Here is a 115,343-nt window from a genome sequence, read left to right as displayed (position 1 = left end):
TTATGCTGATTTTTGCCGCCGTAAGTGGCTTTATCTTTGTGGCGTTGGGTGCCTTTGGGGCACATGTTCTGAGTAAAACCCTCGGTGTCGTTGAGATGGGGTGGATCCAGACTGGCCTTGAGTATCAAGCGTTCCATACGTTGGCTATCTTTGGCCTGGCCGTCGCCATGCAGCGACGCATTAGCATTTGGTTTTACTGGAGTAGCGTATTTCTGGCATTAGGAACGGTGCTGTTTAGCGGCAGCCTGTATTGCCTTGCGCTCTCTCATTTACGCCTGTGGGCGTTTGTTACCCCCGTCGGCGGTTTCAGCTTCCTTGTGGGCTGGGCGCTGATGTTAGTGGGTGCTATTAGATTGAAACGTAAGGGCGTTAGCCATGAATAAGGTTGTGTTGTTGTGTCGCCCGGGTTTTGAAAAAGAGTGCGCCGCAGAAATTACGGATAAAGCAGGGCGCCGGGACATCTTCGGTTTTGCCCGCGTGAAAGACAATGCGGGTTACGTCATCTTCGAATGCTATCAGCAGGATGATGCCGAAAAGCTAGTGAAAGAGCTGCCGTTTAGCTCACTGATTTTTGCCCGTCAAATGTTTGTGGTGGGCGAACTGCTGCAATATTTACCGCCGGAAGACCGCATTACCCCGATCGTTGGCATGCTGCAGGGCGTGGTGGAAAAGGGTGGCGATCTGCGTGTCGAAGTCGCCGACACCAATGAAAGCAAAGAGCTGGTTAAGTTCTGCCGTAAATTTACCGTACCGCTGCGCGCGGCGCTGCGTGAAGCGGGCGTACTGGCAAAATATGAAACGCCGAAACGTCCGGTGGTTCATGTTTTCTTTATCGCCCCTGGCTGTTGTTATACCGGTTATTCCTGGCCTGACAATAACTCACCGTTCTACATGGGTATTCCGCGACTCAAATTCCCGGCCGATGCGCCGAGCCGCTCAACGCTGAAGCTGGAAGAAGCGCTGCACGTGTTTATCCCTGCCGATGAATGGGATGAGCGTCTGGCGAACGGAATGTATGCGGTGGATTTAGGGGCCTGCCCGGGCGGATGGACCTATCAGCTGGTTAAACGCAACATGTGGGTTTACTCGGTGGATAACGGTCCAATGGCACAAAGCCTGATGGATACCGGACAGGTCACCTGGCTGCGTGAAGACGGATTTAAATACCGTCCGAATCGCAACAATATTTCGTGGATGGTCTGCGATATGGTGGAGAAGCCGGCGAAGGTTGCCGCGCTGATGGCACAATGGCTGGTCAACGGCTGGTGTCGTGAGACAATATTCAACCTCAAGCTGCCGATGAAAAAACGCTACGAAGAGGTATCACAGAACCTGGCTTATATTCAGGCCCAGCTTGATGAACATGGCGTAAATGCCCAAATTCAGGCGCGTCAGCTGTATCATGACCGTGAAGAAGTAACCGTTCACGTACGTCGTCTGTGGGCGGCCGTCGGCGGTCGTCGCGACGAGCGATAAGGCTACAATCCAGGTCGGATGGCGGCGAAATCGCCCTATTCGGCCTGGATTGATTCAATCAGCTGTGTATCTGAAACAATATGCGTCACATCATCCAGATGCCCAATTCTGGCCCCTCCCGAACGATTAAATTTACTTTTATCGATCAACAATAAAGATTGCGATGCGCGCTTAAGCAGAATGGATTTGAAGTCTGCGTTGGTTGCATTTGAGTCCCAGAGCGCACCGTCGCTGTCGATCCCTTCGCAGGAAAAAATAAACAGGTCAATATCGAGGGATTTTAGCTGCGAGATAAGCGAGGGATTAACGTAGCAACCGTATTTGCGCTCAAGGCGACCGCCGGAGCTAATAAGCTGAATGTGTTCACGTTTAGCCAATTCCTGGCAGATGGGCTGGCTGTTGGTAAAAACGTGAATGTTGATGTCCGGTAGCTGTCGCGCCAGGTACCAGCATGTTGAGCTGGCGTCTAAAGCTATCACCATACCTTCTTCGATCCATGCCAGCGCTTCGCGGGCAATATTTGCTTTGTGGGCATAGTGGCTTTTTAGTCGTATATGGAACGGGTCGCCACTGTCCTGATTTTCCCGATGAATAGCCTTGGCCCGCCCGTGATTGCGTAGCACCTTGCCCTGGGTTTGTAATTCACTGAGATCGCGGCGGATGGTCTCTTTGCTAACGTTTAGCTGCAAAGACAGGGCTTCAGTTGTCAGGCTTTTGTGGTGGGTAAGCAGATCTACGATTGCCTGCTGGCGCGCCGCTTTCATGTTCAGATCCTCATCTGATGATAAATGCCCGTACCAGACGGGCATTCTGACCAGAGATTACGGCGTTACCCCTTTTTTTAAAAGAATATTCCCGTACTTTGCCCGCTCTCCTGTGATAACGATTGCAAACGCCTTTTGCGCTCGTTCGTAAAAGGCATAACGGTCAATACGCGTGATGTCTGGACAGGGGGCCTGCAATGAAAGCGCCTGTCGATAGCGAGCCTCGACGTCAGGATCGAGAGCGTCGCCTTCTACAGCGGCCATCATCACCAGCGGTGGGGCGTAGCTGTCCAGTTCAAAAAGCGGAATAATCGCCTGCAGCAGGTCGCTGACCAGCAGGCCGTCGGCGCGAATCACCTGCGGTCCCATGCTATGAGCCGGAAAATGAGCATCGGAAAAGATAATCTCATCGCCGTGACCCATTTCAGCCAGCACCTTCAGCAGGTCGGGGGAAATTAAGGGGGATATTGTTTTGAGCATGTTACTCGACTCCTGTCAGTTCGGATTCGGTTTGCGGATAGAAGTAACGGTACTGGTAGCGCACCTGTGCACGGGCCTGTTCCGGTGAGGGAAATTCCCTAATGCCTGACCAGGCAAACATCGCGGCGCCTGCGACGGTGGTTTCGGCGTCATCCAGCACTTTGACAGGGATCCCAAGCACATTAGCTTTAATCTGGTTCCACAATGCGTTACGGCTTCCCCCGCCAACCAATAACAATTCAGTGGCCTGGAAATGACCGATTTTTTCCAGCGTGTGTAAATTCCGCTGCAACTGTTCTGTCAGCCCTTCCAGTGCGGCGCGATAAAAATGCCCGCGGGTGGTATTGAGCGTAACCCCTTGCCAACCCGCATTCTGAGAGGTCAGCAGGTCGCAGTGCATCTTGACGCCTTCTGCGCCAGCAGGAATGGACCGGGCTTCGTCAATCAGCGTCTCCCAGGGCGATTCGGCAGTCCAAAACAGCTTACGCACCCATTCAAGCACGCCGGAAGCCAGCCACTGCATGCCGGGATTATACAGCCCGACCTGACTGTCTAATTCACAGGTGGAACCCGCATAATGGCTGAGCAGAGAGGTGTCCACCTGTGCGCTGCGTACCATCAGAATTTCCCATGTACCGGAAGAGAGCACCGGTTCGTCTGGCTGAGCTCCTGCGCCAAAGAGCGCAAACTGCGTGTCGTGCCCGGCAGATATCACAGGAATACCCACTGGTAGCCCGAGCTGGCTGGCGGCCTCGTTTTGCAGTACCCCAATCTGTTCGCCCGCTTCCACCAGGCGTGGAAACAGTCGGCGCGGTATGCCGGTCGCCTGCAAAATGTCATCACTGAAATCGCGCTGCTGGATGTTCAGCATCTGGCTGGTGCCCGCCATGGTGATATCTGTGGTGAACTCGCCGGTTAAACGGTGGTTGATAAGCGATGAGATAAACAGCCAGGCGTGCGCCTGTTCCAGTAATTGTGGATGGTTTTCTTTCAGCCACACCAGTTTATACAGCGTGTTAAAGCTAAACGCGCCGACGCCGGAGATTTCCTGCAACTGCTGCGGTGACATGTAGCGATGGATATTTTCCATTACTGCTGCGGTGCGTGGGCACTTCCAACTGATTACCGGATATAACTGCCTGCCGTGTTGATCGACCAGCGCACCGTCTACGCCGAAGGTGGTGACGGCGATCCCGCAGATACGGCAATTGGCCAGTTGCGTGGAGAGCCGCTGACAGCAGCCGGCGAAGCGTTGCAAAATGGCTTCCAGCGACCACTGATGCCAGATACCGTTCTCCGCGGCAATATCACTGGCGTTGGGCGTAGAGGCGCGGGCGATAATTTTTCCCTGACGGTCAACGGCTATGGCCCGCACGTTGGTCGCGCCACAGTCGAGGACCAGGATAACCTCTTGTTTCATAATTGCTCCTGGGAGATTACCTATTGCCGGATGGCGGCTTCGCCTTATCCAGCCTACAAAACCGTGCGCTTCGTAGGCCTGATAAGACGCGTAAGGGCCACCATCAGGCAATTGCTCGATGTTTAACGCTTATACAGCGGACCGTAGTTCTGGCAGGCGCGATAATCCTGGCCTTCCGTATCCATTCCGTGGGCTGCCCAGGCTGAAGGACGGTAAATTTTCTCGTCTTCCACGTTGTGCATGCAAACCGGGATACGCAGCATGGCGGCCAGAGTGATAAAGTCTGCGCCCACGTGACCAATCGTCAGCACTCCGTGGTTTGCACCCCAGTTAGCCATAACCGAATAGACATCGCTGAACGGGCCTTTACCGGTTAAGCGCGGGGCAAACCAGGTGGTCGGCCAGGTAGAGTTAGTGCGTGCATCGAGCTGGTCATGCATATCTTCCGGTAATTCCACGCTCCAGCCTTCGGCGATTTGCAGTACAGGCCCCAGGCCTTTGATGATGTTGATGCGAGTCATGGTGAACGGCACGCCGCCCTCGGTCAGGAAGCGAGAGGAGTAGCCGCCGCCGCGGAAGTATTCGTGAATAGCCGGACACCATTCGGTTGCCGCCAGGCAATCATCGACCTCTTTTTGCGAGATTTCCCAGTGCGGTTTCATGGTCGGTTTCCCTGCGTCGTCGCGCTGTTTGCAGGAGCCGTCCAGTGCTGCCGAGCCGGAGTTAATCAGGTGAATAATGCCGTGCTCAGCAAGGCCGGTCAGCGGTTTACCCGTGACACGCTCCACCGCTTCTGGCGACCAGTAGGTGCGCACATCGGCAAAGACCTGCGCCGTGCCGGTGAGTTGATGGCCGAACAGCATCGCCACGCCGTTCAGGCTGTCGTTTTCGGTGGCGACAACGAACGGTTCGCGTATGCCATTCCAGTCAAAGGAGCTGTTGAGCAGCGCTTCGGCGGTATCACCATTCGGATATTGATCGGTCCAGTGACGCTGGCCCTGGAAGCCTGCGGCAATCGCGTTGTATCCCAGCGACTCTTCAACCCGACCTTTGTCGGCCAGCTTCTGGTTACCCTGCATCATGTCGCGAATGCACATGGCCATTAGCAGACTCTCTTTCAGCACCGCACGGCTCTGTTCTGCATTGCGCTTATATTGCTGCGCGTTCTGATCCTCGCCGTAGCGGAAGTTTTTGTCCGCCCATGCCAGCGCCATTTCCAGCTCAGCTTCGTCATAGATTTTTTGGTCGATGCGACGACGCAGTTCGGTCATATCAACGGGTTGAACTTTCATTCCCAGCCAGGATTCAAAGAAGTTATGATCGACAATAGAGCCGGCAATACCCATTGAAACGCCGCCTACGGACAGGTAGGTTTTGCCTTTCATACCGGCGACGGCTAAGCCCGCGCGGGCAAAGCGCAGCAATTTTTCTTCCACATCGGCAGGGATCGTGGTGTCGCCGGCGTCCTGTACATCATGGCCGTAAATAGAGAAGGCAGGAAGTCCTTTTTGATTATGCGCAGCCAGCGCGGCGGCCAGATAAACGGCCCCCGGACGTTCTGTACCGTTGAAACCCCAGATAGCTTTCGGCCGCATTGGATCCATGTCGATGGTTTCGCTACCGTAGCACCAGCATGGGGTCACTGTGATGGTCACGCCCACATTCAGGCTGCTGAATTTTTCTTCGCAGGCGGCAGATTCCGCCATCCCGGCGATACAGGTGTCGGCAATGACACATTCAATTTGCGCGCCGCAGGCGTGACGAAGTTTCTCAGCGATCAGCGCAGCGGTGGCTTTAGCCATATTCATGGTTTGCTCTTCGAGCGATTCACGAACACCCATACGGCGCCCATCAATCACCGGACGAATGCCAATTTTCGGTAAGCTATTTTTTTTCATTCGAGGTTCCTCATCTCACTTTATGCCGTGCTGCAAAAGCGGATGTTGAACACCACCGTCGCAGTTGGCTGAATAACTCATTTTTGCTAACTCGAGTTAGCTTAGGTATTAGAGAGTTTTTTGCACAACTTTTTTGTTGTGGAACTGTGAGAGGCTTCACGAGAAGTGGTTAAAATTCGATCTGTGTCAAATAAACTAGAACGCATATTTTTGTATAAATTCTTTTAAATTAAGTATTTGCAATAAATTGTTTGTTCAGCGTCACAGATTTAAACCAAATGATTTGGCTAATTTGAGTAGCTAAAATAGCTTTAAAAGGCACTTCGCTAACTCGAGTTAGCATGATTGATAAAACGCATATGAACGTATAAGTAGCATTCGCATTAACGGTGACGATGGCTTCCTGGCAACCTTTTTTCGCCTGATTCACTGATTGCAGTTTCTGTATATTGAGGAAAGCAGCAATGTCTGAAACATTTTTACAGATGAGTCATATTACGAAACGTTTTCCCGGCGTATTAGCGTTGAGTAATGTGGATTTTGCTTTACGCAAAGGCGAGGTTCATGCGCTGCTGGGTGAGAATGGCGCAGGAAAGTCTACGTTAATGAAGATTTTATCCGGTGTTTATCAGCCTGATGAAGGAGATATTATTTTTGAAGGGCAATCTGTTTCTTTTGCGAACCCGTTGAGCGCACAAAGCGCAGGTATCACGATTATTCACCAGGAATTTAATCTTTTCCCTGAACTCACGGTAGAAGAAAATATTTTTATTGGCAGGGAGTTTTGCAAAAATAACCGCTGGCGTCTGGATGAAAAACAACAGCGACAGGCTGCTATCGATATTTTGCAAAAATTAAACCTGAATATCTCCCCAGAAACGCTGGTGGCCGATCTGACCGTCGCGCAACAACAAATGGTTGAGATTGCTAAAGCGATATCGGTGAATGCTAAGATCCTTATTATGGATGAACCGACGGCGGCACTGACGGAAACGGAAATCGACAGCTTATTTCAGGTGACCCGTTTGCTGAAAGAACAGGGAACGGGCATTGTTTATATCTCACACAGACTGGAAGAACTGGCGCTGATAGCCGATCGCGCTACGGTGATGCGTGATGGTCAGTTTATTGCCACTGTAGATTATGATGCGGTTAAAATTAGCGACCTGATTGCCATGATGGTTGGGCGGGACCTCGGCAATATCTATCCTCGCCGTGGACCTTTGGCTCAACGTAAGCCGGTGTTGGAAGTCAGCGGTCTGACTCGCAATGGTGTACTGAACAACATTGATTTCACCCTGTATCAGGGCGAAATATTGGGCTTTGCCGGTCTGATGGGCGCAGGGCGTACCGAGCTGGCGCGGGCGATTTTTGGCGCGGATCCCATTGATGGCGGAACCCTCAAGCTAAACGGAAAAGTGACGGTAATTAAAGATATTCCTGATGCTATCCAACAGGGTATCAGCTATTTAACCGAGGACAGAAAAAAAGAGGGGCTGGCATTAGGACTGTCCGTTGAGCGTAATATTATGTTGGGCAATTATCCTGAATATTCTGACCGCTATGGCAATGTGGACAGCAAACGTTGTCAGAAAACCAGCGAGGAACAGGTTAAAGCTCTACGGATTAAAACACCACATTTAGAGCAGGCTGCACTGAATTTAAGTGGCGGTAATCAGCAGAAAATTATTATTGCCAGATGGGTATGTAAAGATACCGATATTCTCATCTTTGACGAACCCACTCGCGGTATTGATGTGGGGGCCAAACTTGAAATTTATGAATTAATGAATCGACTGGTGGCAAAAGGGAAGTCAATTATCATGATTTCCTCTGAATTACCGGAAGTGCTGGGTATGTGCGATCGCATTTTGGTTATGCGTAATGGACGTATTACCGGGGAGTTAGCTTCTGATGACGCCACACAAGAAAAAATCATGCAATACGCGACGTTAGAGGACTAATTTATGACTATCTCTGTAACCTCTTCAGACAGCAATAATAAGAAAATAAAAATTAACAAAGAACTTTTAATGCGCCTTGCGCCGCTTTTGAGTCTGATTATTTTAGTAATATTTTTTAGTTTTGGTTCGCCATTTTTCTTTAACACTGAAAACATCATGACAATTGCCTTGCAAACGTCAGTGATTGGCATCATGGCAATTGGCGTTACCTTTGTCATTATCACTTCAGGAATCGATCTTTCTCTTGGCTCGGTAGTGGCCTTTTCTGGTGTTGCGGTAGGCATCAGCGCCACGCTGGGATTGCCTCTGCCCGTATGTATTCTGGCGGGGGTGCTGGCCGGGGGATTATGCGGCTATATCAACGGCCTGCTGGTTACCAAAATGACTATCCCGCCTTTTATCGCCACGCTGGGCCTGATGATGTCAGTCAGAGGCATCAATATGGTGATGACCGATGGTCGTGCGATTTATTTCGCTGATTACCCCACCTTCAAAATGCTGGCCCAGGGACGTTTGTTCGATGTGCTGCCATATCCCGTTTTTTACCTGGTGGTGGTGGCGTTAATTGCCGCCTACATCCTGAAGAAAACGGTGATTGGTCGCTATGTTTACGCCGTGGGTAGCAATGAGGTAGCCGCACATCTTTCCGGTATTAAAGTTCAGCGCGTCAAAATTTTCGTCTACGCCTTTTGTGGTCTGCTGACTGGGATTGCCGGGGTGATTCTGGCTTCTCGTTTGAACTCAGGACAACCAACGGTCGGCGTGGGGTATGAGCTGGAAGCCATCGCGGCGGTTGTTATTGGCGGTACGAGCCTGATGGGCGGAATTGGCACCATCGGCGGCACGATCATCGGCGCATTCATTATGAGCGTGCTGAAGAATGGTCTGAACCTGATGGGCGTTTCCCAGTTCTGGCAAATGGTTGCCATGGGCGTGGTGGTCATTGCCGCGGTTTATCTCGATACATTACGCAAAAAAATTCGTTGATTTACGCTCCCGGAAGTCACGGGGCATCATAACCCTGACGTTTAGGGTGACTCACTCAGAACGGAGTAAAACAATGAGAACCAGGAATTTTGTCTATGCGTTATCCCTGTTGGCCTGTATGACATCCAGCGTATTGGCTAAAGATATGAACCTTCCGGTGGTCAGTAAAGGTTTCCAGCATGAATTCTGGCAAACCGTGAAAATGGGGACGGAAGCGGCAGCAAAAGAGTTGGGCGATAAAACCAGCTATGTTGGCCCGGCGGATGAAACTCAAATTGCTGAGCAGATTCAGTTGGTTGAAAACGCGATGGCGCAAAAACCTAATGGGCTATTACTGGCCGCGTTAGATGCCAATGCGCTTGCGCCATTAGTTGAGACCGCAAATTCACGCGGTATTAAAGTTGTGACGTTTGACTCCGGCGTGAATTCCGATATTCCGGTGAGCTTTGTCGCCACGAATAACCGTAAAGCCGGTGCAGAAGCCGCAGACGCGCTGGCAGCGGAAGTGGGCAGTAAAGGGAAAGTGGGCATTATTGCGCACGTAGCAGGGACCTCTTCTGCGATTGAACGTTCGGAAGGGTTTATTGCCCGTATGAAGGAGAAATATCCGGATATTCAGGTGCTACCGGTCCAGTACAGCGATGGCGATCCGCAAAAAGCGATGGATAAAACCATCGATATGATCCAGGCCAATCCTGATATTGCAGGGATTTATGGCACGAATGAAGGTTCAACGCTGGGCGTAGCAAACGCTATTGATAGTCAGAACCTGAAAGGCAAAGTGAAAGTGATTGGTTTTGATAGCACAGAGGCAATTATTGCCTTCCTGAAGTCCGGAGTGATTCAGGGATTTGTGGTGCAGGACGCTTATCAGATTGGCTACCAGGGTATCAAGACGCTGAATGCAGCGGTATCGGGTCAGTCTGTACCGAAAGAGATTGATATTCCGGTGAAATTTGTCAGTGCGAAGAACATTGATACCCCGGAAATTGACAAATTGTTACACCCATTTGGTAAAAAATAAGACCGTTGGGGCGAGGTACTCGCCCCATCATTAGCCAGCGTCAGGGAGTTACTATGGGCAGTGGATATTTCCTCGGTGTGGATGTCGGTTCCGCCAGCGTCAGGGCTGGTGTCTTTGATGCCAGTGGCACACGGCTGGCTTTTGCGACACGCCCCATCTCGCAGTTTCGACCCGGTCCTGAGCGGGTTGAGCAGTCATCTGCAGAAATCTGGCAGCAGGTTTGCCAGGCAGTGAAGGAGGCGGTGTCGTCATCCGGGGTTTGTATTGAGGATATTCGCTCATTGGGATTTGATGCCACCTGTTCATTGGTGGTACTGGATGAACAGGGGCGGGGCCTGGCGGTTTCACCAGGCGAACCGTCAGACCATAACATCATCATGTGGATGGATCATCGTGCGTCGCAGGAGACGCAGCGTATTAACGCCACGCAGGATCCGTCTCTACGCTACGTTGGCGGTGAAGTCAGCGTCGAAATGGAGCTTCCCAAAGTGCTATGGCTGAAAAAACATTTTCCAGCCACCTGGGAGAGCGCACATCGCTTCTACGATCTGGCGGACTTTCTGGTCTCTAAAGCTACCGCTAATGATGTTGCAGGACTGTGCACGCTGACCTGTAAATGGAACTATCTGGCACATGAACAACGCTTCAGCCACTCCCTGCTCGACGCCGTTGGATTAACGGATTTGTTGGGCAAAATCCCGTCGCGTATTCTTCCGCCAGGCGCTGGCGTTGGAACGCTTAGCAGCGATTCGGCCCAGGCGCTGGGGCTGACGACTGCAGTGGTCGTCGCCAGCGGTATGATTGATGCCCATGCTGGCGGAGTTGCGCTTGCCGGGGTTGAGCCTGAGGGGACGTTGGCGCTGATTAGCGGAACGTCAAATTGCCATATGCTGTGCAGCGAGCAGGAAATTCATACGCCAGGTGTTTGGGGGCCTTATTGGTCAGCCATGCTGCCAGGCTACTGGCTGACGGAAGGGGGGCAGAGTGCTGCTGGGGCGTTAGTCGACTGGACGCTTCAGGAATCAGGAGCCAGTGCTGAGCTGTTTCACAAAGCTGAGGCCCGGGGCTGCCATCCCATTGTTTTAGTTAATGAATGGGTTGCCGCACTTGAGGAGCAGGAGTCTGAGCCTGGTCGTTATCTGCATGTGCTTGCCGATCACCACGGTAATCGTTCGCCGCGCGCACGGCCCGATGCTCGAGGCAGCATCTGTGGTTTGACGCTGGAACGAGGTGAGATGCAGGTAGCTCGCCTGTACCTGGCGACATTACAGGCGATCGCCTGCGGTACGCGGCATATTATGGAAGTGATGCGTGAAAACGGTCACACCATTTCCCGACTGACGCTGTGCGGCGGCGCAACGCATAACCCACTGTGGATGAGAGAATATGCCGATGCTACCGGATGCGATATTCATCTTATGCAGGAAGAGGATGCGGTGACGTTAGGTGCGGCTATCACTGGCGCGGTAGCATGCGGCGCGTGGGCAACTATACCGTCCGCATGCCGGGCGATGGTTCGATCGGGCGAGGTGATTAAGGCGAACCCGGCGCGGCGGAACTTCTATGATCGCAAATACCAGGCTTATCTGATGCTGTGGGATCAGCAGCAGGCGATTAACCAACTTATGCAGTAAGACAAAAGTTTAAAATACTTTTATGATTGTAGATTGACGTTTTTGGATGTGGACTGGGGCATATAGATGGCTAAAACAGTAGAACAGATAGCCAGCGATCTGAATTTATCGGTTACGACCGTACGACTGGTGCTGAACGGGAAAGCAGAGCAATATCGAATCAGTGTCAAAACCCAAACGCGTATTAATGAATATGTCGAGCGCTATGGTTACGTCATTAACCATTCAGCACGTAGCCTGAAATTAAATAAAACGGATACTTTGGGATTGATTGTACCCAATATTTCCAACGTCTTTTTTGCCACACTCGCAGAAAAACTTGAGCAACGCTGTCGTCGTTCAGGTTATCAGTTAACGATTAGCTGTACCTATGACGATGTTGATTACGAAAATAAACTGACCAAAGCGTTAATCGCCCGTAATGTCGATGGCCTTTTTATTGTTCCCTCAACGTTAGAGAATCAGCAACACCATTTACGTCAGGTCAGAAAACCGATGGTGTTACTTGACCGTGATTTTAAGTATACCGATAACGCACTGGTAGAAAGTCATAACATCTTGGGCGGCGAGAAATTGACGCAGAGTCTGTTTGACGCTGGAAAGTCGCCAATCTGGTTTTTAGTGGGGGATACTGGATTACCCAGCATTGGTGATCGTTTGCAAGGTTATCTTAATGCATTGAACAATAATGGCATTTCACATAGAGATTGGGTGCGCGAAGGTCCGGACAACACACCTGAAGGTGGTTATCGACTGATGGATGAGTTGATCGGCGAACAGGGCTGTCCGCAGGCGTTTATCGCCTCATCATTACCGGTACTGGAGGGGGCCATTAACGCTATTCGTAATCGTTTAGGCACAATTCCACCGGAAATTAATATTGGGACATTCGATGAACACCCAATGCTGGGATTCCTCGCCAATAATGTCTGGTCAATGCAACAGGATGAAAATGTCTGGGCGGAAAAAGCATTCGATATGATGATGAGTGCTATTGATGATCACCCAATTAAAGAAACTGTAAAAGTTGAGATGAAACTTATTAAGCGCGTAAGACAACCTTAATATGTCGCTATAAATAAATCGGCCAACTGAATCTGAATAAATACGTTCAGTGGCTGCCTGTACCTAAAACCTGACCCGTCTTATTCTGCGGCTGCATTTTTCGCAATAAAGACGAGGGGAAACTGTACCCGGAGAATCATTATGGAAAGAATGCGTTTGTCGCGAGAAATCATTGAAACCTGTCTGGAAATGACCAGCCTTGGATTGAATCAGGGGACGGCGGGAAATGTGAGTGCGCGTTATGAAAACGGGATGCTGATCACGCCCAGCGGTATTCCTTACGAAAGACTTACTGAAAACATGATCGTGTATGTAGATAACGACGGGAAATATGATAAAGGACAATTACCCTCCAGTGAATGGCGTTTTCACCTGGCGGCATACCAGACGCGTCCGGATGCCAATGCGGTTGTCCATAACCATGCCGTACACTGCACGGCCATTTCAATTCTTAATCGCCCTATCCCGGCAATTCACTACATGATTGCAGCGGCGGGGGGGAACTCTATTCCGTGTGCGCCTTATGCGACGTTTGGTACACGAGAGCTGTCAGAGCATGTGAGCGTCGCCCTGAAAAACCGTAAGGCAACGCTTTTACAGCACCATGGGTTGATTGCTTGCGAAGCGAATTTGGAAAAAGCACTGTGGTTGGCGCATGAAGTGGAAGTTCTGGCCCGTCTGTACCTGAGCACGCTGGCGATTGTTGACCCGGTGCCGGTGCTGAATGACGAGGAGATCGCTATTGTGCTGGAGAAATTCAAATCTTACGGATTACGCATTGAAGAGTAATTTCGCATAGCGAAAAGGAGAAATACAATGGCGAACAGAATGATTCTGAATGAAACGGCATGGTTTGGCCGGGGGGCTGTTGGCGCATTAACCGATGAAGTTATTCGTCGCGGTTATCGCAAGGCGTTGATTGTGACTGATAAAAATCTGGTGCAGTGCGGCGTTGTTGAGAAAGTGACTTCCCGAATGGATGCTGCAGGTCTGGCATGGGAAATCTATTCAGGCGTTATTCCTAATCCAACCATTGCGGTAGTGCAGGAAGGATTGAGTGTCTTTCAGCAAAGCGGCGCAGACTATCTGATAGCAATCGGCGGAGGCTCCCCGCAGGATACCTGTAAGGCGATTGGCATTATCAATAATAATCCTGAGTTTGCTGATGTACGCAGCCTTGAAGGGTTATCGCCGACACGCAACCCAAGTGTGCCGGTTATGGCTATCCCAACCACCGCGGGAACGGCGGCGGAAGTGACCATTAACTACGTGATCACCGACGAAGAAAATCGGCGCAAGTTTGTTTGTGTTGATCCACATGACATCCCGCAGGTGGCGTTCATCGATGCTGACATGATGGACGGCATGCCTGCTGCGTTAAAAGCCGCTACCGGAGTGGATGCACTGACGCATGCCATTGAAGGGTACATCACGCGGGCGGCGTGGGCATTGACCGATGCGCTGCACATCAAAGCCATTGAAATTATTGCCGGGGCATTACGCGGTTCGGTTGCGGGCGAAAGCCAGGCGGGTGAATCGATGGCGCTGGGCCAATACGTAGCCGGGATGGGCTTTTCCAACGTAGGTCTGGGATTAGTGCATGGCATGGCACACCCGTTAGGCGCGTTTTATAACACGCCGCATGGCGTAGCGAATGCTATTTTGCTGCCGCACGTGATGCACTATAACGCCGAATTCACTGGGGAAAAATTCCGCGATATCGCCCGGGTAATGGGGGTTAAGGTTGAAGGGCTGACATTGGCGCAAGCACGTAAAGCAGCAGTGGATGCCGTCTTCGCCCTTAACCGCGATGTAGGGATCCCCCTGCACTTACGCGATGTTGGCGTACGTAAAGAGGATATTCCTGCGCTGGCGCAGGCGGCATTAGACGATGTATGTACCGGGGGGAATCCGCGTGAAGCGAGCCTTGGGGATATCGTCGAACTGTACCATACTGCCTGGTAATCACCTGGCGTTTATCTGGCCTACAGGGTTATACGTTAAGTAGGCCGGATAAACGCAACGCCATCCGAAAATAAGACTACCGTGCCAGCCGTAGCTGCTGTAGGTTTCCGTCGATATGTAACTCCGTTTGCAGCCGCGCGATATCGCGGCACAAAAACGCCATCTCCCGATGTTCTTCGAGTTTCTTGCGCCATTTCTCCGGTACGTCATCCAGATGTTCATACAGTGCTTCCAGCGTTGGAAACTGCGTCAACAATTGTGTGGCGCTTTTAGGACCAATACCGGCAACCCCAGGTATCTTAGAACTGCTGATCCCTGCCAGTCCCCAGTAATCAGGCAACTGTTGCGGCAGTACGCCGAACTCTTTCTCGATAAACGGCGCATCCAGCCAGCGTTTCTGGAAATAATCGCGAATACGCAGTGTTGGGGAGAGTAGCTGACAATAGCCTTTATCGGTTGAGACGATGGTTGCCTGATGTCCGGCCTGGCTAACTTTCACCGCCAGAGTTGCGGCTAAATCATCGGCTTCATTCCCGCTGGATTCCCAGCAGCAGACACCGCGCTGTTCAAAAGCGGCGCGTAAGGCGGGCATTTCCTTGTGTAAATCGTCAGGCATTGGCGGGCGACCGGCTTTGTAGTCAGGTAAGCGTTGGTGACGCCAGCCGCTGTTGCGCGCTTCGTCATCAAATACCGCCACGGCGTGTGTGGGCTGACTGTGCACAATCAACTGATCGAGCGCGTGCTGGCACGTCTCCACGCAGGGTGAGCCCTGTACGGCGTGAATTCGGCGGATAAGATTCAGTGCATCGACAATGAGCAGATGGACGGCCACGGTGTTCTCCCTAACAAATCAGTCTGTAGGGTAACATTCACGGCGAGTGGAGGCGAAGATCTGATACAACATTTTGCCGGATGGCGGCTGAAGCCTTATCCGGCCTACAAATGAATACGGCACTGTAGGCCGGATAAGCTTGCGCCATCCGGCAATGGAGTGGGACTTAATCGCAGGTGACAATTTTCATTGCCAAACCGCCGCGAGATGTTTCGCGGTATTTGGCATTCATGTCTTTACCGGTTTCGTACATGGTCTCGATAACTTTATCGAGGCACACGCGTGGCTCACTGGTACGGCGCAGCGCCATACGTGCGGCGTTAACCGCTTTCACGGACGCAATCGCGTTACGCTCAATGCACGGTACCTGTACCTGGCCGGCAACTGGATCGCAGGTCAGACCCAGGTTATGTTCCATACCGATTTCCGCCGCGATGCACACCTGCATTGGACTACCACCCAGCAGTTCAGCCAGACCAGCCGCTGCCATGGAGCAGGCCACGCCAACTTCACCCTGACAGCCGACTTCGGCACCAGAGATAGAGGCGTTCATCTTATACAGTGAACCAATGGCGCTCGCGACCAGCATGTAGCGTGCCAGCGAGTTAGCGTTCACTTCACGGATAAACTTGTCGTAATACGCCAGTACGGCAGGAACAATCCCGCATGCACCGTTGGTTGGCGCGGTAACTACACGTCCACCTGCTGCGTTTTCTTCGTTCACGGCTAGCGCGAACATGTTGATCCAGTCAACAACCGCCATCGGGTCAGTGGTGGTTTTGTCGCTGCTGACCAGCATGCGACGCAGCGCAGCAGCACGACGCGGAACGCGCAGTTTGCCCGGCAATACACCTTCGGTGGTGATGCCGCGCTCAATCCCGCTACGCATCACTTCCCAGACGTTAGCAAAGTGCTGTTCCAGCTCTTCTTTGCTGTGCAGCGCCAGTTCGTTTTGCATCATCAGACCGGAAAGTGACAGGCCGGTTTCCTGGCAATGACGTTGCAAATCAGCTGCGGATTTATACGGATACGGCACGTTTACCGGAGAGTTATTCGGTAAACCAAAATGTTCTTCATCAACGATGAAACCACCGCCAATGGAATAGTAAGTCTGGCTGTAAATGGCTTTTTCGCCTGCCAGTGCGGTAATACGCATTCCGTTTTCGTGCAGGGACAGATTGTCCGCATGGAAATTCATGCACTTGTCGACCGGGAACTCGACCTCATGTTGACCGCCTGCCAGCAGCAAACGCCCATGAGTATTCACATCCTGGATAAATGAAGGGATGGCATCAATGTCTACGGTATCCGGCAGATTACCCGCCAGGCCCATAATAATCGCGATGTCGGTATGGTGACCTTTTCCCGTCAGAGATAAAGAGCCATAGACATCAACCACTACGCGGGTTACGTCAGTGAGAATTCCGCGTGCAATCAGGTCATCCGTGAATTGTTTGCCTGCTTTCATCGGGCCAACAGTGTGGGAGCTGGAAGGGCCAATGCCGATTTTGAAAATATCGAATACGCTAATCATGAGGCGTCCATTGTGTATCGAGATGCGCCGCCCCGAAGAGCGGCGCAGGGGAATTAACTGAACAGAGAGTAGAAAATAGCGGAGATAGCGATCAGGCCCATAATCACAACGAAGACGTTGCTGATATGGCCGCTGTACTTACGCATTGCCGGAACTTTCTGGATGGCATACATCGGCATCAGGAACAGAATCATCGCGATGATTGGGCCACCCAGGGTCTCAATCATACCGAGGATGCTCGGGTTCAGCGTCGCCACAATCCAGGTGGTTACCAGCATGAACAGTGCAGTGATTTTGTTCAGTTTGTTGATTTCGATGGATTTGCCTTTGCCGCGCAGAGACTTAATCACCATCCCGTTGAAGCCTTCACGTGCGCCCAGGTAGTGGCCGAGGAAGGATTTGGTGATAGCGATAATCGCGATGATCGGTGCCATCCAGGCAATAATCGGCGCGTTAAAGTGGTTCGCCAGGTAAGACAGAATCGAGATGTTCTGCTCTTTTGCTGCTGCCAGGTCCGCCGGAGTCAGGCTGAATACACAGCTGAAGACGAAGAACATAACGGTCAGTACCATCATGATGTGAGCGAATGCCAGAATCTTGGAGCATTTCTTCTCAGCTTCATCACCGTACTCTTCACGCTTCGCCACGGCGAAGGAGGAGATGATCGGGGAGTGGTTGAAGGAGAACACCATTACCGGAATCGCCAGCCACAGGGTCAACAGCAGGCCGTTCCCGGTGGTTGCCGCAGAGTCAAAAGACATGGTTTCCAGAATCGCACCGCTCCACTGAGGGATCAGATACAGCGCCAGCAGCATCAGAGCCGCAACGAACGGGAATACCAGGATGCTCATCGCCTTAACGATCATCTGCTCACCGAAGCGCACGATGGTCATCATGCCGACAATCAGGATCAGAGACAGGATTGCACGCGGCGGAGGAGTAATCGCTAGCTGATGGGTCAGGAAGCTTTCAACGGTATTGGTGATTGCTACGCTGTAAACCAACAGAATCGGGTAGATAGCGAAGAAGTAGAGCAGGGTAATCAGTTTACCTGCGCCAACGCCGAAGTGTTCTTCTACAACTTCGGTGATGTCTTCACCCGGATTTTTACCGGACAGCACAAAGCGAGTCAGACCGCGGTGTGCAAAGAAGGTCATTGGGAAGGCAAGGATCGCCATGATGATCAGCGGGATCATACCGCCTACGCCTGCGTTGATCGGCAGGAACAATACACCCGCGCCAATCGCCGTGCCGTAAAGGCCCAGCATCCACATGGTGTCTGTCTTGCGCCATGCGCTGCGGGTCTGGCCCGTAACGATAGTGCTGGTTTGAGTGTTTTCCATCTATTTCTCCTGGAGGAAGCTTAAAAAGCCGGGTTTGAGGTCAATCCAATGAGAAAGTACCCGGCTGTAAATCGAAATTCGTTGAGCGATTTTTATATAATTTTTCGCCGTAATAATTTTCGGGCGGAAAGATACATTTTAGTAATGAATGTATCAGTGATCGGGATCCCAAATGCAATAATCCACCTTTTATGTGGATAAATTTGGGCCATTAATCTGTTAAAAAATAGTCAAAGCGAATTTACGGGCGCGAAGGCTAACATTAACGACATATCTCATGAAAGCGAAGGCGCGAAGATAGGCGTGTTCAGCTGTAAAAACTGTTGTTTTTAGATGATTTCGGCGACTAATAATAATTTACTAAGATAAATCACGGTTGGTTTTTCAAGGTAATCGTTTGCGTGGCACGCTGTTTTTAATGAATCATCACTGGTATTTATGTGATTGTCAGAGCTATGTGACTGGTATCACTAAAAAAAGCCGGGAGGCAAATGCGCCAAACCCGGCTTTGATATGGACAAAACTGTCATCGCTATAGTGCTGCTAGCGGGTGTAGAAGGTTAGGCGCAGATCTCGTAACAAGGGATATACGCAGTGCCCGGTAACTTCATACGATGTTGTGCAACAAAGCCCTGCAGGAGATCGTCCATACGGCGCATCATTTCGCGGTCACCGTGGATTTTGTATGGGCCAAACTCTTCAATAGCGCGGATGCCGACTTCCTTCACGTTACCAGCCACAATACCGGAGAATGCGCGACGTAGATCGGCCGCCAGTACTTCAACGGGTTGATCCGGGTACAGCTTCAGGTTGGCCATGTTTTCATGGGACGGTTCGAACGGCATCTGCAGATCGGGCGCGATACGAATCGACCAGTTAAAGCTGTAAGCATCACCTGTGTCGCGACGGTTTTCTTTCACCAGCGGCATCGCTTTTTTCATCAGACGCGCCACTTCCGCTGCATCGTCAATGATAATGCGATAGTGGCGACGCGCATCTTCCCCCAGCGTGTGCACGATAAATTCGTCCAGCACGCGGAAGTAATCCGCACTCTCTTTTGGTCCGGTCAGGATCAGTGGTAGAACCTGATCTTTGTTGGCCGGATTCATAAGGATCCCCAGCAGATACAGCAGCTCTTCTGCTGTCCCTACGCCACCCGGGAAGATGATAATACCGTGGGCGATACGCACGAACGCTTCCAGACGTTTTTCAATGTCCGGCATGATGATCAGTTCGTTTACCAGCGGGTTAGGCGGTTCAGCGGCGATGATTGACGGTTCGGTCATGCCAATAAAGCGGCTGTCTTTGTATCGCTGCTGGGCGTGGCCTACCGCAGCGCCTTTCATTGGCGCTTCCATCGCTCCTGGACCGCAGCCGGTACAGATGTTCAGTTCGCGCAGGCCCAACTGGGTGCCGACGCGACGAGCGTACAGGTACTCATTTTCGTTGATTGAGTGACCGCCCCAACAGACGACCATGTTCGGCGCTTCACCGACGTGCAGCGCCCGGGCATTACGCAGGATCGAGAATACGAGGTTGGTGATATGGACCGAGCTTTCGAGATCCAGATGCTGAAAACGACCGGCGTTATGGATCTGGCCATTGACGAACAGAATGTCGCGCAGCACGGCAAACAGGTTAGCCTGTAGCGCACGAATAATGCGTCCATCAACAAACGCATCTTCAGGTGGGTTGATCAGTTCCAGCTTCACGCCCCGTTCGCGGCGCAGTACGTTAATATCGAAACTTTCAAAGCGTGACAGCAGTTCTTTACTGTTGTCGGTCAAACTGCCGGAGTTCAGAACGGCAAGCGAACAGTTACGAAACAGTTGATACAGGTCGCTGCTGGCCGTGCGTTTAAGCATATCGACTTCCAGCTGCGACAACATGTCCATTGAGCCAAGCGGGCTAATATGTGTAATCAAGTAAACTCCTTATGGGACGCAACACGTCATTCCCTGTGATTACAATAGCCCTGGCTTATGACCTTTCACAACCTTGTGCGCGGAATCCGACACGCAAAATTGAGAAAAAAGATTACTGACGCACCAGACGACCGGTTGCCGGAGTGAAATCGGTGTTGGTGCGCCATGGGTTAATGTCCAGGCCACCACGTCGCGTGTAGCGTGCGTAAACGCTCAGTTTCTCCGGCTGGCAGAAGCGCAGAATGTCATTGAAAATGCGTTCCACACACTGCTCGTGAAATTCATTATGGTGGCGGAAGGAGACCAGATAACGCAGCAGTTTCTCCCTGTCGATTTTCCGTCCGCGATACTGAATTTGTATGGAGCCCCAGTCGGGCTGATGGGTAATCAGACAGTTGGATTTCAGTAGATGGCTGACCAGTGTCTCTTCCACTGCCTTTTCACCGCTCACGGCATTTTCCAGATACGCAGTGCTGAACTGGTAGTTATCGATGACGATATCCTGATTGTCGATACAGGTGCCGTTAAAGTGGGCTATCGGCTGCCCTTCCAGTTCGTCAAGGCGGTACAGCGCCACGCTGACATCGCCCTGAGCGCAGGCGCGAAGATCGTTTTCCAGTGTCTGACGTACCGCATCCCAGGAATCAAAACGCGTCTGATTAAAACTGTTCAGGTAAAGCTTAAAGCTTTTCGATTCAATCAGATTTACGCTGGTGTAATCCAGTTCCACGTGACCGACTGCGACCTGGGGTAAGCCGTTGGTATTCAGCCACGACAGTTCATACAGCGTCCAGATATCTGCACCGTGAAAAGGCAGGGTATCGGCCTTTAAATCCAGCGGATCGCGGTTTAGGCTGCGCGGAACGCCCTGCAACAGACTTGCATCGTAATTGTCTCGGTAATCCGTTGATTTACCTAGAGTCAGGCCGTCAAGCGCCTGATGATTTTCATAAGAGGACATGTTTCACCGTCATAAACCAGATACACTATGCGACAAGTGTATCCTGGCTTTTGTGAAGAGAGAAATCAGTGGACGAATTGACAGCGCAGGCGTTGGTAGCCTTTACGACGCGTTATTGCGACGCATGGCATGAAAAAAACAACAGTTGGCCACTCAGTGAAGAGCTGTATGGCGTACCTTCTCCGTGCATCATTTCTTCCACAGACGATGCGGTATTTTGGCAGCCTCAACCTTTTGTCGGCGAAAAAAACCTCAATGCGGTTGAACGGGCATTTGATATTGTGATACAATCTGCCGTTCACGCTTTTTACACCACCCAGTTTGCCGGGGATATGCACGCGCAGTTTGCGGATGAAAAGCTGACGCTGCTGCAGACCTGGAGTGAAGATGACTTCAGGCGCGTTCAGGAAAACCTGATTGGTCACTTGGTTACGCAAAAGCGACTTAAGCTTTCGCCTACGCTTTTTATTGCCACACAAGATAATGAGCTTGACGTCATTTCGGTGTGCAATCTGTCCGGTGAAGTGTGCAAAGAAACGCTGGGAACCCGTAAACGAACGGTGCTGGCGGCCTCACTTGCGGAATTCCTCACTCAACTTAAGCCAGTTCTGTAATCCTGTTTGCCCTGAATCTTGTGAGAGATCTCTTACATCCCCTGTAGGACATTGCCAGGTGATAAGTAAAGACTTAATGAATTGATAAAATAATAATTTATTATTATTCAATTGGTTAGTCTTTTATTGTCAACTTTCATACGAAAATAATCGTAAGGGTAAGCCTGTAAGCATCTTGTAAGACAAAGCGAAACAGGCGATTCTATATCTGTCGACAAGGAGTCGCACAACGAAGAGAACATCAGGATGATGGCTCTTCACCTGGACACACCAGGACGGTGTTGCAAGGACAGGCTTCAGGACGAAGCAAAGAGGAAGACGCTGGATGCGTTAAAGGACACCTCCAGGACGGAGAATGAGAGCCGGTCAGGATGTTCGGCGGGTCAGGATGGCCAGGATACTTCAGGATGAAGTTTTCACATCGGGGTGATGTGAGCAGGATGCAAAAGTTCAGGATGAACAAGGTCGCAAGACCACAGGAAAAGTTGTCACGGATGAGCAGGGAGCACTAAAAGTAGCTGGAATGCTGCGAAACGAACCGGGAGCACTGTTTTTACAGTGCTCCCTTTTTTTATTTCCCTCCACTAGTGCTATTCTTCGCGCCAGATTTTTCATCATTGAGGTTTATTTCATGACGACTCATGACCGTGTGCGCCAGCAGTTACACGCACTTGAAGCGCTACTGCGTGAACATAATCACTGGCGGATGGATGAGCCAGCAGAGCATCTGTTTACCAGTACGCAGCCTTTTTGTATGGATACCATGGAGCCGGTCGAGTGGCTGCAGTGGGTGTTGATTCCCCGCATGCATACGCTACTCGATAACGCGCAGCCGCTTCCGCAGGCTTTTGCCGTTGCACCGTATTACGAAATGGCGCTAGCAGCCGATCATCCGCAACGCGACATTCTCCTGGCGGCATTGCAGGAGCTGGATGCGCTGTTTACCAGTGATAACGCCTGATGCTGGAAATTCTTTATCAGGACGAATGGCTGGTTGCAGTCAATAAACCTTCGGGCTGGTTGGTTCACCGCAGTTGGCTCGACCGGGATGAGAAAGTGGTGGTGATGCAAACGGTGCGAGACCAAATTGGTCAGCACGTTTTTACCGCCCATCGACTCGACAGACCAACCTCCGGTGTGCTGCTGATGGGACTGTCCAGCGAAGCCGGGCGTTTGTTGTCTCAGCAGTTTGAACATCATCAAATTCAGAAACGCTATCATGCGATTGTGCGTGGCTGGCTGATGGATGATGCCGTGCTGGATTACCCGTTGGTCGAAGAGCTGGATAAGATTGCCGATAAGTTTGCCCGCGATGATAAAGGCCCGCAGCCTGCCGTCACCCATTATCGCGGCCTGGCAACGGTAGAAATGCCGGTAGCGACCGGGCGTTATCCAACTACCCGTTACGGGCTGGTGGAGCTGGACCCTAAAACCGGTCGCAAGCACCAGCTCAGACGCCATCTGGCGCACTTGCGCCATCCGATTATCGGCGACAGTAAGCATGGTGATTTACGGCAAAATCGCAGCGCCGCAGAGCATTTCGGTTGTCAGCGATTAATGCTGCATGCCAGCCAGCTTGAGCTGACCCATCCTTTCACCGGCGAACCGCTGGTTATTCGCGCCGGGCTGGATGACGTCTGGATGCAGGCGCTATCACAGTTTGGCTGGCGCGGACTTCTCCCTGAGAATGAAAGGGTTGAGTTCAGCGGGCTGTCAGGTCAGGATGAGCAGATAGATTCTTAAGTCCCAGGAGATTACGGTTATGGCGGAAATTGGAATTTTTGTCGGCACAATGTACGGAAACGCGCTGCTGGTTGCCGAAGAGGCCGAGGCCATTTTGACGGCACAGGGTCATAAAGCCACGGTGTTTGAAGATCCGGAGCTTAGCGACTGGCAGGTATATCAGGATAAATATGTGCTGGTGGTGACCTCAACGACCGGGCAGGGCGATCTGCCCGATAGCATTGTGCCGCTGTTTCAGGGGATCAAAGATAATCTCGGTTTCCAGCCAAATCTGCATTACGGAGTCATTGCGCTGGGCGACAGCAGCTACGTTAATTTCTGCAATGGTGGCAAACAGTTTGATGCGCTGTTACAGGAGCAAAGCGCACAGCGCGTGGGTGAAATGTTGCTGATTGACGCCAGCGAACATCCTGAACCGGAAAGCGAATCCAACCCCTGGGTCGAAAACTGGGGAACCTTGCTCAAATAATCTCTCGCCCGTATGGGCATACAACTCCCATTTGAACCGTAGGCCGGGTCAGGCGAAGCCGCCACCCGGCAATAAAACCCCAATTACGTGAACTAACTTCCACTGCTTTGGGCTTATGCCCCAAACAACTTCTTACTGCCTCCCGAATGTTGTGTTCATGCACGGTGAGGGTAAGAGCCACTCCTTCATATACTTTTCCCGTCAGTTCCCGAAAAGGCAGCGAGTCAGAATAAAACGGCCCTGAGCTGTACCAAAACTGCCACACACTAACCTCTCATTCTGATCACCCTACAGGTGCTGTACAGAATGAACTGGCGAAAGCCAAGATTCAGGAGTGCAACAATGAGTTCATTAAGTCAGGCGGCGAGCAGCGCGGAAAAACGCACTAACGCTCGTTACTGGATCGTGGTGATGTTGTTTATCGTCACATCCTTCAACTACGGCGATCGCGCCACCTTATCCATTGCCGGTTCGGAGATGGCCAAAGACATTGGTCTGGATGCGGTAGGGATGGGTTATGTATTCTCCGCTTTCTCATGGGCCTATGTTATCGGCCAGATCCCTGGCGGCTGGTTGCTTGACCGCTTCGGTTCAAAACGTGTTTATTTCTGGTCCATCTTTATCTGGTCCATGTTTACCCTGCTGCAGGGCTTCGTCGATATCTTTAGCGGCTTCGGCATTATCGTTGCGCTGTTTACGTTGCGATTCCTTGTCGGTTTAGCTGAAGCACCTTCCTTCCCCGGCAATAGTCGTATAGTTGCGGCATGGTTCCCGGCACAGGAGAGGGGCACAGCGGTCGCAATCTTTAACTCTGCGCAGTACTTTGCCACCGTTATTTTTGCGCCAATCATGGGGTGGCTGACCCACGAAGTGGGCTGGTCGCATGTGTTCTTCTTTATGGGCGGCCTCGGGATTGTTATCAGCTTTATCTGGCTGAAGGTGATTCATGAACCAAACCAGCACCCGGGCGTAAACCAAAAAGAGCTGGAGTACATTGCTGAAGGCGGGGCGCTGATCAATATGGATCAGGCGGCCGCCAAAGCTAAAGTGCCGTTCAGCGTGAAGTGGGGGCAAATCAAACAGCTGCTGGGCTCACGGATGATGATCGGTATTTACATCGGGCAATACTGCATTAACGCGCTGACCTACTTCTTTATCACCTGGTTCCCGGTTTATCTGGTGCAGGCTCGCGGTATGTCGATTTTGAAAGCTGGTTTTGTCGCTTCGGTCCCGGCCATTTGCGGATTCGCCGGCGGCGTGCTCGGCGGCATTATTTCCGACTGGCTGATGCGCCGTACCGGTTCGCTAAATATCGCCCGTAAAACGCCAATCGTACTCGGCATGCTGCTGTCGATGGTGATGGTGTTCTGTAACTACGTCAACGTGGAGTGGATGATCATCGGCTTTATGGCGCTGGCCTTCTTCGGCAAAGGTATCGGTGCGTTGGGATGGGCGGTGATGGCTGATACTGCACCTAAAGAGATCAGCGGTCTGAGCGGCGGTTTGTTCAACATGTTTGGCAATATCTCCGGTATCGTCACGCCAATTGCTATCGGCTACATCGTAGGGACCACCGGCTCGTTTAACGGCGCGTTGATTTACGTCGGGGTGCATGCGTTGATTGCGGTGGTGAGCTATCTGGTACTGGTGGGCGATATTAAACGTATCGAACTGAAACCTGTCGCAGGACAATGATGATGACAACACAATCGAGTCCCGTTATTACCGATATGAAGGTCATCCCGGTGGCCGGTCATGACAGCATGCTGCTCAATATTGGCGGTGCGCACAATGCATATTTCACCCGCAATATTGTGGTTCTTACCGATAACGCCGGCAATACCGGCGTCGGTGAAGCGCCGGGCGGCGAAGTGATTTATCAGACGCTGGTTGACGCTATCCCGATGGTATTGGGTCAGGAAGTTGCGCGCCTGAATAAGGTGGTACAGCAGGTGCATAAAGGCAACCAGGCCGCTGATTTTGACACCTTTGGCAAAGGTGCCTGGACCTTTGAACTGCGGGTAAACGCGGTGGCGGCGCTGGAAGCGGCGCTGCTCGACCTGCTGGGTAAGGCGCTGAACGTGCCGGTTTGTGAACTGTTAGGGCCGGGCAAGCAGCGCGATGCGGTCACCGTACTCGGCTATCTGTTCTACGTGGGCGATCGCACAAAGACCGATTTACCGTATCTGGAAAGCACGCCGGGAAACCATGAGTGGTATCACCTGCGTCACCAGCAAGCGATGAACAGTGAGGCGGTGGTTCGTCTGGCTCAGGCTTCGCAGGATCGCTACGGCTTTAAAGATTTCAAACTCAAAGGCGGTGTACTGCCTGGCGAGCAGGAAATCGACACCGTTCGTGCGCTGAAAAAATGCTTCCCGGATGCGCGTATTACGGTTGATCCCAACGGTGCCTGGTTGCTGGATGAAGCCATCTCCCTGTGTAAAGGGCTGAACGATGTTCTGACCTACGCCGAAGATCCATGCGGCGCTGAACAGGGTTTTTCTGGCCGCGAAGTGATGGCCGAGTTCCGCCGTGCAACCGGTCTACCGGTAGCAACCAACATGATAGCCACCAACTGGCGTGAAATGGGCCATGCGGTGATGCTGAACTCAGTAGATATTCCGCTGGCCGATCCGCACTTCTGGACCCTTTCCGGCGCGGTACGCGTGGCACAGTTATGCGATGACTGGGGACTGACCTGGGGCTGCCACTCTAACAATCATTTTGATATTTCGCTGGCGATGTTCACCCACGTTGGCGCCGCTGCGCCGGGCAACCCGACGGCTATCGACACCCACTGGATCTGGCAGGAGGGCGATTGCCGTCTGACCAAAAATCCGCTGGAGATTAAGAACGGGAAAATTGCTGTTCCTGACGCGCCTGGACTGGGCGTAGAGCTGGACTGGGATCAGGTTAACAAGGCTCATGAAGCCTACAAGAGACTGCCCGGCGGCGCGCGTAATGACGCAGGCCCAATGCAGTATCTGATTCCTGGATGGACTTTTGACCGTAAACGTCCCGTTTTCGGCCGCCACTAATTTTGAATAAGGACTTAATTATGAGCGCACAATTTTCTACCCCATTGGTTACCTCTATGCAGGTTATTCCGGTTGCGGGTCATGACAGTATGCTGATGAACCTGAGCGGCGCACATGCTCCATTCTTCACGCGCAATATTGTGATTATTAAAGATAACTCCGGTCATACCGGCGTGGGTGAAATTCCCGGCGGAGAAAAAATCCGCAAAACGCTGGAAGATGCGATCCCGCTGGTGGTAGGCAAAACGTTAGGTGAATACAAAAACGTGCTGAATGCGGTACGCAATACTTTTGCCGATCGTGATGCGGGCGGTCGCGGTTTGCAGACCTTTGATTTACGTACCACTATTCATGTGGTTACTGGGATCGAAGCGGCCATGTTGGATCTGTTAGGTCAGCATCTGGGCGTAAACGTCGCCTCTCTGCTGGGTGATGGACAGCAGCGTAGCGAAGTTGAAATGTTGGGTTACCTGTTCTTCGTGGGTAACCGTAAGGCAACGCCGCTGCCGTACCAGAGTCAGCCGGATGAGAAGTGCGACTGGTATCGTCTGCGTCATGAAGAGGCGATGACCCCGGATGCGGTAGTGCGCCTGGCGGAAGCTGCGTATGAGAAGTACGGTTTCAACGACTTTAAACTGAAAGGCGGCGTGCTGGCCGGGGAAGAGGAAGCGGAATCTATCGTTGCGCTGGCGAAGCGTTTCCCGCAGGCCCGCGTCACGCTGGATCCGAACGGTGCGTGGTCGCTAAATGAAGCGATTAAGATCGGCAAATATCTGAAGGGTTCTCTGGCCTATGCGGAAGATCCGTGTGGCGCCGAGCAGGGCTTCTCTGGTCGTGAAGTCATGGCGGAATTCCGTCGTGCAACCGGTCTGCCGACCGCCACCAACATGATCGCCACCGACTGGCGTCAGATGGGGCATACGCTGTCGTTGCAGTCCGTGGATATCCCACTGGCGGACCCGCACTTCTGGACCATGCAGGGTTCTGTCCGCGTGGCGCAAATGTGCCATGAGTTTGGGTTGACCTGGGGATCGCACTCTAACAACCACTTTGATATTTCGCTGGCGATGTTTACGCATGTCGCGGCAGCGGCTCCGGGCAAAATTACTGCGATTGATACCCACTGGATCTGGCAGGAAGGCAATCAACGCCTGACCAAAGAGCCATTTGAAATCAAAGGCGGCATGGTGCAGGTTCCGGCAAAACCGGGTCTGGGCGTGGAGCTGGATATGGATCAGGTCATGAAAGCGCATGAGCTGTACCAGCAACATGGATTGGGGGCGCGTGATGATGCGATGGGAATGCAGTATCTGATCCCGAACTGGACGTTTGATAATAAGCGTCCGTGCATGGTACGCTAAGCGGGCTGGGACCGCTCCCATTGAGGGGCGGTTTTTATCCTAGTATATGCTTAACACAGTCAACATGCGTAAGGATGCTTTATGAAAATAGTAATCGCACCGGATTCCTATAAGGAAAGTTTGAGTGCGCTTGAAGTGGCAACGGCTATTGAGCAGGGGTTTCGTGAGATCTGGCCCGATGCGGATTACGTGAAGATTCCGGTTGCAGATGGCGGTGAAGGAACGGTCGAAGCGATGGTTGCCGCAACGCAAGGTCACCTTGTGCATGTTGATGTTACCGGCCCTTTGGGCAACACAATTCAGGCATTTTATGGTTTATCCGGTGATGAGCGCTCGGCGTTTATCGAAATGGCGGCCGCCAGCGGACTGGAACAGGTTCCTGCGGGGTTACGCGATCCGCTGAAAACGACATCCTGGGGAACCGGGGAGTTAATCCGTCATGCATTGGACGCTGGCGTTGAGCATATCATCATTGGAATTGGCGGAAGCGCCACCAATGATGGCGGTGCCGGGATGGTGCAAGCGCTGGGAGCAAAATTGCTGGATGCGCAAAATAACGATATTGCCCATGGCGGGGCTGGCCTCGAATCGCTCGCTCGGATTGATATTTCTCAGTTAGACCAGCGACTTGCTGCGTGTCGTATTGAAGTGGCTTGCGACGTGACTAATCCGTTGACCGGTGAAGAGGGCGCTTCTGCGGTTTTTGGCCCGCAAAAAGGGGCGACGCCGGAGATGATTACCCGCCTGGATCGGGCACTCACGCACTATGCGCAACTCATTGCCCGCGATCTGGACGTCAACGTGCTGGATCTGGCCGGCGGTGGAGCCGCTGGTGGTATGGGGGCGGCGCTATATGCGTTTTGCGGCGCACAGTTGCGCTGCGGTATTGAGATAGTAACGGATGCGTTGCACCTTGACGCCTGCGTTGCGGATGCGGATTTAGTGGTCACGGGTGAAGGGCGCATTGATAGTCAGACCATTCACGGTAAGGTTCCGGTTGGCGTGGCGAAGGTCGCAAAGCGTTACAACAAACCGGTTATCGGCATTGCCGGTAGCCTGACGGCGGATGTCGGTGTGGTCCACGAGCATGGGCTGGATGCGGTTTTCAGCGTCATCTATACCATCTGTACCCTGGATGAGGCGCTAAAGAACGCGAGCGACAACGTACGAATGACGGCGCGAAACGTGGCCGCAACGCTTAAAGCCGGGCAGCAATTACGCTGAGTTGTAGGTTGGATAAGGCGGTCACGCCGCCTTCCTGCGAATATCACCCCAACAACTTCTTCGCTTCGCGCGCAACGTTGTCCATTTCATCCAGAAGCTCTAAAAACTCAGGCTCCAGCTCTTCTTCCTTGGTCCCGCTACGTAATTGCTGCTCAATAAGCTGACACAGGTTTTTCATGCGGGGAACGCCGCTATAACCGCAGCTGCCGTGCAGCTTGTGGATCATATCCACCAGACCTTCAGGGTTTTCACCGACCAGCTGTTCTTCAATTTTGTTACGTACTTCGGGCAGAAAATCGAGCAGCATTTGCAGCATATCCCGCGCCAGATCGTTTTTACCTGCGGCTTGTCTTAATGCTAACTGCCAGTCGAGTGTGGTATTCGGATTGACTACCGGCTCAACGGGTTCAACGGCGATCGCCCTAAGCGCTGTGCTTGCGCCGGGTTTGTAGCGTAACAGCAGATTATGCAGCTTATCTTCTTCGATAGGCTTCGCCAGGTAATCGTTCATCCCGGCGCTGAGCAGCTTCTCTTTCTGCCCGGCCATGGCGTGTGCGGTGACCGCAATGACCGGTGTCTGCTGTTGATGAGGAAGCTGGTGGATTAGTTCACAAGCGCGAATGCCGTCCATGTCTGGCATCTGAATATCCATCAGGATCAGATCAAATTGCATTTGTCTGGCGCGATCCACCGCTTGATGCCCACTGTCGCAGAGCACGACGTGCTGCACCTTATCTTCCAACAGTGCGCCAATCAGCTTGAGGTTCGCAGGGTTGTCGTCTACCGCCATAACGGTCATCGCAATTTTGCTATCGTCTAACAGCAGCGGATCCGCGCTGTGATTCACCTGACAATACTCTGTCAGCGCAGGCAGTAAGCGAGTTGAGGTGAGAGGTTTCAACAGACATGCCGCCGCGCCGCCCTGTTTTAACTTCTCGGCGTTAATCTGCGCATGGCAAGGCAGGGCCAGTAACAAAAAGTCGGTCATCGCCGCAGCGTTTGCCAGCCGCTCATGCTGCATGGTGAGCGGTTCGCGTAAAGTAACCGGAATGCCGAGCAGCAGAATATCGTAGTGATCCTTCGGCAGCCCGGAGAATGAAGGGCTGTAAATCACCTCCAACGGCGTTTCGCTCAAGATATCTAATGTGCACTGTGCGGCAGTGGCGTTCGGTTCGACGTAGGCCAGTCTTTTACCGGCCAGGCAGAGCGTGGTTGAGCGGTCAACGAGAACGTTAGGGTTAAGATCGAGGCTGATATGGAACCAGAACGTGGAACCCCGGTTCGGTTGACTATGGAAGGAGATATCCCCGCCCATTTCGTTGACCAGTTTTTGCGTAATGACCAGGCCCAGCCCGGTACCGCCGTGGCGGCGGGAAATACTGGCATCCGCCTGGCGGAAGGCCTGGAACAAGCGTGACTGATCGCGCTCAGGAATACCAATTCCGGTATCGCGGATTTGTACTTCAATCTGCACTTTCGTGTTACTTAGGGCGCGCTTCTCGACCAGAATGTCGATATTGCCGCCTTCGGTAAATTTGATGGCATTGCCAACCAGATTAGTGATTACCTGCTGTAAGCGCAGCGGATCGCCGATGACGTTGTCCGGCACGTCATTCTTAATATTTAGCGTCAGCTCAAGCCCTTTATCATGGGATGAATGCGCTAACAGCGTAACGACGTCATCCAGCGTGCTGCGCAGCGGGAAGGGAATGCTTTCCAGAATCAGCTTGCCCGCCTCAAGTTTGGAGAAGTCGAGTACATCATTGATGATAGCCAGCAGATTGTTAGCCGAGCGTTCAATGGTATTCAGGTGATCGCGCTGCGTGGTGTTGAGCTCGGTTTTTAGCGTAAGACGGGTGAAGCCAATCACGCCATTCAGCGGTGTTCGCAGTTCGTGCGACATGTTAGCCAGAAACTCAGACTTAATACGCGCCGCTTCCTGAGCGCGTTTCTTCGCCAGATCCAGTTCGACGTTCTGGATTTCCATCTGCTCCAGCGTTTCACGCAGGTCAGAGGTGGCCTGATCGATGTTGTGCTGCATCTCTTCATGGTAAGCTGCAAGTGACATCGCCATCGAGTTGATACCATTTTTGAGCATATCCAGCTCGCCCAGCATGAAACCTTCCACGCGGCTGTCGAGCTGTCCTCTACGTATTCGGTCAACGGTATTCACCATATTGCGAATCGGGCCGGTTACGTCGCGCATCAGACGCCAGCCAAAAATTAACGCAATACCAATACAAAACAGCATCATTACGCTGGAGATAAAGATCTCTTTGTACTGCTGCAATCGCACGGACTTAAGATCCAGCTCAAGCGCCACATACCCCAGCATATTTTTGGTGTTTTTCGCATCGCTTACGGCGGATTCATCTGGTGAATAGCTTTCCGATATAATCGGGGTACGCAGGATCATGATATCCCCGTGCCGGGTGACGCTCAGCTTACGGGGAAACGGTGAACCTGTCGCCAACTGCATTTCAGACGGATCGAGATGAAAATTAGAGGTGACGAACAGTCGGTTATTTTCGTCATAAACAGAAATTGCCCGCACGATATCGGAATGGCGACGATGCAGCACGCTGATAAGCTGGCCGATAGATTCCCTGTTTTGCAGGTTCATGCCATATTCGCTGGAGACCGCGAGTGGTTCTATGATGCTGGCACCAGCATCTTCCAGTTGACGCTGCAAGTCGTTATAGCGATGCACAACAAAAAAGATACTGAGCAACAAACCTATCAGGACGGTCGGGGCCAGGATCAGAATCATCATGCGTGCGCGCAGGCTGTAGTTGGTCATGGAGTTCCGTTATGGGACAATTAGGGTCACACTGTTAAATAGAGAAATATCTCGTCGATGGCGCAATTCTACTCTGCAAAACGACGCGTGACGACGCGTCAGATCATAACCGTTACCGTCAATGACCTCGATCCTTTTGGTCAGGGCGTCGCTCGCCATAACGGAAAAGCGTTGTTTATACCGGAATTGCTACCCCAGGAAAGCGCCGAGGTGGTGATTACCGAAGATAAAAAACAGTTCGCCCGCGCGCAAGTAAAACGACGTTTGAACAACAGCCCTGAGCGTGAAGTGCCACGTTGCCCGCATTTTGGCGTATGCGGCGGTTGCCAGCAGCAGCATGCCAGCATCTCGTTACAGCAGCGTAGTAAAAGCGCGGCGTTGTCGCGTTTAATGAAATGTGACGTGTCGGATGTTATAGCTGATACGCCGTGGGGCTATCGTCGTCGTGCCCGATTGAGCCTGAACTATCGGCCAAAAGAACAAAAATTGCAGATGGGGTTTCGTAAATCAGGCTCCAGCGACATTATCGATGTCAAACAATGCCCTGTTTTGGTGCCCCAGCTTGAAGCGTTATTGCCCCATCTCAGGGCGTGTCTGGAAAGTCTTCAAGGGTTACGCCACCTTGGACATGTTGAACTGGTGCAGGCAGGGAGCGGAACCCTGATGATTTTGCGCCACACGGCGCCATTAAGTGCAGCGGATAAAGAAAAACTGGAATGCTTTTCGCATTCTCTGGGGCTGTCTTTGTTTCTGGCCCCGCAAAGCGAGATACTGGAATCAATATCAGAAGAATCACCCTGGTATGACTCAAATGGACTACGGTTAACCTTCAGCCCGCGTGATTTTATTCAGGTCAATGAAGGGGTAAACCAGCAAATGGTAGCCCGTGCGTTGGAATGGCTCGATGTTCAACCTGAAGATCGCGTACTCGATCTGTTCTGCGGAATGGGCAATTTTACTCTGCCGCTGGCAACTCGGGCAGCAAGCGTGGTTGGCGTGGAAGGTGTTCCGGCGTTGGTGGAAAAAGGTCGGGAGAACGCGCTGAATAACGGATTACACAATGTGACGTTCTTTCATGAAAACCTTGAGGAAGATGTTACCCGGCAGCCGTGGGCGAAAAACGGATTCGACAAAGTTTTGCTCGATCCTGCGCGTGCGGGGGCTGCAGGTGTGATGCAACATATTATAAAATTAGAACCTATACGCGTTGTTTATGTATCCTGTAACCCGGCAACGCTGGCTCGTGACAGCGATGCTTTGCTCAATGCGGGATACGCCATCCGGCGGCTGGCGATGCTCGATATGTTCCCGCACACTGGACACCTGGAATCAATGGTCCTGTTTGAGCGTTTGTAATGAACTTAATACCCATTGGATTTCGCCTTGTAATGCTGTGTGAAAGACAATGGGTTCGGCTTGTCGACTTCGACAGGCCATGCCCCTTAAGGAGAGGACGATGGTTGCGGTAAGAAGTGCACATTTAAATAAAGCTGGTGAGTTTGATCCCAAGAAATGGATCGCGAGTCTGGGGATCTCCAGCCAGCAGTCGTGTGAACGCTTAGCCGAAACCTGGGCGTACTGCCTCCAGCAGACACAGGGGCATCCGGATGCGGATCTGCTGCTGTGGCGTGGTGTGGAGATGGTAGAAATTCTCTCCATGTTGAGCATGGATATCGACACGCTGCGTGCAGCAATGCTGTTCCCACTGGCTGATGCCAACGTGGTAAGTGAAGACATCCTGCGCGAGAGCGTGGGCAAATCCATTGTTCATCTTATCCACGGCGTGCGTGATATGGCGGCGATACGCCAGCTTAAAGCCACGCATACCGATTCAGTTTCTTCCGAGCAGGTCGATAACGTCCGCCGCATGCTGCTGGCAATGGTAGATGACTTCCGCTGTGTGGTCATCAAGCTGGCAGAGCGGATTGCCCATCTGCGTGAAGTGAAAGACGCGCCGGAAGATGAACGCGTTCTGGCGGCAAAAGAGTGCACCAATATCTATGCGCCGCTGGCCAACCGTTTGGGAATTGGGCAATTAAAATGGGAGCTGGAAGATTACTGCTTCCGTTATCTGCACCCAGCTGAATACAAACGCATTGCCAAGCTGCTGCATGAACGTCGTATCGACAGGGAGCATTACATTGATGAGTTCGTTGGTCATTTGCGCTCAGAGATGAAAACGGAAGGCGTCAAAGCTGAAGTGTACGGGCGTCCGAAGCATATCTACAGCATCTGGCGCAAAATGCAGAAAAAGCAGTTGGCCTTCGATGAACTGTTCGATGTGCGCGCAGTGCGTATCGTGGCAGAGCGTTTACAGGACTGCTATGCCGCGCTCGGGATAGTACATACTCACTATCGCCATCTGCCGGATGAGTTTGATGACTACGTCGCGAACCCGAAACCCAACGGCTACCAGTCAATCCATACGGTTGTGCTGGGGCCGGGCGGGAAAACTATTGAAATTCAGATCCGTACCAAACAGATGCACGAAGATGCCGAACTGGGCGTCGCGGCACACTGGAAGTACAAAGAGGGCACTGCTTCAGGCGCCGCGCGCTCTGGTCATGAAGATCGTATTGCATGGCTGCGTAAGCTGATCGCCTGGCAGGAAGAGATGGCAGATTCTGGTGAAATGCTGGATGAAGTTCGTAGCCAGGTCTTTGATGACCGCGTGTACGTCTTTACGCCGAAAGGCGACGTTGTGGATCTGCCTGCAGGCTCCACGCCGCTCGATTTTGCTTACCACATTCATAGTGATGTGGGGCATCGTTGCATTGGCGCGAAAATTGGTGGACGCATCGTACCGTTTACCTACCAACTACAGATGGGCGATCAAATTGAAATTATCACCCAGAAACAGCCAAACCCAAGCCGCGACTGGTTGAACCCTAACCTTGGCTACGTAACCACCAGTCGTGGGCGTTCGAAGATCCACGCCTGGTTCCGTAAACAGGATCGTGATAAGAACATTCTTGCAGGTCGCCAGATCCTCGACGATGAACTGGCGCATTTAGGCATCAGCCTGAAAGAAGCTGAAAAACATCTGCTGCCGCGCTACAGTTTCAATGAGCTGGATGAACTGCTGGCGGCGATTGGCGGAGGAGACATCCGCCTCAACCAGATGGTGAATTTCCTGCAGGCGCAGTTTAATAAGCCAAGCGCTGCCGAACAGGATGCCGCCGCGCTGAAACAGCTTCAGCAGAAAACGCACGCACCGCAGAGTCGCCGTAAAGACGACGGTCGTGTCGTGGTGGAAGGGGTAGGTAACCTGATGCACCACATCGCTCGCTGCTGCCAGCCGATTCCAGGCGATGAGATTGTCGGGTTTATTACCCAGGGACGCGGTATTTCTGTGCACCGGGCGGATTGTGAACAGCTGACTGAGCTGCGCTCCCATGCGCCGGAACGTATTGTTGATGCGGTCTGGGGCGAAAGTTACTCTGCAGGGTATTCGCTGGTGGTTCGCGTCCAGGCCAACGATCGCAGTGGCTTGTTACGTGATATCACCACGATTCTCGCCAACGAGAAGGTAAACGTGCTGGGAGTTGCCAGCCGGAGTGATACCAAACAACAGCTTGCCACCATTGATATGACCATCGAAATCTACAACCTGCAGGTGCTCGGGCGCGTGCTCGGCAAGCTGAACCAGGTACCGGATGTGATCGACGCACGTCGTCTGCACGGTAATTAATCATAATGTAGGCCGGATAACCTTGTAGGCCTGATAAGACGCGTTAGCGTTGCCATCAGGCATTGCTATGTTGCCGGATGTTGCCTTATCCGGCCTACTGTATTGAAATTTCAGGATATTCCAATGAATCAAATCGACCGACTGCTCGGTATTATGCAGCGCCTGCGCGACCCGGAGAACGGCTGTCCGTGGGACAAAGAGCAGACATTCGCCACTATTGCTCCTTATACCCTCGAAGAAACTTATGAAGTGCTGGACGCGATTGCGCGAGAAGACTTCGACGACCTGCGTGGAGAGTTGGGGGATCTGCTGTTCCAGGTGGTGTTTTACGCCCAGATGGCTCAGGAAGAAGGGCGCTTCAACTTTGATGATATTTGCGCTGCGATAAGCGATAAGCTTGAACGCCGCCACCCGCATGTTTTTGCTGACGTTTCTGCCAGTAACAGCACCGAGGTGCTTACCCGTTGGGAGCAAATCAAAACCGAAGAACGTGCTGAGAAGGCACAGCATTCCGCGCTCGACGATATTCCCCGTAGTTTACCGGCATTAATGCGCGCCCAAAAAATCCAGAAACGCTGCTCAAATGTTGGCTTCGACTGGAAAACATTAGGACCGGTTGTCGACAAGGTTTACGAAGAGATCGACGAAGTCATGTTTGAGGCGAAGCAGGCTGTTGTCGACCAGGCTAAACTGGAGGAGGAAATGGGCGATCTGCTGTTTGCCACGGTCAATATGGCCCGGCATTTAGGCACTAAAGCAGAGACCGCATTGCAGAAAGCGAACGAGAAGTTTGAGCGGCGTTTTCGTGAGGTTGAGCGAATTGTGGCAGCTCGCGGTCTGGAAATGACTGGTGTTGATCTGGAAACTATGGAAGAAGTCTGGCAACAGGTAAAACGGCAGGAAATTGATCTCTAAGGGATTTCGTCGGTCAAGGGCGATTTGTGTGATTTTTTAAATAACAAGCGCTTGATTTACGTCAAAAACATTTACCCCAAAGGGGCTATTTTCTCACTCCCGATGTTAATGTGAGCCTGGTGAAGAGGAGGAATAATGAAAGTTTGTGGCGCTCGTCATGTTCGGGTATACTACTTTCCCGTCTTGGTAATTCCATCGTTTCACCCTAACTTCTCAGGTCCAGCATGACAACGAACTATATTTTTGTGACCGGCGGGGTCGTATCCTCTCTGGGAAAAGGCATTGCCGCAGCCTCCCTGGCAGCCATTCTTGAAGCCCGTGGCCTCAATGTAACCATGATGAAACTGGATCCGTACATCAACGTCGATCCAGGTACTATGAGCCCAATCCAACACGGGGAAGTGTTCGTTACCGAAGACGGCGCTGAAACCGACCTGGACCTGGGTCACTATGAGCGCTTCATTCGTACCAAAATGAGCCGCCGCAACAACTTCACTACGGGTCGTATCTACTCCGACGTTCTGCGTAAAGAACGCCGTGGCGACTACCTGGGCGCGACCGTTCAGGTTATCCCGCACATCACGAATGCCATTAAAGAGCGTGTTCTGGAAGGCGGTGAAGGTCATGATGTTGTTCTGGTTGAAATCGGCGGAACCGTTGGGGATATCGAATCTCTGCCGTTCCTTGAAGCGATTCGCCAGATGGCCGTAGAAATTGGCCGCGAGCACACGCTGTTTATGCATCTGACGCTGGTTCCGTACATGGCGGCGGCAGGTGAAGTCAAAACTAAACCGACTCAGCACTCTGTAAAAGAGCTGCTTTCTATCGGTATTCAGCCAGATATCCTGATTTGCCGCTCCGATCGCGCAGTTCCGGCTAATGAACGTGCAAAAATTGCATTGTTCTGTAACGTTCCGGAAAAAGCGGTGATTTCTCTGAAAGATGTCGATTCCATCTATAAAATCCCGGGCCTGTTGAAATCTCAGGGCCTTGACGATTATATTTGTAAACGATTCAGCTTGAACTGTCCGGAAGCTAATCTGTCAGAATGGGAACAGGTTATCTACGAAGAAGCTAATCCGGCAGGCGAAGTGACTATCGGTATGGTCGGCAAGTACATTGAACTGCCGGATGCCTATAAGTCAGTTATCGAAGCGCTGAAGCATGGCGGTCTGAAGAATCGTGTCACCGTCAATATCAAGCTGATCGATTCACAAGATGTCGAAACGCGTGGCGTTGAGATCCTGAAAGGTCTTGATGCAATCCTGATCCCTGGCGGCTTCGGCTACCGTGGTGTTGAAGGTAAAATCGCGACGGCGCGCTTTGCGCGTGAGAACAATATTCCTTATCTGGGCATTTGCCTGGGTATGCAGGTTGCGTTGATTGAGTTTGCACGTAACGTAGTGGGTATGGACAACGCCAACTCCACGGAATTTGTGCCAGACTGTAAGTACCCGGTGGTGGCCCTGATTACCGAATGGCGCGATGAAGACGGCAACGTCGAAGTCCGTACCGAGAAGAGCGATCTGGGCGGCACTATGCGTCTTGGTGCTCAGCAGTGTCAGTTGAGCGACGATAGCCTGGTTCGTCAACTGTACGGCGCGCCGACAATTGTTGAACGCCACCGCCACCGTTACGAAGTCAACAATATGCTGTTGAAACAGATTGAAGCTGCGGGTCTGCGTATTGCAGGCCGTTCCGGTGATGATCAGTTGGTCGAGATCATTGAGGTACCGAATCATCCGTGGTTCGTGGCCTGTCAGTTCCACCCGGAATTTACTTCCACGCCACGTGATGGGCACCCGCTGTTTGCCGGCTTTGTGAAAGCCGCCAGTGAACATCAGAAGCGTCAGGCGAAGTAAGAAGTAAATAAGTTAGAACGGCAATGCACCTATCAGGGTGCATTGTTTGTCTGGAGTTTTAGTTTAACTTGTACTGAGGAAAATCTAATGTCCAAAATCGTTAAAATCATCGGTCGTGAAATCATCGACTCCCGTGGTAACCCGACTGTTGAAGCCGAAGTACACCTGGAAGGTGGTTTCGTTGGTATGGCAGCAGCTCCGTCAGGTGCTTCTACTGGTTCCCGCGAAGCACTGGAACTGCGCGATGGCGACAAATCCCGTTTCATGGGTAAAGGCGTACTGAAAGCTGTTGCAGCTGTTAACGGCCCAATTGCTCAGGCTCTGCTGGGTAAAGATGCTAAAGATCAGGCTGGCATCGACAAGATCATGATCGATCTGGACGGTACTGAAAACAAATCCAACTTCGGTGCAAACGCCATCCTGGCTGTGTCCCTGGCGAACGCCAAAGCAGCAGCTGCTGCTAAAGGCCTGCCGCTGTATGCACACATCGCTGAACTGAACGGTACTCCGGGTAAATACTCCATGCCGGTTCCGATGATGAACATCATCAACGGTGGTGAGCACGCTGACAACAACGTCGACATCCAGGAATTCATGATTCAGCCGGTTGGCGCTAAGACTCTGAAAGAAGCCGTTCGTATGGGTTCTGAAGTGTTCCACAACCTGGCTAAAGTTCTGAAAGCTAAAGGTATGAACACTGCAGTTGGTGACGAAGGCGGCTACGCGCCGAACCTGGGTTCCAACGCTGAAGCTCTGGCTGTAATCGCTGAAGCGGTTAAAGCAGCTGGCTACGAGCTGGGCAAAGACATCACTCTGGCGATGGACTGTGCAGCTTCTGAATTCTACAAAGACGGTAAATACGTTCTGGCTGGCGAAGGCAACAAAGCATTCACCTCCGAAGAATTCACTCACTTCTTGGAAGGACTGACCAAACAGTACCCGATCGTGTCCATCGAAGATGGTCTGGACGAGTCTGACTGGGACGGTTTCGCATACCAGACTAAAGTACTGGGCGACAAAATCCAGCTGGTTGGTGACGATCTGTTCGTAACCAACACCAAGATCCTGAAAGAAGGCATCGAAAAAGGCATCGTTAACTCCATCCTGATCAAATTCAACCAGATCGGTTCTCTGACCGAAACTCTGGCTGCGATCAAAATGGCGAAAGATGCTGGCTACACCGCTGTCATCTCTCACCGTTCTGGCGAAACTGAAGATGCTACCATCGCTGACCTGGCTGTTGGTACCGCTGCAGGCCAGATCAAAACTGGTTCTATGAGCCGTTCTGACCGCGTTGCTAAGTACAACCAGCTGATTCGTATCGAAGAAGCTCTGGGTGAACAAGCACCGTACAACGGTCGTAAAGAGATCAAAGGTCAGGCGTAATCCTGTTCTTTAACTCTTAACGTAAAAACCCGCTGCGGCGGGTTTTTTTATGTCTGCAATTTATTCTTAATTGAAAATTTTGATGAACAATTTGATCTTTCTCACTTTGTTATTATTTTACTAAGAGTAATTTAATTATGTGATTGTTTTTTGTGTGTGTTTTTTATATTTATCATTAACAATAATAGAAATATTGAATGAATAACGAATTGGAAGACATACTGGCGAAATCGGGCATGAAAAAAAAGATGCTGCTATCCTGATAAAGTTGGCAAAACTGAAAAATATCAGCTTAAGTCGGGCATTTTTTCTCTATGCCTGGACATATTACGCCTGGAGTGCTGCTTTACTATTGGCTGTGATTTTTGCATCGTTTTCTGAGGGGATAGAGTTCTTTATAGTGAACGTTTTCTTCTGTATGGCTGTAGCTCTTGTTTCACTCTTCTTTACGCCCTTTGTCATAAATTTAATTTGGAGCATTAAGATTCAATATAAATTGCTTGGGAAATAACAGGAGGTTATTTTGAGTAGTTATGGATTAATGAATTTGCAACGTGAAAAAGAAAAGATTGACCGACTTGTCTATGATATTAGTTTTCAATATATTCATGATCCGGCTATACGTTCAAAATATATGATTGAGGAACGTAGGGTTACATCACGTTACCTTGATGAATATCGGTATGGGAAATTAGATTTCGGCAAGGCATTGGATAGATTACGTGAATATCATATGTCTTTAACTAAATATCATATGCAATTAAGGATGGGGAGTATAAAACTTTATGCTATTGCCCAGAAAGAGAGAGATGCTACGTCCTTGACGACACTTATGCTAAAAGGTGTCGGTTTCGCTAGTGGGCTATTTCAGATTCTTGGGGGCGTTGGGTTTTGCGTTAAAGATATCCGTAGCGCATGCGGCAAATTTGGTGTGCCATTAATGATTCAAGGTGGAGAAAATTCTTATGAAAATGGATATTATCTTTTTACACATAAAGAACCTACTCAAATACCTATCCGTCAGGCGTATCATTACATAGCTAAATTATTGGGCGGTGATGATAAGGCAGGAGATATCGCTTTTTCTTCAGTCGATATTGCTCTTTCGGTTGGGGCCCTGGGGAGTTTGACACGTATTGATGATGCCAGAAAACTCTTTTACTACATTCGTGAAGATTTTATACGTGGCTGGCAAGCCATGGGGGCTGCCGGTATTAGTACTGAACTTGTGGGCGATGCTTCCAGTGGATTTTCTATATATCAGGTGATTTCTCAGCCAGAAACCAATTGGTCTGAGCTAAAGGAGTAATAATGAATTCTAAAATCACTATTGAAAAGTTGGTAGCATTGGGGTTAACAGAATATAAGGCAAGGCATTTGATAAATTTTGCTCAAAATGAGAGCCTTAGTTTGCAAAAAGCTTATTATGAAAGTTATTGTCGGATTTTTAGAGCAGATATGGCATTATTAAGTATCTTTCTTTTTTTCTTTGTTAGTATTCTTGTTAGTGACGATCGTGATGGACTTTTTGTACTGCTTTTCTTGGCGTTATTATATGGGGTAGGAGAGCTTTTTTTTCGATTTCACAAAGGTTGTTGGAAAAAAGTCAAAATTTATTTTGCTCTAAAAGAATTGTGATTAATTGTATTAATATTACATCGTCACCACTCTTAGGAGGATTTTAGGGTTAAAGGTGAAGTTGTTTTTATATTTGCAAATGGTTTTTAAGGTTCTGTAATATGAATGATGACATAAAGAAAATACTCGTAAACTCTGGAATGAAAGAAAAAAAAGTTCGTTTCTTGCTTAAATTAGCGAGAAAGAAAAATATCAGCGTAAGCCGAGCTTTCTTTCTCTACGCCTGGAAATACTATGCCTGGGGTGGCGCGTTATTCTTCTCTATGCTTTTTCCTGCATCAATGGGAGGGTTTGAGCTATTTATAATGTGCATACTTTGTTGCCTCATCTTAGTCTTGATTTCAGTCTTCTTTAACCCTTTCTTTATCAATCTGGTTTGGAGTATCAAGTTACAGCTCAAACTAATGGGTAAGCGGTAGAAAAACTAAACTCGATATACTTTCTGGTGAACAGGGGAGTCTTACCTTAAACAAGCGCAGCGTACGACCCGTTTTCGGAATCTGGGAAAATTATTGCTTATCTTCATACTGAGAACGCTAACAATACCCATTCACGAGATGTTTCAGACTTCTTCAAGAAGAGGGGGACTTTGCCGGCATCCCCACTATTTCTATTTGTAATCCTGTTCTTTAACTCTTAACGTAAAAACCCGCTGCGGCGGGTTTTTTTATGCTTTTAAAGCAGTAGAGGAAGTGTTGCGCTGGCGGTTTGCTGGCTCACATCACTGTACTTTTCATCCAGCGCAATCAGCGACGTGGTGAGAAGTTCTACCAACAGCATCACACCCACCTTGGCGTTTAGCGCACCAGCACTCAACGGACCTTCTGGTTTGGCTGCGACCAGTTGAATATCGCTCAGCGAGGCCAGCGGACTGCGCGGCGTATTACTCAGCGCCAGTACGCGCACGCCTTGCTTACGCGCCAGTTTCACGACATGCAGCAGATCGCGCGTGGAGCCTGAACTGGAGATCGCTACCACGAGCGTATTTTTGCTAAGCGTAGTGGCATTCATGGCTGCGCGGTGCATGTCGCTGAACAGTTGCGCGGGTTTGCCGAGGCGCAGGAGTTTGTAATGTAAATACTCCCCCAGAATAGCGCTGGCTGCTACGCCATAAATCTGTACCGACTGAGCCTGATGTAGCGCCAGAGCGGCGGATTCCAGTAATGTCCTGTCGAGTAACTTTGCTGTGTCCTGCAGCGCTTGCACGGATTCATTGACCACATTGTCAATTTCATCCCCGCTGTGCTCTATCGGCTGTCCTTGCTGGAGATCGAGTGCCAGCGCCATTTTGAATTCGTTATAACCCTTACACCCAAGCGTGCGGCACAGACGTGTGACGCTCGCCTCGCTGGTGTCGCTTTCACGCGCCAGTTCGGTAATCGTCAGGTAGACAACTTTTGCCGGATCACTAAGCACAAACTCTCCCAGCTTCTGCTGTGTTCGGCTATATCCGTCAACGCCCTGGCGCAATCTCAGCAGCAGGTTTTCATTTTCTGACATGCAAAATCCTTAATGCGTTTCTCTGCTGATAGTGTGGCGGAAAGCAGGGGAGAGATGCCAGTCATTTTAAAAAAGTATGATCGGCTTCCTGGTTTTTGATGAAAATTTTCATTTATAAAATTAATTATGGTAAAAATTTTCATCATTAATCGGGGAGATGAAAAAATGATGCAAATGTTTAGCGGCGCCTCATCGGGCGCATGGTTTGAAAAGGCACAGCGGTTCGGCAAATCGTTCATGCTGCCGATTGCGGTACTGCCCGCTGCGGGGCTGTTGCTAGGGATTGGCGGCGCGCTGTCGAATCCAAACACATTGACGGCGTATCCGTTTTTGGACGTTGACTGGTTACAGGCAATCTTCACGATCATGACCAGCGCAGGTTCTATTGTGTTTGCCAACCTGTCGGTGCTTTTTGCGGTGGGTGTGGCAGTAGGACTGGCGAAAACGGACAAAGGCACCGCCGGGCTTGCTGCATTGCTGGCATTTCTGGTGATGAACGCCACCATCAACGCTTTATTGACACTCAACGGAACGCTGGCGCACGAGAATCCCGGTGCCGTAGGCCAGGGGATGACGCTGGGTATTCAGACGCTGGAAACAGGCGTATTTGGTGGGGTGGTGATTGGGCTTGTCACCTGCGCGCTGCATAGCCGTTTCAATAAAGTCTCGCTGCCTCAGTTCCTTGGTTTCTTCAGCGGTTCGCGCTTTGTGCCGATTATTAGCTCCCTTGCCGCGATTGTAGTGGGTGCGGTCATGACGGTGGTTTGGCCGCATTTCCAGAAACTCATTTTTGGACTGGGTGGTCTGGTGGATGCGACCGGTTATCTGGGTACGCTGTTGTACGGCTTCATCCTGCGTATGCTTGGCCCACTGGGGTTACACCATATCTTTTATTTACCGTTCTGGACCACAGCGCTTGGCGGGAGTGAAATCGTCAACGGCCAGTTGGTTGAAGGCACGCAGCGTATTTTCTTCGCGCAACTTGCCGATCCGAATACGCAGCAGTTCTATGCGGGCACCTCGCGCTTTATGTCCGGGCGCTTTATCACCATGATGTTTGGCCTGCTTGGCGCATGTCTTGCGATGTACCATACTGCCAAACCAGAGAACAGAAAGCTTGTCGCCGGACTGCTGTTGTCTGCGGCCCTGACCTCTTTCCTGACGGGGATCACTGAGCCTATCGAGTTCTCCTTCCTGTTTGTCGCACCTGTGTTATACATCATTCACGCCTTCTTCGATGGTCTGGCGTTTATGATGGCGCATATTTTACATATCACCATCGGGCAAACCTTTTCGGGTGGGCTTATCGATTTCCTCCTCTTCGGTGTGCTACAGGGGGAAGCTAAAACCAACTGGATGTACGTCCCTATGGTGGGGATCCCGTGGTTCTTCCTTTACTACTTCACCTTCCGCTATTTGATTAACCGCTTTAACTGGTTGACGCCTGGTCGTGAAAACGCAGCACCGACTGAATCCGGCCTGCCGCAAAGTGAGCGTGCTGCGGCTGTGATTGCCGGACTGGGAGGTAAAGAGAATCTGGAAGAGGTGGACTGTTGCGCCACACGTCTGCGCGTGACGGTAAAAGAGAGTAGCAAGGTCGATGAAGCGGCGCTGAAAGCGACCGGAGCGCGTGGCGTAATTATTCGCGGCAACGGGGTTCAGGTGATTTATGGCCCGCATGTCACCATCATCAAAAACGAAGTCGAAGAGATCTTATCGTAATGAAAACTGTACTGGATTCCCTGAAAGGTAAATTAATCGTCTCCTGCCAGGCGCTGGAAAATGAGCCCCTGCACAGTCCGTTTATTATGTCGCGTATGGCGCTGGCGGCAGCGCAGGGAGGTGCTGTAGGTATTCGTGCGAACAGCGTGGTGGACATTCGCGCGATCAAAGAGAGCGTCTCCCTGCCGGTGATTGGGATTATCAAGCGCGATTATCCGGGTAGCGATGTGTTTATCACGGCCACGCTCCAGGAAGTGGATGAGCTAATGACCGTTGATCCGGAGATTATTGCTCTGGATGCGACAGCGCGCCCGCGCCCAGGTGGACAAACGCTGGAAGAATTAGTTATGCAAATCCGCGCTCGCTACCCGTCTGTGCTGCTGATGGCGGATATCGCCACCATAGACGAGGCGGTGACAGCTGAGCGTCTGGGTTTTGACTGCGTGGGCACCACGCTCTACGGCTATACCGCTGACACTGCCGGGCATGTGCTGGCGGAAAACGACTGCGGTTTTTTACGTGAGGTATTGGCGGCGGTCAGCGTACCTGTCGTGGCAGAAGGAAACGTCGATACTCCGGAACGTGCCGCACGATGCCTGGAATTAGGTGCCCATACCGTGGTGGTTGGTGGCGCAATCACGCGTCCGCAGCAGATAACGGCACGCTTTGTCGCGGCGATCGCCTCGTAAAGCATCGATGGGGCATGATACTTTGGCGGGGATCTGCGATAATTATCGTTTATCCCCATATTGAGAGCGCTATGCAGTACCCGATTAACGAGATGTTCCAGACCCTGCAAGGTGAGGGTTACTTTACCGGCGTCCCCGCCATTTTTATTCGTTTACAGGGATGCCCGGTTGGCTGTGCCTGGTGCGATACCAAACACACCTGGGATAAGCTTGAGGATCGGGAAGTCTCCCTGTACAGCATCCTGGCCAAGACCAAAGAAAGCGACAAATGGGGGGCGGCGAGCAGTGAGGATCTGCTGGCGGTCATTTCGCGTCAGGGGTATACCGCCCGTCATGTGGTGATCACCGGCGGCGAGCCCTGCATTCATGACCTGATGCCGCTGACTGACCTGCTGGAAAAGAACGGCTTTAGCTGCCAGATTGAAACTAGTGGTACCCACGAAGTACGCTGTACGCCGAATACCTGGGTGACCGTATCGCCGAAGGTAAATATGCGTGGCGGTTATGATGTGCTGTCGCAGGCGCTGGAGCGCGCGAATGAAATCAAACATCCGGTTGGTCGCGTTCGCGATATTGAAGCGCTGGATGAACTGCTGGCGACGTTGAGCGACGACAAACCACGAATCATCGCCTTACAGCCAATCAGCCAGAAAGAAGATGCGACGCGTTTGTGTATTGATACCTGTATTGCGCGCAACTGGCGTCTGTCGATGCAAACCCATAAATATCTGAATATTGCCTGATAACTGTGCCGGGAGCGTTTCGCTTACCCGGCCAGAGTTTGTTGCTCGTTGCAGGCCGGATAAGACGCATTGCCATCCGGCAAGCCTACAATCACTCGCCGCGGTACACGCAGCCTGCTGTGCAGGTTTCTTTCACCATTACAGCACTTAGCAGAGGGACCACAGGTTTAATCTGATCCCAAATCCATTTGGCCAGCACTTCACTGGTTGGATTTTCTAAGCCAGGAATATCGTTCAAATAGTAGTGATCGAGTCTGTCGTAAGTCGGCTTAAACGCGGCTTTTAACTCAGCAAAATCCATGATCCAACCGGTATGCGGATCGACTTCACCGGTAATTTCAAGACGCACCATAAATGAGTGACCATGCAGGCGGCCACACTTATGCCCTTCCGGTACGTGCGGCAGGCGGTGAGCGGCTTCGAAGGTGAAATCTTTAAACAAGGTGGTGGACATTATTTACTCTCAAGAATGCGAAAAACCGCCGTAGGGTACCGTAAAGCACAATTTTTATCATTAGTTAAAAGGGCGCTAAGCATCAGAACGTCATATTTACGCTGTTAATGTTTGATAACTATTTATATATCATATAGTTATTAAATCGGTTTTGTCGTTAATGACTATAACTAAAACAGGTTAGTCCATTTGGTTATTTGTTATTTCTATCCCTTCTTTAATTGTTACTATCCCCGCCGTTAACCTTATCTTCAGTTTGGGTTTTATTGCTGAAATCCGCTTTGCTTACTGGAACATGACAACGCATGACGACACAGGCCCCACCTTCCGCTCTGCTACCGCTAAACCCGGAGCAACTGGCACGCCTTCAGGCAGCCACGACCGATTTCACTCCCGCACAGCTTGCGTGGGTTTCTGGCTATTTTTGGGGCGTGCTGAATCAGCAGCCTGGTAGCAATGCAGCGGCGCTTGCGCCTGTCGCTGAAATGCCAGGCATTACGCTTATCTCCGCCTCGCAAACCGGTAATGCGCGTCGTGTGGCGGAAGCCCTGCGCGATGATCTGATCGCCGCGAAGCTCAACGTCACTCTGATCAACGCTGGCGACTATAAATTCAAACAAATCGCCAATGAAAAACTGCTGATCGTGGTGGCGTCGACGCAGGGGGAAGGTGAACCGGCTGAAGAAGCCGTGGCGCTGCATAAATTCCTGTTCTCGAAAAAAGCGCCAAAGCTCGATAACACCGCTTTTGCCGTGTTTGGCCTTGGCGACACCTCCTATGAGTTTTTCTGTCAGTCAGGAAAAGACTTCGATGCGAAACTGGCTGAGCTGGGCGGTGAACGTCTGCTCGATCGTGTAGATGCCGACGTCGAATATCAGGCCGCCGCCGCGCAGTGGCGTGCCCGTTTGGTTGATGTCCTGAAAGCACGTGCGCCTGCGGTACCGTCTGTGCAAGTTGCCGCGAGCGGTGCGGTAAATGAAGTACACACCAGTCCGTACACCAAAGAAGCGCCGCTGACGGCGTCGCTTGCGGTGAATCAGAAAATTACCGGCCGTGACTCTGAAAAAGACGTACGCCATATTGAAATTGATTTAGGCGATTCCGGCCTGCGTTATCAGCCGGGCGATGCATTGGGCGTCTGGTATCAGAATGACCCGGATCTGGTTAAAGAACTGGTTGAACTGCTGTGGCTGAAAGGTGATGAGCCGGTGACGGTTGAAGGCAAAACCTTGTCGCTCGCTGAAGCGTTGCGGTGGCATTTCGAGCTGACGGTGAATACCGGCAATATCGTGGAGAACTATGCCACCTTAACCCGCAGCGAAGCATTGCTGCCGTTAGTGGGTGACAAAGCACAGTTGCAGCATTATGCCGCCACCACGCCCATCGTCGATATGGTGCGCTTTTCCCCGGCGCAACTGGATGCTCAGGCGTTAGTTGATCTTCTGCGTCCGTTGACGCCGCGTTTGTACTCCATTGCCTCTTCTCAGGCGGAAGTGGAAAGCGAAGTGCACGTCACCGTGGGCGTGGTGCGTTATGAGATAGAAGGTCGCGCCCGTGCTGGTGGTGCTTCCAGTTTCCTCGCCGACCGCGTGGAAGAAGAAGGTGAAGTTCGCGTGTTCATTGAACACAATGACAATTTCCGCCTGCCGTCAAACCCGCAGACGCCGGTGATTATGATTGGCCCGGGTACGGGAATTGCACCGTTCCGTGCCTTCATGCAGCAGCGTGCGGCTGATGGAGCCGAAGGCAAAAACTGGCTGTTTTTCGGTAACCCGCACTTTACCGAAGATTTCCTGTATCAGGTGGAATGGCAGCGTTACGTCAAAGAGGGCGTACTGAGCCGTATCGATCTCGCCTGGTCCCGCGATCAAAAAGAAAAAGTCTACGTACAAGATAAACTGCGCCAACAGGGCGCGGAACTGTGGCGCTGGATTAACGACGGTGCCCACATTTATGTCTGCGGCGACGCCAATCGTATGGCGAAAGACGTTGAGCAGGCGTTGTTGGAAGTGATTGCCGAATTCGGTGGTATGGATATCGAAGCGGCGGATGAATTTTTAAGTGAGCTGCGCATTGAGCGCCGTTATCAGCGAGATGTCTACTAATGAGCGAAAAACATCCAGGACCATTGGTGGTCGAAGGCAAACTGTCCGACGCTGAGCGTATGAAGCTGGAAAGCAACTATCTGCGCGGTACCATTGCCGAAGATTTAAACGACGGCCTGACCGGCGGGTTTAAAGGCGACAACTTCCTGCTGATCCGTTTTCACGGTATGTACCAGCAGGACGACCGCGATATCCGCGCTGAACGTGCCGAGCAAAAGCTGGAGCCGCGTCACGCGATGCTGCTGCGCTGTCGTCTGCCGGGTGGAGTGATCACCACCAAACAGTGGCAGGCGATCGACAAGTTCGCCCATGACAACACTATTTACGGCAGCATTCGTCTGACCAACCGTCAGACCTTCCAGTTTCACGGCATTCTGAAGAAGAACGTTAAGCCGGTACACCAGATGCTGCACTCCGTCGGCCTGGACGCACTGGCGACCGCCAACGATATGAACCGTAACGTGCTGTGTACCTCCAACCCGTATGAATCTGAGCTGCACGCCGAAGCCTACGAGTGGGCGAAAAAGATCTCCGAACATCTGCTGCCGCGCACCCGCGCCTATGCAGAGATCTGGCTTGATCAGGAAAAAGTTGCGACCACCGACGAGGAGCCGATCCTCGGTCAAACCTATCTGCCGCGTAAGTTTAAAACCACGGTGGTGATCCCACCGCAGAACGACATCGATCTGCATGCCAATGACATGAACTTCGTGGCGATTGCGGAAAACGGCAAATTGGTGGGCTTTAACCTGCTGGTGGGCGGCGGTTTGTCCATTGAGCATGGCAATAAGAAAACTTACGCCCGGACGGCAAGCGAATTTGGTTATCTGCCGCTTGAGCATACGCTGGCTGTGGCGGAAGCGGTGGTGACGACTCAGCGTGACTGGGGTAACCGTACCGATCGTAAAAACGCCAAAACCAAATACACGCTGGAACGCGTAGGCGTTGAGACCTTTAAAGCTGAAGTTGAGCGCCGCGCGGGGATCAAGTTTGAGCCCATCCGCCCGTACGAGTTCACCGGTCGCGGCGATCGTATCGGCTGGGTGAAAGGGATCGACAATAAATGGCATCTGACGCTGTTTATTGAAAACGGCCGTATCCTGGATTATCCGGGCCGTCCGTTGAAAACCGGTCTGCTTGAGATCGCGAAGATCCACAAAGGTGAGTTCCGTATTACCGCGAACCAGAACCTGATCATTGCAGGTGTTCCTGAGAGTGAAAAGGCGAAGATCGAGAAGATTGCGCAGAAGAGTGGCTTAATGAATGCGGTCACTCCGCAGCGTGAAAACTCGATGGCCTGCGTGTCGTTCCCGACCTGTCCGCTGGCGATGGCGGAGGCCGAGCGCTTCCTGCCAACGTTTATCGACAACATCGACACGCTGATGGCGAAGCACAGCCTGAGTGATGAAAATATTGTCATGCGTGTGACTGGCTGCCCGAACGGTTGCGGCCGCGCGATGCTGGCGGAAGTTGGTCTGGTGGGAAAAGCGCCCGGACGTTACAACCTCCATTTAGGGGGCAACCGTATTGGAACTCGCATTCCCCGGATGTTTAAAGAGAACATCACCGAGCCGGAAATTCTGGCATCGCTGGATGAACTGATTGGGCGCTGGGCGAAAGAGCGCGAAGCGGGTGAAGGCTTCGGTGACTTTACGGTGCGTGCGGGCATTATTCGCCCGGTGCTCGATCCTGCCCGGGATTTCTGGGAATAATGTGAAATTGACTTATCGGGTCTGCTGAATCGGCAGACCTGATAAGCGCAGCGCCATCAGGCAAGGCAAACAGTGAGGAACTTATGTCCAAACTCGATCTCAACGCGTTGAACGAACTGCCGAAAGTTGAACGCGTTATGGCGTTGGCGCAAACCAACGACCAACTGGAAAAATTGAGCGCCGAGGATCGCGTGGCGTGGGCGCTGGAAAACCTGCCTGGCGAATATGTACTGTCATCAAGTTTTGGTATTCAGGCGGCAGTGAGCTTGCACCTGGTAAATCAGGTTCGCCCGGATATCCCAGTGATCCTCACCGATACCGGTTATCTGTTCCCGGAAACCTACCAGTTTATTGACGAGTTAACGGACAAGCTCAAGCTTAATCTGCAAGTCTACCGGGCGAAGGAAAGTGCGGCCTGGCAGGAAGCGCGCTATGGCAAACTGTGGGAGCAGGGCGTTGAGGGCATTGAAAAATACAATGACATCAACAAAGTCGAACCGATGAACCGGGCATTGCTGGAGCTGAACGCGCAGACCTGGTTTGCCGGTCTGCGCCGTGAGCAATCGGGCAGTCGTGCGCATTTACCGGTGCTGGCTATTCAGCGTGGTGTGTTTAAAGTTCTGCCGATCATCGACTGGGACAACCGTACGGTTTACCAGTATCTGCAAAAGCATGGTCTGAAGTACCATCCACTGTGGGATCAGGGCTATCTGTCAGTCGGCGATACCCATACCACCCGCAAATGGGAGCCGGGAATGGCGGAAGAAGAGACGCGGTTCTTTGGGCTGAAAAGAGAGTGCGGGCTGCACGAAGGCTAACTGTTAAAAGCCCGGTAACGTTTATTTATTACCGGGCTTCTTCTTCAGGATTTACCTGCTTTCGCCAGTTCTTTTACCAGCGGCAGCATAATGCGTACTACGTCGCGGCTACGGCGCTCTATCCGGCCCGGTAAGGCTTTATCGATATGCTGCTGGTTATCCAGTCGCACATCATGCCAGCTGTTGCCAGACGGGAACGAGGCGCTTTTGGCGCGCTGTTGGTAGCCATCTTTCTTGCCCAGGTTCCAGTTGGTCGCTTCAACGGAGAGCACAGCAATACCCGCGTCGTCGAAGACCTCCGCATCGTTACAACATCCTGTACCCTTCGGATAGTCTTTGTTCAGGCCTGGATTGGTGCTGGCTACAATGCCGCGACTATGCGCGATAGCCAGTGCCCGGTCGCGCGTTAGTTTTCGCACCGCTTCCGGGGTTTTCTTACCGCTGTTGAAATAGAGCTTATCACCGACAATCAGGTTATCGAGGTTGATAACCAGCAGCGTGTTTTTCTTCTCGGCGGCGCTCATTCGCTTCAGGATGTTCTCCGCGCCCAGTTTGCCTTCTTCCTCGCCGCTGGTGGCGATAAATCGGATGCCGTACTGCGTCGGCACGTCTTTGAGTTTTTCCGCCAGTTCCAGCATCACGCCAACACCTGCGGCGTTGTCGTCGATCCCTTGCAGGGTTAATCCACCCAGATTGGCATCTGAATCGGCATCGCTTTGTGCGGCGTAGGTGTCGAGGTGCGCCATAATAATAATCTGCTGCGGCGCTTTGCCTTCATGTGCTGCAATAACGGTGCTTCCCGTTACGTTATGCCAGTTTTTTCGGTTATCTTTGGCGGTATAAACATAACGGCTATTAAACGTCCGAATATCACTGCTGTAGCCCATCTGCTGAAATTGCTGACGTATATAATCAGCAGATAACATTTCAGCCGGAGATCCCGTCACGCGGCCCGGGAAAAACGTTGCGATATATCGAGCCTGGGTATTTGCGATATCGCCAGGTTTGGAGGATGTTGCCTGTGCAGGAAGGATAAAACACGCGCCGAGCGCCATGGCAGCAATAAGGTGGCGCGTTGCGGAAAACATAATGAGTCCTTAAATACCAAGCAGAAATTTTCAGCCGCTAGTATGAAACTGTGATCGAGGTAAAACAATTTCATTTGCTCCTAAATGCCCGAAATCCGGTAGCTTAAGCACTTTTTGATATTTGCTTTTCCGGATCGTTATTCCTTTGAGGAACTACTCATTCCAATTCGTAATTTCATTCGCCCTCTTGCCCTCCCTATAGTCAGGTTATCTGAGCATCGTTAGCAAAATAACGGCATTACATAGGAACGGTTATGGATCAAAAACGACTTACCCACCTGCGGCAACTGGAAGCGGAAAGCATCCATATCATTCGTGAGGTGGCCGCCGAGTTTTCTAATCCGGTGATGATGTATTCCATCGGCAAAGATTCCAGCGTAATGCTGCATCTGGCGCGTAAAGCGTTTTATCCTGGCACGCTGCCGTTCCCATTACTGCACGTTGATACCGGTTGGAAATTCAGCGAAATGTACGAGTTTCGTGACCGTACGGCGAAAGCCTACGGCTGCGAACTGCTGGTGCATAAAAACCCGGAAGGGGTGGCGATGGGCATCAACCCGTTCGTCCACGGCAGCGCCAAGCATACCGACATTATGAAAACCGAAGGGCTGAAGCAGGCGCTTAATAAATACGGTTTTGATGCCGCGTTTGGCGGTGCTCGTCGTGACGAAGAGAAATCACGTGCCAAAGAGCGTATTTACTCTTTCCGCGATCGTTTTCATCGCTGGGATCCTAAAAATCAGCGCCCGGAGCTGTGGCACAACTACAACGGACAAATTAACAAAGGCGAAAGTATTCGCGTCTTCCCGCTCTCCAACTGGACCGAACAGGATATCTGGCAGTACATCTGGCTGGAAAATATCGACATCGTGCCACTGTACCTGGCGGCGGAGCGTCCGGTGCTTGAACGCGACGGCATGTTGATGATGATTGATGACGACAGAATCGATCTGCAACCCGGGGAAGTGATTAAAAAACGCATGGTACGTTTCCGTACGCTCGGTTGCTGGCCACTGACAGGCGCGGTCGAGTCGAATGCGCAGACGCTGCCGGAAATTATCGAAGAAATGCTGGTCTCAACCACCAGTGAACGTCAGGGCCGCGTGATTGACCGCGACCAGGCGGGCTCCATGGAGCTGAAGAAACGTCAGGGGTATTTCTAAGGAGCCGCCATGAATACGACACTTGCACAACAAATTGCTAATGAAGGCGGCGTTGAAGCCTGGATGGTCGCCCAGCAACACAAAAGTCTGCTGCGCTTTTTAACCTGCGGTAGCGTGGATGACGGGAAAAGCACCCTGATTGGTCGCTTGCTGCATGACACGCGTCAGATTTATGAAGACCAGCTTTCATCGCTGCACAATGACAGTAAACGTCACGGCACTCAGGGCGAAAAGCTTGATCTGGCGTTATTGGTTGACGGCTTGCAGGCCGAGCGCGAGCAGGGCATCACCATCGACGTGGCTTACCGTTATTTCTCTACCGAGAAGCGCAAATTTATTATTGCGGACACTCCCGGGCATGAACAGTACACCCGTAACATGGCGACCGGTGCGTCGACCTGCGACCTGGCGATCCTATTGATCGATGCGCGTAAAGGTGTGCTGGATCAGACTCGTCGTCACAGCTTTATCTCCACGCTGCTTGGGATCAAACACCTGGTGGTGGCGATCAACAAAATGGATCTGGTGGACTTTAGCGAAGAGACATTTAATCGCATTCGCGAAGACTATCTTACTTTTGCTGAACAACTTCCGGGCAACCTGGATATCCGGTTTGTGCCGCTCTCTGCGCTGGAAGGCGATAACGTGGCTTCGCAAAGCGCCAGTATGCCGTGGTACAGCGGTCCGACGCTGCTGGAAGTGCTGGAAACCGTTGAGATCCAGCGCAGTATTGATACTCAGCCGATGCGCTTCCCGGTGCAGTATGTGAACCGACCGAATCTGGATTTTCGTGGTTATGCCGGAACGCTGGCCTCCGGTAGCGTGAAGGTCGGGCAGCGCGTCAAAGTGCTGCCGTCCGGCGTTGAGTCCAGCGTAGCGCGGATCGTGACCTTTGATGGCGATTTACAGGAAGCGCATGCAGGTGAAGCGATCACCCTGGTGCTGAAGGATGAGATCGATATCAGCCGGGGCGACCTGTTACTTGATGCCGGTGAGGCGTTGCCGGCGGTTCAAAGCGCTGCCATTGATGTGGTTTGGATGGCGGAACAACCGCTGTCGCCTGGACAAAGCTACGACATCAAAGTCGCAGGCAAGAAGACCCGCGCACGCGTTGATAGCGTGCAATATCAGGTCGATATAAACAACCTGACCCAACGTGACGTTGAAGCGCTACCGCTGAACGGCATCGGTCTGGTTAATCTGACCTTTGATGAGCCGCTGGTGCTGGATACCTATCAGCAGAACCCGGTGACGGGCGGGCTGATAATTATTGACCGCCTGACCAACGTTACCGTTGGCGCGGGACTGGTGCGTGAGCCACTTGTTCAGGAGCACGCCACCGCTTCTCAGTTCAGCGCGTTTGAGCTGGAGCTTAATGCACTGGTGCGTCGCCACTTCCCACACTGGGGTGCGCGCGATCTGCTGGGAGGAAAATAATGGCGCTGCATGACGAAAACGTCGTCTGGCATGCCCATCCTGTTACACCGCAACAGCGGGAACAACGCCACGGTCATCGTGGTGTTGTACTGTGGTTTACCGGGTTGTCTGGTTCCGGTAAATCCACGGTAGCAGGGGCGCTTGAAGAAGCGTTGCATAAGCTGGGGGTGAGTACTTATCTCTTGGATGGCGATAACGTGCGTCACGGCTTGTGCAGCGATCTTGGATTTAGTGATGCCGATCGTAAGGAGAATATTCGCCGGGTTGGTGAAGTGGCTAACCTGATGGTGGATGCGGGGCTTGTGGTGTTGACCGCCTTTATCTCACCGCATCGCGCTGAGCGCAAAATGGTTCGTGAGCGAGTTGGCGAAGGGCGTTTTATTGAAGTTTTTGTCGATACGCCATTAGCAACGTGTGAAGCACGCGATCCAAAAGGGCTGTATAAAAAAGCGCGGGCGGGTGAGTTACGCAATTTCACCGGAATTGATTCGGTATACGAAGCGCCTGAATCGCCAGAGATTCATCTTGATGGTGAACAATTGGTAACAAATTTGGTACCCCAATTATTAGACCTGCTGAGGCAGGAAGATATTATCAGATCCTGAGACACCCGAGCTCACATGCCCGGTCAGTCACGGTCACAGGATTAGATATGCGTAACAGCCATAACATTACTATTACAGATTCAGATACCTTCGCCGCCGACGACGAAACCACCTGGTCACTACCGGGGGCGGTGGTCGGTTTTATCGCGTGGTTGCTGGCGCTGGGATTCCCGTGTCTGATGTATGGCCCTAATACACTGTTTTTCTTCATTTATACCTGGCCCTTTTTCCTCGCATTGCTGCCCGTGGCGATTGTCGCGGGTATTGCCTTGCACTCGCTATTGAAGGGGAGGTTGCTGCTGAGCATTACCTGTACCCTGCTGGTGGTTGGGGCGATGTTTGGCGCACTATTTTTATGGTTATTGGGTTAGGCAAACGCCTTTTTTTAACAATCGCCGACGTTGTTCACTCTCTGGTCATAATTCAAACCGTAACCAACAATGAGATTATGTTCTCCTTACACGGGGTATACGTAACAACGGGCAAATGTGGTACATTTGCCCGCGTTGTCGCGGCATTCCCGACCGTTGATGTAAAGTTGTCTGCGGAAGTTATGGGATATTAATGCCGTTTTTCAGGGGGCAGGATGGGTAAACTAACGCTGCTGCTGCTGGCTTTATTAGTCTGGCTGCAGTATTCGCTGTGGTTCGGTAAGAACGGCATACATGACTATAGTCGCGTCAACGATGATGTTGCTGCGCAGCAAGCTACAAACGCGAAACTTAAAGCGCGTAACGATCAGCTCTTTGCCGAAATTGACGATCTCAATGGCGGACAAGAGGCTATTGAGGAGCGTGCGCGCAACGAACTCAGTATGACTAAGCCGGGCGAAACTTTTTATCGTCTGGTGCCTGACGCGTCTAAACGCGCTCAGACTGCAGGGCAAAACAATCGATAAACCGTCCAGGGATTTAACATGGCAGCCACTTTATTGGACGTTTGCGCCGTGGTGCCGGCTGCCGGGTTTGGCCGCCGAATGCAAACAGAGTGTCCTAAGCAGTACCTCTCTATTGGCAATAAAACCATTCTTGAACACTCGGTTGATGCGCTGCTGGCTCATCCCCGGGTGACGCGAGTCGTCATCGCTATCAGCCCAGGCGACAGTCGCTTTGCCCAACTTCCACTTGCTGCGCACCCGCAAATTACGGTGGTGGATGGCGGCAACGAGCGTGCCGATTCTGTCCTTGCCGGTTTGCAAGCCGCAGGGGAGGCCCGTTGGGTGCTGGTGCATGACGCCGCGCGTCCGTGCCTGCACCAGGATGATTTGGCCCGTTTGCTGGCAATCAGCGAGTCCAGCCGTACCGGCGGGATCCTTGCCGCACCGGTACGCGACACAATGAAACGCGCGGAGCCGGGGCGAACAGACATCGCCCATACGGTCGATCGCACCGATTTATGGCATGCGTTGACGCCGCAGTTTTTCCCGCGCGAGTTATTGCACGATTGCCTGACACGTGCACTCAACGAAGGTGCAACTATTACAGACGAAGCTTCGGCGCTGGAATATTGCGGCTTTCATCCGCAGCTGGTCCAAGGGCGTGCTGACAACATCAAAGTCACCCGCCCGGAAGATCTGGCGCTGGCGGAATTTTATCTGACCCGAACTATCTAGATACATCATCCTTCAGGCTGCCTGGAGGACGCTGTGTATATCAGGAGAAGGCATAATGCGAATTGGACACGGTTTCGACGTACACGCTTTTGGAGGAGTTGGCCCAATTATCATTGGTGGTGTGCGCATCCCGTATGAAAAAGGATTGCTGGCGCATTCTGATGGTGACGTGGCGTTGCACGCGTTAACCGATGCTCTGCTGGGCGCGGCTGCGCTGGGGGATATCGGTAAGCTATTCCCGGACACCGACCCGGCCTTTAAAGGTGCAGATAGTCGTGAATTATTGCGTGAAGCCTGGCGGCGTATTCAAGCCAAAGGCTATACGCTTGGTAATGTGGATGTGACAATTATTGCTCAGGCGCCGAAGATGCTGCCGCACATTCCACAAATGCGTGTGTTTATTGCCGAAGACCTCGGCTGCCATATGGATGATGTTAACGTGAAAGCGACCACCACGGAAAAACTCGGTTTTACCGGGCGTGGGGAAGGGATTGCCTGTGAAGCGGTGGCGTTACTCATTAAGGCAACGAAATGACTGCGTTTGAAGATCTGACGTATCTCCATGGCAAACCACAAGGCCATGGCGTTCTGAAAGCGAATCCGGAAGACTTTGTCGTCGTCGAAGATTTAGGCTTCGAACCCGATGGCGAAGGCGAGCACATTTTGGTGCGTATCCTGAAAAACGGTTGTAACACCCGTTTTGTGGCTGACGCGCTGGCGAAATTCCTGAAAATTCATGCCCGCGAAGTGAGCTTTGCTGGCCAGAAAGACAAGCATGCGGTCACGGAACAGTGGCTGTGTGCGCGTGTGCCGGGCAATGCGATGCCTGATTTAAGCAAATTTGAGCTTGAAGGCTGTAAAGTGCTGGAGTACGCGCGCCACAAGCGTAAGCTGCGTTTAGGGGCGCTGAAAGGCAACGAATTTACGCTGGTGTTGCGTGAAGTGAGCGAGCGAAATGATGTTGAAGCGCGTTTGCAGGCAATTAACGAGCGCGGCGTACCGAACTATTTTGGCGCTCAGCGTTTTGGTATCGGCGGCAGCAACCTGCAAGGGGCGCTGCGCTGGGCGCAAAGCGATGCGCCGGTGCGCGATCGCAATAAACGCAGTTTTTGGTTGTCGGCGGCCCGTAGCGCGTTGTTTAATCAGATAGTCAGTGAACGCCTGAAAAAAACAGACTTTAATCAAGTTGTTGACGGCGATGCGCTACAATTATCGGGGCGCGGAAGCTGGTTTGTCGCCACACAGGAAGAACAAACTGAATTACAGCGTCGCGTCGATGAGAAAGAATTGATGATTACAGCGGCATTGCCGGGCAGCGGTGAGTGGGGAACTCAACGCGACGCGCTGGCGTTTGAAGAAGCCGCTGTTGCTGATGAAACCGCGCTGCAGTCTCTGTTATTGCGCGAGAAAGTCGACGCGTCGCGTCGCGCTATGTTGCTGTATCCACAACAATTAAGCTGGAACTGGTGGGATGACGTAACCGTTGAGTTACGTTTCTGGCTACCGGCAGGTAGCTTCGCCACCAGTGTTGTAAGGGAACTTATTAACACAATGGGTGATTATGCGTATATTGCTGAGTAACGATGATGGGGTTCACGCACCCGGTATACAAACGCTGGCGAAAGCGCTGCGTGAGTTTGCTGACGTACAGGTGGTTGCCCCGGATCGTAACCGCAGTGGCGCGTCCAACTCGCTGACGCTGGAATCCTCACTTCGCACGTTCACCTATGATAACGGTGATATCGCCGTACAAATGGGTACACCTACCGATTGCGTCTATCTGGGCGTTAACGCATTAATGCGTCCGCGTCCGGACATTGTTGTGTCTGGTATTAACGCAGGTCCTAATCTCGGCGATGATGTTATCTATTCCGGTACCGTTGCGGCGGCGATGGAAGGTCGTCACCTGGGCTTCCCTGCGCTGGCTGTCTCACTTGATGGGCATAAACACTACGATACTGCTGCCGCAGTAACCTGCCGTATCTTACGGGCGCTGAGTCGTGAACCGCTGCGCACCGGGCGCATTTTGAATATCAACGTGCCGGATTTACCGCTGGATCAGATTAAAGGTATCCGCGTCACCCGCTGCGGTAGTCGCCATCCTGCAGATCAGGTGATACCACAGCAGGACCCGCGCGGTAATACGCTGTACTGGATCGGGCCACCGGGCGAAAAGTGCGACGCCGGACCGGATACTGATTTTGCCGCCGTCGATGAAGGCTATGTTTCCATCACGCCGCTGCATGTCGATTTAACCGCATACGGCGCGCATGAAGTTGTTTCTGACTGGTTAGACAGCGTGGGAGCCGACACGCAATGGTAAGCAGACGCGTACACACTCTTCTTGAACAATTACGTGCGCAGGGCATCAGAGATGAGCTTGTTCTCGATGCACTTGCCGCCGTGCCGCGTGAAAAATTCATTGATGAGGCGTTTGAACATAAGGCCTGGGACAATATTGCCCTGCCGATTGGTCAGGGGCAGACGATTTCGCAGCCCTATATGGTTGCGCGGATGACCGAGCTGCTGGAGTTAACGCCACAGTCCCGGGTGCTGGAAATTGGTACTGGCTCTGGCTACCAAACGGCGATTCTGGCGCACCTGGTGCACCATGTGTGCTCTGTTGAGCGCATTAAAGGTTTGCAGTGGCAGGCGCGTCGTCGACTTAAACAGCTTGATTTACATAATGTTTCTACCCGTCATGGTGATGGATGGCAAGGCTGGCAAGCGCGAGCCCCTTTTGACGCTATCATTGTTACGGCAGCGCCGCCTGAGATCCCAACCGCATTGATGATGCAGTTGGATGAAGGCGGCATTCTCGTCTTACCCGTGGGTGACGAGCACCAGTTTCTGAAACGGGTGCGTCGTCGGGGAGGCGAATTTATTATCGATACCGTGGAGGCCGTACGCTTCGTTCCCTTAGTAAAAGGGGAGCTTGCGTAGATACAGGCTCTGAATACCTGGAGTTTTCCTGGATATTCTGGAATTAGTAAGCGTATCGTGGTCACGTTTCCAGTGCCCAGTCCGATGCCTTGCACGGTGATTACGTCACTGGTTTTAATCAAATTGTCCTGGGGGATAAATGAGCGCGGGAAGCCACAAATTTACCGTTCGCCGCATTGCGGCATTGTCACTGGTTTCATTATGGCTGGCAGGTTGTTCAAATACCTCGAATCCACCTGCACCGGTCAGTTCCGTTGATGGCGGTGCATCAACGAACACCAATTCCGGTATGCTGATTACGCCTCCACCAAAAATGGGCTCGACGTCGACAGTACAGCAAACGCCGCAGATCCAGCCGGTGCAGCGTCCGACCACACAGTCAACACAGATCCAGCCTGTTGCGGAACAACCTGTGCAAATGGAAAACGGTCGTATTGTGTACAACCGTAAGTATGGGAACATTCCGAAAGGTAGCTATACGGGCGGCAGTACCTATACTGTTAAGAAAGGCGATACCCTTTTCTATATTGCCTGGATTACCGGGAACGATTTCCGTGATCTCGCACAACGCAATAACGTTCCGGCCCCGTATGGCCTGAATGTCGGTCAAACTCTGCAAGTGGGCAATGCGTCTGGCGCACCGATTACCGGTGGAAATGCCATCACCCAGGCGGATGCAGCACAGCAAGGAGTTGTGACCAACCCTGCACAAAATTCCACCGTTGCTGTTGCTTCGAAACCAACAATTACGTATTCTGAGGATTCAGGTGAACAAAGTGCTAATAAAATGTTGCCGAACAACAAGCCTGCTGGGACTGTGGTCACAGCGCCTGTAACGGCTCCGGCAGTTAGCGCAACCGAATCAACTGCAAGCTCAACGTCAACCAGCTCGCCAATCTCTACCTGGCGCTGGCCGACCGACGGCAAAGTGATCGAAAACTTTGCGGCTACCGAAGGTGGCAATAAAGGGATCGACATTGCAGGCAGCAAGGGACAGGCTATTGTCGCGACCGCAGATGGACGCGTCGTCTATGCCGGTAACGCGCTGCGTGGTTACGGTAATCTTATTATCATCAAACATAACGATGATTACCTGAGTGCCTACGCCCATAACGATACAATGCTGGTCCGGGAACAACAAGAAATCAAGGCGGGGCAGAAAATAGCTACCATGGGTAGTACCGGAACCAGTTCAACACGCTTGCATTTTGAAATTCGTTACAAGGGGAAATCCGTAAACCCGCTGCGTTATTTACCGCAGCGATAATTCGGCGGAACCAGGCTTTCACGTGCTAGTTCCGTTAGGGATCACGGGTAGGAGCCACCTTTATGAGTCAGAATACGCTGAAAGTTCATGATTTAAATGAAGATGCGGAATTTGATGAGAACGGAGTAGAGGCTTTTGATGAAAAAGCCTTGAGTGAAGAGGAACCCAGTGATAACGACCTGGCTGAAGAAGAGCTGTTATCGCAGGGGGCCACACAGCGTGTGTTGGACGCGACTCAGCTTTACCTTGGTGAGATTGGTTATTCACCACTGTTAACAGCCGAAGAAGAAGTTTATTTTGCGCGTCGCGCACTGCGTGGGGATGTCGCATCCCGCCGTCGCATGATTGAAAGTAACCTGCGTCTGGTGGTGAAAATTGCTCGTCGTTATGGCAATCGTGGTCTGGCATTGTTGGACCTGATTGAAGAGGGCAATCTGGGACTGATCCGTGCAGTCGAGAAGTTTGACCCGGAACGCGGGTTCCGCTTCTCAACATACGCAACCTGGTGGATCCGCCAGACGATCGAACGGGCGATTATGAACCAAACCCGTACGATCCGACTGCCAATTCACATTGTAAAAGAGCTGAACGTCTATCTGCGTACCGCGCGTGAGTTGTCGCATAAACTGGACCACGAACCGAGCGCAGAAGAGATTGCTGAACAACTGGACAAACCGGTTGATGACGTCAGCCGTATGCTACGACTCAACGAGCGTATTACCTCGGTAGACACCCCGCTGGGTGGCGATTCCGAAAAAGCGTTGCTGGATATTCTGGCCGATGAAAAGGAAAACGGTCCGGAAGACACCACGCAAGACGATGATATGAAACAGAGCATCGTCAAATGGCTGTTCGAACTGAACGCCAAACAGCGTGAGGTACTGGCACGTCGCTTTGGTCTGCTGGGGTATGAAGCTGCGACACTGGAAGATGTAGGCCGCGAAATTGGCCTCACCCGTGAACGTGTTCGCCAGATTCAGGTTGAAGGTCTGCGTCGTCTGCGTGAAATCCTGCAGACTCAGGGACTGAATATCGAAGCGCTGTTCCGCGAGTAAGCACAAGTTCTATCAAGAAAGGCCTGTCTCATTGAGACTGGCCTTTTTCTATGTTTGTTGCCTGATGGCACTGCGTTTATCAGGCCTATGGGGAGCCGGACTTTGTAGGCCGGATAAGACATTTATGTCGCCATCCGACAGATTAGTTCATCATCTTACGCACCAGACGTGTGAACTGCTCACGTTCTTCATCAGATAATCGCCCCAGAAACTCATCATCCACGCTATCGCCTAACGGGGTTGCGCTGGCCAGTAATGCTTCTCCTTGCGCGGTCAAATAAACAAATCGCCGACGCTTATCCGCCGGGTCGTGTTCACGTCTGACCAACTCCCGTTTTTCCATCCGGCTCAGCATTTCCGCAAGCGTTGCCTTGGTACAGACTGCGGCTTCGGTCAGGGCGACCTGCTCAATGCCGGGATGCTCGGCAATGGCGCGCATCACCGCATACTGCGGTTTGGTCAGATCCGGTAATTCATGTTGCCAGCGAGCCGTATGTTGCTGAAAAAGTTGACGTAAAAGGTGAAAGGCTGTGTTTCTTAACGGCATGAGAGCTCCGGAATATCTGTCAGTCTCTATCTTAACGGGTAACGCGTCATAGTTTAACCATTGCTGCTTTAGCAATCTGTGCGAGGTGCTCTTGTCCGGAATGTATCGAGGGAGTATTTTAATAAAATGTTCGTACACGAACAAATTTGAGGGCGAAATGAGACTGATTGTAGGAATGACCGGGGCGACCGGCGCACCGCTAGGTGTGTCGCTATTGTTGGCACTGCGGGAAATACCGAGGGTAGAAACCCATCTGGTGCTGTCAAAGTGGGCCAAAACCACCATTGAACTGGAGACGCCGTACAGCGTCCGTGATGTGTCGGCGTTGGCCGATTATTGCCACAACCCGGCGGACCAGTCAGCGACCATATCCTCAGGATCGTTTCGTACTGACGGCATGATCATTATCCCCTGCAGTATGAAAACGCTGGCCGGTATTCGAGCAGGCTACGCGGAAGGACTGGTGGGGCGCGCTGCTGATGTGGTGCTTAAAGAAGGGCGCAAGCTGGTTCTGGTTCCGCGTGAAATGCCGCTCAGCACTATTCATCTGGAAAACATGCTCGCACTTTCCCGCATGGGCGTGGCGATGGTCCCGCCGATGCCCGCGTTTTACAACCACCCGCAAACGGTCGATGACATCACTCAGCATATCGTTGCGCGTGTGCTCGATCAGTTTGGTCTGGAGCATCCAAACGCCCGTCGCTGGCAGGGTTTACGGCAGGCGCAGAATTTTTCACAGGAGAATGAATAATGGCATTTGATGATTTGCGCAGCTTTTTACAAGCGCTGGACGACCAGGGACAATTGCTGAAAATCAGTGAAGAAGTCAACGCTGAGCCGGATCTGGCTGCGGCGGCTAACGCGACCGGACGTATTGGTGATGGTGCGCCAGCGCTGTGGTTTGACAATATTCGTGGTTTTACCGACGCCCGCGTGGCGATGAATACCATCGGCTCATGGCAGAATCATGCCATTTCATTAGGCCTGCCGCCCAATACGCCGGTGAAAAAACAAATTGATGAGTTTATTCGCCGTTGGGATAAATTTCCGGTTACACCGGAGCGTCGTGCCAACCCGACGTGGGCTGAAAACTGTGTTGATGGTGAGGAGATCAACCTGTTTGATATTCTGCCGCTGTTTCGTCTGAACGATGGTGACGGCGGTTTCTATCTTGATAAAGCCTGCGTGGTGTCGCGCGATCCGTTGGATCCGGACAACTTCGGCAAACAGAACGTCGGCATTTATCGTATGGAAGTGAAGGGCAAACGCAAGCTTGGCCTGCAGCCGGTGCCGATGCATGATATCGCGCTGCATCTGCATAAAGCTGAAGAGCGCGGTGAAGATCTGCCGATTGCCATCACGCTGGGTAACGATCCTATCATCACCCTGATGGGGGCCACGCCGCTGAAGTACGATCAGTCGGAATACGAAATGGCGGGAGCGCTGCGTGAAAGCCCGTACCCGATCGCTACCGCACCGCTTACCGGCTTTGACGTACCTTGGGGTTCGGAAGTGATCCTCGAAGGGGTCATTGAAAGCCGTAAGCGTGAAATCGAAGGGCCATTTGGCGAGTTTACCGGGCACTATTCCGGTGGACGTAATATGACGGTCGTACGTATCGATAAAGTCTCTTATCGCACCAAACCGATTTTTGAATCGCTATATCTGGGGATGCCGTGGACGGAGATTGACTACCTGATGGGGCCGGCAACCTGCGTACCGCTGTATCAACAGCTGAAAGCCGAGTTCCCGGAAGTGCAGGCGGTGAATGCCATGTACACCCACGGTTTGCTGGCGATTATCTCCACCAAAAAACGCTACGGCGGCTTTGCCCGCGCGGTGGGGCTGCGCGCAATGACGACGCCGCATGGCCTGGGGTACGTGAAAATGGTGATTATGGTTGATGAGGATGTTGACCCGTTCAACCTGCCGCAGGTGATGTGGGCGCTGTCTTCGAAGGTCAATCCGGCGGGCGATCTGGTGCAACTGCCGAATATGTCGGTGCTGGAGCTTGATCCGGGTTCCAGTCCGGCGGGGATTACCGACAAGTTAATTATTGATGCTACCACGCCGGTCGCGCCGGATAACCGTGGGCACTACAGCCAGCCGGTATGTGATTTACCGGAAACGAAAGCCTGGGCAGAAAAACTGACCGCCATGCTGGCCAACCGTAAATAAGGAGTAGCAGATGATTTGTCCACGTTGTGCCGATGAACATATTGAAGTGATGGCAAACTCGCCGGTAAAAGGTGTCTGGACGGTATATCAGTGCCAGCATTGTCTGTACACCTGGCGTAATACCGAACCGCTACGTCGTACCAGTCGCGAGCACTACCCGGAGGCGTTTCGTATGACGCAGAAAGATATCGACGATGCGCCAATGGTGCCGAGTATTCCACCGCTGCTGGCGGAAGGTAAGCGCTAATACTGAAGGCCCGGGATTCCGGGGCTTTTTTGCGAGCAGACTCGTAACGTATTGATAAATTGATTTGTTACAGCGGCATCGGGAATAGAATAGCGGCGGGTGCTTGAGGCTTTCTGGGCTTTGAGCATTTGTAAGGTCCCGGAAAGACAAAAGCCCCAGGAGATAGTTCTATCAACCTGAGGCTAGCGTACAAACCTAGACCATTTGGATGTTAGTCTCTTCTTTGCAGGGAGGCAAGACATGCTGACAAAATATGCCCTTGTGGCAATTGTAGTGCTGTGTTTCACGGTGCTGGGATTCACGTTAATGGTACGAGATTCTAAGTATTAAAGAACGTGGTATGGAGTTTAAAGCTGTTCTCGCTTACGAACCGAAGAAGTAGCAACAACGCGGGGGAAACCCCGCGTTTTGATGGTCCGGTTTCGTCCTCTTGCACCCATTCTCGCGTTGCCGTAGGCCCGATAAGCAAAGCGCCATCGGGCATTACAACGTTACACCAGACTTTTCAACCGGTAGATCCACTCCAGCGCCTGGCGAGGCGTTAGTGAATCCGGGTCGAGGTTTTCCAGCGCTTCAACGGCGGGCGAGGTTTCTTCAGGCACTGAAAGCAGCGACATCTGTGTTCCATCGACCTGGGTCGCAGCAACGTTTGGCGCAATGCTTTCCAGTTCGCGCAGTTTTTGCCGCGCGCGTTTAATAACCTCTTTCGGCACGCCAGCCAGGGCTGCTACTGCCAGACCATAGCTCTTGCTCGCTGCACCATCCTGTACGCTGTGCATGAAGGCGATGGTATCGCCGTGCTCTAATGCATCCAGATGCACATTCGCGACGCCCTCCATTTTTTCCGGTAACTGAGTCAGTTCGAAGTAGTGGGTGGCAAACAACGTTAATGCTTTGATTTTATTGGCCAGGTTTTCCGCGCACGCCCATGCCAGCGACAGGCCGTCGTAGGTGGAGGTGCCGCGTCCAATCTCATCCATCAGTACCAGGCTGTTCTCGGTGGCGTTATGCAGAATGTTGGCGGTTTCGGTCATTTCTACCATAAAGGTAGAACGACCGGATGCCAGATCATCCGCCGCGCCCACGCGGGTAAAGATCCGATCGATCGGGCCTATTTCCACTTTCTGCGCCGGAACGTAGCTGCCGATGTAGGCCAACAGCGCAATCAACGCGGTCTGGCGCATATAGGTACTTTTACCCCCCATATTCGGACCGGTGATGATCAGCATCCGTCGCTGAGGCGAGAGGTTAAGCGGGTTGGCGATAAATGGCTCGGTTAGCACCTGTTCAACCACCGGATGACGTCCCTCAGTAATACGAATGCCGGGTTTATCGGTGAAGGTCGGGCAGGTGTAATTCAGGGTATAAGCGCGTTCTGCAAGGTTGACCAGTACGTCCAGCTCCGCCAGCGCGCTGGCGCTCTGTTGCAAATCAGCCAGGTGCGGCAACAGCATGTCGAACAGCTCATCGTACAGCTGTTTTTCCAGCGCCAGTGCTTTGCCTTTTGACGTCAGAACTTTATCTTCGTACTCTTTCAGTTCCGGAATAATGTAGCGTTCAGCGTTTTTCAGCGTCTGGCGACGCACATAGTTAATCGGCGCCAGATGGCTCTGACCGCGACTGATCTGAATGTAGTAGCCATGAACGGCGTTAAACCCAACCTTCAGCGTATCCAGACCGGTGCGCTCGCGCTCACGGATTTCCAGTCTGTCCAGATAGTCAGTTGCGCCATCAGCCAGCGCTCGCCACTCGTCCAGTTCTTCGTTATAGCCCGGGGCGATGACGCCACCGTCGCGAACCAGCACTGGCGGAGCTTCCACAACGGCACGTTCCAGCAGTTCACGCAGCTCTGCAAACTCACCCATTTTCTCGCGCAGCATCTGCACGGGGGCACTGTCTACACTTTCCAGTTGCGCGCGCAGTTCCGGTAATTGCTGGAAGGCATGACGCATACGGGCCAGATCGCGCGGACGCGCAGTACGCAGGGCCAAACGCGCCAGGATACGTTCCAGATCGCCGACCTGACGCAGCACGGGTTGCAATTCACTGGTGGAATCCTGTAGCGCGCCGATAGTCTGTTGACGCTCGGTAAGGACTTTGGTGTCACGGACCGGCATATGCAGCCAGCGCTTGAGCATACGGCTGCCCATCGGCGTCACGGTGCAGTCGAGTACTGAAGCCAGTGTGTTTTCAACGCCGCCCGCCAGGTTCTGGGTAATTTCCAGATTGCGGCGCGTGGCGGCATCCATAATGATGCTGTCCTGTTGACGTTCCATGGTGATAGAACGAATATGCGGCAGCGAGGTACGCTGGGTATCTTTTACGTATTGCAGCAGACAGCCAGCAGCACATAATCCGCGCGGGGCGTTTTCCACGCCAAAACCAATCAGATCCCGCGTGCCAAACTGCAAGTTTAGCTGCTGGCGAGCAGTATCGATTTCAAATTCCCATAGTGGGCGACGACGTAATCCGCGACGCCCCTCAATCAGTGAGGTTTCAGCGAAATCTTCGGCATACAGCAGTTCAGCGGGATTGGTGCGCTGCAATTCTGCGGCCATGGTCTCGCGGTCGGCCGGTTCGCTGACGCGAAAACGCCCGGAGCTGATATCCAGCGTGGCATAGCCGTAACCTTTACTGTCTTGCCAGATAGCGGCCAGCAGGTTGTCCTGGCGTTCTTGCAACAGCGCTTCATCACTGATGGTGCCAGGCGTGACGATACGCACCACTTTGCGCTCAACCGGACCTTTGCTGGTTGCCGGATCGCCGATTTGCTCACAAATAGCGACAGATTCCCCCTGATTGACCAGCTTTGCGAGGTAGTTTTCTACCGCATGGTGAGGAATACCCGCCATCGGGATAGGCTCGCCTGCTGATGCGCCGCGTTTGGTCAGGGAGATATCAAGCAGCTGAGACGCGCGTTTCGCATCGTCATAAAACAGTTCGTAAAAGTCGCCCATGCGGTAAAACAACAGTATCTCCGGATGCTGGGCTTTCAGCTTGAGATACTGCTGCATCATTGGGGTATGGTTCGTGAAGTCCGTATCAAGTGACTCTTTCATATCGCTTTTGCTCTTTTTTTAATCTTTTGGGGTACCTGGGCAGTCTCATGTGAGCCCCTGGAAACTCACATAAACCCACAAATTTGTCATTCGAAAGCCGCCTGAAGGGCAGTAACGACGAGCGTTGGCTCGGCCTGAATGGTCTATCTTATCACCGACAACGGCTGAGATTCATCCGTAGGTTTTGCCGCCAGAACGCTTATTGATTATTCATTTTCCGGCAAAGCATAATTCTGGCAATACAGATAGGGGATCCCCTCTTTGGTAATCAGGTATGTCTCGCTGTTCAGCGCAAAAAAATCGACGTTGGATACGCTGGTGTTGGTCAGGAAAAAGTCGGGGAGGAGTTCCTGAATAAGGCTGGCGGGAGCCGTTTCGCGATTGGAAATTTGGATTTTCTGTGAAATCCAAACCGGGCTTGAGCCGTAGCTGGATTGTGTAAAAAGTACCATGCGTTGCACGGTCTGCTCATTATTTTCGGCATCTTTGATAATACCATCAATATTAACAATACCTTTACTGCCCCCGGTTTTGATATCAATAATCCCTCGGAACGAGCTTGTATTGCGTACAATTTCGATGGCAGAGCGGCAGGTAAGATCTTGTAACTCGCCATTGTTCTTACTGTACCGATAAATGACAGTAAGAATTAGCGTAGCAAAACAAAGCAGCAGGATAATACCTGTCTGGATGCGGGAGGTTCGGGGATATAAATTCATTAGCTATCATACCGTGGGTAATATACCGGCTGACAGGCGTTTTCCTGCCTGGCTTTTATCGGTGAGCGACACACCAGCGCGGACAGTTTCTTAGACTCAGGATAGGTTGTGATATAAATAAATTTATGGCTCTGACACAATCCTGGGTTTTTGTCGATAAACGCGGTATGCCGGGAAAAGTTACTGGCATCGCTATTGAAATAATACTGACAGTCTGTTGGTGTTTTGCTCGCGGCGATATAGCCGGAGAAATAATCATCGCTGGCTTGCCACGGATATAATATAAGCACACAAATTATCAGGGTAAGTGCCAACATTATCGTTTCTGCTGTCGTTATCAAAGGTTGACGCGGCGTGTCAGCCAAAAGTTCCTCAATGGTGGCATCTGGCGCTAAGGATTCTTCAGCAGAAGCAGAGTTATTCTCCGGTGTATCAATGACCTGAATATCAAACTCTTCTTGAATGATCAGCCCTTTGCGGGGAATCGTTGTGATCAGCGGTTGTTGAAGCTCCAGCTGCAGCAAGCTTTTACGCAACGAGAGAATACTTTGATAAAAGGCGTTGAAACTTACCTGGCGGTGATTTTTACCCCAACCGAATTCCAGCAATTCGTTTTGAGAAACCACTTGCCCGCGATGTTGAATAAGTAATAAAAGACATAACGACGCTGAGTGTTTGAGTTTTATCCGCTGATTGGGGTGATCTACCCGCGCCAGACATTGTGCGGCTGGCGTAAATATTATTTTATTTTCAATCAGATAACTGACATTGCCAGTCTCAGACATATTGTCTCTACTCTTGATGATGCGTCAGATGGTTGGGTAGTCATGATACCACTGAGCCTATAAAGACCACCAGCATGGACCTAATCCCACAGTGAGAACCGAGAAGTGTTGCAATTTAGTATCATGATATAACAAGAATGATAACTTTTTAATGAAAATAAAATTCATTGAAATCAATTGATTGTATCTTTTTTGCCACTATAAAAAGAACAGAAAGATGAAAAAATGTCGACAAAGATGATTGCCATTAATTCTTTATGGACAGCGCCATATACTGCCTGACACCACCACGCGAAAACAGCATGAACCTTAACGCGTCAACGCACCAGGGAATGCCGGTGGTAGATGTAGATGGGAATAAATATCAGCTTGTTTGCGAGCTGACATTTATTTTTAGTGCTGAGTAAATTTAACCATCTTTTTGACAAAGCCATAATTTGCGGTAGAGAGTCCCATGTTCCAGAAAGAAATTGAAAATGCTGTAGTGCTCGTTGGCGATGAAATGAAGAAGTCGGATAATGCCTGGCTGTCGTTACGTAAAAAACGTCAGCGTATTGATTTGAAGACCGATGGACATATCTTGTTTCTGGAGAAAGGGACTGTCTCTGTTTATCGTGTGGAAAACGATTTAGTCACGGTGAGTATTTCTGCACCTGCCATTCTCGGCCTGCCACAAATGCGTACGGAAGTGGCCGGCCACTATTTACGTTGTGATACTGATTGTGAAATGTGGGCGATGAGCGTACAAAATGCCGATCTCCTGTTTACAGCAAAAAACTTATGGAAGCAGGCGTTTGATATCTTAACGCATCATCTTCAACGTTATTTCCAGCGTGAGGCGTTGCAGTCGCACCGCACTATACGTGAGCAGATTATTGAACACGTAAAATATATCTGGGCGATGGATCCTGGGGTACGTGAGAAAACGTCCGTGTATACATTTATTCTCGCTCGAAATCATATCTCACGCAGTGCTATCCATAAAGTACTGCAGGAGTTAGTAAATGACGGAAAAATAATTATGAATCGAGGAAAACTCTCTTTGTTTATCTATTAAAGTTAACATTGATATCGTCTGAAGTGTTTACTGCACTCTATACGAAATTTCCATTTTTATCTATAAATTAGTATTTATTTATTAATTTGATATTCCTTCCAATAATAACAAAAGTTATATCGCCAATGATCAACGGCAGGCCGGAAAGCCCCGAGTCACAGCATAGCCGATGGTTTGGCAACCCTACTGCCGATACAACGGATGTTCGCGCTGCACTGCAGCACGCGTTGGATCACAACACCTTTGTCCTGCTGGCCCAGCCTATCGTCAGTACTCGTGGTGAAGAGCCTTATCATGCGCTACCATCCGCTGAGTTGTTTTTCCATTAACCTGGCGCCAGTGACGTTATGCTGTTCAGGTTTGGTTGCAAGATCGCGGAGTTGTTGCGGGAATATATGGTGATACCGCAACGGATTATTTTTGAGATAACCGAGGCTGATACCCTGTCAGATAAAGAGCAAACGGTAGAAGCGCTACGCTCACTACGTCAGTTGGGATACCGGATCGCGATAGATGACTTTGGGGCTGGGTTTGCAAGCTATGAACGTCTGATGAGCATTGAAGCAGATATTTTGAAGATCGATGGGTCTTTCGTTCGTGGGATTACAAAATGTAGGATTAGTCACTATATCATCGAATCTTTCTGCCAGGTTGCGGCAATGAAAGATATGCAGGTTGTCGCCGAATTTGTTGAAAATGCTGAAATCCAGATGTGCCTGGAGCAGATGAATATCGGGTGGTTACAGGGATACCATATTGGCAAGCCAAAACCCTTGCTCACGTTAGAGCAATCTAGCCTCCTGCGGAGGCTATTTAATATCAAAATCATTAGCTGACATATTATGAATCATTATTTATACATCATGCAGGCGTTGCCGTTCTAAACGGCGATCGCGCAGGGTGGAATAAATAAAGGTCATCACAAACAGCAGTGAAAATAGTACGACGATGGTGGGGGCCGGTGCACTGTCGATGAAAAAAGACAGGTACACGCCCATAAACGAGGTAACGACCGACATAATCACCGCCAGCCACAAGGCGTGAGAAAATTTTCGCGTCATTAAGATCGCGATGGCGCCGGGTGCAATCAGTAAGGAGATCGACAAAATAATCCCGACTGATTTTAGCGTGGCGACAATCGTCAGGGCGATCATGCACAGCAGGCCGTAATGTAGCAGTGCAGTGTTAAGCCCACTGGCCTTGGCCTGATGCGGATCGAACGCATGCAGCAGCAGATCTTTCCACTTAAGCCCAATGATAAGCGCGATCCCCAAAGCGATCGCCATTGTTTGCATGATATCGGTCAGTGATATACCGAGCATATCGCCGAACAGAATATGATCCAGATGCACTTCCGACTGAATGGAAACATACAGCACCAGTCCCGCACCGAACATCCCGGAGAAAACAATGCCCATGATGGTGTCGCGCTTAATGCGGCTGTTATCGTCGAGGTATCCGGTTGCTATCGCGCAGAACAATCCAGCGACAAATGCGCCAATTGCCAGCGGGATGCCTGCGATATAAGCCAGAACGATCCCTGGAAAAACCGCATGGCTCATGGCATCGCCCATCAGCGCCCAGCCTTTGAGAACTAAAAATACCGACAGCAGCGCGCAGGGCACGGCGACAATGGTGGAGATAACCAGCGCATTGACCATAAAGCTAAACTGAAAGGGTTCCAGCAGCGTTGTCAAGATCATATCAGCTCCTTATTGACCTGACGGGCGCGGCGGCGATTCGCCAGCAGACCATGTTTTGGTGCGAAGACAAATACCAGCAGGAACAGCAATGTTTGCAGAACGACGATAATTCCGCCGGTTGCGCCGTCCAGCCAGTAGCTCAACCAGGCGCCGAAAAAGCTGGTCAGGCTGCCGATAGCTACGGCGATGGTGAGCAGGCGTGGAAAACGATCGGTCAGCAGCCAGGCCGTCGCTCCGGGCGTAACCACCAGGCAAATCACCAGAAATGCACCGACGGTTTGCAGGGCGGCTACCGTTGAAACGGAAAGCAGCGTAAAAAACAACAACTTCAACCGACCCGGGTTTAAACCGATAGAGCGCGCGTGGTTTTCATCAAAAAAGACCACCATCAGATCTTTCCACTTCAAAAACAGGATAGTCAGCGAGATAACCCCGATGATGGCCAGTTGCAGAATATCTTCCGGTGCAATCGCCAGCACGTTGCCGAGAATAATGGTCTGAATGTTCACTGACATCGGATTGAGCGACACCATAAACAGCCCGATACCGAAAAAAGACGAAAAAATCAGTCCGATAATCGCATCTTCCTTCAGGCGCGAACGCTGATTAAGAAACAGCATACTGCCCGCCGCCAGGCCGCCGGAAAGGAATGCGCCCAGTGCGAAGGGAAGCCCTAACATATAAGCGCCTGCCACGCCCGGAACAATAGAGTGCGATAGTGCATCGCCAATCAGCGACCAGCCTTTGAGCATCAAATAGCAGGAGAGAAACGCGCACAGACCGCCGACCATCGCTGAGACCCACATGGCGTTGAGCATATACTGGTAACCAAACGGCTCTGTCAGCCAGTTCATGATTATTCCCCCTCGCTTGCCGCACGTCGCGAAATAAACGGGCGTTCATCGTCGGTAATCACGTGTTGTTCGCCGCCGCTCAGCGCAACGTGACGCAGTACGCCGCTGAATGCCAGCTCGAGATTCTCGGGGGTAAAGGTGGTATCGGTGGGTCCACTTGCCAGCACCGTGCCCTTAATCATCACCGTGTAATCACAAAACTCGGTGACGGATCCCAGATTATGGGTAGAGACCAGCATGGTTCGACCCTCATCACGCAGTTCACGCAGCAGGTCGATGATCCGGGCCTCGGTTTTTACATCCACGCCGGTGAAGGGTTCATCCAGTAAAATAACCTGTCCATCCTGTGCAATGGCGCGTGCCAGAAAGACGCGTTTTTTCTGCCCGCCAGAAAGTTCACCTATCTGACGATGGCGATAGTCCAGCATATCAACCCGCGCCAGTGCCGCATCCACGCAGGCGTGGTCGATCTGTTTTGGTCGACGCAGCCAGCCCATATGGCCAAAGCGTCCCATCATCACCACATCTTCCACCAGTACTGGAAACGACCAGTCCACCTCTTCTGATTGAGGGACATAGGCGATCAGATTCTGTTTGAGCGCCTTATTTACCGGCAGTTGCAGAATTGAGATTTCCCCTTGCGCCAGGCGGACAAAACCCATCAGCGCTTTAAAAAGCGTTGATTTTCCCGACCCGTTTACGCCGACCAGAGCGGCAATTGAGCCGCCCGGAACCTGAAAAGTGGCATCCCGCAATGCGGTATGACCGTTGCGATACGTCACCGTAACCTGATTCACGGTAATCGCAGATTGACTCATTTTTGGCTCCTTAACCCGTCGTTGATGCCGCTGACGATGGTTTCTGTCGTTACGCGCAGTAAATCCAGATACGTCGGTACCGGACCGTCGGCAGCACTGAGTGAATCGACATACAGCACACCGCCATAATGTGCGCCAGACTCGCGGGCGACTTGACGTGCAGGCTTGTCGGAAACGGTACTTTCGCTAAATACCGTTGGGATTTGATGCTCTTTGATCGCGTCGATCACTTTGCGTACCTGTTTGGGCGTGCCTTGCTGATCGGCATTGATCGGCCACAGATACAGCTCTTTCAGGCCGTTATCACGTGCCAGGTAGGAGAATGCGCCTTCGCTGGTGACCAGCCAGCGTTTATCGGCGGGGAGTTTTACCAGTTCAGCATGCAGCGGCGCCAGGGTCTGCTGGATTTTCGCTTTATAATTCTCCGCATTTTTCTGGTAAGTGGCGGCATTGTCTGGATCGTATTTCATCAGCGCATCGCGAATGTTATCCACGTAGATGAGTGCGTTCTCCGCTGACATCCAAGCATGCGGGTTCGGTTTGCCGTTGTACGGCCCTTCGCTGATACCCATTGGCTGGACGCCGTTTGAGACCATCACTTCTGGTACGCCGGACAAATTTTGGTAGAAGCGGGCAAACCATAGTTCGAGGTTAAGACCGTTGGAGAGAATAAGCTGTGCGCCTTGCGCTCGTTTAATATCACCTGGGGTTGGTTGATATTCGTGAATTTCTGCGCCAGGTTTGGTGATGGAACTGACCTCTGCTGCATCTCCCGCCACATTGCTCGCCATATCGGCAATCACCGTAAAGGTGGTTACTACCTTAAATTTTTCTTTCGCCCAGGCGGGCGACAGCGTCAGCGCTGTTAACGCACTGGCAAGGAGAAATGACTTGAGATGGGGCAGATGCGGCATAGTATCCCTCACAACAAAATGGTTAATTTATCATCGAATATAGCCTTTGCTATGTTATATAGCACATGGCATAAATAAATGAAAATAATTCTTATTTGCGTAGGGTGCTAAGGAATGGATGACCTCCAGCAATAGTCCTGTGCTTAGTTAAGGTGTATTATTTATGCAACTTAATTGTGGAGGCATTATGTCCGGCAAACGTATTGCACGTGAAAAAATGACGATCCAGAGAATGATCTCACTCTACGAGCGCCAGTGTCCGCAGGCTTCAGACGAGCCGGGGCATTACGATGCGTTATTTACCTATGCGCAAAAGCGCCTGGATAAGTGCGTGTTTGGCGAGGAAAAACCGGCCTGCAAGCAGTGTCCGGTGCACTGCTATCAACCTGCTAAACGCGAAGAGATGAAGCAAATTATGCGTTGGGCTGGGCCAAGAATGCTCTGGCGTCATCCGATTCTGACCGTGCGTCATCTGATTGATGACAAACGCCCTGTCCCGGAATTGCCAGAGAAATATCAGCGCAAGAAGTAATGTAACAATTCTATGCCGGATGGCGGCTGCGCCTTATCCGGCCTACAAATACAAACGCACCAGTGGATAGACCCGATAAGCAAAGCGCCATCGGGCGAACCGTTAAACCAGCGCATCCTTATCAATGCCTAGGCGTTTCATACGCGAGAGTAACGTGGTGCGTTTCAGCCCCAGCCGTTGTGCCGCGCCTTTAGGTCCGGCAACCACGCCGTTGGTCTCTTTCAGAACGCGCATGATCAACTGGTATTCATCTTCGCCGTCCTGTGCGACTTCGGTTGCCACCGGAGGCGTAGACGGCATCAAAGGGGCAATATCCGGCAGGGACAGTTGCAGTACGTTGCCTCGGGTAAGCAGAACCGCACGTTCTACCACGTTTTCCAGCTCGCGCACGTTGCCCGGCCACTCCATGCTGCTCAGCGTACGCAGCGCCTCGGCGGGAATGCTGTCGATATTGCGCCCCATCCGGCGAGCAATTTTAAAGGTAAAGGCTTTTACCAGCAGCGGAATATCTTCCGGGCGCTCACGCAGCGGCGGCAGATGGATCGGGAAGACGTTCAGTCGATAGTAGAGATCGTTACGAAACTCGCGATCGGCTACCATCTTTTTCAGATCGCGGTTAGTGGCGGCGATCAAGCGCACGTCGGTCTGGATCAGTTTATTGCTGCCCAGACGTTCAAACTCCTGCTCCTGCAAAACGCGCAGCAGCTTAGGCTGTAGCTCCAGTGGCATGTCGCCCACTTCGTCGAGGAACAGCGAGCTTTTATCGGCCAGTTCGAAACGACCAATCCGCTGCGTGCTGGCACCGGTAAACGCGCCACGCTCATGACCAAACAGATCGCTTTCCAGTAATCCGGCAGGCATTGCCGCGCAGTTCATCTTCACCATCCGACGGGCGTTACGTCCGCTCAGGTTGTGAATGGCCCGTGCGATCAGCTCTTTACCCGTTCCGGTCTCACCCAGAATCAGGACGGTGCTGTCGCTTTGCGCCACCATTTCGACCTGCTTGAGTACGCTGTACATCGCTTCGCTGCGGCCAATGATTTCGCCGAACTCACTCTCTACATTGTTGAGTTGTTCAGTCAGCGCCAGGTTTTCATCTACCAGACGTTCTTTCAGGCGGTGAATCTCCTGATACGCAAGCGCGTTATCCACGGCAATTGCCACACGCTCGGCAATTTGGCGCAATAGCTTGAGGTTAGCGGTAGTGAAAACTTTCTCTTCGCACTGTGCCAGCTTGAGTACGCCGAGCATAGTATTGCCGGACATCAGCGGTAACAGACACAGGGTTTGTAGCTGGTTGCCCCAGGTTTCGAACAGCATCCGTTCGTAAGGAGCGAGCGTATCGCGTTCGCTCAGATTAATCAGCAGCATCTCTTTGCTTTTGAACACGCGTTCGGAAAGCGTACCTGCTTCATCCACTTCACTTTGTTCGTGCGCTGGATGATGTTCATCCAGATAGTGGGTGGAATAAATGCTGAGCTTGTTTTTGCGATCGCTGCGTAACACGATGCTGATGGCATCAATGTCGAAGTAGTGATGGATCTCTTTGGCGACTTCGCTGACCAGTTCGTCAATATCCAGGCGGGAGAGTACCGCATTGGTGATGGCGACCAGGATGCGAAAGTTATCACGCTCGCGGCACAACAGATCGTAATCGACGTTATTGCTGACCCTGCTTTGAATTTGTTCAGCAACGACGCCGACTATCTGGGTGAAGGTCTGTAGACGGTTATATTCTTTTTCACTCCACGGACGATCCTCGTTACGGATGAACTCGCAACCGCCAAAGATGCGCCCATCTGCCGCCAGCGGCAGCAGGCAGTAGTGGCCAAATTCAGAATACAGTCCACCTGAAGCCAGCTGTGGCCAGGTTTCCGTAAACTCATGATAGTTGCAGTGCAGCGCATCGGGGCGAGACAAAATACGGCGTACCGGGCCATGGGCCAGTACCGTTTCGTCTTCATAATCGATGGGTTTACCATTTTCACGCGTCGCAAAATAACGCGCACGCTGCGTTTGTGCCTGCCATAAGACAATAGCCGCACAGTCGGCCAGCGCTGAACGCTTGACCAGCTGCGAAAGCGCCTCGCTAAGAGACGGGAGATCGGGCTGCTGTAATAATGTACGAGTAATATCGAACAGGCCTTGCTGTCCGAGGTCACTCATCGGTGTATACGACATATTGCTTTTCCAGGAAAAGCACCGCAGAACGGTGCGAAAACGGTAAATGAATTATAGGTATAAGTCGTAAATTATTGCCGGATAGCGATTTCGCTTATTCGGCCTACACGTTGCTGCTAATGGGCAGTTAGCATATACGAGGTAAAGGTTCGGCGTGTGGTAAATCGAGGGTTCGTTTCACGCCGTAAAGTCCGGCCAGACGCACACCTTTGCGTTCTACCACTTCGCCAATCATTGCGGCATCGCGTCCTAATGGATGCGCGCGCAGCGCGGTAAGCGCCGTTTCAGCGGCCTGACGCTCAACGGCAATCACCAGCTTACCTTCGTTAGCAAAGTTGAGCGCATCCAGTCCCAGCAGTTCGCAAACGCCACGCACAGCGGGCTTCACGGGTAGGGCCGCTTCAGACAGCTCAATACCAAACCCGCATGATGCGGCAAATTCATGCGTTACTGCATTCACGCCGCCACGGGTGGCGTCACGCAGCGCCTTCACGCCAGGAATATCACGTAGTGTCTGGATAAGCGGCGTCAATACCGCGCAGTCGCTGACCAGTTCGCCATCCAGACCCAACTGTTCGCGCAGGTTAAGGATGGTTGCGCCGTGATCGCCAAGCGTACCGCTGACCAGCAGCACATCGCCCACGCTCAGGGTCTGTGCGCCCCAGTGAATGTTGGCGGGGATCGCGCCCATTCCGGCGGTGTTGATAAAAAGCTTGTCTGCCGCGCCGCGCTGTACAACCTTGGTGTCACCGGTGACGATGGCGATACCCGCTTCGCGCGCGGTTGCCGCCATGCTGTTAACGACGGTTTTCAGCGTCTCCATTGGTAAACCTTCTTCGAGGATAAAACCGCAGGAGAGATAGCGCGGGATCGCGCCGCTGACCGCCACGTCGTTAGCCGTACCACAGATAGCCAGCTTGCCGATATTACCGCCCGGGAAGAACAATGGATCGATAACATAGCTGTCGGTTGAAAACGCCAGACGATCGCCTTCAGCGACCAGTTGCGCCAGTTCCAGACGTGCCTGATCTTCTTGTTCCGCCAGCCACGGATTCGCGAATGCCTCCATAAACAGACTGTTGATCAACTGCTGCATAGCCTGACCGCCGCTACCGTGGGCGAGTTGTACGCTGCTCATGCTTCACACTCCTGCTGACGATACTGATACCAGGCGGCACATGCGCCTTCTGAGGAGACCATCAGGGCGCCAAAAGCGGTCTCCGGGTTACACGTTTTGCCAAATAATGGGCACTGATGTGGTTTACATCTGCCCGTCAGCACTTCCCCACAACGCGCGCGCGGATCGTCATACACCTGCTGCGGCGCTGGCTGGAAATGGGCTTCGGCATCAAAACGCTGATAGTCAGGCGTCAGGTGAACGCCAGAGGATTCGATAACGCCCAGACCGCGCCATTCGCTGTCGCCATTGACGCAGAACACCTCGGCGATGGCCTGTTGCGCTAACGCGTTACCGGCATCCGGTACCACGCGGCGGTACTGGTTTTCTACCTGGCTGTGCGCGGCAATTTTCTGCTCAATTAACATCACCACGCCTTGCAGGAGATCGAGCGGTTCAAAACCGGCGACCACTAACGGACGATGGAAGTCTGAAGCAATGAAATTATAGGCATCTGTGCCAATCACCATGCTGACGTGGCCTGGTGCTAAAAAGGCGTCAATACCGTTGTCCGGCTGTTCCAGCAGGCTGCGCAGCGTAGGGATAAGCGTGATGTGCTGGCAGAAAAAGTAAAAGTTCTGCACGTCACGCTGCTTTGCCTGTTGCAGAGTGATAGCGGTCGTTGGCATTGTGGTTTCAAAACCCAGACCAAAGAACACCACCTTACGCGTTGGGTTTTCCTGTGCCAGCTTCAGCGCATCCATCGGTGAATAGACGATACGGATATCAGCACCGCGCGCCTTGGCTTGCAGCAGGGAGCCTTGCTTACCCGGGACGCGCATCGCATCACCAAAGGTGCAGAAAATCACTTCTGGATGGCTGGCGATTTCTACACAGCTGTCGATTCTACCCATCGGCAGAACGCAAACCGGGCAACCCGGACCATGAATAAACTCCACGTTTTCCGGTAGCAACTGGTCGAGGCCGAATTTGAAGATAGCGTGGGTATGACCACCACAAACTTCCATGATGCGCAGTGGGCGTTCAGCCGTGTAGGGGAGGTGGGCGGCACGTTCAGACAGGTGCTCTATCAGTTGCATCACCTGCTCTGGTGCGCGGTATTCGTCAACAAAACGCATTTATTTTTCCTCGCCGTACAGCAACGCGCCGACATCCGGCTCAACGTCAAACATGTTTTGCAGCGCGTCGAGCGTATCGCGCGCTTCAGCTTCATTAATGATGCTCATGGCAAAACCGACGTGGACCAGTACCCACTGGCCGAGGCGCGGTTGGCCATGCTCATCACAGCTACCGACCAGCGTCAGGTCGACGTCGCGCTGAATACCGCAAACGTCGACTTTGGCCTGGTTACCATCAATGGTGCGGATTTGACCCGGAACACCTATGCACATCGCTGCGTCTCCAGCCAGGAGAGCCATTGATCCATGCCTTCACCACTGGTGGCGGAAATCAGGATAATCTCAATTCCCGGGTTCACTTCCCGGGCGCTGGCGATGCATTTTTCAACGTCAAAATTGAGGTACGGTAGCAGATCCACTTTGTTGAGCAGCATCAGTGATGCGGCGGCAAACATATGTGGATATTTCAGCGGTTTGTCTTCACCTTCGGTGACGGAAAGCACGGCCACTTTATGGCGCTCGCCGAGGTCGAAGCTGGCCGGGCAGACCAGGTTGCCGACGTTCTCAATGAACAGAATGCCGTTATCGTCAAGCGGCAAACGCGGCGCGGCGTCAGCAATCATTTGTGCGTCAAGGTGGCAACCTTTACCGGTGTTGACCTGAATGGCGGGCGTGCCTGTGGCGCGAATACGGGCAGCATCGTTCACCGTCTGCTGGTCACCTTCAATAACGGCGCACGGCACGCTATCTTTCAGCTTCATCAGCGTTTCGGTCAGCAGCGTGGTTTTACCGGAGCCAGGGCTTGAAACAAGGTTCAGCACCAGATGCTGACGGGCCGCAAAGCGGGCACGGTTGCGCTCGGCCAGGCGGTTGTTTTTGTCCAGTACGTCAATTTCCACTTCCAGCATACGGCGTTGGCTCATACCTGGTGCGTGGGTTCCTGCCTCACCGTGACCGTAGTGCAAATCGCCTTCTTCGGTCTGGCTCGGTGTGAAATTTGAGGTCTTCACACCGGTAATATTCAGCGCTGGACGAGCCGCTGGGGCAAATGGCGCGCTGCGAAACGCCGAGTGGGGATTATGCTCATCACCCTCTATATATAGGTTGCCTTCAGCGCAACCACATGTCGTACACATCGCTCACTCCTGATCTTTTTACTTGCGATACATCTGTTGCCGGATGACTGCGTTGCCTTATCCGGCCTACAAACGAGCTCTTTCTGTAGGCTGGATAAGACGCTTAAGCGTCGCCATCTGGCGCTGGAGTCTGATCTATTTCAATACGTCGAATCTGTAAGCCGTCATCGGCCACAATTCTCAGCATATCGCTGTTGCATTGCGGACATCGGCGCACGCGTTGCGTCAGTAACGTGACGTATTGCTGACAAGATTCGCACCAACATTCGGCTTCTTGTTCTTCGAGGTGGAGTTTACAACCTTCTGCAAGGGTCCCGCGGCATACCAGATCAAAACAAAAGGAGAGAGCACTGGTTTCTACGCAAGAAAATGCGCCAATTTTGAGCCAGACCCCAGTTACTCGCTGAGCACCGTGTTGCGTGGCCTGTTGTTCAATCAATTCCAGTGCCCGTTGGCAGAGGGTTATTTCGTGCATACCGCCTCCTGTGAAGTTGCCGTATCAAAAGCAATAAGCATGCCAGGTTGAATTTTTTCATTCGTGACAATGACGACAATGACGAAATGACATGTCGTCACCCGCCTTTGATTTTTTATCTATATGAAAATTAAGTAATTTAATTTTGGCATGAAATGTGCTTAAGGCTGTTCATCTCTGCTAAACGGGTAACCTGACATGACTATTTGGGAAATAAGCGAAAAAGCCGATTACATCGCTGAACGGCATCGTCGCCTACAGGACCAGTGGCGTATTTACTGCAACTCGCTGGTTCAGGGGATCACCCTCTCGAAAGCGCGTTTGCATCATGCAATGAGCTGTGCGCCGGACAAAGATCTCTGCTTTGTCCTTTTTGAACACTTCACTATCTACGTCACGCTGGCGGATGGCTTCAATAGCCACACCATCGAGTACTACGTCGAAACAAAAGATGGTGATGATAAGCAACTGATTGCACAGGCACAGTTGACCATCGACGGTAAAGTCGATGAGCGTTTCAGCAACCGCGATCGCGAACAGGTGCTGGAGCACTATCTCGAGAAAATCGCCACCGTCTACGACAGCCTGTACACCGCAGTTGAGAACAATATGCCGGTGAATTTAAGCCAACTGGTTGAGGGACATAGCCCGGCTTAAGCCTCAGGTGCTGTCCACTTTGTCATGATTCGGTTTACATACTGCGTCACGATGTTTTAGGGAATGGGCATGTCGAAAAATGTCGAAATGACATTTTGCAGACATGTTTTCGTCAAAAATGACTATCACCTGAGGAATGCCTGGTGAATCGTTTTGTAATTGCTGACTCCACTCTTTGTATTGGCTGCCACACCTGTGAAGCCGCCTGCTCAGAGACACATCGCCAGCATGGCCTGCAGTCAATGCCGCGCCTGAAAGTGATGTTAAATGAAAAAGAATCCGCGCCGCAGCTTTGCCACCAGTGTGAAGATGCGCCTTGCGCCACCGTGTGTCCGGTTAATGCCATTAACCGCGTTGATGGCGCCGTACAGCTGAATGAAAGCCTGTGCGTAAGCTGCAAACTGTGCGGGATCGCTTGTCCGTTTGGCGCGATAGAGTTTTCCGGTAGCCGTCCGCTGCATATCCCGGCAAACGCCAATACGCCAAAAGCGCCTCCGGCTCCGCCAGCGCCTGCTCGCGTGAGTTCGCTGTTGGACTGGGTTCCTGGCGTTCGTGCCATCGCGGTGAAATGCGATCTGTGCAGTTTTGATGAGCAAGGTCCGGCCTGCGTGCGCATGTGTCCGACCAAAGCCCTGCACCTGGTGAGCAACATGGATATCGCCCGCGCTAGCAAACGTAAGCGTGAGCTGACTTTCAATACCGATTTCGGCGATCTCACCTTGTTTCAGCAGGCTCAGAGTGGGGATGCAAAATGAGCGCAATTTCACTGATTAACAGCGGCGTGGCCTGGTTTACAGCGGCTGCGGTTCTGGCATTTCTGTTTTCATTTCATAAATCGCTGAGCGGCTGGATTGCTGGAGTTGGCGGTGCGGTCGGCAGCTTGTGTACGGCAGCCGCTGGTTTTACCGTTCTGACTAATGTGCTGGCGGTGAGCGGCGTGATGCCGTTTATTGGGCACAGTCTGCAAATTACTCCGCTGAATGCTATCTGGCTGATTACGCTGGGACTGTGCGGCCTGTTTGTCAGCCTGTACAACATTGACTGGCATCGTCATCCGCAGGTGAAAGCTAACGGCCTGCTGGTGAATCTGCTGATGGCCGCGGCGGTATGTGCGGTGGTTGCCAGCAACCTCGGTACGCTGGTGGTGATGGCGGAAATCATGGCGCTGTGTGCCGTGTTCCTCACCGGATGCAGTAAAGAAGGCAAACTGTGGTTTGCGTTGGGGCGTATTGGTACGCTGCTGCTGGCGGTTGCCTGCTACCTTGTGTGGCAACGTTACGGCACTCTGGAGCTGCGTTTGCTAGACCTGCGCACCCAGGAGCTGCCGCTCGGGTCTGACATCTGGCTGCTGGGCGTGGCAGGTTTTGGCCTGCTGGCCGGGATTATTCCTCTGCATGGTTGGGTGCCACAGGCACACGCCAATGCCAGCGCGCCGGCTGCGGCGCTGTTCTCTACCGTGGTCATGAAGGTGGGGCTGCTGGGTATTCTGTCGCTGTCGCTGCTGGGCGGTAACGCGCCGCTGTGGTGGGGAATTACGCTGCTGGTGTTGGGCATGATCACCGCATTTGTTGGCGGTCTGTATGCGCTGATGGAACACAATATCCAGCGCCTGCTGGCGTACCACACGCTGGAAAACATCGGCATTATTCTGCTGGGGCTGGGCGCTGGAGTGACCGGGATTTCCCTGAATCAACCGGCGCTGATTGCGCTGGGTTTGACCGGCGGTCTGTACCACTTGGTAAACCACAGTCTGTTCAAAAGCGTTCTGTTCCTGGGCGCAGGCAGCATCTGGTTCCGTACCGGTCATCGTGATATCGAAAAACTGGGCGGTATCGGCAAACGCATGCCGGTTATCTCTCTGGCGATGTTGGTTGGCCTGATGGCGATGGCCGCGCTGCCGCCGCTGAACGGTTTTGCCGGTGAGTGGGTTATCTATCAATCCTTCTTCAAGCTGGGTAACAGCGGGGCGTTTGTCGGTCGTCTGTTAGGGCCGTTGCTGGCGGTTGGGCTGGCAATTACCGGCGCGCTGGCGGTGATGTGTATGGCGAAAGTCTATGGCGTAACGTTCCTTGGTGCACCGCGCACGAAGGAAGCTGAAAACGCCTGCTGCGCACCAGTCCTGATGGGCGTGAGCGTCGTTGCGCTGGCTATCTGCTGTGTGATTGGCGGCGTGGCTGCGCCGTGGCTGCTGCCGATGATCTCCTCTGCCGTTCCGCTGCCGCTGGAAACTGCGAACACCACCGTTTCTCAGCCAATGATCACGCTGCTGCTGATCGCATGTCCGCTGCTGCCGTTCATCATCATGGCAATTTTCAAAGGCAACCGTCTGCCGTCGCGTTCACGCGGTGCGGCATGGGTGTGTGGTTACGATCACGAGCAGTCAATGGTCATTACCGCGCACGGTTTTGCCATGCCGGTGAAAGAAGCCTTTGCCCCGGTACTCAAACTGCGTAAGTGGTTGAATCCGGTATCACTGGTTCCGGGCTGGCAGAATGCGGCTGCGCCGGTGCTGTTCCGTCGCCTGGCGCTGATTGAGCTGGCGGTACTGGTGGTGATTGTGGTTTCACGAGGAGCCTGAAAATGAGTGTTTTATATCCGTTAATTCAGGCGCTGGTGCTGTTTGCCGTTGCGCCGCTGCTGTCCGGCGTTACCCGCGTGGCGCGCGCGCGTTTGCACAATCGCCGCGGTCCGGGCGTTTTGCAGGAATACCGCGACATTATCAAACTGCTGGGCCGTCAGAGTATTGCGCCTGCGGATTCCAGTTGGGTCTTCCGCCTGACGCCGTTTGTGATGGTGGGCGTGATGCTGACTATCGCCACTGCGCTACCGGTAGTGACCGTTGGCTCACCGCTGCCGCAACTGGGCGATCTGATCACCTTAATTTACCTGTTCGCCATTGCCCGTTTTTTCTTCTCTATCGCGGGACTGGATACCGGTAGCCCGTTTACCGCCATTGGTGCCAGCCGTGAAGCGATGCTCGGCGTGCTGGTTGAACCTATCCTGTTGCTGGGGCTATGGGTAGCGGCACAGGTTGCGGGTTCAACCCATATCAGCAATATCGCCGATACCATTTACCACTGGCCTGCTGCGCGCAGCATCCCGCTGATTCTGGCACTGTGCGCCTGTGCTTTCGCCACCTTTATCGAAATGGGCAAACTGCCATTCGATCTGGCAGAAGCAGAGCAAGAGCTGCAGGAAGGTCCATTGACTGAATACAGCGGCAGCGGTTTTGCCGTGCTGAAATGGGGCATTAGCCTCAAGCAACTGGTCGTTCTGCAAATGTTCGTTGGTGTGTTCCTGCCGTGGGGACAGATGGAAACCTTCACCGCGGGTGGGCTGCTGTTGGCGCTGGTGATTGCCGTCGTCAAGCTGGTCCTCGGCGTGCTGGTCATCGCCCTGTTCGAAAACAGCATGGCGCGTCTGCGTTTTTGCGCCACTTCACGCGTGACCTGGGCCGGTTTTGGGTTTGCGTTTTTAGCGTTCGTCTCCTTGCTGGTGGCGTGATTTAAGAGAGTTTGAGCATGTCTGAAGAAAAATTAGGTCAACAATATCTCGCTGCGCTGCATCAGGCCTTTCCGGGCGTGGTGCTGGATGAAGCCTGGCAGACCAAAGATCAGCTGACGATCACCGTCAAGGTGAACTACCTGCCGGAAGTGGTGGAGTTCCTGTACTACAAACAGGGCGGCTGGTTGTCCGTGTTGTTTGGTAACGACGAACGCCAGCTGTGCGGCCATTACGCTGTTTATTATGTGATGTCGATGGAGCAGGGCACCAAATGCTGGATAACCGTCCGCGTTGAAGTCGATGCCAATAAGCTGGAGTTCCCGTCCGTCACGCCGCGCGTTCCGGCTGCGGTCTGGGGCGAGCGCGAAGTGCGCGATATGTACGGTTTGATCCCGGTAGGTTTGCCGGATGAGCGTCGTCTGGTACTGCCCGATGACTGGCCGGACGAACTCTATCCGCTGCGTAAAGACAGCATGGATTATCGTCAGCGCCCGGCGCCGACTACCGATGCTGAAACCTACGAGTTCATCAACGAACTGGGCGACAAGAAAAATAACGTGGTGCCGATTGGCCCGTTGCACGTCACCTCCGATGAACCCGGTCACTTCCGCCTGTTCGTGGACGGCGAGAACATTATTGATGCCGACTACCGTCTGTTCTATGTCCACCGCGGCATGGAGAAACTGGCGGAAACCCGTATGGGTTACAACGAAGTGACGTTCCTGTCAGATCGCGTGTGTGGTATCTGCGGCTTTGCGCATAGCACCGCCTATACCACCTCCGTTGAGAATGCGATGGGCATCGTGGTGCCGGAACGTGCGCAGATGATCCGTGCCATTCTACTGGAAGTTGAGCGTCTGCACTCGCACCTGCTGAACCTCGGCCTGGCCTGTCACTTCACCGGTTTTGACTCCGGCTTTATGCAGTTCTTCCGCGTGCGTGAAACGTCGATGAAGATGGCGGAGATCCTCACCGGGGCTCGTAAAACTTACGGTCTGAACCTGATCGGCGGTATCCGTCGTGATCTGCTGAAAGAAGATATGATCCAGACCCGTCAACTGGCGCAGCAGATGCGTCGTGACGTGCAGGAACTGGTCGATATGCTGCTCAGTACGCCGAATATGGAACAGCGTACCGTTGGTATTGGTCGTCTGGATCCGGAAATTGCCCGTGACTTCAGTAACGTCGGCCCGATGGTTCGCGCCAGCGGCCACGCTCGTGACACCCGCGCCGATCACCCGTTTGTCGGCTATGGTCTGCTGCCGATGGAAGTTCATAGCGAGCAAGGCTGCGACGTTATTTCTCGTCTGAAAGTTCGTATTAATGAAGTCTACACCGCACTGAATATGATCGACTTTGGTCTGGATAACCTGCCGGGCGGCCCGCTGATGGTGGAAGGCTTTACCTACATTCCTCACCGTTTCGCACTGGGCTTTGCTGAAGCGCCGCGCGGAGATGACATTCACTGGAGCATGACCGGCGACAACCAGAAACTGTATCGCTGGCGCTGCCGTGCGGCGACCTACGCCAACTGGCCGACGCTGCGCTACATGCTGCGTGGTAATACCGTTTCCGATGCGCCGCTGATTATCGGTAGCCTCGATCCTTGCTACTCCTGTACTGACCGTATGACCGTGGTCGATGTACGTAAGAAGAAGAGCAAAGTCGTGCCGTACAAAGAACTTGAGCGCTACAGCATCGAGCGTAAAAACTCGCCGCTGAAATAAGGAATCGCCATGTTTACCTTTATCAAAAAAGTCATCAAAACTGGGGCACCGACGTCGTCGTATCCGCTGGAGCCGATCGCGGTCGATAAAAACTTCCGTGGCAAACCGGAACATAACCCGCAGCAGTGTATTGGCTGCGCGGCCTGTGTAAATGCGTGCCCGTCGAACGCGCTGACGGTCGAAACCGATCTGGTCACCAATGAACTGGCGTGGCAATTCAACCTCGGTCGCTGCATCTTCTGCGCCCGCTGCGAAGAAGTTTGCCCGACGGCGGCGATCAAGCTGTCGCAGGAGTATGAGCTGGCGGTGTGGAAGAAAGAGGATTTCCTGCAGCAGTCCCGCTTTGCGCTGTGTAATTGCCGCGTATGTAACCGTCCGTTTGCGGTACAAAAAGAGATTGATTACGCCATTGCGCTACTTAAGCACAACGGTGATAGTCGCGCGGAAAACCACCGTGAAAGCTTTGAGACCTGCCCGGACTGTAAGCGCCAGAAATGCCTGGTGCCGTCTGACCGTATTGAACTGACTCGCCATATGAAAGAGGCCAGCTGATGAGCAATTTATTAGGCCCACGTGACGCCAACGGTATTCCGGTACCGATGACGGTGGATGAATCCATTGCCAGCATGAAAGCGTCGCTGCTAAAAAGCATCAAGCGTTCAGCGTACGTTTACCGTGTGGACTGCGGCGGCTGCAACGGTTGCGAAATCGAAATCTTCGCCACGCTTTCTCCGCTGTTTGACGCCGAACGTTTTGGTATCAAAGTGGTACCGTCCCCGCGCCATGCGGATATCCTGCTGTTTACCGGCGCGGTAACCCGTGCCATGCGCTCTCCGGCGCTACGCGCCTGGCAGTCTGCGCCAGACCCGAAAATTTGTATCTCTTACGGTGCTTGCGGTAACAGCGGCGGTATTTTCCACGACTTATACTGCGTCTGGGGCGGCACGGACAAAATCGTACCGGTGGATGTGTATATCCCTGGCTGCCCGCCAACGCCTGCAGCCACGCTGTATGGTTTTGCCATGGCGTTGGGTCTGCTGGAACAAAAAATTCACGCGCGTGCGCCGGGTGAACTGGACGAACAGCCCGCCGAAATTCTGCATCCGGATATGGTTCAGCCGCTGCGAGTGAAGGTGGATCGCGAGGCTCGCCGTCTGGCGGGATACCGCTATGGCCGCCAGATTGCTGATGACTATATGACGCAGTTAGGGCAGGGCGAGCATCAGGTGGCGCGCTGGCTGGAGGCGGAAAACGATCCGCGTCTGACCGAGATCGTCACGCATCTTAACCATGTTGTCGAAGAGGCGCGTATCCGATGAGTGAAACGGTGGTGTTCAGTCAACTGAGCCGTAAGTTTATTGATGAGAACGATGCGACGCCCGCTGAGGCGCAGCAGGTTGTCTATTACAGCCTGGCGATTGGTCACCACCTTGGGATCATCGATTGCCTGGAAGCGGCGTTAACTTGTCCATGGGACGAATATCTGGCATGGATTGCTACCCTTGCTGAGGGAAGCGAAGCCCGCCGGAAAATGGAAGGCGTGCCGAAATACGGCGAGATCGTTATCGATTTCAACCATGTGCAAATGCTGGCACGCGCGTTCGATGATGCGCGTGCCGTACAGACCCCGCAGCAGCAGGAGTGGAGCAAGCTGATGCTTAGCATGCTGCACGACATACACCAGGAAAGCGCCATCTATCTGATGGTGAGGAGACACCGTGACTGACGTTTTATTATGTGTGGGTAACAGCATGATGGGCGATGACGGCGCGGGCCCGCTGCTGGCTGAAATGTGTGCTGCAAATCCTCAAGGCAACTGGGTTGTCATCGACGGCGGTAGCGCGCCGGAGAACGATATTGTCGCCATCCGTGAACTGCGTCCGCAACGTTTGTTGATTGTTGATGCTACCGATATGGGGCTGAACCCAGGTGAAATCCGCATTATCGATCCCGATGACATTGCCGAGATGTTCATGATGACCACCCATAACATGCCGCTGAATTACCTGGTCGATCAGCTGAAAGACGACGTTGGTGAGGTGATTTTCCTCGGCATTCAACCGGACATCGTCGGTTTTTACTACCCGATGACACAGCCGATCAAAGATGCTGTTGATACCGTCTATCAGCGATTAGCCGGTTGGGAAGGACACGGTGGATTCTCCGAGCTGGAAGCGCCAGAAGAGTAAACTGTATCAGTGCCGGATGTGAACGACATCCGGCCTGTTTTCCCAGTGTATCCTCGTCATTCAATTGCCTGCTCAATAATTAATTTCCCCTGCATCACTGATACATTCACTGCCGTACCGGTCGGAAATCCAGCTTGTTCCAGCCAGTCGCCGTTCAGCGTGAGCGAGGCGTGCCGACTGATTCGTCGCGTGTAACCCGTTTTTGGATCTTCATGGCGTTTTCTGACATAGCTGACTTTCAAGCGACGTACCGGTTTGGTGATTACCTCTGCTGATTTACCCTTTTTATCAAACATGCACGCTTCCTTGTGGTGAACGGCCAGGATTAAAAACTACTGAATAAAATGCCAGTAAAAAAGGATGAGGGCAAACCTGAAACTGGAAGGACGATTCCACATCTGGAATGTAATAAATGAAATGAAAATATGTAATTCTGCCGGAAGACTGTAACCCCCTCCGGCAGATCTGTTATGCCAGATCGGCGCCGTTGCTGGCGATTACTTTTTTGTACCACCAGAATGATTTCTTACGGGTGCGCTCCAGCGTGCCGTTGCCCGCGTCATCGCGGTCCACATACACAAAACCGTAGCGTTTGCTCATCTCACCGGTTGAGGCAGAAACCAGATCGATACAGCCCCAGGTGGTGTAACCCATCAGGGGCACGCCATCTTCAATCGCGTCTGCCATGGCGCGAATATGTTCGCGTAAATAGCTAATGCGATAGTCGTCATTGATCTCACCATTGGCATCGATTTCATCCTTCGCTCCCAGCCCGTTTTCCACCAGAAATAGCGGTTTCTGGTAGCGGTCATACATCATATTCATGGTGATGCGCAGACCAAGCGGATCGATGCCCCAGCCCCATTCGCTGGCCGCAATATACGGATTACGCAGCGACTTCACCACGTTGGCGGCGCTGGTATTGCCGGTGTTCATTTCCGCCGAGGCGCAGCGCGATGCGTAATAGCTGAACGAGACGAAATCAACGGTGTTTTTCAGGATGTCGTCATCTTCTGGGGCTTTTTCTATGACCACGCCTTTTTCGCGAAACACGCGGGCAGAATAAGCCGGGTAGGCCCCGCGCGCCTGCACATCAATAAAGAACAGGTTTTCGCGGTCTTTTTCCAGCGCGGTCCACACATCTTCTGGTTTACAGGAATAAGGATAAAAATTACCGCCAGCCAGCATACAACCGACCTGGTTTTGCGGATTAATTTCATGGGCTATTTTAGTCGCCAGGGCACTGGCTATCAGTTCGTGGTGAGCGGACTGATATTTCACCTGATCCTGATTTTCACCTTCTTCAAATACCAGCCCGGCGCCTGAAAAGGGGCTGTGCAGCATAATGTTGATTTCGTTGAACGTCAGCCAGTACTTCACCAGACCGTCAAAGGCCTCGAAGCAGGTACGGGCGTAGCGGGTAAAGAACTCAACCATTTTGCGGTTACGCCAGGAGCCGTACTCGGTGACCAGATGCATTGGCACATCGAAGTGACACAGCGTGACTAATGGCTCAATACCGTATTTTTTACACTCGGCAAACACGCTCTGGTAAAACGCGATGCCCTCTTTATTCGGCGTCAGCTCATCGCCGTTAGGGTAGAGACGGCTCCAGGCAATGGAAGTACGAAATACCGTAAAACCCATTTCTGCCATCAGCGCGATATCTTCTTTATAGCGATGATAAAAGTCGATCGCCTGATGGCTAGGATAAAATTCGTTATCCCGCAGCGCAAAGCGCTTTTCCTGACCCAGCTTGACGGGCATCCGATGTGTGCCGTGGGGGATCATATCGACGGTAGTCAGTCCTTTGCCGCCTTCCCGGTATGCCCCTTCAGACTGGTTGGCGGCCAGTGCGCCGCCCCATAAAAATCCTTGCGGAAAAACAGACATAATTAACCTCAGTTCATACCAGTCAAATGCTGGCTCCATTGATATTGCCCGGTTGTGCGGCCTGGTTTTTTCTTGCCTGCGCGGCTGCATCTTCGACAGGGATATCTTCAAAGCCGAGAATCAGCGTTAATACAAAGGAAAGCACTACCGCCAGCGCCATCACGCCAAATACCCAAACGATAGTCATCGGATTGGCCGGATCGAAAAACTGGACGCTGGTGAACAGGCCAGGAGCTGCCATGGAGTGGCTTGCAAGTCCGGCCATTCCTGCAACGGCACCGCAGATAAAACCGCTGATAAGACTCGCAATCAGTGGTCGTTTCAGGCGGATCGCTACGCCATACAGCGCAGGTTCGGAAATCCCCGCCATGATGGCGGAGGCGGCTGCCGCTAACGCCGTCTGACGCAGTTCCGGGTTTTTGGTTTTCCATGCTACTGCCAGCGATGAACCACCTAACGACAAGTTGGCGCCGATTTCTGACGGCATCACCATGCCTTCTTTTCCGGTTTCGGCAATGGTCTGAATAATGGTTGGCGTAAAGACACGGTGCATACCGGTCATTACCAGCAGCGGCCACAGTGCGCCCATAATGGCCACCGACAGCCAGCCGAGATAGCCGTGAATGGTATAGACCAGCGCTGAAATTGCGCTACCGATCCAGATACCGATCGGGCCAATGATGACAATGGCGAGCGGCGCGGCGATCAGCACGATTAGCATTGGTTTAAGGAAGTTTTTGGTTACCGCCGGAGTGATGCGATCGACCCAACGTTCGATGTATGACAGGCACCAGGTCATCACCAGCGCCGGGATCACCGTGTAGGTGTATTTCACTGCTGTCACCGGGATTAGGGCAAACTCAACGTGCTCACCCTGCGCAGCCTTCGCCATCAGATCGATGAAGCTGGGATGCACCAGTACGCCCGCGATGGCGATTGCCAGCGACATGTTGGTTTTGAATTTGATAGCGGCCGACGCGGCGACCATCAGCGGCAGGAAGAAAAATGCGCCGTCACCGATAACGGTCAGAATGGTGAGCGTGGACGATCCTTTCTCCAGCACGCCGGTCATTTCGAGGATCATTGCCAGCAGTTTGAGCATTGATCCGCCGATAATTGCCGGGATCAACGGCGACATGGTGCCGATCAGCGCGTCGAGGATCCCCGCGCCAATCCGCTTCAGCGTCAGTCGGGGTTTGGTTTGCGGCTCAGCAGGCTGCATATTGGCAGGCAACAGGCTGACCACTTCGCGATACGCCTGCGAAACGGTGTTGCCGATGATCACCTGGCACTGGTTATCGCTACGCACCACGCCAAGTACGCCAGAAAGCGTCTTCAGCGTCGCGCTGTCGACCTGCGAGTCATCTTTGATAACGAAACGCAAACGGGTCATACAGTGGGTCACTGCTGTGATGTTGTCGACGCCTCCCAGAGCCGTCACAACGGAGCGCGCCAGCGCTGCATAATTCTTGGACATCGGATTTAATCCTGTTTTATCAGTAGGGTACGTTATGTTTTATCCGTTTACGTTGGGTCGCTTTTCTGGGTTATGAAACGCAAATAGGAAACCGGTTCCACAAAATCATGTTTAAAATATGAGTAATGAGCAAGATTTAATTTTGATCATTTTTTGTAATTGTGACTACGATCACCAGATGTCAGCGTCTGCGATTTAGCAGCAAGGACAGCGGCGAAACGGTGCAGTACACTGCGTCACATTGAGAGAATAGGGATGAGTAATATGACCACGATGCTGGAGGTGGCGAAGCGTGCCGGGGTGTCGAAAGCGACAGTTTCCCGGGTGCTTTCCGGGAACGGCTACGTCAGCCAGGAGACCAAAGACCGCGTGTTTCAGGCCATTGAAGAGAGTGGTTACCGCCCAAACTTGCTGGCGCGCAGTCTGGCGGCGAAAACCACGCAGACGCTGGGCCTGGTGGTAACAAATACCCTTTATCACGGCGTCTATTTCAGCGAGCTGCTGTTTCATACCGCGCGGATGGCGGAAGATAAAGGACGCCAGCTGTTACTGGCTGACGGTAAGCACAGCGCTGAGGAAGAGCGCCAGGCGATCCAGTACCTGCTCGACCTGCGCTGTGACGCGATTATGATTTATCCGCGTTTTCTCAGTGTGGATGAGATAGACGATATCATCGATGCCCACAGCCAGCCGATTATGGTGCTTAATCGACGCCTGCGGAAAAACAGTAGCCACAGCGTATGGTGTGATCAAAAGCAGACCAGCTTTAACGCCGTTACTCAGCTCATTGCCGCCGGGCATAAAGAGATTGGTTTTATTACCGGCTCGATGGATTCTCCAACAGGCTTGGAGCGACTTTCAGGCTATAAAGACGCGCTGGCACATCATGGTATCGCGCTAAATAATGATCTGATTGTTAAAGGGAAATGGACGCCAGCCTGCGGCGCAGCGGGTGTGGATACTTTGCTTTCGCGCAATGTCAATTTTACCGCGCTGGTGGCCAGTAATGACGATATGGCGATCGGCGCGATGAAGCAGTTGCACGAGCAAGGCGTGAGCGTTCCCGCACAGGTGTCGGTGATTGGCTTTGATGATATCGCCCTCGCGGCATACACTATTCCGGCGCTTTCCAGCGTTAAAATTCCGGTAACAGAAATGATTCAGGAAACGATTGGGCGTCTGATCTTTATGTTGGGTGACGGGGCGTTTAGGCCGCCAAAGACCTTCACCGGTGAACTCATCCAGCGCGACTCAGTTGCGCCGCCCGCTTCGCGCTGACGGCTGTCATTTGTCATCGTCACTAGTGACGATGACACGCCCTTCTTGCGTTCTTCAAAATAAAATTCCTTTAATAACAGCAAATTAAATTCTGGCACGATTTGTGAATGCTTCGGCAGATATTCTGTCATTGCTGGAGAAATTGATGAACCGTTTCATCATTGCAGACGCCAATAAATGCATTGGTTGCCGTACCTGTGAAGTGGCCTGCGTGGTATCCCATCAGGATAACCAGGACTGCGCATCGCTGACCCCTGAAACTTTTTTACCCCGCATTCACGTCATCAAAGGCGTTAATGTCTCCACGGCGACGCTGTGCCGCCAGTGTGAAGACGCGCCGTGCGCTAACGTCTGCCCGAACGGTGCGATCAGCCGTGATAAAGGTTTTGTTCACGTAATGCAGGAACGCTGCATTGGCTGTAAAACTTGCGTTGTGGCTTGTCCTTACGGCGCAATGGAAGTGGTCGTGCGTCCGGTTGTGCGTAACAGCGGCGCGGGTCTGAACGTCCGTGCAGAAAAAGCTGAAGCCAATAAGTGCGACCTGTGCCACCATCGCGAGGCCGGTCCTGCCTGTATGGAAGTGTGCCCGACTCACGCGCTGATTTATGTAGATCGCAATAAGCTTGAGCAACTTAGCGCGGAAAAACGCCGTCGCGCGGCGCTGGATTCCACCGCATCTTTGCTGTTCTGATATCTGAAAATCCGCGTAAAATACGGTAGTACTTATGCCGGATGGCGGCTTCGCCTTATCCGGCCTACTGTTCGCATCCCCGTAGGCCTGATAAGTATCGCGCCATCAGGCTAACCGGGATTGATGACTGCGGGAATAATCTAATGACAATAAACAACCACTCCGGCGTACAGTTGCGTATTCGCGGCAAAGTACAGGGCGTCGGATTTCGCCCCTACGTCTGGCAACTGGCGCAGCGGTTACAACTGCATGGCGATGTGTGTAACGACGGTGACGGTGTGGTTGTGCGCTTACAGGAAGATCCGGCGGTATTTATTGCGCAGTTACATCAACACTGCCCACCGCTGGCGCGCATTGACAGCGTTGAGAGCGAAGCATTCGCCTGGACGCAGCAGCCTGCTGATTTCTCGATTCGTCAAAGTACTGGCGGTACGATGAATACGCAAATCGTTCCGGATGCCGCGACCTGTCCCGAATGCCTTGTTGAAATGAACACCCCCGGCGAACGTCGCTACCGATACCCCTTTATCAACTGCACCCACTGTGGTCCACGCTTTACGATTATCCGCGCCATGCCCTATGACCGCCCGTTCACCGTGATGGCGTCGTTCCCACTCTGTGCGCAATGCGACAAAGAGTATCGTGACCCGTATGATCGTCGCTTCCATGCCCAGCCCGTTGCCTGTCCGGTGTGCGGCCCTCATCTTGAGTGGTTCAGCACGGATGAGCGGGCGGAGAAAGAAGAGGCGCTGCAGGCGGCGGTATCGCGGCTGAAAGCAGGCGGTATTGTGGCGGTTAAAGGCATTGGTGGGTTTCATCTGGTGTGCGATGCGCGCAATAATGACGCCGTCGCGCTGCTCAGGCTGCGTAAACACCGTCCGGCGAAACCGCTGGCGGTAATGCTGCCAGGTGATGACGGACTGCCCGAACCTGCTCGTCGTTTGCTGACTACACCTGCTGCGCCGATCGTGCTGGTGCAGAAACGTTATGTCGCTGCATTGAGCGAGGGCATTGCGCCAGGGTTAACGGAAGTGGGCGTCATGCTGCCCGCGAATCCATTGCAGCATTTGCTCTTACAAGAGATGAATTGTCCACTGGTGATGACCTCCGGCAACCTCAGCGGCAGGCCTCCGGCCATTACCAACGCCCAGGCGCTGGAAGATTTAAGTGCGATTGCTGATGGTTTCCTGCTGCATAACCGCGAAATTGTGCAGCGGATGGATGACTCCGTGGTGCGTGATAGCGGGGAAATGCTGCGTCGTTCCCGGGGTTACGTGCCGGATGCGGTCGCGCTGCCGCCAGGATTTCGCGACGTGCCGCCGATGCTGTGCTTAGGCGCAGATCTGAAAAATACCTTCTGCCTGGTGCGTGGCGAACAGGCGGTTATCAGCCAGCATTTAGGCGATCTCAGCGATGACGGCATTCAGCAGCAGTGGCGTGATGCGCTACGCCTGATCCAGAATATTTATGATTTTACGCCACTGCGTATCGTGCATGATGCCCACCCTGGCTATGTTTCCAGCCAGTGGGCCAGCGAAATGAATCTGCCAACCGAAACGGTATTGCATCACCATGCTCATGCCGCTGCATGTCTTGCCGAGCACGGCTGGCCGCTCGATGGCGGCGATGTGATTGCTCTGACGCTGGACGGTATCGGCATGGGGGAAAATGGCGCGCTGTGGGGCGGCGAATGTCTGCGGGTCAACTATCGTGAATGCGAACACCTTGGCGGCTTACCGGCGGTAGCGCTGGCGGGCGGCGATTTAGCGGCAAAACAGCCATGGCGCAATCTGCTCGCGCAGTGCCTGCGTTTTGTTCCTGACTGGCAGCGTTACCCAGAAACATCGGGGCTACAGCATCAAAACTGGAACGTACTGGCGCGCGCCATCGAGCGGGGAATCAATGCCCCGCTGGCATCGTCGTGCGGACGACTGTTTGATGCGGTTGCCGCCGCGTTGCATTGTGCGCCGGAATCGTTGAGTTATGAAGGTGAGGCGGCCTGTGCGCTGGAGGCGCTGGCATCGCAGTGTGCAGGTGTTGATCACCCTGTTACGGTGCCGCTTAATGGCAATCAACTGGACTTAGCAATTTTTTGGCAGCAATGGCTGACCTGGCAGACCGCCCCTGCAGAAAGAGCGTGGGCGTTTCACGACGCGCTGGCGTGTGGTTTTGCCACGCTGATGCGTGAGCAGGCCGAAGCGCGCGGAATTAAAACGTTAGTATTCAGCGGTGGCGTGATGCATAACCGCTTATTGTCGGCCCGTCTGGCGTTTTATCTGCGCGATTTTACCTTACTGTTCCCGCAGCGTTTACCGGCGGGCGACGGCGGGTTGTCATTGGGACAGGGCGTGATTGCCGCGGCGCGGGTGTTGACGCAAAAATAAAAAAAGCCCCGGGACTGGCGGGGCAAGAAAAACATGTCGGGGCATACCGACAAGTGGCAACGCACATCCATGTGCGTGAGGTTAATAAATCAGTAGCAGCGTTGCCGGGCAAAGTCGTAGGCCGGATAAGACGCGAAGCGGCGCTATCCGGCATCACAGACTTACACGGGCAACGTTTTCAGCAGCGCAAAGGCCTCTTTCATGCGGTCTTCACTGACGACAAACGCACACAGCTGGCCTTCGTCGTTCATCCCTCTTGCGACCATCCCCTGTGCTTCGGCGGCGATGTGCCAGTTCAGATCGCGGCGCTGGGTTTCCCCGGCCAAATGTAAAGGCAGTTCTGGCGTTTTGACTTTTACCAGCATGGCTGGCAGTTTCAATGGCGTATTGCCGCCGAGCAGGTTTTTCGCCAGATACATGGCGCTCAGCTGAATCGGCTGCAGGAACGGGAGCACCTGACCGTTAATCTCCGCACAGTCGCCGAGAGCATAAATGTCCGGGTGGCTGGTTTGCAGGTAGCTGTCGACGCAGACGCCACGATTGATGTTCAATCCGGCGCGACGCGCCAGTGCGGTTTCCGGGCGCAGGCCGGTGGCGGCAATCACCGCATCGACTTCTACGTTGCGGCTACGATCGAGCGTAGCGCGAATACCGGTGCTGGTTTTCTCCAGACTCTGGAGCTGTGATTTCAGCAGCAGGTGTACGCCCATATCGGTCAGACGATGCTGTAAGCGACTGCTGACTTCCGGCGGCATCAGCGAAGCCAGAATGCTGGCGGCGTTGTCAATAAGCGTTACCGCTTTACCGGCGCGACAAAAATCCATCGCCAGTTCACTACCAATCAAGCCGCCGCCGACAATCAGCACACGCTGGGCGTCACGCAGTTGCGTTTCACAAGCTCGATACTCTTGTTGGCTGTTTAACGTGAGCATTAACTCACGTCCGGTAACCGGCGGTACAAAGGCTGAAGCGCCCGTCGCCAGCACCAGCTTGTCGTACTGCCACTGCTTGTCCTGACTTTTCACTACGTGGGTATCGGCGTCGATGTCGGTTACCCAGGTATGTGGAAACAGGCGCAAATTAAACTGTTCGGCAAACTCCCCCGCCGACTGGCGGGTGAGGTCGTCTGCACGCTGTGACTGACTGATAACATGGCTGAGATCGGGCTTGTTGTACTCATCCATGCTGTCCGCGGCAATTAAGGTCAGCGGAACATTCGCATCCTGCTTACGGATATTTTTGACTAACTGGCGGGCGGCGAAGCCCGAACCAATGATGACAATGCCGTGACTCATTTTGCCTCCGTTGCCAGTACGTCGAAGACGTCTTTACCTAGTGAGCATTCCGGGCACAGGAAGTTGTCCGGAACTTCGCTCCATGGCGTACCCGGCGCAACGTCCTGCAACGGTTCGCCTTTCGCCGGATCGTAAATCCACTGGCACACGCTGCACTGCATGCTTGGACCAAGATCGGCGGCAGCCGCAGCGGCACACGCACAGGCTTCTTCCTGGGCGACGGCTTTCACGGTTGTTTCCGGCAATGGAGCCAGCGCCCACTGACGCGCGATTTCACGGCCGTGCTGGCGGCACAGTTCCAGTGCATCCAGGTCCGGACGCCATTTCGCTTTCAGGCTCAGTGACATCTCGAAACCTGCATCCTGCAAACGCGTGGACAAACGGTCTACTGCACCGCCGCTCCAGCCGTGTGAACCAAAGGCGCTGGCACGCTTGTTACGAAAACGCAGGCCGGTCATCTCTTCCACCAGACCGGCGATTTTCGGCATCATCACGTTGTTCATTGTGGAAGTCCCGACCAGCACGCCTTTAGAGCGGAAGACGTTGGTCAAAACTTCGTTTTTGTCGCTGCGGGCGACGTTAAAGATTTTCACCGCTACATTCGGGTCAACTTCGTTGATGCCCTGGGCAATCGCGTCCGCCATCATGCGGGTGTTGTTGGACATGGTGTCGTAGAAAATGGTGATGCGGTCTTCCTGATAATCCGCCGCCCATTTCAGGTACAGCTCAACGATTTGTGTCGGGTTGTCGCGCCATACCACGCCATGGGAAGTGGCAATCATATCGACCGGCAGGTTGAAGCCGAGGATCTCAGTAATTTTCGGTGTAACCAGACGGCTGAATGGCGTCAGGATGTTGGCGTAGTAACGCTGGCACTGTTCGAACAGTTCAGTCTGGTCAACTTCGTCGTTAAACAGACGTTCGTCGCAGTAGTGCTGACCGAAAGCGTCGTTACTGAACAGCACCGCATCGCCGGTCATGTAGGTCATCATACTGTCCGGCCAGTGCAGCATCGGCGTTTCAACGAAGATCAGCTGCTTGCCGTTACCGATGTCCAGGCTGTCACCGGTTTTCACTACGTTAAAGTTCCATTCCGGGTGATGGTGGTGCCCGTTGATAGAGTCAATAGCGTTGGCGGTGCAGTAAATCGGCGTGTCCGGGATGCAGGACATCAGCTCGGTCAGCGCCCCGGCATGGTCTTCTTCAGCGTGGTTAATGATGATGTAGTCGATATCCGCGAGGTCAATTTCACTGCGCAGGTTCTGCACGAATTCACGGCTAAACTTGTGGTCTACTGTATCGATCAGGACATTTTTTTCTTCACGGATGAGATAGCTGTTGTAGCTGCTGCCGCGCAGCGTTTTGTATTCAGTTCCGTGGAAATCACGCACTTCCCAGTCACGTTGGCCAACCCAATGAATGTTATTTTTAACCAGAATAGACATAACAACCTCAATTAATTCAGCGTTTTTCAAAAAAGATGTTTTGCTAATTGCAGGTTGCGTGCCAACTTTTTATTTGTTTGATTTTAAAGGATTAGTTGTTTTACCACCTATAAGGTGGTAGTCAAAATGACTATATGTTTTATTGTCAATATGACAATATGAATTGTCAAAATGACAATGAGGTAGCCATGAGCTTTTCCGTAGACGTGCTGGCGGGCATCGCCATTGAATTACAAAGCGGTATTGGGCATCAGGACCGTTTTCAACGACTGATAACCACCTTGCGTCAGGTGCTGGAGTGCGACGCGTCGGCACTGCTGCGCTACGAGTCGCGACAGTTTATTCCGCTGGCGATCGATGGGCTGGCGCAGGATGTTCTCGGCAGACGCTTTACTCTGGAAGGGCATCCGCGTCTGGAGGCGATTGCCCGCGCCGGGGACGTGGTTCGTTTCCCTGCCGACAGCGATTTGCCAGACCCGTATGATGGTCTGATTCCGGGGCAGGAGAGTCTGAAAGTGCATGCCTGTATTGGGCTGCCGTTGTTCGCCGGTCAAAATTTGATTGGTGCGTTAACCCTGGATGGCATGGAGCCCGATCAGTTCGATGTTTTCAGCGATGAGGAGCTTAGGCTGATTGCCGCGCTGGCGGCTGGCGCATTGAGCAATGCGTTGCTGATTGAACAGCTGGAAAGCCAGAATATGCTGCCAGGTTCGTCAACCAACTTTGAGCAGGTGACGGAAACCCAGATGATTGGCCTGTCGCCCAATATGATGCAGTTGAAAAAAGAGATTGAGATTGTGGCGGGGTCCGATCTCAACGTGCTGATTAGCGGTGAAACGGGAACCGGGAAGGAGCTGGTGGCTAAAGCTATCCATGAAGGTTCGCCGCGCGCGGTGAATCCACTGGTGTATCTGAACTGCGCGGCGTTGCCGGAAAGCGTTGCCGAAAGCGAACTGTTTGGTCACGTAAAAGGCGCGTTTACCGGGGCTATCAGCAATCGTAGCGGTAAGTTTGAAATGGCCGACAATGGGACGCTATTTCTCGACGAGATAGGCGAACTCTCGCTGGCGCTACAGGCTAAGCTGCTGCGCGTATTGCAGTACGGTGATATTCAGCGCGTAGGTGACGATCGCAGCTTGCGCGTGGATGTGCGAGTGCTGGCGGCGACGAACCGTGATTTACGCGAAGAGGTGTTGGCTGGGAATTTCCGTGCGGATTTGTTCCACCGGCTGAGCGTCTTTCCCCTTTCGGTACCGCCTCTTCGTGAACGCGGTGAAGACGTGGTGCTGCTGGCAGGCTATTTTTGCGAGCAATGTCGGCTGCGGCTGGGACTGTCCCGCGTGGTGTTAAGCCCCGGTGCGCGTAGCCATCTGTTGAGCTACGCCTGGCCCGGGAATGTGCGCGAGCTGGAACATGCCATTCACCGCGCGGTGGTTCTGGCAAGGGCGACCAGGGCAGGGGATGAAGTGGTGCTGGAGGCGCAGCATTTTGCCCTGCATGATGAAGCGCCAGTAACACCGCCGGCGGAAGTTGTTGCGGAGATCCCACAGCATCACAACCTGCGTGAAGCAACAGAGTCGTTCCAGCGGGAGATGATCCGCCGGGCGCTGGCACAAAATAACCATAGTTGGGCGGCAAGTGCGCGGGCGCTGGAAACAGACGTCGCCAACCTGCACCGGCTGGCGAAGCGTCTGGGGTTGAAGGATTAGATAATACCGGCCTGATAGAAATCCTGCAGGTTGATAGCACCGGTGAGTTTACCGTTTTCATCGACCACCGGGGCGGCAGTGATTTTGCGCTTCATCAGGATCTCTTTGGCGTCAATCGCGCGGCTCTGCGCCTGCAGCGTAATGCCATTCTGGGTCATTGCTTCGCTAACCTGAGTGGTGAGCGCTCCGCCGCCAACCAGCCAGCGGCGCAGGTCGCCGTCGGTAAAGACCCCTTTCACCAGTGACTGGTCGTCGCAGACCGCGACCAGGCCAAGACCCGTGCGGCTGAGCTCCAGCATCGCGTCCATGACGCTGGTGGTAAGCGTCACCTGCGGGATGGCATCGTCACGGCGCATCAGATGATGCACTTTATTTAACAGACGAGCGCCCAGCGCACCTGCCGGATGCGAGCGGGCAAAATCTTCCTCGTTAAAGCCGCGCGCCTGCATTACGGCGATTGCCAGCGCATCGCCCATCATCAACGTATTTACGGTACTGGACGTCGGTGCCAGGCGCATCGGACAGGCTTCGCGCTCAACGGAAATATCCAGCACGGCTTTGGCGGCCAGGCCCAACGGTGAGGTCGGTTTTCCGGTCATTGCCAGCAGGGCGACGGATTTGTCTTCCAGGCGCGGAATGATGAGATCCAGCTCTTTCGCACCGCCGGAGTAGGAGATAAACAGCATGACATCACGGCTTTCGATCATCCCTAAGTCACCGTGCAGCGCTTCCGCCGGATGCACAAAAAAGGCAGGCGTGCCGGTACTGGCGAGGGTCGCCGCAATTTTTTTGCCAATATGACCTGATTTACCGATACCGGAGACAATGACTTTGCCTTCACAGTGGATGATAGTATTGGCGGCGCGGACAAAATCATCGCCCAGTCGCTCAGGCAAACGGCTGGCTTCCTGTAGTTCCAGCATTAACGTCTGACGGCCTGCGTTCAGTAGTGCATCACTCATTGGTTTCTCCGGTTATGATCACTTCAATCCCTTTTGCTTCCAGCGCCTGACGAAATGCAGGGTCGATACCCGCATCGGTAATCAGCTTGTCGACGCTTTCCAGACTGCATACAACATTAGGGCTTTTGCGCCCAAATTTTGACGAGTCAGCCATCAGAATCACTTCGCGAGCGGCATTACACATCGCTTTACTGACGCTAAACACCTCATTAAAAGTGGTCACGCCGGCATTGAGGTCAATGCCGTCGGTTCCCATGAAGAGTTTATCAAAGCTGAACTGCTCAAAGGCGTTTTCTGCCAGCTGACCGTGAAATGACGCAGATTTTTTGCGAAAGGTCCCGCCCGGCATCAGGATGGTTTGCTCGTTGTCCAGCTCCGAAAGGGCGTTAACAATGTGTAGACTGTTGGTCATGACGGTGATGTTGCTAAAGCGTGTGAGCATCGGCACCATCTGCAGTACGGTGCTGCCCGCATCCAGAATAATAGAGTCGCCATCGTGTATAAAACGGACGGCAGCTTCGGCAATCTGCTCTTTTTTATGCGTATTAATTAGCGTTTTGTGATCGATTGGCGGATCGGATTCGTCTTTATTTAATACCACGCCGCCATAGGTACGAATGACGGTTCCGGCGTTCTCCAGAATGACCAGGTCTTTGCGAATGGTCGTGCCAGTCGTGTCAAAGTAGTGGGCCAGTTCTTCAACCGAGCATTTTCCCTGCTTTTGCAGGTGCTCCAATATGGCAGCCTGACGCTGACGAGGTTTCATAGGCGTGATTACCCTGACTTATGTATTTACCCGTCATACTTCAAGCTGCATGTGCGTTGGTCTTCCTGCAACTCGAATTATTTGGGGTATAGGTTGCAAAATGATAATTTCGCAAGCTATTAGCATTCACAACGAAATTACCCATGTTTCAGTTTAAGCGCCAATGATAGTGCATTCTGTGCTAACGGATCATGGGGAAAGATCACATCAGGCTGTAAATCATCAAGATGTTTGCCGGTTATCGTGGCAATTTTGCCGGGTCTGGCGAATACCGTAAGACCTTTCATAAATAACGTGTCGGTCACCCGCTGCTGCTCATTTAGCGCGATGGCGACTACCACGCGCGGTTTAAAACGCCCACCGGAGCGACCAACACCAACCCGACCCTGTTGGCAAAGCCTATCAAACGCCCGGTTAAAGCGGGATATTTGCCAGCCACCAAGCGCCAGTTGTAGACACCAGGCGATAGCGGCGACGGTAATCAGTGCGGAAACCATTTTGTACTCCTTTGATTTTGCCGGATAAGCGCAGACGCCATCCGGCAATTCAACATTAAAACATCACCTGACCGCCGGTGACGTTGATGGACTGCCCGGTACAGTAAGAGGCTTTCGGACTGGCGTAAAACAGCAGCATGTTTAGCACGTCCTGATAATCGCAGCCGCGCTTAAGCGGAACCTTATCAATGTAGTACTGCTCAACTTCATCTGGCTTAAGGCCAAGTTTGGTTGCATATTGCGGTAATAACGACTGGAACATCGGTGATTTCAACAGATTGCCGAGCATCAGTGAATGCACGGTAATGCCGTATTCCGCCAGATCCAGCGCCAGTGACTGGGTTAAGCCCACGCCGCCAAATTTTGCCGCGCTGTAGCCTGAATTGTGTTTGCTGCCCACTTTCCCTGATTTGGAGTTGATCTGGATAATGCGTCCCTGCACGCCATCGCGGATCATCAGGCGTGAGAATTCACGTGCACAGAGGAAGTAGCCAACCAGATTGACCTGCAGCGAGCGGTCGAAATCCCCAAGCTGAAAGTCGCTGATAAACGCGGCTTTAGCGATACCCGCGCTGTAAACCAGCAGATCAACACGACCGAATATTTCATCCACTCCGCGCGACAGCGCCAGCACGCTCTGTTCGCTGGTGGCATCTGCGCCAAAACCGTAGGCGGTGCCTTCGCCAAACTCGGCGTTAATTTCCTGCGCCACGTTGGCGGCTTTATCGCTTTGAATATCCACCACCGCGATGCGGTATCCTTCTGTCGCAAGCCCACGGCAAAGGAATGCCCCAAGGGTCTGGCCTCCACCAATGACAACGGCAACCTGATTCATCTTTATCTCCTTCAATCTTAAGCAACAAACTTCAAAATACAGCCCGGCGCGATACCGTCCGGTACGGGACCTGCAACGTGTACGGTACCGGGGAATTCCGCTTCACTCAGTCCGTCAAAGCGCAGAGTGATATGCCCGAGTTCACGTAAGTTTTGTTCCGCCACGCTGCCAACGGCGGTGACCGGGTAGTGATGCTGGCCTAGTTCAAACTGGATCCCAGCTTGCAACGAACCGTTCAGCTCGCCGTGGCAATGGATGAAGCAAAACTCCTCGATATCCGCGGGCGCGCCTTCACGAAAGGTAATCAGCATCTGGTCGCACAATGCATCCGGGGCGCTCTGGCCGATACGGGTGATGGTGGTTTGATAAATCACGGTCATTTTTGAGTGCCTCTTATTGGTAAATAAAGCCGGAAACAAACCAGGCGATGAGAACGGTTGGCGCGCCGGTCAGAAAGCGGCTCACCAGAACGGATGGCACGCCGACGCGGACCGTGTCCTGACGCGCTTCGGCCAGCGACAACCCGACAGGAATAAAGTCACATGCGGCCTGGGCGTTAATGGCGAACAGGGCAGGTAGCGCCAGATGTGGGGGAATATTCCCCAAACCAATCTGTACACCGATCAGCACGCCGATAACCTGGGCGATGACCGCACCGGGGCCGAGGAAAGGCGACAGCAGTGGGAAAGAGCAGATCAGTGCCAGCGTGACCAGTCCCAGCGGATGGCTGGCCAGTGGTGCGAGTCCATGGGCGATCCAGTCTCCCAGACCCGAAGCCATAATGATGCCGATCAGTGCTGAGACGAACGCCATAAATGGCAAAATAGTTTTCAGGACGGTATCAATAGTGTCGCGCCCGGCCTGGAACAGAACCGCAACGGCTGAACCCATGCCCATTCCGACTTTTGCCAACAGACCATCGCTTTGCTCGGTAATTTTCTTGCTGGTGTCGTAATCGCGTCCCATGCTGCTGCTTGCGGTCGTTGGCGTGGCGGACGCTTCGCCGACAACGGTAATGTTTTCTTCTTTTACGCCAGAGACATAGATATCTTCGACAATGTACTGAGCCAGTGGGCCGGATTTACCCGTAGCGTGAATATTCACCGTCGGTATACGGCGTTTAGGGTAGATCCCACAGCGCAGCGTGCCGCCGCAGTCGATGATCGCCACACCAATTTCGCTCTCCGGCGGCTCGCCCTCTTTGAAGCCATCAACGGCCTGCCAGCCGGTCAGGCTTGCTATCCTGTCGACGATCGCGGGGCGAGTTCCTGCGGTGATATAGACAATTTTCTTGCCCGGAACGGCATCCAGTTCAAGCGGGCCACCCCAGCCGCCGGTGCCTTTTTCAATACGAATACGTGTCATGATGTTGCTCCCGCCAGATGTACCTTCTGCTCAAGTTGAATGCCCATTTTTTTCTCGAAGATAGTGGTGGTGAAATCGGTCACCCAGCCACGGAAGAAGTTGGTCACCAGACCGACCAGCAAATAGCTCACCGCCAGTGGGCCAAGCGGAAGCCCCAGCGTGGTCAGTCCGCTGGCGATCCCCAGATAGACAAACAGTTCGCCGGGGTTGATGTGCGGGAATAAGCCGTTCATGGAATGGCAACTGTAAGACGCGGCGGCGTAGTAACTAGGCTTGTATTTTTCTGGCATAAAGCGACCCAGACTCAGCGTCATTGGGTTACAAAATACAAATGTGCCGATGCACGGCAGTAGCAAATAGCGGGATAGCGGGTTTCCGGCGCAACGCTGGGCAAAACGTTCAATACGCTGCTGACCGATAAAGTTAATCAGCGCATTCATGATGACCAGCAGACTGATCAGCAGTGGCAGAATACCGGTCACCATGCCGGTAAACACTTCTCCGCCTTTCTGGAACAGCCCGATAAACCACTCAGCACCGAGTGTGATGGTGTCGATCATTATTCTCTCCTGTAGGGATTTTTAGTTATCTTGCCAAACGGTGGCTGATTTTAATCAGATTGAAAGATATAAAAGTGTTATTTTGATCTCAAAATAAAAGATAAATATTTTAATTTGAAAGTTTTTGCGTGAAAGCTCGCAAATGTGATGGTCAGAGATGAAAGGGGATGTAAATTCTGTGAAGGAGAGCGACTACCGCTTCCTTGTATGGCGGAGGATGCTTTACCATACTTCTCCCAGGCTGAATTTGTTTAATGGATGTCTCATGTTCAAGCGTCGTTATGTAGCGTTACTCCCCCTTTTCGTACTGCTCGCTGCCTGTAGCAGCAAACCTAAACCTTCAGAGACTCAAACGACTACGGGTGCGCCATCCGGCGGCTTCCTGCTTGAGCCACAGCACAACGTCATGCAAACGGGCGGCGATTTTGCCAATAATCCGAACGCGCAGCAGTTCATCGAGAAAATGGTGAACAAGCACGGCTTCGACCGCCAGCAGCTGCAGGAGATCCTGTCGCAGGCCAAGCGTCTGGACTCGGTATTGCGTTTGATGGACCGCCAGGCACCGACGACTCAACCGCCAGCCGGACCTAACGGCGCATGGCTGCGCTATCGCAAACAGTTCATCACACCTGACAACGTGCAAAACGGCGTGGCTTTCTGGAATCAATATGAAGATGCGCTGAACCGTGCGTGGCAGGTCTACGGAGTTCCGCCGGAAATTATTGTCGGTATTATTGGTGTAGAGACTCGCTGGGGCCGCGTGATGGGTAAAACGCGGATTCTGGATGCGCTGGCGACGCTGTCGTTTAACTATCCTCGTCGTGCGGAATACTTCTCTGGTGAACTGGAAACCTTCCTGCTGATGGCGCGAGATGAAAGCGACGATCCGCTCGATTTGAAAGGTTCTTTCGCGGGGGCAATGGGCTACGGCCAGTTTATGCCGTCTTCCTATAAACAATATGCCGTTGATTTCAATGGCGATGGACACATTAACCTGTGGGATCCGGTTGATGCCATCGGTAGTGTGGCGAACTACTTCAAGGGCCACGGCTGGGTGAAAGGCGATACGGTCGCGGTTCCGGCAAATGGTCAGGCACCTGGGCTTGCGAACGGCTTTAAAACCCAGTACAGCATTTCTCAGCTTGCTGCCGCGGGTCTGACGCCGCAGCAGTCGTTGGGGAATCATCAGCAGGCCAGCCTGCTGCGCCTGGATATTGGCACGGGTTATCAGTACTGGTACGGACTGCCGAACTTCTACACGATTACCCGCTATAACCACAGCACGCATTACGCGATGGCAGTCTGGCAGTTAGGTCAGGCGGTGGCGCTGGCGCGCGTACAGTAATCGCTCCACCGGCCTACCGGAAGATATCTCTGGTAGGCCGGATAAGATGTCCTGGCATCGCCATCCGGCAGGCCTTATTTGTGCAACGGAGCAATTTTTGGAATCCCCCTCGTAAAACGTTCTCCCCATCCCCACATTGGTCATGAAAGTGCTATCTTGTCCGGCATATTTTTTTAACTGACAGAGGCTGAAATGACCGACAGTGAACTGATGCAGTTAAGCGAGCAGGTTGGCCTGGCGCTGAAAGCGCGCGGGTCAACCGTGACGACGGCGGAATCCTGCACCGGCGGCTGGGTAGCCAAAGCGATTACGGATATTGCCGGAAGCTCCGCCTGGTTTGAACGCGGGTTTGTGACCTACAGCAATGAAGCCAAAGCGCAGATGATTGGCGTGCGCGAAGAGACGCTGGCCCAGCATGGCGCGGTGAGTGAGCCTGTGGTGGTGGAGATGGCGATAGGCGCGTTAAAAGCCGCCCGTGCGCATTTCGCTGTTTCGATAAGCGGTATTGCGGGGCCGGATGGCGGTAGCGAAGAAAAACCTGTGGGAACGGTATGGTTTGCCTTTGCCAGCGCGAGCGGCGAGGGGATTACCCGCCGGGAATGCTTTAGCGGCGATCGCGATGCGGTCCGTCGACAGGCGACCGCCTACGCGTTACAAATCCTGTGGCAACAATTTCTACAAAATACTTGATACTGTATGAGCATACAGTATAATTGCCTCAACAGAACATTATCTATCACGTTTCGCGGTTTAACCCGAAAGCGGCATGACAGGAGTAATTAATGGCTATCGACGAAAACAAACAGAAAGCGTTGGCGGCAGCGCTGGGTCAGATCGAAAAGCAATTCGGTAAAGGCTCCATCATGCGCCTGGGTGAAGACCGTTCCATGGATGTGGAAACTATCTCCACCGGTTCGCTTTCTCTGGATATTGCATTGGGCGCGGGCGGTTTGCCAATGGGCCGTATCGTCGAAATCTACGGGCCTGAATCCTCCGGTAAAACAACGCTGACCCTGCAGGTTATTGCCGCTGCGCAGCGTGAAGGTAAAACCTGTGCATTTATCGATGCAGAACACGCACTGGACCCGGTCTATGCCCGTAAGCTTGGCGTTGATATCGATAACCTGCTGTGTTCTCAGCCGGATACCGGTGAACAAGCGCTGGAAATCTGTGATGCACTGGCGCGCTCCGGTGCGGTTGACGTTATCGTTGTCGACTCCGTTGCCGCATTGACGCCGAAGGCAGAAATCGAAGGCGAGATTGGCGACTCTCACATGGGCCTTGCGGCGCGTATGATGAGCCAGGCGATGCGTAAGCTGGCCGGTAACCTGAAGCAGTCCAACACGCTGCTGATTTTCATCAACCAGATCCGTATGAAGATTGGCGTTATGTTCGGTAACCCGGAAACCACCACCGGTGGTAACGCCCTGAAATTCTATGCGTCTGTTCGTCTGGATATCCGTCGTATTGGTGCGGTGAAAGAAGGTGACAACGTGGTTGGCAGCGAAACCCGCGTTAAGGTTGTGAAAAATAAAATTGCAGCGCCGTTCAAACAGGCTGAATTCCAAATCCTTTACGGTGAAGGCATCAACTTCTACGGCGAACTGGTTGACCTGGGCGTGAAAGAGAAGCTGATTGAAAAAGCTGGTGCATGGTACAGCTACAACGGTGAGAAAATCGGTCAGGGTAAAGCGAATGCGACCAACTGGCTGAAAGAAAACCCGGCAACTGCGAAAGAAATTGAGAAGAAATTACGTGAGCTACTGCTCAATAACCAGGATTCAACGCCTGATTTCTCCGTTGATGACAGCGGCGAAGACGTAAAAGAAACGAACGAAGATTTCTGATAATCTGTTTTGAATCGCATGTTTTGAATCGCATATAGTAAAGGGCTGCATATCATGCAGCCCTTTTTCATTTCTGAAGGCTTACTATGACAGAAGCAACTTCCCGCCGTTCCGCTTATTCCCGACTGCTTGACCGCGCCGTACGTATTCTGGCGATGCGCGATCACAGCGAGCAGGAACTGCGGCGCAAGCTGGCCGCTCCGGTGATGGGGAAAAATGGACCAGAAGAAATTGATGCCACGCCGGAGGATTACGACAAGGTCATCGCCTGGTGTATTGAAAGTCGTTATCTGGATGATGATCGCTTCGTGCAGCAGTTTATCGCCAGCCGTAGCCGCAAAGGTTATGGGCCGGCCCGGGTGCGCCAGGAATTAAACCAAAAAGGGATCATGCGTGAAGCTATCGAGCGGGCCATGCGTGAGTGCGAAATTGACTGGGCAGTGCTTGCGCGTGAGCAGGCCATTCGGAAGTACGGTGAACCTTTACCTGTCGATTTTTCAGATAAGGTAAAGGTCCAGCGTTTTTTGCTCTATCGCGGCTATCTGATGGAAGATATTCAGGCAATATGGCGAAATTTTGACGATTGACCGCATACGGGATTTTACTTCCCAGTAAAGAAAACTTATCTTATTCCCACTTTTCGATTGCCAGAGGCGCAGTTTGCTTGCCGATGCTGGTAATGACATTTCGTTAGCTTGATTTCTTCAGGATAATTATGAGCAAGAGCACCGCTGAGATCCGTCAGGCGTTTCTCGATTTTTTCCATAGTAAAGGACACCAGGTAGTTGCCAGCAGCTCCCTGGTACCGAACAATGACCCTACTTTGTTGTTTACCAACGCCGGGATGAACCAGTTCAAGGATGTTTTCCTTGGCCTCGACAAGCGTAATTATTCCCGCGCAACCACCTCGCAGCGTTGTGTACGTGCGGGTGGTAAGCACAATGACCTGGAAAACGTCGGTTACACTGCACGTCACCACACTTTCTTCGAAATGCTGGGCAACTTCAGCTTCGGCGATTACTTCAAACACGATGCTATTCAATATGCATGGGAACTGCTGACCGGTGAAAACTGGTTTGCCCTGCCAAAAGAGCGTCTGTGGGTCACCGTCTATGAAACTGACGATGAAGCCTATGAAATCTGGGAAAAAGAAGTCGGTATTCCGCGCGAACGTATCATCCGCATCGGTGATAACAAAGGTGCGGCTTATGCTTCCGACAACTTCTGGCAGATGGGTGATACCGGTCCTTGCGGTCCATGCACCGAAATTTTCTACGACCACGGCGACCATATCTGGGGTGGGCCTCCAGGAAGCGCAGAAGAAGATGGCGATCGCTACATTGAGATTTGGAACATCGTCTTCATGCAGTTCAACCGTCAGGCTGACGGCACCATGGAACCGCTGCCGAAACCGTCCGTGGATACCGGTATGGGTCTGGAGCGTATTGCGGCCGTGCTGCAACACGTTAACTCCAACTATGAAATCGACCTGTTCCGTTCACTGATTGAGTCCGTGGCGAAAGTCACCGGCGCGACCGATCTGAGCAACAAGTCGCTGCGCGTTATCGCCGACCATATCCGTTCCTGTGCGTTCCTGATTGCCGATGGTGTTGTGCCGTCGAATGAAAACCGTGGCTATGTGCTGCGCCGTATCATTCGCCGCGCGGTACGTCATGGCAACATGCTAGGCGCGAAGGATACCTTCTTCTACAAGCTGGTTGGTCCGTTGGTGGACGTCATGGGCTCTGCTGGTGAAGAACTGAAGCGTCAGCAGGCTATGGTTGAGCAGGTTCTGAAAACCGAAGAAGAGCAGTTTGCGCGTACGCTGGAGCGTGGTCTGGCGCTGCTGGATGAAGAACTGGCAAAACTGTCTGGCGATACGCTGGACGGCGAAACCGCATTCCGTCTGTATGACACTTACGGTTTCCCTGTTGACCTGACGGCAGACGTTTGCCGCGAGCGTAACATTAAGGTTGATGAAGCTGGCTTTGAAGCTGCAATGGAAGAACAGCGCCGTCGTGCGCGTGAAGCCAGCGGTTTTGGCGCAGACTACAATGCAATGATTCGTGTTGATGGCGCCTCTGAATTTAAAGGCTACGAGCAGCTGGAACTGAACGGCAAAGTCACTGCGCTGTTTGTTGATGGTAAAGCGGTAGACGCAATTAACGCTGGTCAGGACGCTGTTGTCGTACTGGATCAGACGCCGTTCTATGCGGAATCTGGTGGTCAGGTTGGCGATAAGGGTGAACTGAAAGGCGCAGGTTTTGCGTTTGCCGTTAGCGACACACAGAAATATGGCCAGGCCATTGGTCACATTGGCAAGCTGTCTGCGGGTTCTCTGAAAATTGGTGATGCAGTACAGGCTGATGTGGATGAAGCGCGTCGTGCGCGTATTCGCCTGAACCACTCCGCAACGCACCTGATGCACGCGGCGCTGCGCCAGGTTCTGGGCACACATGTGGCACAGAAAGGCTCGCTGGTTAACGATAAACTGCTGCGCTTCGACTTCTCTCATACCGAAGCGATGAAGCCTGCTGAAATCCGTGCTGTTGAAGATCTGGTGAATGCGCAAATCCGTCGCAACTTGCCGATTGAAACGAACATCATGGATCTCGAAGCGGCAAAAGCCAAAGGCGCAATGGCGCTGTTTGGCGAGAAATATGACGACCATGTGCGCGTTCTGAGCATGGGTGATTTCTCTACCGAACTGTGTGGCGGTACTCACGCCAGCCGTACGGGTGATATCGGTCTGTTCCGCATAGTGTCCGAGTCAGGTACTGCGGCAGGCGTTCGTCGTATCGAAGCGGTAACCGGTGAAGGCGCTATCCAAACCGTGCATGCTGAGAGCGATCGCTTAAGCGATGTTGCGCAGCTGCTGAAAGGCGATAGCCAGAATATCGCTGACAAAGTTCGTTCCGTGCTGGAGCGTACACGTCAACTGGAAAAAGAATTGCAGCAATTGAAGGAACAGGCTGCGGCGCAGGAGAGTGCAAATCTTTCCAGCAAAGCGGTTGATATCAACGGTGTGAAGCTGCTGGTCAGTGAACTCGCGGACGTTGAGCCGAAAATGTTGCGTACCATGGTTGATGATCTGAAAAATCAACTGGGGTCTACCGTTATCGTTCTGGCAACGGTAGTGGAAGGTAAGGTTTCTCTGATTGCGGGTGTGTCTAAGGACGTGACAGATCGCGTGAAAGCAGGGGAACTGGTTGGAATGGTCGCTCAGCAGGTCGGCGGTAAGGGTGGCGGTCGTCCGGACATGGCGCAAGCCGGTGGTACGGATGCAGCGGCTCTGCCTGCAGCGTTAGCCAGTGTGAAAGGCTGGGTCAGCGCAAAACTGTAATAACTATAAGCGTCAGCGCATGCCGAAACCCTAAGTTACGGCATGCGAATCAACGCTATCGACAATGATAAAGTCAGGTTGAAGTTGTGTATATCGGCTAAACTTAGGTTTAACAGAATGTGATGCCGTGACTGCTTACACTTAGGTGTTTGTCATCGCTTACTTTTTGGCGTTATATGATGGATAATGCCGGGATACAGAGAGACCCGACTCTTTTAATCTTTCAAGGAGCAAAGAATGCTGATTCTGACTCGTCGAGTTGGTGAGACCCTCATGATAGGCGATGAGGTCACCGTGACAGTTTTAGGGGTGAAGGGCAACCAGGTGCGCATTGGCGTAAACGCCCCGAAAGAAGTTTCTGTCCATCGTGAAGAGATCTACCAGCGTATCCAGGCTGAAAAATCCCAGCAGTCCAGTTACTAAGGTTTTCGCGTCTCACCTTTCTGGTGAGGCGCAACCTGATTGAGTTACCCTTTTTCTTCTCTTTTCTTCTTCGTCCTCCCCATTTTTTCGATTCCACTGGGCGTAATGCCTTTCCCGACGAAGTTTCCGTTTGTTCACTGCTTCAGGAAATTGCCAATTTATCTGTTGATAAAACACTCTTTTTGCCGTTTTTGCAGACTAATTGCGCGTGAAATGTGCAAACGATAAAAGCTCTGGAAAAATTGTTTGACTTATAAGTCCCAGAAAGTAATATGTGCGCCACGCAGCGACGATGAGCAGAAACAAGTTCTTCGAAGCACTCGCAAGAGGCGTGTTGGTGAGGTGGCCGAGAGGCTGAAGGCGCTCCCCTGCTAAGGGAGTATGCGGTCAAAAGCTGCATCCGGGGTTCGAATCCCCGCCTCACCGCCATTTGCATCCGTAGCTCAGCTGGATAGAGTACTCGGCTACGAACCGAGCGGTCGGAGGTTCGAATCCTCCCGGATGCACCATCTTCTCTGCAATAACGCATTAGCGTTGTTACGGAAATCGATATCACTTTAGCAGCGATATCAAATCTGCAGTAAGTAAGTTTTCCTGATGCATCCGTAGCTCAGCTGGATAGAGTACTCGGCTACGAACCGAGCGGTCGGAGGTTCGAATCCTCCCGGATGCACCATCTTCTTTGCAGTATCAGTAGTAATCAGCAATTCCCGATGCATCCGTAGCTCAGCTGGATAGAGTACTCGGCTACGAACCGAGCGGTC

Annotated in this window: 107 protein-coding genes, 3 tRNA genes and 1 pseudogene (1 of these 111 running past the window's edge); 72 read left to right on the top strand and 39 right to left on the bottom strand. The window is 52.6% G+C overall.

What is annotated here, in order from left to right:
- Together OGV98_RS01120 and rlmM are read left to right on the top strand one after the other, a co-directional pair.
- A protein-coding gene (locus tag OGV98_RS01120) for a DUF423 domain-containing protein (protein WP_003034037.1) crosses the window boundary here: on the top strand, positions 1 to 383 show its 3' portion. Its footprint begins 13 nt before the window's first position; only the last 383 of its 396 coding nucleotides appear in the window; its start codon lies off the left edge, out of view; its stop codon occupies positions 381 to 383.
- Positions 376 to 1,476 carry a 23S rRNA (cytidine(2498)-2'-O)-methyltransferase RlmM gene (gene rlmM, locus OGV98_RS01115; protein ID WP_071445288.1) on the top strand — a complete coding sequence of 367 codons (1,101 nt, stop codon included), beginning with the start codon at positions 376 to 378 and terminating at the stop codon, positions 1,474 to 1,476. Before OGV98_RS01120 ends, rlmM begins: the two co-directional genes overlap by 8 nt.
- 35 nt (positions 1,477 to 1,511) lie before the next feature.
- Here the strand turns inward: rlmM and fucR are convergent, their stop codons facing one another.
- From fucR to fucI, 4 genes are all read right to left on the bottom strand, one after another.
- On the bottom strand, positions 1,512 to 2,240 hold the full coding sequence (gene fucR, locus OGV98_RS01110) for an L-fucose operon activator (RefSeq protein ID WP_049015100.1): 729 nt from the start codon (positions 2,238 to 2,240) through the stop codon (positions 1,512 to 1,514).
- A gap of 57 nt (positions 2,241 to 2,297) precedes the next feature.
- Entirely contained in the window at positions 2,298 to 2,720 is a 423-nt protein-coding gene (gene fucU, locus OGV98_RS01105; protein ID WP_003840383.1) for an L-fucose mutarotase, read from the bottom strand.
- A 1-nt stretch (position 2,721) separates the two neighbouring features.
- On the bottom strand, positions 2,722 to 4,140 hold the full coding sequence (gene fucK, locus OGV98_RS01100; RefSeq protein WP_210943311.1) for an L-fuculokinase: 1,419 nt from the start codon (positions 4,138 to 4,140) through the stop codon (positions 2,722 to 2,724).
- A gap of 122 nt (positions 4,141 to 4,262) precedes the next feature.
- Positions 4,263 to 6,038, bottom strand: coding sequence for an L-fucose isomerase (gene fucI, locus OGV98_RS01095; RefSeq protein WP_003034050.1), 1,776 nt, complete (start codon positions 6,036 to 6,038; stop codon positions 4,263 to 4,265).
- 464 nt (positions 6,039 to 6,502) lie between these two features.
- Between fucI and OGV98_RS01090 the strand changes: the two genes are divergently transcribed.
- The 7 genes from OGV98_RS01090 to fucO all read left to right on the top strand — a co-directional run bounded on the left by OGV98_RS01090 (position 6,503) and on the right by fucO (position 14,677).
- On the top strand, positions 6,503 to 8,002 hold the full coding sequence (locus OGV98_RS01090; RefSeq protein ID WP_003034052.1) for a sugar ABC transporter ATP-binding protein: 1,500 nt from the start codon (positions 6,503 to 6,505) through the stop codon (positions 8,000 to 8,002).
- 3 nt (positions 8,003 to 8,005) lie between these two features.
- On the top strand, positions 8,006 to 8,989 hold the full coding sequence (locus OGV98_RS01085; protein ID WP_003034055.1) for an ABC transporter permease: 984 nt from the start codon (positions 8,006 to 8,008) through the stop codon (positions 8,987 to 8,989).
- 73 nt (positions 8,990 to 9,062) lie between these two features.
- Complete coding sequence (locus OGV98_RS01080) at positions 9,063 to 10,013, top strand: ABC transporter substrate-binding protein (protein ID WP_003034057.1); 951 nt, start codon at positions 9,063 to 9,065, stop codon at positions 10,011 to 10,013.
- A 53-nt stretch (positions 10,014 to 10,066) separates the two neighbouring features.
- A complete protein-coding gene (locus tag OGV98_RS01075) occupies positions 10,067 to 11,647 on the top strand; it encodes an FGGY-family carbohydrate kinase (protein ID WP_046670355.1) in 1,581 nt (526 codons plus the stop codon).
- Positions 11,648 to 11,713: 66 nt separating this feature from the next.
- Positions 11,714 to 12,712: a LacI family DNA-binding transcriptional regulator gene (locus OGV98_RS01070; protein WP_003034060.1), complete on the top strand. Its 999-nt coding sequence runs from the start codon at positions 11,714 to 11,716 to the stop codon at positions 12,710 to 12,712.
- A gap of 141 nt (positions 12,713 to 12,853) precedes the next feature.
- A complete protein-coding gene (gene fucA, locus OGV98_RS01065) occupies positions 12,854 to 13,501 on the top strand; it encodes an L-fuculose-phosphate aldolase (protein ID WP_200018309.1) in 648 nt (215 codons plus the stop codon).
- A 27-nt stretch (positions 13,502 to 13,528) separates the two neighbouring features.
- Entirely contained in the window at positions 13,529 to 14,677 is a 1,149-nt protein-coding gene (gene fucO, locus OGV98_RS01060; protein WP_200011455.1) for a lactaldehyde reductase, read from the top strand.
- Positions 14,678 to 14,753: 76 nt separating this feature from the next.
- On the opposite strand, the gene xni is transcribed toward fucO, so the two are convergent.
- The 5 genes from xni to queF form a co-directional block, all read right to left on the bottom strand.
- Positions 14,754 to 15,509 carry a flap endonuclease Xni gene (gene xni, locus OGV98_RS01055; protein ID WP_202581021.1) on the bottom strand — a complete coding sequence of 252 codons (756 nt, stop codon included), beginning with the start codon at positions 15,507 to 15,509 and terminating at the stop codon, positions 14,754 to 14,756.
- A gap of 166 nt (positions 15,510 to 15,675) precedes the next feature.
- The gene (locus OGV98_RS01050; RefSeq protein ID WP_003840371.1) at positions 15,676 to 17,043 is read right to left on the bottom strand and encodes an L-serine ammonia-lyase; all 1,368 of its coding nucleotides are present in this window, start codon (positions 17,041 to 17,043) and stop codon (positions 15,676 to 15,678) included.
- A 53-nt stretch (positions 17,044 to 17,096) separates the two neighbouring features.
- A complete protein-coding gene (locus OGV98_RS01045) occupies positions 17,097 to 18,386 on the bottom strand; it encodes an HAAAP family serine/threonine permease (protein ID WP_003034073.1) in 1,290 nt (429 codons plus the stop codon).
- Positions 18,387 to 18,946: 560 nt separating this feature from the next.
- The gene (gene ppnN, locus OGV98_RS01040; RefSeq protein WP_003034076.1) at positions 18,947 to 20,311 is read right to left on the bottom strand and encodes a nucleotide 5'-monophosphate nucleosidase PpnN; all 1,365 of its coding nucleotides are present in this window, start codon (positions 20,309 to 20,311) and stop codon (positions 18,947 to 18,949) included.
- Positions 20,312 to 20,423: 112 nt separating this feature from the next.
- On the bottom strand, positions 20,424 to 21,272 hold the full coding sequence (gene queF, locus OGV98_RS01035; RefSeq protein ID WP_003034084.1) for an NADPH-dependent 7-cyano-7-deazaguanine reductase QueF: 849 nt from the start codon (positions 21,270 to 21,272) through the stop codon (positions 20,424 to 20,426).
- A 68-nt stretch (positions 21,273 to 21,340) separates the two neighbouring features.
- On the opposite strand from queF, the gene syd reads away from it, so the two are divergent.
- From syd to OGV98_RS00995, 8 genes are all read left to right on the top strand, one after another.
- The gene (syd, locus tag OGV98_RS01030) at positions 21,341 to 21,886 is read left to right on the top strand and encodes a SecY-interacting protein (RefSeq protein WP_213758574.1); all 546 of its coding nucleotides are present in this window, start codon (positions 21,341 to 21,343) and stop codon (positions 21,884 to 21,886) included.
- A 631-nt stretch (positions 21,887 to 22,517) separates the two neighbouring features.
- Positions 22,518 to 22,847 (top strand): YqcC family protein, encoded by a 330-nt coding sequence (locus OGV98_RS01025; RefSeq protein WP_003034091.1) that lies wholly within the window; start codon positions 22,518 to 22,520, stop codon positions 22,845 to 22,847.
- Positions 22,847 to 23,629, top strand: coding sequence for a tRNA pseudouridine(65) synthase TruC (truC, locus tag OGV98_RS01020; RefSeq protein ID WP_106902280.1), 783 nt, complete (start codon positions 22,847 to 22,849; stop codon positions 23,627 to 23,629). The genes OGV98_RS01025 and truC overlap by 1 nt, the downstream gene beginning before the upstream one ends.
- 19 nt (positions 23,630 to 23,648) lie before the next feature.
- Complete coding sequence (locus OGV98_RS01015; RefSeq protein WP_003846536.1) at positions 23,649 to 24,098, top strand: flavodoxin; 450 nt, start codon at positions 23,649 to 23,651, stop codon at positions 24,096 to 24,098.
- A 342-nt stretch (positions 24,099 to 24,440) separates the two neighbouring features.
- Positions 24,441 to 25,793, top strand: coding sequence for a galactarate/glucarate/glycerate transporter GudP (gene gudP / locus OGV98_RS01010; RefSeq protein WP_003034105.1), 1,353 nt, complete (start codon positions 24,441 to 24,443; stop codon positions 25,791 to 25,793).
- 2 nt (positions 25,794 to 25,795) lie between these two features.
- Complete coding sequence (locus OGV98_RS01005; protein ID WP_044699743.1) at positions 25,796 to 27,136, top strand: enolase C-terminal domain-like protein; 1,341 nt, start codon at positions 25,796 to 25,798, stop codon at positions 27,134 to 27,136.
- A 20-nt stretch (positions 27,137 to 27,156) separates the two neighbouring features.
- Positions 27,157 to 28,497 carry a glucarate dehydratase gene (gene gudD / locus OGV98_RS01000; RefSeq protein WP_003034111.1) on the top strand — a complete coding sequence of 447 codons (1,341 nt, stop codon included), beginning with the start codon at positions 27,157 to 27,159 and terminating at the stop codon, positions 28,495 to 28,497.
- Between the two features lie 81 nt (positions 28,498 to 28,578).
- Positions 28,579 to 29,721 (top strand): glycerate kinase, encoded by a 1,143-nt coding sequence (locus OGV98_RS00995; protein WP_016150912.1) that lies wholly within the window; start codon positions 28,579 to 28,581, stop codon positions 29,719 to 29,721.
- Positions 29,722 to 29,764: 43 nt separating this feature from the next.
- On the opposite strand, the gene barA is transcribed toward OGV98_RS00995, so the two are convergent.
- Positions 29,765 to 32,521, bottom strand: coding sequence for a two-component sensor histidine kinase BarA (gene barA, locus OGV98_RS00990; protein ID WP_003840349.1), 2,757 nt, complete (start codon positions 32,519 to 32,521; stop codon positions 29,765 to 29,767).
- A gap of 57 nt (positions 32,522 to 32,578) precedes the next feature.
- Here barA and rlmD point away from each other — a divergent pair, with 57 nt between their 5' ends.
- From rlmD to OGV98_RS00955, 7 genes are all read left to right on the top strand, one after another.
- On the top strand, positions 32,579 to 33,877 hold the full coding sequence (rlmD, locus tag OGV98_RS00985; RefSeq protein WP_032938359.1) for a 23S rRNA (uracil(1939)-C(5))-methyltransferase RlmD: 1,299 nt from the start codon (positions 32,579 to 32,581) through the stop codon (positions 33,875 to 33,877).
- A gap of 100 nt (positions 33,878 to 33,977) precedes the next feature.
- On the top strand, positions 33,978 to 36,212 hold the full coding sequence (gene relA, locus OGV98_RS00980; RefSeq protein ID WP_003034123.1) for a GTP diphosphokinase: 2,235 nt from the start codon (positions 33,978 to 33,980) through the stop codon (positions 36,210 to 36,212).
- A gap of 123 nt (positions 36,213 to 36,335) precedes the next feature.
- On the top strand, positions 36,336 to 37,127 hold the full coding sequence (gene mazG / locus OGV98_RS00975) for a nucleoside triphosphate pyrophosphohydrolase (protein ID WP_003840346.1): 792 nt from the start codon (positions 36,336 to 36,338) through the stop codon (positions 37,125 to 37,127).
- Between the two features lie 224 nt (positions 37,128 to 37,351).
- Entirely contained in the window at positions 37,352 to 38,989 is a 1,638-nt protein-coding gene (gene pyrG / locus OGV98_RS00970) for a glutamine hydrolyzing CTP synthase (protein ID WP_003034127.1), read from the top strand.
- An 87-nt stretch (positions 38,990 to 39,076) separates the two neighbouring features.
- Positions 39,077 to 40,375, top strand: a complete 1,299-nt coding sequence (eno, locus tag OGV98_RS00965; protein ID WP_130715417.1) for a phosphopyruvate hydratase — start codon at positions 39,077 to 39,079, stop codon at positions 40,373 to 40,375.
- 523 nt (positions 40,376 to 40,898) lie between these two features.
- Positions 40,899 to 41,684 carry a DUF4225 domain-containing protein gene (locus OGV98_RS00960; RefSeq protein ID WP_044713405.1) on the top strand — a complete coding sequence of 262 codons (786 nt, stop codon included), beginning with the start codon at positions 40,899 to 40,901 and terminating at the stop codon, positions 41,682 to 41,684.
- A gap of 2 nt (positions 41,685 to 41,686) precedes the next feature.
- The gene (locus OGV98_RS00955; protein ID WP_061549730.1) at positions 41,687 to 42,013 is read left to right on the top strand and encodes a hypothetical protein; all 327 of its coding nucleotides are present in this window, start codon (positions 41,687 to 41,689) and stop codon (positions 42,011 to 42,013) included.
- A 675-nt stretch (positions 42,014 to 42,688) separates the two neighbouring features.
- Here the strand turns inward: OGV98_RS00955 and OGV98_RS00950 are convergent.
- The gene (locus OGV98_RS00950) at positions 42,689 to 43,513 is read right to left on the bottom strand and encodes a MurR/RpiR family transcriptional regulator (protein ID WP_130715418.1); all 825 of its coding nucleotides are present in this window, start codon (positions 43,511 to 43,513) and stop codon (positions 42,689 to 42,691) included.
- Between the two features lie 165 nt (positions 43,514 to 43,678).
- Here OGV98_RS00950 and OGV98_RS00945 point away from each other — a divergent pair, with 165 nt between their 5' ends.
- From OGV98_RS00945 to queE, 3 genes are all read left to right on the top strand, one after another.
- Positions 43,679 to 45,235, top strand: a complete 1,557-nt coding sequence (locus OGV98_RS00945) for a maltose/glucose-specific PTS transporter subunit IIC (protein ID WP_071685114.1) — start codon at positions 43,679 to 43,681, stop codon at positions 45,233 to 45,235.
- On the top strand, positions 45,235 to 45,924 hold the full coding sequence (locus OGV98_RS00940; protein ID WP_096890030.1) for an N-acetylmannosamine-6-phosphate 2-epimerase: 690 nt from the start codon (positions 45,235 to 45,237) through the stop codon (positions 45,922 to 45,924). Before OGV98_RS00945 ends, OGV98_RS00940 begins: the two co-directional genes overlap by 1 nt.
- Before the next feature lie 71 nt (positions 45,925 to 45,995).
- Positions 45,996 to 46,667 carry a 7-carboxy-7-deazaguanine synthase QueE gene (queE, locus tag OGV98_RS00935; RefSeq protein ID WP_003034139.1) on the top strand — a complete coding sequence of 224 codons (672 nt, stop codon included), beginning with the start codon at positions 45,996 to 45,998 and terminating at the stop codon, positions 46,665 to 46,667.
- 91 nt (positions 46,668 to 46,758) lie between these two features.
- On the opposite strand, the gene queD is transcribed toward queE, so the two are convergent.
- Positions 46,759 to 47,121: a 6-carboxytetrahydropterin synthase QueD gene (gene queD, locus OGV98_RS00930; RefSeq protein WP_003034142.1), complete on the bottom strand. Its 363-nt coding sequence runs from the start codon at positions 47,119 to 47,121 to the stop codon at positions 46,759 to 46,761.
- Between the two features lie 305 nt (positions 47,122 to 47,426).
- On the opposite strand from queD, the gene cysJ reads away from it, so the two are divergent.
- The 3 genes from cysJ to cysH all read left to right on the top strand — a co-directional run bounded on the left by cysJ (position 47,427) and on the right by cysH (position 51,756).
- Positions 47,427 to 49,226 (top strand): NADPH-dependent assimilatory sulfite reductase flavoprotein subunit, encoded by a 1,800-nt coding sequence (cysJ, locus tag OGV98_RS00925; protein ID WP_286550943.1) that lies wholly within the window; start codon positions 47,427 to 47,429, stop codon positions 49,224 to 49,226.
- Positions 49,226 to 50,938, top strand: a complete 1,713-nt coding sequence (gene cysI, locus OGV98_RS00920; protein ID WP_003034148.1) for an assimilatory sulfite reductase (NADPH) hemoprotein subunit — start codon at positions 49,226 to 49,228, stop codon at positions 50,936 to 50,938. Before cysJ ends, cysI begins: the two co-directional genes overlap by 1 nt.
- Positions 50,939 to 51,021: 83 nt before the next feature.
- Positions 51,022 to 51,756 (top strand): phosphoadenosine phosphosulfate reductase, encoded by a 735-nt coding sequence (cysH, locus tag OGV98_RS00915; RefSeq protein WP_032938355.1) that lies wholly within the window; start codon positions 51,022 to 51,024, stop codon positions 51,754 to 51,756.
- A gap of 44 nt (positions 51,757 to 51,800) precedes the next feature.
- Here cysH and OGV98_RS00910 read toward each other — a convergent pair whose 3' ends face one another.
- Positions 51,801 to 52,844, bottom strand: a complete 1,044-nt coding sequence (locus OGV98_RS00910; protein ID WP_032938348.1) for an aminopeptidase — start codon at positions 52,842 to 52,844, stop codon at positions 51,801 to 51,803.
- Between the two features lie 254 nt (positions 52,845 to 53,098).
- On the opposite strand from OGV98_RS00910, the gene cysD reads away from it, so the two are divergent.
- The 12 genes from cysD (at position 53,099) to rpoS (ending at position 62,926) form a co-directional block, all read left to right on the top strand.
- Positions 53,099 to 54,007 carry a sulfate adenylyltransferase subunit CysD gene (gene cysD, locus OGV98_RS00905; RefSeq protein ID WP_003034152.1) on the top strand — a complete coding sequence of 303 codons (909 nt, stop codon included), beginning with the start codon at positions 53,099 to 53,101 and terminating at the stop codon, positions 54,005 to 54,007.
- Between the two features lie 9 nt (positions 54,008 to 54,016).
- A complete protein-coding gene (gene cysN / locus OGV98_RS00900) occupies positions 54,017 to 55,444 on the top strand; it encodes a sulfate adenylyltransferase subunit CysN (RefSeq protein ID WP_049002595.1) in 1,428 nt (475 codons plus the stop codon).
- Positions 55,444 to 56,049, top strand: coding sequence for an adenylyl-sulfate kinase (gene cysC, locus OGV98_RS00895; protein ID WP_003034157.1), 606 nt, complete (start codon positions 55,444 to 55,446; stop codon positions 56,047 to 56,049). Before cysN ends, cysC begins: the two co-directional genes overlap by 1 nt.
- A 47-nt stretch (positions 56,050 to 56,096) precedes the next feature.
- Entirely contained in the window at positions 56,097 to 56,420 is a 324-nt protein-coding gene (locus OGV98_RS00890) for a DUF3561 family protein (protein ID WP_054528734.1), read from the top strand.
- 215 nt (positions 56,421 to 56,635) lie between these two features.
- Complete coding sequence (gene ftsB / locus OGV98_RS00885; RefSeq protein ID WP_003034163.1) at positions 56,636 to 56,947, top strand: cell division protein FtsB; 312 nt, start codon at positions 56,636 to 56,638, stop codon at positions 56,945 to 56,947.
- An 18-nt stretch (positions 56,948 to 56,965) separates the two neighbouring features.
- Complete coding sequence (gene ispD, locus OGV98_RS00880) at positions 56,966 to 57,661, top strand: 2-C-methyl-D-erythritol 4-phosphate cytidylyltransferase (RefSeq protein ID WP_049015121.1); 696 nt, start codon at positions 56,966 to 56,968, stop codon at positions 57,659 to 57,661.
- 55 nt (positions 57,662 to 57,716) lie between these two features.
- Positions 57,717 to 58,196 (top strand): 2-C-methyl-D-erythritol 2,4-cyclodiphosphate synthase, encoded by a 480-nt coding sequence (ispF, locus tag OGV98_RS00875; protein WP_003034167.1) that lies wholly within the window; start codon positions 57,717 to 57,719, stop codon positions 58,194 to 58,196.
- Positions 58,193 to 59,242 carry a tRNA pseudouridine(13) synthase TruD gene (gene truD / locus OGV98_RS00870; protein ID WP_003840327.1) on the top strand — a complete coding sequence of 350 codons (1,050 nt, stop codon included), beginning with the start codon at positions 58,193 to 58,195 and terminating at the stop codon, positions 59,240 to 59,242. The genes ispF and truD overlap by 4 nt, the downstream gene beginning before the upstream one ends.
- Positions 59,223 to 59,984 (top strand): 5'/3'-nucleotidase SurE, encoded by a 762-nt coding sequence (surE, locus tag OGV98_RS00865; RefSeq protein WP_003825728.1) that lies wholly within the window; start codon positions 59,223 to 59,225, stop codon positions 59,982 to 59,984. Before truD ends, surE begins: the two co-directional genes overlap by 20 nt.
- Positions 59,978 to 60,604 carry a protein-L-isoaspartate(D-aspartate) O-methyltransferase gene (locus OGV98_RS00860; protein WP_003034172.1) on the top strand — a complete coding sequence of 209 codons (627 nt, stop codon included), beginning with the start codon at positions 59,978 to 59,980 and terminating at the stop codon, positions 60,602 to 60,604. The genes surE and OGV98_RS00860 overlap by 7 nt, the downstream gene beginning before the upstream one ends.
- Before the next feature lie 184 nt (positions 60,605 to 60,788).
- Positions 60,789 to 61,871, top strand: a complete 1,083-nt coding sequence (gene nlpD, locus OGV98_RS00855; protein WP_223232897.1) for a murein hydrolase activator NlpD — start codon at positions 60,789 to 60,791, stop codon at positions 61,869 to 61,871.
- Positions 61,872 to 61,933: 62 nt separating this feature from the next.
- Complete coding sequence (rpoS, locus tag OGV98_RS00850; RefSeq protein ID WP_000081498.1) at positions 61,934 to 62,926, top strand: RNA polymerase sigma factor RpoS; 993 nt, start codon at positions 61,934 to 61,936, stop codon at positions 62,924 to 62,926.
- 142 nt (positions 62,927 to 63,068) lie between these two features.
- On the opposite strand, the gene OGV98_RS00845 is transcribed toward rpoS, so the two are convergent.
- Positions 63,069 to 63,473, bottom strand: a complete 405-nt coding sequence (locus OGV98_RS00845; RefSeq protein ID WP_032938341.1) for a MarR family winged helix-turn-helix transcriptional regulator — start codon at positions 63,471 to 63,473, stop codon at positions 63,069 to 63,071.
- Between the two features lie 157 nt (positions 63,474 to 63,630).
- Between OGV98_RS00845 and OGV98_RS00840 the strand changes: the two genes are divergently transcribed.
- From OGV98_RS00840 to OGV98_RS00825, 4 genes and pseudogenes are all read left to right on the top strand, one after another.
- Positions 63,631 to 64,224, top strand: a complete 594-nt coding sequence (locus OGV98_RS00840) for a non-oxidative hydroxyarylic acid decarboxylases subunit B (RefSeq protein ID WP_202581022.1) — start codon at positions 63,631 to 63,633, stop codon at positions 64,222 to 64,224.
- Positions 64,224 to 65,651, top strand: a complete 1,428-nt coding sequence (locus tag OGV98_RS00835) for a non-oxidative hydroxyarylic acid decarboxylases subunit C (protein WP_003034198.1) — start codon at positions 64,224 to 64,226, stop codon at positions 65,649 to 65,651. The genes OGV98_RS00840 and OGV98_RS00835 overlap by 1 nt, the downstream gene beginning before the upstream one ends.
- 10 nt (positions 65,652 to 65,661) lie before the next feature.
- On the top strand, positions 65,662 to 65,898 hold the full coding sequence (locus tag OGV98_RS00830) for a non-oxidative hydroxyarylic acid decarboxylases subunit D (RefSeq protein WP_003846555.1): 237 nt from the start codon (positions 65,662 to 65,664) through the stop codon (positions 65,896 to 65,898).
- A 240-nt stretch (positions 65,899 to 66,138) separates the two neighbouring features.
- Positions 66,139 to 66,280: pseudogene (locus OGV98_RS00825) on the top strand (Hok/Gef family protein).
- A gap of 109 nt (positions 66,281 to 66,389) precedes the next feature.
- Here OGV98_RS00825 and mutS read toward each other — a convergent pair.
- From mutS to OGV98_RS00810, 3 genes are all read right to left on the bottom strand, one after another.
- Positions 66,390 to 68,957 carry a DNA mismatch repair protein MutS gene (gene mutS, locus OGV98_RS00820; RefSeq protein WP_054528732.1) on the bottom strand — a complete coding sequence of 856 codons (2,568 nt, stop codon included), beginning with the start codon at positions 68,955 to 68,957 and terminating at the stop codon, positions 66,390 to 66,392.
- Between the two features lie 206 nt (positions 68,958 to 69,163).
- On the bottom strand, positions 69,164 to 69,676 hold the full coding sequence (locus OGV98_RS00815) for a YqeJ family protein (RefSeq protein ID WP_003846560.1): 513 nt from the start codon (positions 69,674 to 69,676) through the stop codon (positions 69,164 to 69,166).
- The gene (locus OGV98_RS00810; protein WP_202581023.1) at positions 69,676 to 70,461 is read right to left on the bottom strand and encodes a winged helix-turn-helix domain-containing protein; all 786 of its coding nucleotides are present in this window, start codon (positions 70,459 to 70,461) and stop codon (positions 69,676 to 69,678) included. Before OGV98_RS00810 ends, OGV98_RS00815 begins: the two co-directional genes overlap by 1 nt.
- Positions 70,462 to 70,915: 454 nt before the next feature.
- On the opposite strand from OGV98_RS00810, the gene OGV98_RS00805 reads away from it, so the two are divergent.
- The 3 genes from OGV98_RS00805 to OGV98_RS00795 all read left to right on the top strand — a co-directional run bounded on the left by OGV98_RS00805 (position 70,916) and on the right by OGV98_RS00795 (position 72,354).
- Complete coding sequence (locus OGV98_RS00805; RefSeq protein ID WP_003846564.1) at positions 70,916 to 71,518, top strand: helix-turn-helix domain-containing protein; 603 nt, start codon at positions 70,916 to 70,918, stop codon at positions 71,516 to 71,518.
- Between the two features lie 125 nt (positions 71,519 to 71,643).
- Positions 71,644 to 71,847 (top strand): hypothetical protein, encoded by a 204-nt coding sequence (locus tag OGV98_RS00800; RefSeq protein WP_225624021.1) that lies wholly within the window; start codon positions 71,644 to 71,646, stop codon positions 71,845 to 71,847.
- An 18-nt stretch (positions 71,848 to 71,865) separates the two neighbouring features.
- Positions 71,866 to 72,354, top strand: coding sequence for an EAL domain-containing protein (locus tag OGV98_RS00795; protein WP_225624020.1), 489 nt, complete (start codon positions 71,866 to 71,868; stop codon positions 72,352 to 72,354).
- A gap of 18 nt (positions 72,355 to 72,372) precedes the next feature.
- Here OGV98_RS00795 and sitD read toward each other — a convergent pair whose 3' ends face one another.
- Genes sitD through OGV98_RS00775 form a run of 4 tightly spaced genes read right to left on the bottom strand, consistent with a single transcriptional unit; the run spans position 72,373 to position 75,807 of the window.
- Positions 72,373 to 73,221, bottom strand: coding sequence for an iron/manganese ABC transporter permease subunit SitD (gene sitD / locus OGV98_RS00790; protein WP_003846568.1), 849 nt, complete (start codon positions 73,219 to 73,221; stop codon positions 72,373 to 72,375).
- On the bottom strand, positions 73,218 to 74,075 hold the full coding sequence (sitC, locus tag OGV98_RS00785) for an iron/manganese ABC transporter permease subunit SitC (protein WP_202581025.1): 858 nt from the start codon (positions 74,073 to 74,075) through the stop codon (positions 73,218 to 73,220). The genes sitD and sitC overlap by 4 nt, the downstream gene beginning before the upstream one ends.
- A 2-nt stretch (positions 74,076 to 74,077) precedes the next feature.
- Complete coding sequence (gene sitB, locus OGV98_RS00780) at positions 74,078 to 74,893, bottom strand: iron/manganese ABC transporter ATP-binding protein SitB (protein ID WP_139935741.1); 816 nt, start codon at positions 74,891 to 74,893, stop codon at positions 74,078 to 74,080.
- The gene (locus OGV98_RS00775) at positions 74,890 to 75,807 is read right to left on the bottom strand and encodes a metal ABC transporter substrate-binding protein (RefSeq protein ID WP_121540404.1); all 918 of its coding nucleotides are present in this window, start codon (positions 75,805 to 75,807) and stop codon (positions 74,890 to 74,892) included. Before OGV98_RS00775 ends, sitB begins: the two co-directional genes overlap by 4 nt.
- A 187-nt stretch (positions 75,808 to 75,994) precedes the next feature.
- On the opposite strand from OGV98_RS00775, the gene OGV98_RS00770 reads away from it, so the two are divergent.
- The gene (locus tag OGV98_RS00770; RefSeq protein ID WP_049003388.1) at positions 75,995 to 76,339 is read left to right on the top strand and encodes a nitrous oxide-stimulated promoter family protein; all 345 of its coding nucleotides are present in this window, start codon (positions 75,995 to 75,997) and stop codon (positions 76,337 to 76,339) included.
- A gap of 102 nt (positions 76,340 to 76,441) precedes the next feature.
- On the opposite strand, the gene flhA is transcribed toward OGV98_RS00770, so the two are convergent.
- The 6 genes from flhA to hypA form a co-directional block, all read right to left on the bottom strand.
- Complete coding sequence (flhA, locus tag OGV98_RS00765) at positions 76,442 to 78,520, bottom strand: formate hydrogenlyase transcriptional activator FlhA (RefSeq protein WP_003840276.1); 2,079 nt, start codon at positions 78,518 to 78,520, stop codon at positions 76,442 to 76,444.
- A gap of 127 nt (positions 78,521 to 78,647) precedes the next feature.
- A complete protein-coding gene (hypE, locus tag OGV98_RS00760; protein ID WP_044713373.1) occupies positions 78,648 to 79,658 on the bottom strand; it encodes a hydrogenase expression/formation protein HypE in 1,011 nt (336 codons plus the stop codon).
- Positions 79,655 to 80,776, bottom strand: coding sequence for a hydrogenase formation protein HypD (gene hypD, locus OGV98_RS00755; RefSeq protein ID WP_003037413.1), 1,122 nt, complete (start codon positions 80,774 to 80,776; stop codon positions 79,655 to 79,657). The genes hypE and hypD overlap by 4 nt, the downstream gene beginning before the upstream one ends.
- Positions 80,777 to 81,049 carry a hydrogenase 3 maturation protein HypC gene (gene hypC, locus OGV98_RS00750; RefSeq protein ID WP_003037411.1) on the bottom strand — a complete coding sequence of 91 codons (273 nt, stop codon included), beginning with the start codon at positions 81,047 to 81,049 and terminating at the stop codon, positions 80,777 to 80,779. It lies immediately after the preceding gene.
- On the bottom strand, positions 81,040 to 81,912 hold the full coding sequence (gene hypB, locus OGV98_RS00745; RefSeq protein ID WP_003037409.1) for a hydrogenase nickel incorporation protein HypB: 873 nt from the start codon (positions 81,910 to 81,912) through the stop codon (positions 81,040 to 81,042). Before hypB ends, hypC begins: the two co-directional genes overlap by 10 nt.
- Before the next feature lie 103 nt (positions 81,913 to 82,015).
- Positions 82,016 to 82,387: a hydrogenase maturation nickel metallochaperone HypA gene (hypA, locus tag OGV98_RS00740; protein WP_003037406.1), complete on the bottom strand. Its 372-nt coding sequence runs from the start codon at positions 82,385 to 82,387 to the stop codon at positions 82,016 to 82,018.
- A gap of 198 nt (positions 82,388 to 82,585) precedes the next feature.
- Between hypA and hycA the strand changes: the two genes are divergently transcribed.
- The 9 genes from hycA to hycI all read left to right on the top strand — a co-directional run bounded on the left by hycA (position 82,586) and on the right by hycI (position 90,464).
- Positions 82,586 to 83,044, top strand: a complete 459-nt coding sequence (gene hycA / locus OGV98_RS00735; protein WP_003846590.1) for a formate hydrogenlyase regulator HycA — start codon at positions 82,586 to 82,588, stop codon at positions 83,042 to 83,044.
- A gap of 143 nt (positions 83,045 to 83,187) precedes the next feature.
- On the top strand, positions 83,188 to 83,799 hold the full coding sequence (gene hycB / locus OGV98_RS00730; protein ID WP_003825909.1) for a formate hydrogenlyase subunit HycB: 612 nt from the start codon (positions 83,188 to 83,190) through the stop codon (positions 83,797 to 83,799).
- Positions 83,796 to 85,622 carry a formate hydrogenlyase subunit 3 gene (hycC, locus tag OGV98_RS00725; protein WP_114675928.1) on the top strand — a complete coding sequence of 609 codons (1,827 nt, stop codon included), beginning with the start codon at positions 83,796 to 83,798 and terminating at the stop codon, positions 85,620 to 85,622. The genes hycB and hycC overlap by 4 nt, the downstream gene beginning before the upstream one ends.
- A gap of 2 nt (positions 85,623 to 85,624) precedes the next feature.
- Positions 85,625 to 86,548 (top strand): respiratory chain complex I subunit 1 family protein, encoded by a 924-nt coding sequence (locus OGV98_RS00720; protein WP_003825914.1) that lies wholly within the window; start codon positions 85,625 to 85,627, stop codon positions 86,546 to 86,548.
- Between the two features lie 17 nt (positions 86,549 to 86,565).
- A complete protein-coding gene (hycE, locus tag OGV98_RS00715) occupies positions 86,566 to 88,275 on the top strand; it encodes a formate hydrogenlyase subunit HycE (protein WP_003037393.1) in 1,710 nt (569 codons plus the stop codon).
- 9 nt (positions 88,276 to 88,284) lie between these two features.
- On the top strand, positions 88,285 to 88,827 hold the full coding sequence (gene hycF / locus OGV98_RS00710; RefSeq protein WP_003846595.1) for a formate hydrogenlyase subunit HycF: 543 nt from the start codon (positions 88,285 to 88,287) through the stop codon (positions 88,825 to 88,827).
- A complete protein-coding gene (gene hycG / locus OGV98_RS00705; RefSeq protein WP_003037388.1) occupies positions 88,827 to 89,594 on the top strand; it encodes a formate hydrogenlyase subunit HycG in 768 nt (255 codons plus the stop codon). The genes hycF and hycG overlap by 1 nt, the downstream gene beginning before the upstream one ends.
- Positions 89,591 to 90,001, top strand: a complete 411-nt coding sequence (locus tag OGV98_RS00700) for a formate hydrogenlyase maturation HycH family protein (protein WP_003037385.1) — start codon at positions 89,591 to 89,593, stop codon at positions 89,999 to 90,001. Before hycG ends, OGV98_RS00700 begins: the two co-directional genes overlap by 4 nt.
- Positions 89,994 to 90,464 (top strand): hydrogenase maturation peptidase HycI, encoded by a 471-nt coding sequence (gene hycI, locus OGV98_RS00695; protein WP_003037382.1) that lies wholly within the window; start codon positions 89,994 to 89,996, stop codon positions 90,462 to 90,464. Before OGV98_RS00700 ends, hycI begins: the two co-directional genes overlap by 8 nt.
- 56 nt (positions 90,465 to 90,520) lie before the next feature.
- On the opposite strand, the gene OGV98_RS00690 is transcribed toward hycI, so the two are convergent.
- The 3 genes from OGV98_RS00690 to ascF all read right to left on the bottom strand — a co-directional run bounded on the left by OGV98_RS00690 (position 90,521) and on the right by ascF (position 93,834).
- Positions 90,521 to 90,760 (bottom strand): SymE family type I addiction module toxin, encoded by a 240-nt coding sequence (locus OGV98_RS00690; protein ID WP_003037379.1) that lies wholly within the window; start codon positions 90,758 to 90,760, stop codon positions 90,521 to 90,523.
- A 172-nt stretch (positions 90,761 to 90,932) separates the two neighbouring features.
- Entirely contained in the window at positions 90,933 to 92,357 is a 1,425-nt protein-coding gene (locus OGV98_RS00685) for a 6-phospho-beta-glucosidase (protein WP_057102038.1), read from the bottom strand.
- 22 nt (positions 92,358 to 92,379) lie between these two features.
- Complete coding sequence (gene ascF, locus OGV98_RS00680; RefSeq protein WP_003037374.1) at positions 92,380 to 93,834, bottom strand: PTS cellobiose/arbutin/salicin transporter subunit IIBC; 1,455 nt, start codon at positions 93,832 to 93,834, stop codon at positions 92,380 to 92,382.
- A 264-nt stretch (positions 93,835 to 94,098) separates the two neighbouring features.
- Between ascF and OGV98_RS00675 the strand changes: the two genes are divergently transcribed.
- The 3 genes from OGV98_RS00675 to hypF all read left to right on the top strand — a co-directional run bounded on the left by OGV98_RS00675 (position 94,099) and on the right by hypF (position 98,187).
- Complete coding sequence (locus OGV98_RS00675) at positions 94,099 to 95,112, top strand: LacI family DNA-binding transcriptional regulator (RefSeq protein WP_196615046.1); 1,014 nt, start codon at positions 94,099 to 94,101, stop codon at positions 95,110 to 95,112.
- A gap of 145 nt (positions 95,113 to 95,257) precedes the next feature.
- Positions 95,258 to 95,803, top strand: a complete 546-nt coding sequence (hydN, locus tag OGV98_RS00670) for an electron transport protein HydN (RefSeq protein WP_003037366.1) — start codon at positions 95,258 to 95,260, stop codon at positions 95,801 to 95,803.
- Between the two features lie 143 nt (positions 95,804 to 95,946).
- Positions 95,947 to 98,187 carry a carbamoyltransferase HypF gene (hypF, locus tag OGV98_RS00665; protein ID WP_202581026.1) on the top strand — a complete coding sequence of 747 codons (2,241 nt, stop codon included), beginning with the start codon at positions 95,947 to 95,949 and terminating at the stop codon, positions 98,185 to 98,187.
- Positions 98,188 to 98,348: 161 nt separating this feature from the next.
- On the opposite strand, the gene norW is transcribed toward hypF, so the two are convergent.
- Complete coding sequence (gene norW / locus OGV98_RS00660) at positions 98,349 to 99,482, bottom strand: NADH:flavorubredoxin reductase NorW (RefSeq protein ID WP_202581027.1); 1,134 nt, start codon at positions 99,480 to 99,482, stop codon at positions 98,349 to 98,351.
- Positions 99,479 to 100,927, bottom strand: a complete 1,449-nt coding sequence (norV, locus tag OGV98_RS00655) for an anaerobic nitric oxide reductase flavorubredoxin (protein ID WP_044699694.1) — start codon at positions 100,925 to 100,927, stop codon at positions 99,479 to 99,481. The genes norW and norV overlap by 4 nt, the downstream gene beginning before the upstream one ends.
- A gap of 188 nt (positions 100,928 to 101,115) precedes the next feature.
- Between norV and norR the strand changes: the two genes are divergently transcribed.
- Positions 101,116 to 102,636, top strand: coding sequence for a nitric oxide reductase transcriptional regulator NorR (norR, locus tag OGV98_RS00650; RefSeq protein WP_049002947.1), 1,521 nt, complete (start codon positions 101,116 to 101,118; stop codon positions 102,634 to 102,636).
- On the opposite strand, the gene gutQ is transcribed toward norR, so the two are convergent.
- The 7 genes from gutQ to srlA all read right to left on the bottom strand — a co-directional run bounded on the left by gutQ (position 102,633) and on the right by srlA (position 107,621).
- Complete coding sequence (gene gutQ / locus OGV98_RS00645; protein WP_003037353.1) at positions 102,633 to 103,598, bottom strand: arabinose-5-phosphate isomerase GutQ; 966 nt, start codon at positions 103,596 to 103,598, stop codon at positions 102,633 to 102,635. The genes norR and gutQ overlap by 4 nt on opposite strands.
- Positions 103,591 to 104,364 carry a glucitol operon DNA-binding transcriptional repressor SrlR gene (gene srlR / locus OGV98_RS00640; RefSeq protein WP_003037350.1) on the bottom strand — a complete coding sequence of 258 codons (774 nt, stop codon included), beginning with the start codon at positions 104,362 to 104,364 and terminating at the stop codon, positions 103,591 to 103,593. Before srlR ends, gutQ begins: the two co-directional genes overlap by 8 nt.
- 137 nt (positions 104,365 to 104,501) lie before the next feature.
- Positions 104,502 to 104,861, bottom strand: coding sequence for a transcriptional regulator GutM (gene gutM / locus OGV98_RS00635; protein ID WP_003037348.1), 360 nt, complete (start codon positions 104,859 to 104,861; stop codon positions 104,502 to 104,504).
- A 55-nt stretch (positions 104,862 to 104,916) separates the two neighbouring features.
- A complete protein-coding gene (gene srlD / locus OGV98_RS00630) occupies positions 104,917 to 105,696 on the bottom strand; it encodes a sorbitol-6-phosphate dehydrogenase (protein ID WP_071698416.1) in 780 nt (259 codons plus the stop codon).
- Positions 105,697 to 105,713: 17 nt separating this feature from the next.
- On the bottom strand, positions 105,714 to 106,076 hold the full coding sequence (gene srlB / locus OGV98_RS00625) for a PTS glucitol/sorbitol transporter subunit IIA (protein ID WP_003846051.1): 363 nt from the start codon (positions 106,074 to 106,076) through the stop codon (positions 105,714 to 105,716).
- Positions 106,077 to 106,089: 13 nt separating this feature from the next.
- Positions 106,090 to 107,061, bottom strand: coding sequence for a PTS glucitol/sorbitol transporter subunit IIB (srlE, locus tag OGV98_RS00620; RefSeq protein WP_071685064.1), 972 nt, complete (start codon positions 107,059 to 107,061; stop codon positions 106,090 to 106,092).
- Positions 107,058 to 107,621 carry a PTS glucitol/sorbitol transporter subunit IIC gene (gene srlA, locus OGV98_RS00615; protein ID WP_003037339.1) on the bottom strand — a complete coding sequence of 188 codons (564 nt, stop codon included), beginning with the start codon at positions 107,619 to 107,621 and terminating at the stop codon, positions 107,058 to 107,060. Before srlA ends, srlE begins: the two co-directional genes overlap by 4 nt.
- A gap of 265 nt (positions 107,622 to 107,886) precedes the next feature.
- On the opposite strand from srlA, the gene mltB reads away from it, so the two are divergent.
- From mltB to OGV98_RS00570, 9 genes are all read left to right on the top strand, one after another.
- Entirely contained in the window at positions 107,887 to 108,966 is a 1,080-nt protein-coding gene (gene mltB / locus OGV98_RS00610) for a lytic murein transglycosylase B (RefSeq protein ID WP_003037336.1), read from the top strand.
- 192 nt (positions 108,967 to 109,158) lie between these two features.
- Entirely contained in the window at positions 109,159 to 109,656 is a 498-nt protein-coding gene (gene pncC / locus OGV98_RS00605) for a nicotinamide-nucleotide amidase (protein WP_202581028.1), read from the top strand.
- Between the two features lie 92 nt (positions 109,657 to 109,748).
- On the top strand, positions 109,749 to 110,813 hold the full coding sequence (recA, locus tag OGV98_RS00600) for a recombinase RecA (RefSeq protein WP_003037330.1): 1,065 nt from the start codon (positions 109,749 to 109,751) through the stop codon (positions 110,811 to 110,813).
- Between the two features lie 86 nt (positions 110,814 to 110,899).
- A complete protein-coding gene (gene recX / locus OGV98_RS00595; protein ID WP_171862140.1) occupies positions 110,900 to 111,400 on the top strand; it encodes a recombination regulator RecX in 501 nt (166 codons plus the stop codon).
- A 128-nt stretch (positions 111,401 to 111,528) separates the two neighbouring features.
- The gene (gene alaS / locus OGV98_RS00590) at positions 111,529 to 114,156 is read left to right on the top strand and encodes an alanine--tRNA ligase (RefSeq protein ID WP_016150875.1); all 2,628 of its coding nucleotides are present in this window, start codon (positions 111,529 to 111,531) and stop codon (positions 114,154 to 114,156) included.
- 237 nt (positions 114,157 to 114,393) lie between these two features.
- On the top strand, positions 114,394 to 114,579 hold the full coding sequence (csrA, locus tag OGV98_RS00585) for a carbon storage regulator CsrA (protein ID WP_000906486.1): 186 nt from the start codon (positions 114,394 to 114,396) through the stop codon (positions 114,577 to 114,579).
- A 336-nt stretch (positions 114,580 to 114,915) separates the two neighbouring features.
- Positions 114,916 to 115,008, top strand: a tRNA-Ser gene (locus OGV98_RS00580).
- Between the two features lie 3 nt (positions 115,009 to 115,011).
- Positions 115,012 to 115,088: transfer RNA gene (locus OGV98_RS00575), tRNA-Arg, on the top strand.
- A gap of 90 nt (positions 115,089 to 115,178) precedes the next feature.
- Positions 115,179 to 115,255 (top strand) — tRNA-Arg (locus tag OGV98_RS00570).
- Positions 115,256 to 115,343 lie beyond the last annotated feature (88 nt).

Origin of the sequence: Citrobacter sp. Cf136 (assembly GCF_030333815.1) — a bacterium.
GTDB lineage: Bacteria > Pseudomonadota > Gammaproteobacteria > Enterobacterales > Enterobacteriaceae > Citrobacter > Citrobacter freundii.
Note: the sequence above shows the minus strand (reverse complement) of the source record. Positions and strands in the feature narration are given on the sequence as shown.

Coding starts and splice junctions, on each gene's coding strand:
- sitC (WP_202581025.1), bottom strand. CDS start 74,075: ATGAACTGGCTGACAGAGCCGTTTGGTTACCAGTATATGCTCAACGCC.
- OGV98_RS00685 (WP_057102038.1), bottom strand. CDS start 92,357: ATGTCTGTTTTTCCGCAAGGATTTTTATGGGGCGGCGCACTGGCCGCC.
- OGV98_RS00675 (WP_196615046.1), top strand. CDS start 94,099: ATGACCACGATGCTGGAGGTGGCGAAGCGTGCCGGGGTGTCGAAAGCG.
- hypA (WP_003037406.1), bottom strand. CDS start 82,387: ATGCACGAAATAACCCTCTGCCAACGGGCACTGGAATTGATTGAACAA.
- mazG (WP_003840346.1), top strand. CDS start 36,336: ATGAATCAAATCGACCGACTGCTCGGTATTATGCAGCGCCTGCGCGAC.
- queE (WP_003034139.1), top strand. CDS start 45,996: ATGCAGTACCCGATTAACGAGATGTTCCAGACCCTGCAAGGTGAGGGT.
- OGV98_RS00805 (WP_003846564.1), top strand. CDS start 70,916: ATGTTCCAGAAAGAAATTGAAAATGCTGTAGTGCTCGTTGGCGATGAA.
- srlE (WP_071685064.1), bottom strand. CDS start 107,061: ATGACACGTATTCGTATTGAAAAAGGCACCGGCGGCTGGGGTGGCCCG.
- cysC (WP_003034157.1), top strand. CDS start 55,444: ATGGCGCTGCATGACGAAAACGTCGTCTGGCATGCCCATCCTGTTACA.
- ftsB (WP_003034163.1), top strand. CDS start 56,636: ATGGGTAAACTAACGCTGCTGCTGCTGGCTTTATTAGTCTGGCTGCAG.
- OGV98_RS00700 (WP_003037385.1), top strand. CDS start 89,591: ATGAGTGAAACGGTGGTGTTCAGTCAACTGAGCCGTAAGTTTATTGAT.
- queD (WP_003034142.1), bottom strand. CDS start 47,121: ATGTCCACCACCTTGTTTAAAGATTTCACCTTCGAAGCCGCTCACCGC.
- hypC (WP_003037411.1), bottom strand. CDS start 81,049: ATGTGCATAGGTGTTCCGGGTCAAATCCGCACCATTGATGGTAACCAG.
- OGV98_RS01045 (WP_003034073.1), bottom strand. CDS start 18,386: ATGGAAAACACTCAAACCAGCACTATCGTTACGGGCCAGACCCGCAGC.
- ispD (WP_049015121.1), top strand. CDS start 56,966: ATGGCAGCCACTTTATTGGACGTTTGCGCCGTGGTGCCGGCTGCCGGG.
- OGV98_RS00860 (WP_003034172.1), top strand. CDS start 59,978: ATGGTAAGCAGACGCGTACACACTCTTCTTGAACAATTACGTGCGCAG.
- OGV98_RS00775 (WP_121540404.1), bottom strand. CDS start 75,807: ATGCCGCATCTGCCCCATCTCAAGTCATTTCTCCTTGCCAGTGCGTTA.
- OGV98_RS00795 (WP_225624020.1), top strand. CDS start 71,866: ATGCTGTTCAGGTTTGGTTGCAAGATCGCGGAGTTGTTGCGGGAATAT.
- OGV98_RS00995 (WP_016150912.1), top strand. CDS start 28,579: ATGAAAATAGTAATCGCACCGGATTCCTATAAGGAAAGTTTGAGTGCG.
- srlB (WP_003846051.1), bottom strand. CDS start 106,076: ATGACCGTGATTTATCAAACCACCATCACCCGTATCGGCCAGAGCGCC.
- hycC (WP_114675928.1), top strand. CDS start 83,796: ATGAGCGCAATTTCACTGATTAACAGCGGCGTGGCCTGGTTTACAGCG.
- fucA (WP_200018309.1), top strand. CDS start 12,854: ATGGAAAGAATGCGTTTGTCGCGAGAAATCATTGAAACCTGTCTGGAA.
- fucR (WP_049015100.1), bottom strand. CDS start 2,240: ATGAAAGCGGCGCGCCAGCAGGCAATCGTAGATCTGCTTACCCACCAC.
- cysN (WP_049002595.1), top strand. CDS start 54,017: ATGAATACGACACTTGCACAACAAATTGCTAATGAAGGCGGCGTTGAA.
- fucU (WP_003840383.1), bottom strand. CDS start 2,720: ATGCTCAAAACAATATCCCCCTTAATTTCCCCCGACCTGCTGAAGGTG.
- OGV98_RS01050 (WP_003840371.1), bottom strand. CDS start 17,043: ATGATTAGCGTATTCGATATTTTCAAAATCGGCATTGGCCCTTCCAGC.
- srlD (WP_071698416.1), bottom strand. CDS start 105,696: ATGAATCAGGTTGCCGTTGTCATTGGTGGAGGCCAGACCCTTGGGGCA.
- truD (WP_003840327.1), top strand. CDS start 58,193: ATGACTGCGTTTGAAGATCTGACGTATCTCCATGGCAAACCACAAGGC.
- hycA (WP_003846590.1), top strand. CDS start 82,586: ATGACTATTTGGGAAATAAGCGAAAAAGCCGATTACATCGCTGAACGG.
- cysI (WP_003034148.1), top strand. CDS start 49,226: ATGAGCGAAAAACATCCAGGACCATTGGTGGTCGAAGGCAAACTGTCC.
- csrA (WP_000906486.1), top strand. CDS start 114,394: ATGCTGATTCTGACTCGTCGAGTTGGTGAGACCCTCATGATAGGCGAT.
- hypB (WP_003037409.1), bottom strand. CDS start 81,912: ATGTGTACGACATGTGGTTGCGCTGAAGGCAACCTATATATAGAGGGT.
- gudP (WP_003034105.1), top strand. CDS start 24,441: ATGAGTTCATTAAGTCAGGCGGCGAGCAGCGCGGAAAAACGCACTAAC.
- norV (WP_044699694.1), bottom strand. CDS start 100,927: ATGTCTATTCTGGTTAAAAATAACATTCATTGGGTTGGCCAACGTGAC.
- OGV98_RS00840 (WP_202581022.1), top strand. CDS start 63,631: ATGAGACTGATTGTAGGAATGACCGGGGCGACCGGCGCACCGCTAGGT.
- OGV98_RS01085 (WP_003034055.1), top strand. CDS start 8,006: ATGACTATCTCTGTAACCTCTTCAGACAGCAATAATAAGAAAATAAAA.
- rlmD (WP_032938359.1), top strand. CDS start 32,579: ATGGCGCAATTCTACTCTGCAAAACGACGCGTGACGACGCGTCAGATC.
- barA (WP_003840349.1), bottom strand. CDS start 32,521: ATGACCAACTACAGCCTGCGCGCACGCATGATGATTCTGATCCTGGCC.
- OGV98_RS00815 (WP_003846560.1), bottom strand. CDS start 69,676: ATGAATTTATATCCCCGAACCTCCCGCATCCAGACAGGTATTATCCTG.
- hypE (WP_044713373.1), bottom strand. CDS start 79,658: ATGAGCAGCGTACAACTCGCCCACGGTAGCGGCGGTCAGGCTATGCAG.
- hycF (WP_003846595.1), top strand. CDS start 88,285: ATGTTTACCTTTATCAAAAAAGTCATCAAAACTGGGGCACCGACGTCG.
- OGV98_RS00890 (WP_054528734.1), top strand. CDS start 56,097: ATGCGTAACAGCCATAACATTACTATTACAGATTCAGATACCTTCGCC.
- sitB (WP_139935741.1), bottom strand. CDS start 74,893: ATGAGTCAATCTGCGATTACCGTGAATCAGGTTACGGTGACGTATCGC.
- OGV98_RS00950 (WP_130715418.1), bottom strand. CDS start 43,513: ATGTCAGAAAATGAAAACCTGCTGCTGAGATTGCGCCAGGGCGTTGAC.
- alaS (WP_016150875.1), top strand. CDS start 111,529: ATGAGCAAGAGCACCGCTGAGATCCGTCAGGCGTTTCTCGATTTTTTC.
- mutS (WP_054528732.1), bottom strand. CDS start 68,957: ATGAAAGAGTCACTTGATACGGACTTCACGAACCATACCCCAATGATG.
- OGV98_RS01005 (WP_044699743.1), top strand. CDS start 25,796: ATGACAACACAATCGAGTCCCGTTATTACCGATATGAAGGTCATCCCG.
- OGV98_RS00835 (WP_003034198.1), top strand. CDS start 64,224: ATGGCATTTGATGATTTGCGCAGCTTTTTACAAGCGCTGGACGACCAG.
- cysH (WP_032938355.1), top strand. CDS start 51,022: ATGTCCAAACTCGATCTCAACGCGTTGAACGAACTGCCGAAAGTTGAA.
- cysD (WP_003034152.1), top strand. CDS start 53,099: ATGGATCAAAAACGACTTACCCACCTGCGGCAACTGGAAGCGGAAAGC.
- recA (WP_003037330.1), top strand. CDS start 109,749: ATGGCTATCGACGAAAACAAACAGAAAGCGTTGGCGGCAGCGCTGGGT.
- srlA (WP_003037339.1), bottom strand. CDS start 107,621: ATGATCGACACCATCACACTCGGTGCTGAGTGGTTTATCGGGCTGTTC.
- ascF (WP_003037374.1), bottom strand. CDS start 93,834: ATGTCCAAGAATTATGCAGCGCTGGCGCGCTCCGTTGTGACGGCTCTG.
- relA (WP_003034123.1), top strand. CDS start 33,978: ATGGTTGCGGTAAGAAGTGCACATTTAAATAAAGCTGGTGAGTTTGAT.
- OGV98_RS01090 (WP_003034052.1), top strand. CDS start 6,503: ATGTCTGAAACATTTTTACAGATGAGTCATATTACGAAACGTTTTCCC.
- fucO (WP_200011455.1), top strand. CDS start 13,529: ATGGCGAACAGAATGATTCTGAATGAAACGGCATGGTTTGGCCGGGGG.
- hycG (WP_003037388.1), top strand. CDS start 88,827: ATGAGCAATTTATTAGGCCCACGTGACGCCAACGGTATTCCGGTACCG.
- norW (WP_202581027.1), bottom strand. CDS start 99,482: ATGAGTCACGGCATTGTCATCATTGGTTCGGGCTTCGCCGCCCGCCAG.
- hydN (WP_003037366.1), top strand. CDS start 95,258: ATGAACCGTTTCATCATTGCAGACGCCAATAAATGCATTGGTTGCCGT.
- OGV98_RS01025 (WP_003034091.1), top strand. CDS start 22,518: ATGACGACTCATGACCGTGTGCGCCAGCAGTTACACGCACTTGAAGCG.
- flhA (WP_003840276.1), bottom strand. CDS start 78,520: ATGTCGTATACACCGATGAGTGACCTCGGACAGCAAGGCCTGTTCGAT.
- fucK (WP_210943311.1), bottom strand. CDS start 4,140: ATGAAACAAGAGGTTATCCTGGTCCTCGACTGTGGCGCGACCAACGTG.
- cysJ (WP_286550943.1), top strand. CDS start 47,427: ATGACGACACAGGCCCCACCTTCCGCTCTGCTACCGCTAAACCCGGAG.
- pyrG (WP_003034127.1), top strand. CDS start 37,352: ATGACAACGAACTATATTTTTGTGACCGGCGGGGTCGTATCCTCTCTG.
- srlR (WP_003037350.1), bottom strand. CDS start 104,364: ATGAAACCTCGTCAGCGTCAGGCTGCCATATTGGAGCACCTGCAAAAG.
- ispF (WP_003034167.1), top strand. CDS start 57,717: ATGCGAATTGGACACGGTTTCGACGTACACGCTTTTGGAGGAGTTGGC.
- pncC (WP_202581028.1), top strand. CDS start 109,159: ATGACCGACAGTGAACTGATGCAGTTAAGCGAGCAGGTTGGCCTGGCG.
- OGV98_RS00945 (WP_071685114.1), top strand. CDS start 43,679: ATGATGCAAATGTTTAGCGGCGCCTCATCGGGCGCATGGTTTGAAAAG.
- OGV98_RS00910 (WP_032938348.1), bottom strand. CDS start 52,844: ATGTTTTCCGCAACGCGCCACCTTATTGCTGCCATGGCGCTCGGCGCG.
- rpoS (WP_000081498.1), top strand. CDS start 61,934: ATGAGTCAGAATACGCTGAAAGTTCATGATTTAAATGAAGATGCGGAA.
- OGV98_RS00720 (WP_003825914.1), top strand. CDS start 85,625: ATGAGTGTTTTATATCCGTTAATTCAGGCGCTGGTGCTGTTTGCCGTT.
- OGV98_RS00830 (WP_003846555.1), top strand. CDS start 65,662: ATGATTTGTCCACGTTGTGCCGATGAACATATTGAAGTGATGGCAAAC.
- OGV98_RS00770 (WP_049003388.1), top strand. CDS start 75,995: ATGTCCGGCAAACGTATTGCACGTGAAAAAATGACGATCCAGAGAATG.
- OGV98_RS00940 (WP_096890030.1), top strand. CDS start 45,235: ATGAAAACTGTACTGGATTCCCTGAAAGGTAAATTAATCGTCTCCTGC.
- OGV98_RS01075 (WP_046670355.1), top strand. CDS start 10,067: ATGGGCAGTGGATATTTCCTCGGTGTGGATGTCGGTTCCGCCAGCGTC.
- OGV98_RS01080 (WP_003034057.1), top strand. CDS start 9,063: ATGAGAACCAGGAATTTTGTCTATGCGTTATCCCTGTTGGCCTGTATG.
- OGV98_RS00800 (WP_225624021.1), top strand. CDS start 71,644: ATGATCAACGGCAGGCCGGAAAGCCCCGAGTCACAGCATAGCCGATGG.
- gutQ (WP_003037353.1), bottom strand. CDS start 103,598: ATGAGTGATGCACTACTGAACGCAGGCCGTCAGACGTTAATGCTGGAA.
- norR (WP_049002947.1), top strand. CDS start 101,116: ATGAGCTTTTCCGTAGACGTGCTGGCGGGCATCGCCATTGAATTACAA.
- hypD (WP_003037413.1), bottom strand. CDS start 80,776: ATGCGTTTTGTTGACGAATACCGCGCACCAGAGCAGGTGATGCAACTG.
- fucI (WP_003034050.1), bottom strand. CDS start 6,038: ATGAAAAAAAATAGCTTACCGAAAATTGGCATTCGTCCGGTGATTGAT.
- gutM (WP_003037348.1), bottom strand. CDS start 104,861: ATGGTTTCCGCACTGATTACCGTCGCCGCTATCGCCTGGTGTCTACAA.
- sitD (WP_003846568.1), bottom strand. CDS start 73,221: ATGATCTTGACAACGCTGCTGGAACCCTTTCAGTTTAGCTTTATGGTC.
- rlmM (WP_071445288.1), top strand. CDS start 376: ATGAATAAGGTTGTGTTGTTGTGTCGCCCGGGTTTTGAAAAAGAGTGC.
- OGV98_RS01015 (WP_003846536.1), top strand. CDS start 23,649: ATGGCGGAAATTGGAATTTTTGTCGGCACAATGTACGGAAACGCGCTG.
- surE (WP_003825728.1), top strand. CDS start 59,223: ATGCGTATATTGCTGAGTAACGATGATGGGGTTCACGCACCCGGTATA.
- OGV98_RS00955 (WP_061549730.1), top strand. CDS start 41,687: ATGAATTCTAAAATCACTATTGAAAAGTTGGTAGCATTGGGGTTAACA.
- OGV98_RS00810 (WP_202581023.1), bottom strand. CDS start 70,461: ATGTCTGAGACTGGCAATGTCAGTTATCTGATTGAAAATAAAATAATA.
- hypF (WP_202581026.1), top strand. CDS start 95,947: ATGACAATAAACAACCACTCCGGCGTACAGTTGCGTATTCGCGGCAAA.
- OGV98_RS01070 (WP_003034060.1), top strand. CDS start 11,714: ATGGCTAAAACAGTAGAACAGATAGCCAGCGATCTGAATTTATCGGTT.
- OGV98_RS00845 (WP_032938341.1), bottom strand. CDS start 63,473: ATGCCGTTAAGAAACACAGCCTTTCACCTTTTACGTCAACTTTTTCAG.
- mltB (WP_003037336.1), top strand. CDS start 107,887: ATGTTCAAGCGTCGTTATGTAGCGTTACTCCCCCTTTTCGTACTGCTC.
- queF (WP_003034084.1), bottom strand. CDS start 21,272: ATGTCCTCTTATGAAAATCATCAGGCGCTTGACGGCCTGACTCTAGGT.
- eno (WP_130715417.1), top strand. CDS start 39,077: ATGTCCAAAATCGTTAAAATCATCGGTCGTGAAATCATCGACTCCCGT.
- recX (WP_171862140.1), top strand. CDS start 110,900: ATGACAGAAGCAACTTCCCGCCGTTCCGCTTATTCCCGACTGCTTGAC.
- hycE (WP_003037393.1), top strand. CDS start 86,566: ATGTCTGAAGAAAAATTAGGTCAACAATATCTCGCTGCGCTGCATCAG.
- OGV98_RS00690 (WP_003037379.1), bottom strand. CDS start 90,760: ATGTTTGATAAAAAGGGTAAATCAGCAGAGGTAATCACCAAACCGGTA.
- truC (WP_106902280.1), top strand. CDS start 22,847: ATGCTGGAAATTCTTTATCAGGACGAATGGCTGGTTGCAGTCAATAAA.
- gudD (WP_003034111.1), top strand. CDS start 27,157: ATGAGCGCACAATTTTCTACCCCATTGGTTACCTCTATGCAGGTTATT.